Below are 111,646 nucleotides of genomic sequence, written 5' to 3' on the forward strand. Positions count from 1 at the left end.
TCACGTGATTGCAGGCGCCAGCGAAACGCTGGAGCACACCAAAATTCGAAAGATCGGTGTTTCCGATCTCTTCGACGCGCTCAAGCGCGGCCTTGACGATTTCATGGTCAAGCCGTCGCACATTGTTTTTCTCGGCCTGATCTATCCGCTTGTCGGTGTGGTGCTTGCTGCCTGGACTTCGGGCGCCAATGCGTTGCCGTTGTTGTTTCCGCTGGTATCCGGCTTTGCGCTGATCGGTCCATTCGCGGCGATCGGCCTCTATGAGATCAGCCGCAGGCGAGAAAACGGGCTCGACACCTCCTGGAAGCACGCTTTCGAGGTCAGGAATTCTCCGGCCCTGCCGGCCATCGCTGCGGTCGGGATCATGCTGGTTGCCATCTTCATCGCCTGGCTTCTGACAGCGCAGGTGTTTTACCAATATCTCTTCGGCCCGGCTCCGCCAGACTCGATATCCGGCTTCATCAATGAGATATTTGCCACCGGACGCGGTTGGACACTGATTATCATGGGGCACGCCATCGGCTTCGTCTTCGCCGTGGTGGTGTTGTGCACGACGGTCGTCGCATTCCCATTGTTGCTCGACCGCGACGTCGGCGCCTACGAAGCCATCCACACCTCGGTGCGAGCGGTGCTGGCGAACCCGATCACCATGGCTGTCTGGGGCCTGATTGTCGCCGTCGCTCTGATCATCGGCTCGCTGCCGGTGTTTGCGGGGCTGGCGGTCGTGCTGCCGATCCTGGGTCACGCCACCTGGCATGTCTACCGCAAGGTCGTGGAACCGCCCGCCTCCACCAGGCCGGCGAACTGAGGACGTTCCAGCCTTTGTCGCGTCGGCGAGGGCTCCGGCGCGACAGGGTCAGCTTCAGTAGGCAGCGTGGCTGAAGCGGGCCTGGCGTGCATCCCTCGTCAGGTTGCGGAAGTCCTTGCCGCTTACATGCACCAGCGTCCTGTGGTCGCCGCCCTCGAAATAGATGTCGGTGGCGTCGGCGAGGCTTTCGTCGAGAATCACCGGCACATCGTAGGCCGCACCGATCGGCGGGACGGCGCCGATGTCGCAATCGCCGAAGAGGGAAACCACCTCATCTTCGGAGGCGAGGCCAAGGCGTCTGTCCATGACGTCCTGCAACCTGCCGAGCTCGATCCTGTGCGTGCTTGGAACTACAGCCAGCGCATAGCCAAGTTCGTGGTGAACGACCACCGACTTGGCCATGATGCTGCCGGGCACATGCGCGGCGATTGCCGACTGCCTGCTGGTGGATGTGCGATGGTGCGCGACGGTTTCATAGAGAATTCCCTTGCCGTCGATAAAGTCCTTCAGTCTGTTTGCGATGGTCATTTTTGGCGTCCCTCTTGCTTGAGTTCGCGACGCATGCGGAAACGAGGGCAATCACGTTCCTCCTGTCGTTCCCGGTACCAGGAGAAATGCGGCAGCGGCCGATCGTTTCAAGGCCGCCGACAGGCAAGCGGTATCGGCAATTTCCGGCCGTGGATATTGCCGGCCGAATCCGGATTGCGTGTCAGGGTCCGGCGCCGAAAAACGATATCCGGGTGAAAAGCGTGTAGTCCGCTTCGAAGAGCATCATCACCACGAACACCAGTATCAGAACCGGCGGCAGGATGATCGCATAGGTCAGCGCCAGCCGCTCCCAGGCCATGTGCATGAATACGGCGACGATCAGCCCCGCCTTGAGCATCATGAAGATCAGGATCAGAGACCACCTGAGATAGCCCTGAATGCCGAGATAATCGACCATGTAGGAGCAGGCGCTGAGGATGAATAGCCACGCCCAGACCACCAGATAGAGCTTGATCGGGTGTTCCTGATGGACCTCAGCATGGGCGACGCCGGTCGCTGCGGCATCATGCGCATGACCAGCGTGCAGTGCGGGTTGCCCCATGCCGTTTGCGGTTGCTTCAGCCATGTCAGCCTCTCACCAAAGATAGAAGAATGCGAAAATGAACACCCAGACCAGATCGACGAAATGCCAGTAGAGCCCCATGATTTCGACGTTCTCGTAGCGACCCCTGCGGCTGGTGAAGAAGCCGGGACGTCCGACGTCGTAGTCCCCACGCCAGACCTTTCGCGCCACGATGATGAGGAAGATAACCCCGATCGTGACATGCGTGCCGTGGAAGCCGGTGATCATGAAGAATGACGAACCGAATTGTGCCGCGCCCCAGGGATTGCCCCAGGGCCGTACCCCTTCGGTGATCAGCTTGGTCCATTCAAAGGCTTGCATGCCGACGAAGGTCGCGCCGAGCGCTGCGGTCAGCAGCATCAGGATTGCCGTTTTGCGGCGGTCGCGGCGATAGCCGAAATTGACGGCCATGGCCATCGTTCCGCTGCTCGAGATCAGCACGAAGGTCATGATGGCGATAAGGATCAATGGAATGTCCGAACCGCCGATACGAAGCGCAAAGACCTCGCTCGGGTTCGGCCACGGCACGCGCGTGGAGATGCGCGCGGTCATGTAGGACAGCAGGAAGCAGCCGAAGATGAAGGTGTCGCTGAGCAGGAAGATCCACATCATGGCCTTGCCCCAGGACACGTTCTTGAACGCCCGCTGGTCGGAGGCCCAGTCGGCGGCAATGCCATGCAATCCCGCCGGCCGCTGTTCCGTCTGGCCGATTTGCGTCAGGGTCGTCTCAGCCATGCTCCCGGACCTCCTAGGTCAGTAACTGCCGGCAAATGTCGATGAACGTCGCGGCCCAGCCGGCCAGAAGAGCGAAGATGGCGAGCCAGATGAACAACAGGAAATGCCAGTACATGGCGCACAGTTCGACGCTGAGGCGAAGCCGTTCCGGCCGTGCGCCGTTCCAGGCGCCGGCGGTTGTCCTGCCCAGGCCCACCAGCCCGCCGATTATATGCAGGCCGTGCATCCCGGTAATCAGATAGAAAAAACTGTTGGCCGGATTGGAGGCCAGAAAATAACCGTCGGCGGTCAGGTCCCGCCATGCCAGGAGCTGCCCGACGAGGAAGGCGAGCGCGGTGAGCCCGGCCGCGGCAAGGCCGAGCCTGACCGTGTCGATCTGGCGCTTGCGCACTGCCACCGAGGCGCACTGCAGCGCGATGCTGCTCAGGATCAGCATGCCGGTGTTGAGCCAGAGCAGGCGCGGAACCGGCATGGGCTGCCAGTCCGACAGCGCCATGCGCATGAAGTAGGCGCTGGTGAACAGCGCGAACAGACAGCCGACGACAGCGAGAAAAACGCCAAGGCCGATCTTGGCCGTCGGCAGGCTCGACCCGTCGAAGGGGACAAAATCTTCCACCACACCTTGCTCGAGCCATGGTTTCGACATCAGCCGCTGATGCGAGAGCCACCAGCCGGCAAACCCGAAGATCACGAGCAGGAAGACCAGGATGACGCTCATGCCGGCTCCCTGGAGGGGCCGAACGTGCCCGGCATGTTTTGCGGAATGAAGTCCTCCTTGGCGCCCGGCACGCTGTAGTCATAGGCCCAGCGATAGACGATCGGCAGCTCCTTGCCGAAATTGCCATGCGCCGGCGGTGTCTGCGGCGTCTGCCATTCGAGTGTCGTCGCCCGCCACGGATTGCCGCCCGCCTCGCGGCCATGGCGGATGCTCCAGATCAGGTTGAACAGGAACACGATCTGGGCAAAGCCGACGATGAACGCCATGATGCTGATGAACGAGTTCAGGTGATGCGCCGACTCCGTCATGACCGTCACATCGGTCATCTCGGCGTAGCGCCGCGGCACGCCCATCAGGCCGATATAGTGCATGGGAAAGAAGATCAGGTAGGCGCCGAGGAAGGTGACCCAGAAATGGAACCGGCCGAGCGTCTCGTTGAGCATCCGGCCGGTGACCTTCGGGTACCAGTGGTAGATGGCGCCGAAGATAACGACGATCGGGGCAACACCCATGACCATATGGAAGTGGGCGACGACGAACATCGTATCTGACAGCGGGACGTCGACGACGACATTGCCGAGAAACAGCCCGGTCAGTCCGCCATTGACGAAGGTGACGATGAAAGCCATGGCAAAAAGCATCGGTATGGTGAGATGGATGTCGCCGCGCCACAGCGTCAGCACCCAGTTGTAGACCTTGATTGCGGTCGGGATGGCGATGATCAAGGTCGTGGTGGCGAAGAAAAAGCCGAAATAGGGGTGCATGCCGCTGACATACATGTGGTGCGCCCAGACCACGAAGCTCAGCGCGCCGATGCCGACGATGGCCCAGACCATCATCCGGTAGCCAAAAATGTTCTTTCGCGCGTGCGTGCTGATCAGATCGGAGACGATGCCGAAGGCCGGCAGCGCCACGATGTAGACTTCGGGGTGGCCGAAGAACCAGAACAGATGCTGGAACAGGATCGGGCTGCCGCCATTGTGCTGCAGCTGTTCGCCCATCTCGACGACTGCAGGCATGAAGAAGGAGGTGCCGAGCGCACGGTCAAGCAGCATCATCACACAGGCGACGAACAGCGCCGGGAAGGCGAGCAGCGCCATGACGGTGGCGGTGAAGATGCCCCAGACGGTCAGCGGCAGGCGCATCAGCGTCATGCCGCGCGTGCGACCCTGCAGCACCGTCACGACATAGTTCAGGCCGCCCATGGTGAAGCCGATGATGAACAGGATCAGCGATACGAGCATCAGAATGATGCCCCATTCCTGGCCGCCAGGTGTGCCGGTCATGATGGCCTGCGGCGGGTAGAGCGTCCAGCCGGCACCGGTCGGTCCGCCGGGCGCAAAGAAGCTCGTCACCAGAACCAGCACGGCGAGCAGATAGATCCAGTAGCTCAGCATGTTGACATAGGGGAAGACCATGTCGCGGGCGCCGACCATCAGCGGGATCAGGTAGTTGCCGAAGCCGCCAAGGAAGAGTGCCGTGAGCAGGTAAATCACCATGATCATGCCGTGCATGGTGATGAACTGGTAGTAGGCTTCCGGCGTGATGAAGTCGAACGTGCCGGGGAAGCCGAGCTGCAGCCGCATCAGCCAGGACAGCACCAGCGCGACCAGGCCGATGGCCGTTGCGGTCGCCGAATACTGGATGGCGATGACCTTGGCGTCCTGCGAGAAGACGTACTTCGTCCACCAGCTGTGCGGATGGTAGAGTTCCATTTCCGCGACTTCGGCGGGCGGTACGGCATCTGCAGGCGTGACATCGACCATAGGAGCACTCCGTGCCCTTTCAGCGGGACCCGACAGTTTCGAGTTTTGCCGCAATTTCTAGAGCTGACACCGTCGCGTTGCCCGGCGCCTGTTCCGCCGAGCCCGTCTGCTGCGACCCCGACAATTGCGCGAAGGTCTGCTGCTGGTCGAGCCAGGCCACATAATCTTCCTGGGTGTCGACCATGACGATGCCATGCATCATCGGATGGCCCTGGCCGCACAATTCGGCGCACAGGACCTGGAAGGTTCCGGTCTTGGTCGGGGTGAACCAGAAATAGGTGACCGAGCCCGGTATCATGTCCATCTTGGCGCGGAATTCCGGCACGTAGAAATCGTGCAGCACATCGATCGAGCGCAGCAGCATCTTGACCGGCTTGCCGACCGGCAGGTGCAGGTCGGCCGCTTCGACCACGACGTCGTCCTGGCCGTTGGGATCCTTGGCGATGACGCCAAGCGGGTTTTCAGCTGTAACGTCGCGGGTGTCGGATGTGCCGAGCTTGCCGTCCTTGCCGGGCAAGCGGTAACTCCACTGCCATTGCTGGCCGATGACTTCGACCTCGGTTGCGTCGCTTGGAACGTTGACGAACCGGCTCCAGACGAACAGCCCGGGAACCAGCATGGCGGTGACACCCACTCCGGTGACGATCGTCAGCCACCATTCGAGCCGCTTGTTCTCAGGTTCGTAGGCCGCCCGGCTCCCCTCGCGATGACGGAAGCGGAAGACGCAATAGGCCATGAACAACACCACGGCGGCAAAGACGACGCCGGTGATCCAAAAGGTGATGATGATGGTGTTGTCGATATAGTCCCAGTTCGAGGCAATCGGAGTCCACCACCATGGGCTCAGGAAGTGGAACAACACTGAGCCCACGACGATCAAAACGAGTACAACCACTATGGGCATGTCCCGTTCCTCCCGATATTCCAACTGGCGTGAAGCCGTCCCTGGAAATACCAAAATGCATCATGCGTGATTTGCGATCGAAATTCTAGAGCCGGCTGTGGAAGGGGCAAAAAATCGCTTTTGCGGCGGCGGCCGAGGCTCAGCACCGGGTTTAAAGCGCCTTGATGACGATGCAGCCGGCCAGGAGCAGGACGACGCCACCGAGCCGCATGCCCGACACGAGCCGCTGTGGCAGGCGAAACCAGCCGAAATTGTCGACGAAGATGCTGGCGACCTGCTGGCCGGCCACCGTCAGGCTGACGGCTGCTGCTGCGCCGATGACGGGGATGGCGGTGAACACGGTCGTGACATAGGTGGCGCCGGCAAAGCCGCCGAGCCAACCCCACCAGGGCATCGATGACAGGCCTGCGAGGCGAGGGCGAGGCGTCTTCGTCAGGGCAAGCGTGATCAGAAGCACCGCGGCCATGGCCAGCATCGCCACCAGGAACGAAATGGTGCCGACGGCGAACGGTGCGCCGCCAAGGTCGTGCCGAAGCAAGGCGTTGACCGCGCCTTGCACCGGTAGCACGGCGCCTGCCAGCAGCGCCAGTCCGATCCAGCCGAGTTTCGAGGGTGCCAGATTGTCGGCCGCACCCTTTTGCCCGAGCACGATGAGCGCCGCGCCGGCAAGCACGACAAGCACGCCAATGGCGGGTCCGGCTCGCAGCCCGGCCTCCGGAATCCCGAGCCAGCCGAATGTGTCCAAGGCGAAGGACGCAAGCATCTGGCCGGCGATGAAGAGGCCGACCGACACGACGGCGCCAAGGCGAGGGAACAGAAGAATGGTCGAAACGACGTAGAAGGCCGACGCCGTGCCGCCGATCGCGTGCCACCAGTCGGCGTTGCGAATGGTGAGCAGCGCCGGTGCCGTTCCGGTGAGGGCTGTGATCGACAGCAGCACGATGGCGCCGACGGCGAGTTGAAGCGTCGTCGCGGCAAAGGGCGAGCCGACGGCTTTTGATAGTTGTGCGTTGGCGCCGGCCTGCACCGCGAGCAGGCCGCCGGCGACAAGCGCCAGAGGGATGAAGAGGATTTCCACGATCGCATTCCTTGAGTTTGGCTCGCCACCAAGCGGCGCGTTAAGGCTCATATGGCCTGCGTTCCTGCGCAGATCGATCTGCTGATTTGCCCACCACTTGTGCAATTTTGCACAGGCGCGCGGGAGAAAACGGCCCCGGTGACGCGTCTGGCTCGCCAAGTGCAACGCTTTCCTCTACCTATCTGCAGAAATGCACAGCTCACGCGACCACATCGACTGGGAAGATCTGCGCATGGTGCTGGCCGTTGCGGAGGGTGCTTCGCTGGCGGCGGCGGCGCGCATCCTGGGCGTGAACCACACCACTGTGCTAAGGCGCGTCAACGCGTTCGAGGCGCGGCTTGGCATCCGTCTTTTCGATCGGCTGCCGACGGGCTATGCGCTCACCGCGGGCGGCGAGGAGCTGCTGGGCGCGGCGCGCACAATGGCCGAGACGGTCAATGATCTGACGCGCAAGCTGTCGGGGCAGGATATTAGGTTCGAAGGCACGTTGCGGGTCACCACCACCGACACGCTGATGGCGTCGGTGCTGCCGCCGATCCTGGCGGCGTTTCGTGATCTTCACCCCGGCATCCGGGTCGAGGCGATGACGCAGAATTCCATTGCCAATCTGACGCATCGGGATGCCGACGTCGCGATCCGGCCGGTGTCGCAGCCGCAGGAAATCCTGGTCGGCAGGCGCATTTCGGGCGTTGCCTTCGCCGCCTACGCGGCGCGCTCCTATGCCGAGACGCTGCCGCCGGAGCCGAGATTTGGGCTCCTGCGCTGGATCGCGCCCGACGACAGCCTGGCCAGTATTGGCGTCGCGCGCTGGATGCGGTCGTCGCTGCCGGATGTCGAGATAGCCATGCGCGCCGATTCCCTGGTGACGATGTCGCATGCGGCCGGCGTCGGCATGGGGATCGCCGCATTGCCCTGCTATCTCGGCGACAGTCTGCCCGGGCTTGTACGCGTCGGAGGGCTGATCGAAGAGATCGGCTCGGCGCTGTGGGTGCTCGTGCATGACGATCTGCGCCGCACGGCGCGCGTGCATGCCTTCACCAAATTCGTCTCCGGCGAATTGCAGCAGCGGCGCGATCTTCTGGAAGGCAGGCTCGGCGGCGTCGCGCGCGAGGCGCACGCCAACTGAAGCGCGTGCGTTCGGGTTCGGCACGCAAGTAAGGCCTCGAACTCGGCGAGAGCCCGAGGCATGCGATCACGAAGCGGTGACGGGCGTAACGAAGACTCGGCAGGCTGCGAAGACTGGGATGAAGGTGCCGGGCGAAACATTTGCGGCGCGCCTCAACCGAAGTCCGGGCGCGATCCGCCAACCTCTCAAGGAATCCAACATCATGATAAATCGGCGTACTTTCTCCACCGCGCTTGTCGCCGGGGTGGCGACCACCATATTGGCCAGCTCCCACACAACGCGAGCGCAGACTGCTCCTAAAATTCGCAATGTCGTTCTGGTCCATGGCGCCTATGCCGATGGCTCATGCTGGTCGGAGGTGGTTGGCCTGCTGCAACAGGCCGGCTTCAACACAACCGTCGTCCAGCATCCGCTGACGACGCTGGAGGCGGGCGTCGAGGCAACGCGGCGTGCCATCGCGCTCCAGGATGGGCCAACCGTCCTTGTCGGACACTCCTTTGCCGGCATGATCATCACCGAGGCAGGGATGGATACAAAGGTTTCCTCGCTCGTCTATGTCGCAGCGCGCGCCCCGGACGCAGGCGAAGATTACACGGCGCTCGCCAAGACTTTTGCAGCGCCGCCGGCGTCGGCCGGGCTCGTCTGGTCCGCAGGCTATGGCAAGCTTGGCGAAGAGGCTTTCCTGCGGGATTTCGCCGGGGATATTCCCCGTGACAAGGCGCGCATCCTCTACGCCGTCCAGGGGCCGATCTCGGACAAGCTTTTCACCGGAAAGACGACGCAAGCGGCCTGGCACTCGAAGCCAAGCTGGTATGCGGTCTCGACCGAGGATCGCACGATCAATCCGGATCTCGAACGCTTCATGGCCAAGCGCATGAACGCAAAGACCATCGAGGTGAAGGCAAGCCATTTGTCGCTGATCTCTCACCCTGACGTGATCGCCGGGCTCATCTCGCAAGCCGCCGGGTCGCTCAGCTAGCGCGATTGGCCGGATCCGGGGCGGCATGGAATCTGCCGCCCCGTCCGCGCTGCTTTGGGTCAGACCTAGATCAGCAACAACCCCTTCATACTCGCATTGCCCTTCTTGCCGATGATGATGTGGTCATGGACGGCGATGCCGAGCGGCTTGGCGCTGTCGATGATCTGCTTCGTCATCTCGATGTCGGCGCGCGACGGTGTCGAGTCGCCTGAGGGGTGGTTGTGGACCAGGATGACGGCGCTGGCCGACAGTTCCAGCGCGCGCTTGATCACTTCGCGCGGGTAGACCGGCGTATGGTCGACGGTGCCGACCTGCTGCACCTCGTCGGCGATCAGCACGTTCTTCTTGTCGAGGAACAGGATGCGGAACTGCGGTCTTATGTAGCAAACGCACCAAACCCCGACCACAGGAGGGAGCGGTGAGCTAGGCGGCGCGCCGTGTGGGCGCGAGCGGTTGTGGCCGCATTCATCTCGTTTTTTGCGCTATCGAACCTGGCCGCGCATGAACGATTGCACGAGGGTCAATTCAATGAGTTGGTGGCGACTCGGATTACCATCAAAGCCGCGATTGAGATCGTATCCCCGCTTAATTTCAAAGGTCATGTAGGTGAAGCGATACTGCCTGTCGCCGGGGATGAGGTATCTGATGCCTATAAGCACGGCTGGGAAATTGGTGTTGAATGGCTCTTCGACCTCTTTGTCCAGTTCAGCGATCCGGGCTTTGAACTCGGAAGCATCCATTTCGACGCCCCATTCATCCGAAAAATCATCCTCTGGGAACATGGCCCGGCCATACGACGACCAAAAGGAATAATTCTGCATTTCCTTTCGGGTGTCGTCGTCGGCGGTCATTGCCGCAACTGCGACATCAGCGAACATTTTTACCCGTGCAACACTTACCTGTACGGCGGGCGACTTACCGATATTCTTAAAGGTGCATTGAATAGCGGCGCTAACGGTCGTGTCAGTGAAGATCAGGTCGGCGGCCATTTTGGCCTTGATGTTGATCCAAGGCCGGTCGGAAGCCAACATTGTCTCGCGAGCGATGTCGGTCGAGTCCTGCGCGAATTTTGTGGCTTTGCGCGCTTCGGCGACGGATTCTTCCGCAGCATCTGCGCCCTTGAAGGCAGCGGCGGTAGTTTCCCGCGCCTCTCTGAGCGTGAGAGCCACATAAACGACACCGATTGTTGTGACGGCCACGCTTCCAAGGGTCGCAACAAGCATCCAGAACGCCCAACGCTCCATGCCTCTTTGGGCGGCAAGATCGTTCTCGTCACGCTGCTGTTCGTGGGAGGTTTCTATTACCTCCTTTACGCACTCAACGAGGGCCGCACCCTCGCGCTTCGCACAATCGCGCTCTATTCGCTGATCGGCCTCACTGGAATAGTGCTCGCCATAGCTCTTGGATTGGATCTGATCGTAGGCGTTTTTTGACGCCACGTCCCAAATCATACCGATAACGAGCGCGACAAGCGTTACAACGAATACTGCGTCTATAATTGGACGGAATGAGTTCCGATGGCTGCCAGACATTGAAGTAAAAAAGCCGCCGTGAATTTGCCCCTAGAGAGCTTATTGCGCACGTTTACTTCCTTCTCGTCAACGCCAATCGCATTCAGCTTTTCCACGAGCTGGGCATAGGTCACGCCCTTTCGCTTCAATTCGGCTTTCAGGAGGTTCGCGCTAGATCAGCAACAACCCCTTCATCGAGGCATTGCCCTTCTTGCCGATGATGATGTGATCGTGGACGGCGATGCCGAGTGGCTTGGCGCTGTCGATGATCTGCTTGGTCATCTCGATGTCCGCGCGGGAAGGCGTGGGATCCCCTGAAGGGTGGTTGTGGACCAGGATGACGGCGCTGGCCGAGAGTTCCAGCGCACGCTTGATCACTTCGCGCGGATAGACCGGCGTGTGGTCGACGGTGCCGACCTGCTGTACCTCGTCGGCGATCAGCACGTTCTTCTTGTCGAGGAACAGGATGCGGAACTGTTCGCGGTTTTCGAACGCCATGGCCGAACGGCAATAGGCAAGAAGCTGCGTCCAGTTGGACAGGACCTCGCGGCCATGGACTTCGGTTTTCGCCATGCGCTGGGCAGCGGCGGCCATCACCTTCAGATCGACGGCAACGGCGGGGCCGATGCCCTTCACCTCCTGCAACAACGCCACCGGCGCGCCAAGCACCTCGCCGAATGAACCGAAGCGCGCCAGCAATGCCTTTGCGATTGGCTTGGTGTCGATACGCGGGATCAGACGAAACAGCAGCAGTTCGAGAAGCTCGTAATCGGGCAGGGCGTCGGGACCGCCGGCAACGAAGCGTTCGCGCAAACGGTCGCGATGGCCGTGATAGTGCGGCGTTTCAGTCAACTTTACCTTGGCGGACTTGTCCTTCGCCGGCGGTTCAATCCACCGCTCGGAGAAGAACCCCCGTTCATCGTCATTACCGTTGTTTGCCATGCGCAGCCCACATCCCCTTGACGCAGACTTTAGCTTTTCTGGCATGGATTGAAACAGTCCGCGCGCAGATGATGAGGCAAGATGCAGCCACGATTGCGCAACAAAACTTAACACCACTTAATGCATGCAGCCACCTTCACCTGAAATGCTGACGGCATCGGGGGCTTTCGCCTTTCTATGCCTGGAGCATGCATGTTCGCAAAAATCGAGACTGGACTATTTGCCGGCCGGACATCTGTCGCAACGATGGCAATCCTGTTTTCAACGCATTCGGGCATGGCAGCCGACGCCATTGCCGTGAATACCGACGATGTCATCCCGCCGCCCGACGTTTCCCGATTTGGGCGTGTTCAACAGAAACTGGCCGATTGGCACGTCGTCCTTGGCGGCGGCGTCATCATCGTCCCCAAATATGAGGGCAGTGACGAGTTCAAGGTTATGCCGGTGCCTTTCGTCAGCGCGACATTCCTCGACATCGTGACGATCAATCCGTCAGGCGCCAACATCGCCGTCTATGAACAAGGGCCATTCGAACTGAGCGCACGGCTCGGTTTTGAAATGGGCCGCAAGGAGGACGATGCCGATCGCCTTCGCGGCCTGGGCGATATCGATATGGGCGCGAAAGTCGGCATGAAAGCAGCCGTGAAGTTCGGCCCGGCGGAGATCTTCGCCCAAGTGGACAAGACCATAGGCGGCAGTGACGGTTTGCAGGGCGAGGTGGGGATCGAGGTTAGCCGGCCTCTGACGGAATCGTTGATCGTCGGCGCCAGCGCATCCGCCGTCTTTGCCGATGAAAATTACATGCAGGCATATTTCGGCGTCACGCCGGAACAATCAGCCCGCTCGGGGCTGGCGCATTATGATGCCGGGGCCGGGTTGAAGCGCGCCGATTTTTCCATTTCCGCCACATATATGCTCGATGCGAACTGGATGGTGCGTGGCGAAGCGGGGGTCGGCATCCTCCTGGGTGACGCCGCCGACAGCCCGATCGTCGTCGACAAGGTTCAGCCCTCAGGGATGCTTCTGGTCGGATACCGGTTCTGACACCACGCAGGCGCGCAAATGCAGGCCATGACAAAATCCGAGCTTGCCTGGCAAAGGCAGCAAGACGATCTGAGCGCGGAATCGGCAAGGCAGGGACCGCGCATACTGATCGTCGAAGACGATTTCGAAATTGCGCGCATGCTGGGCGACACGCTTGCCGAAAACGGCATGATCGTGGAAATCGTCGGCAACGGTGTGCGGATGAATGCCGCGCTTCGCGCTCAGAAATTCGATCTCATCGTGCTCGATGTCATGCTGCCCGGCGAAAGCGGCCTCAACATCTGCCGCCGTCTTCGCGCCGAAACGAACATTCCGATCCTGATACTGACCGCGCTTGGCGAAGAAATCGACCGTATCTTCGGGCTGGAGATCGGTGCCGACGACTATGTGACGAAACCGTTCAGCGGGCGCGAACTGACCGCGCGAATACGCGCTCTGCTGCGCCGCGCAGCCTATGCTCCCGAAGAGCGAGACCGATCAAGGGTGCTTCGCTTCAACGGTTGGCGCATCGACCCCATACGCCGGCAACTGCACGATCCGAGCAATGCAAGGGTTGCCACCACCACGCATGAATTCGACCTTCTGCTAGCATTTTGCCGCAACGCGGGCCGTGTTCTGTCGCGCGAAGAGCTTCTCGGCGTAACGCATGCCGGGCTTGCCGGCCCGATCGAGCGGAGCGTCGACGTGCATGTCAGCCGTATCCGCCAGAAGATCGAAAAGGATGCGCGCGATCCGGTGCTGCTCAAGACCGTTCGGCTGGGGGGCTACATCTTCACCGCGACGGTGGAGGAAGCATGAGGAGTTTCCTCGGCCGTTTTCTGCCACAGTCGGTGCGTGGGCAGTTCGCGGCAATCATTGTCGTCGCGGTGATCGTGATCCTGTCCAGCGGCTCGGCGGTCGAGAGTTTTACGGAGTATTTCGACCTCCCGGCCGTGGAAGACAGCGCCAGACAAACCGATGTTGTCGCCACTCTGCTGCGCGGCGCGCGGGAGGAGGATCGCGGCGTGATCCTGGCAGCGGCAGCGCGAGCCGGCTTTGACTTCAAGGTGCTGCCCAGCGAACAGGTCCGTGCTATCCCAACGTCCTACCTGGAATGGCAAAGCATCTCCTGGCTTCTGCGGATCGAAAAGGGCTCGATTGATGGGCGCTGGATAAGGATCAGCGGCCAATACGCGTTTGTCGTCGACCTGGACCAGCAGAGCGTCCTGGCTCATTTCGGCATGCCTGATTCCTTTCTGACGTCGGGCGCCGTCCGCTCTTCATTCTACAGGTTCATGGCCTTCATCGCCTTGCCCACGATGATCTGGCTCTTTGCCGTATGGACCGTCACAGGCCCGCTGAAGCGCATCTCCAGCGCCGTCGGTTCGGCCGAGATCGAAAATGGCGACGAACTCTTCATCGAACGCGGGTCCACCGAGATGGTCGGCCTGACGCGCGCGCTGAACCGGATGAGAACACGCATCCGGACGATGATCGAGAACCGCACGCGCATGTTGCGCAGCGTCAGCCACGATTTGCGCACGCCTTTGACGCGGCTGCGGCTGCGCGCCGAGCGCATGGACGAGAATCCCATTCGCACCGCAATGCTGACCGACATTCAGCATATCGAAGACCTGATCAGCGAGACCTTGACCTATCTGCGCAACGACGTCTCGACGGAGAAGTTGCAGCGCGCCGACATTGCCAGCGTGCTGCAAACCGTCTGCGCGGAATTCTCCGATGTCGGGTTCTCGGTATCCTATTCGGGACCGGACCGGCTTCTGGGCTGGTGCAAACCCAATGCGCTGGCCCGTGCGATCACCAACCTCTGCGACAATGGGGTCAAATTCGCCGGCAATGTCACGGTCGCATTGACGCAGACCGGCTCAGCGGCACGCATCGCGGTCGGTGACGATGGGCCGGGCATCCCGATGCCGGCGCGCGCCCAGGTTTTCGAACCCTTCTTCAAGGAAGATGCCTCGCGTGGCGTTGCTTCGAAACATGGCTTTGGCCTGGGTCTCTCGATCGTCGCAGACATCATCCAGGGACACGGCGGCAGGATCGAACTGCAGGACAACCAGCCCAACGGACTGATCGTTACCGTCGACCTGCCGAATGAACCAGCGATCCAGCTATCATAATTTGCGCCCGCCCGGATCGGGCCGCGGATGCTTATTCGACTTGCGATGTCCGCATGCGGAACTGTTGGGCCATCCAGTCGATGAATACGCGCAGGCGCGGCGACAATTGCCGCGTGGGCGAATACAGCACGTGAACCGGCAAGGGCGAGGGCGGAAAGCCTGCGAGCACCTCGACCAGCGCGCCGCTGGCCAGTTCCGAGACGACCCGGTAGCGCGGCACCTGGATCAGTCCGAGGCCGAGGCAAGCGGACGCGACATTGGTCTCGGGGCCGGTCACCGTCACATTGGCAGACAAGGTGAACTGGCGGGTCTTGCCGTCGACGCTGAAGACGAGCGGGATGATCTCGGCTGCGTCCGGCGCCATCAGGCCGACCATTTCGTGTCCCGCGAGGTCGTCGGGCGTCTGCGGTGTGCCGAAGCGGCTGAGGTAGGCGGGGCTGGCGAAGGTGCCCCTTTCCAGTGTCGCCAGACGCCGCTTGATCAGCGGACTGTCGGCGAGTTCGCCGGCGCGCATGAGGCAGTCGAAGCCTTCACGGATCATATCCAGCGGCTGGTGCATCTCGCTGATATGCAGCCGGATGTCCGGGTACAACTCCCGAAAGCGGGGCAGGCCGGGCAGCAGGAAATACCGCGCCTGGGTGCCGTGCATGTCGACGCGGACCGGACCGGACGGCTTTGCGCCGACAAAGGCACCCTCGGCGTCTTCCAGGTCGGCGACCAGACTGACGCAGCGCTGATAATAGGCTTCGCCGTCCAGTGTCGGGCTGACCTGACGGGTCGTGCGCTGCAAAAGCCGCACGCCCAGTCGTGCCTCCAGGCTCTTGACCGCATCGGTGACGGATGAGCGGGGCAGTCCGAGATCGTCGGCGGCCTTGGTGAAGCTGCGCCGCTCGACGATGCGGATGAAGACGCGCATGGCGTCGAAGCGATCCATTGTTCGAAATCTCGAATGATGATGTCGGATTATGCCTGATTATCCGCAAGGCGGGAAGGCGCATCTTGTTGGCAGCCGATCAACGGCATCCAGCAAGGAGACAGACCATGACCAACCAGACCATGAGCAACCAGGTCGGCAAAATCGCCCTCGTTACCGGCGCCTCCAGCGGCATCGGCGCCGCCGTCGCCGAGCGCCTAGCCAAAGACGGCTTCACCGTCGTGGTGAACTATGCCGGCAATGCGGCTGCCGCAGAGGCGGTCGTCGCCAGGATCGAGGCGACCGGCGGCAAGGCGGTGGCGGCGAAGGCCGACATTTCGGACGCTGCCGCGGTGGCGCGTATGTTCGACACGGTCGAAACCGCTTTCGGCGGCGTCGACGTGCTGATCAACAATGCCGGCATCATGAACCTCGCCACCATCGCCGACAGCGACGATGCACTGTTCGACCGTACGATCGCCGTCAATCTCAAGGGCACCTTCAACACGCTGCGCGAAGCGGCGAAGCGCCTGCGTGACGGCGGCCGGATCGTGAATTTTTCCTCCAGTGTCGTCGGCCTGCTGCAGCCGACCTATGGCGTCTATGCCGCCACCAAGGCTGCGGTCGAGGCAATGACCAGCGTGCTTGCCAAGGAACTGCGCGGCCGCAACATCACCGTCAACGCGATTGCGCCGGGACCGACGGCAACGAAGCTGTTCCTCGACGGCAAGCCGCAGGACCTCGTCGACCGCCTGGCCAAATTGGCCCCGCTCGAACGCCTCGGCCAGCCCAAGGATATCGCCGACGCCGTCGCCTTCCTCGCCGGCCCGGACGGCGCCTGGATCAACGGCCAGACCCTGCGCGCCAATGGCGGGATCATCTGATCCGGCCGGCTCCGCCAACCCTGAACCGCTTCAACCACATCTCGATCAAGGAACCATCGTCATGTCCAAATTCGTCATCCTCGTCACCGGTGCGTCCTCGGGCTTCGGCCTGATGACCGCTAGGTCGCTGGCCGAAGCCGGCCATACCGTCTACGCCACGATGCGCGAGACCGCCGGGCGCAATGCGCCGCAGGTTGCGGCCGTCGCCGCCTGGGCCACTGAGCACAAGGCCGATCTGCGCACCGCGGAACTCGACGTGCAATCGGACACTTCAGCCGAGGCCGGCATCGCCCACATCATTGCCGAGGCGGGCCGACTCGACGTCATCGTCCACAATGCCGGTCATATGGTGTTCGGCCCCGCTGAGGCCTTCACCCCGGACCAGTTCATCCAGCAGTACGACGTCAACGTGCTGGGGGCTCAGCGGGTCAACCGTGCGGCACTCCCGCATCTGCGCGGGCAGGGCAAGGGCCTGCTGGTCTGGGTCGGTTCGTCCTCGACGCGCGGCGGCACCCCGCCGTTCCTCGCGCCCTATTTCGCGGCCAAGGCGGCGATGGATGCGCTGGCCGTGTCCTACTCCACCGAGCTCGCTTTGTGGGGGATCGAAACCACCATCATGGTTCCCGGCGCCTTCACCAAAGGCACCAATCATTTCGCGCATTCCGGCAAGCCATCGGATGCGGCGCGGGCCGCCGAATATGAAGCCGGGCCCTATGCCGGCATCGCCGATCGGGCGCTGAAGGGGCTGGCCGGCCTCGAGCCCGCCGACGCCGATCCGTCGGAAGTGGCGCGCGAGATCGTTCGCGTCGTCGACATGCCGTTCGGCAAGCGGCCGTTCCGCGTCCATGTCGACCCGTCGCAGGACGGCGCCGAGATCGTCAACGGCGTTGCCGACCGCATGCGCCGGGAAATCTATCGCAACATCGGCCTCGAAGACCTGCTTCACCCGGCTGTCGTTGGCTAAGCCTTCAGACCGTGGGCCGTCTTCCGGCCAGACAAATATCGACCGCTCAGGCCGGCAGGCCGGGGCGGTCGAGCTTGTTTGGCGAGAGCGTAAAGATCTCGCAGCCTGTGTCGGTGACGCCGATCGTGTGTTCGTATTGCGCCGACAGCGAGCGGTCGCGCGTTACCGCCGTCCAGCCGTCCGACAGCACTTTCACATGCGGCCGGCCGAGATTGATCATCGGCTCGATGGTGAAGATCATGCCCGGCCGCATCTCGACGCCTTCGCTCGATGTGCCGTAGTGCAGGATGTTGGGCGCGTCATGGAACAGCTGGCCGACGCCGTGGCCGCAGAAATCGCGCACCACCGAGCAGCGCTCGGCCTCGGCAAAGGTCTGGATGGCGGCGCCGATGGCGCCGGTGCGGGCGCCGGGCCGGACCGCCGCGATGCCACGCATCAGGCATTCATGGGTGACTTCGAGCAGGCGTTCGGCGGCGCGCTTGATGGTGCCGACCGGGTACATGCGCGAGGAATCGCCGTGCCAGCCATCGAGGATGTAGGTGACGTCGATGTTGACGATGTCGCCGTCCTTCAACGGCTTGTTGTCTGGAATGCCATGGCAGACGACGTGGTTGATCGAGGTGCAGGACGATTTGGTGTAGCCACGATAATTGAGCGTCGCCGGCAGCGCGCCATGGTCCATGCCGTATTCGAAGACGAACCGGTCGATGGTCTCGGTGGTGACGCCCGGCTGGACCATCGGCACCAGTTCGTCGAGGCAACGCGCGGTAAGATCGCAGGCCTTGCGCATGCCGGCAAAGCCTTCTTCGCCGTAGAGGCGGATCTGGCCCGTGTTCCTGAGGGGTGCCGTGGCGGCGTCGAGATAGGTGACCATAGTGTCCGTTTTGCCTGTAAGCGGGCTATGCATATCAGCCCGTTCAAAAATCTCTCCAGATTTGGCACTGGAAGCCGCAAGGTTCAAGGAAGAACTGCCGGCGAGGGGCTCGCGCCGGCGATATTCGTGCCTTGCGGCGCTGTCTCGTGCCTTGTTCTGCCCGAGCGACCGAAGCTTTCCTTTTTCGACTCAGTCAGCTAGGCCGGTGGAAGCATCAGGAGATTTTGCCGTCCCATGGCGTTCAAACGCGCAAAACCCGTCATGACGCCGATCAGGGCAACCTGCTCGGGCCTGATGGCTTTGCTGCTGCTTGCGCTGCTCAGCCTGTTCCAGGTGGAAGCGACGGCGTCAGTGACCGCAAATCTGGGCGGGCCGAGCATCAGCACGGCGCGGCAGGGCGATGCGGTGGCGCTGCTGCGCGTCACAGCCAAGGCGCAGGGGCTCGAAATCCGCGCTGGCCGGCCGGTGCCGGCCAAAGCCGTCAGCGGCAATGCGGCGGCGATTGCGCCGACAACCGGTTTCTTCCTGCTGGACCAGGCTTTGCCGGTCCTGGCAGCCGCGCCATCCGCGTTTGTCCCGGCGCCGCGCATCCATGCAAACCAGCCCCGGGCGCCACCATCCGCCTAAGTTGAGCGCGGTCTAGTACCCGCTTCTTTCAATTATCCCATTGTTTTCGCGTCGCGATTTCCGCGGCGGCCGCTGGCCGCTCGCGGATTTCGCGTGACGCGCGGTTTTCCGGAGCTTTCCATGCAACGCATAAGAACCATCCTTACACTAACCCGCGCGGTCTCGGCCGCTCTGTTCCTTTCAGTGCAGGCGCTCATCTGCATCGGCACGGTCTACTGGGCGGTCGCCGAGACGCTCGGCATGGCGGGCACCGCCGCTCTGGTCCTCGCGGGCATCTTCGCTGTGCCCTCGGCCTATGTGCTCTTCATCGCCGTGCGCATGGCCTATGAGGCAGAAACCGATCCGGCCAACCAATAGCAACAGTTCCAGGACCGAGTGCAGCGGTTTCCATTGGGAATTGCTTAAAAGCAAAGCGTTAAAGTGCGCGCCTGGGCGCGCTTTAACGCCCGAACGCGGCGACCGCAGTGACGACACATTCTTGCGCGACATCAGGTCAAGCAACTTTTGACGACGAACGGCGTTGCTGTGGCGACACCAGTTCGGGAGACGTGGAAATGGACAGATTGCAATTCGAGGTGCCGGTGCGCATCGCGCCCGCGCCCGGGCTGCCGGTAGAGGAAATCTACAGCGTCGAACAGGCGCTGGATGTCCTGCATGAGTGGCCAAAGAAGCGACAGGGCAAGGTCTATGAGGCGGCGTTCAATGCCTGCTTCGGCGCCACGGTGGATGTGGTCAAGACCGAGGACGCCTGCCGTGCCTTCATGGCGTTCTGCCGGGTCAGCGGCCTGCTGGCCAGGGACATGATGATTACGGCCAAGCGCGCCGGCGGCGAGGCGAGGGGCCTGCGGATCTAGCGCCTTTTTGATCCGGAGGCTGACCACCCGACTCGCTCGGATCGACGCGGACTCCGCGGCGTTAAGGTTCCGTTTCCGACTTCACAGCTAGGCATGACGCATAGAGCAGCGTCTGATTCGTTGCGTCAGTGTCATGGTGCAGAATATGTCCTCAGCTAACGTGCGCGCCTTTCCTTTAGACCGGCAGACCATGCTGGTGCGCGAGGTGGCCGCCAGGCTGGGCAGGCTGCATGGCGACACGGCCACCTCCTTCTGGAAGGCCACGGCGCGCGAACTCCTCGACAAGGCGATCGCTGCCGGCAGCGATGCGGCCTCCGCCGCCAACGATGTCCGCCGGTTTTTTGCCGCCGTCCAGGACGCGATGCATTTTGAGGCGGATGATGCCGCGCCGGGGCAGCGCCAGACGCGCACCCGCTTCTAAACCGCCGCAGACAAGCCTGCCGCTCGAGATCACTGGCCTACAGGCGCCGATGCCAGCCGCGGCCCGGTCCTGGCGTCGACGATCTCGGGTTTGGCGCTGGCGATCGTGCCGTCCCAGCCGCCGCCGAGCGCCTTGTTGAGCGCGACATAGTCGGTGGCAATCGCAATGCGGCTTTGCAGCAGACTGTCCTCGGCCGAATAGAGCGACCGCTCGGCGTCCAGCACGTCGAGAAGGCTGGCTTCGCCTGACTTGTAGAGCGTGCGCTCGAGATTTGCGGCCTCGCCGTAGGATTTCACGGAAGCGGCAAGCTTGCCGTTGCGGATGCGCTCCTGGCGAAGCGCAACGATGGCGTTTTCGACATCTTCGAGCGCCGTCAGCACGGACGCCTTATAGGCGATGAAATACTGGTCGCGCTCGGCCCTGGCGACGTCGGCCGCGGCTTTCAGCTGCCCGGCGTTGAAGATCGGCACGCTGAGCGTCGGCCCGAACGACCAGCCGATGGTGGAATTCTTGCCGAGATCGCCGACCCTGAAAGCCGACGTGTCGATATTGCCGGTCAGGCTGACTGTAGGATAGCGGGCCGCCTCGGCCTGGCCGACCTTTGCGGTATATTGGGCATACTGCCGCTCGGCCATGCGCACGTCGGGCCTGGTCAGCAAAATGTCTGCGGGAATGCCGGTCGGCAGCGGCAGGCGCGGCGTCGGGATAGGTGCTGCGCGCTTCAGCCGCTCGTTCAGCGCCGCCGGCGGGCGGCCGGTGAGCACCGAAAGCCGGTGTACGGCTTGGGCGTAACTGGCCTCGAGCGAGGGAACGTCGGCTGCCGTGGTGCTTGCCTGCCCCTGGGCCTTGGCGACGTCGGCCGCCGTTGCTGTGCCGGCCAGCAACATGGTGTGGGTGAGGGCGGCGGTCTGCTGCTGCGATGCAGCCGTGCGCCGTGCCAGCTGGATGCGCGCCTGGTAGCCGCGTGCTTGCGCATAGTAGGAGGCGACGTCGCCGACCATGGTCAGCAGCGTCGAGCGCAACTCCTGCTCGGAAGCGTCCACCCCATAGCGGGCGGCCTCGACACCCCTGCGGTTGGCGGCGAACAGGTCGAGCTCCCAGCTGGCGTCGAAGCCGGCCTGGTAATAGCTGTAGGCATCGCTGGCAGCTCCGCCTTGCGTGGTCGCGGCGGTCTTGTTGCGATTGGCGGAGCCGCTGCCGTCGGCCGTGGGAAACAGGGTCCCGGCGCTCTGGCGGTAGCTGGCGCGGGCCTCACGGATCTTGGCCTTGGCGGTGGCGACATCGAGGTTGCCGGCAACCGCCTCCTCGATGAGCGTGTTCAGTTGCGGATCGCGCAACCGCTGCCACCATTGTGACAGTTGCGGCGGCCTGGCTATTGAAGCCGTCTTCTGGTCGCTCCAGCTTGCTGGCATCGCCAGAAGCGGCCTCTCATAGTCCGGGCCGACGACGCAGCCCGAAAGCAGAACCACGGCAAGCATAGGCAAAAGCGTCCGCCTCGCGGCCGGACGGCCACGTTCAAAACCTGTCATACGAAATACCCTTATTGCTGGTTGGCTGCTGCTGGTGCTTCGCCCTGTTTAGCCGCCCCGCCCTTGAAGATGCGCCGCACCGTAACGAACAGCAGCGGCACCAGGAACACGCCGATCACCGTCGCCGCGATCATGCCGCCCATGACGCCGATGCCGACGGAGTTCTGAGCGCCTGAACCGGCGCCGCTGGCAATCGCCAGCGGCGTGACGCCGAGGATGAAGGCAAGCGACGTCATCAGGATCGGCCGCAATCGTTGTCGCGCCGCCTCCAGCGTCGCCTCGACCAGACCCATTCCGGCGGCCTGCCGCTCGATGGCGAACTCGACGATGAGGATCGCGTTCTTGGCGGCAAGGCCGATCGTGGTCAGCAGGCCGACCTTGAAATAGACGTCGTTGGTCTGGCCGAACAGGCTGGCCGCAAGCAGCGCGCCGAAGATGCCGATCGGCACCGACAGCATGACCGCGAATGGGATCGACCAGCTCTCATAAAGCGCTGCCAGGCACAGGAACACGACCAGCGCCGAGATCGCATAGAGCGACAGCGCCTGGTTGCCGGAAAGCCGCTCCTGGTGCGACAGCCCGGTCCATTCATGGGAGTAGCCGGGTGGCAGCTGCGCCACGAGTTTGTCGATCTCGTCCATCGCCGCACCCGAGCTGATGCCGGCGGCCGCAGCGCCCTGGATCTCGACCGCGGCCGAGCCATTGTAGCGTTCGAGCCGCGGCGAACCAAATGTCCAGTGGCTGGAGGCGAAGGAAGAGAACGGCACCATGGTGCCGGCGGAGTTGCGGACCTGCCATTTGTCCAGATCTTCCGGCTGCATGCGGAAGTTAGGATCGGATTGCATATAGACCGGCTTCACCCGCCCGCGATCGATGAAATCGTTGACGTAATCGCTGCCCCAGGCGGCCGACAGCGTGTTGTTGATGTCGGCGAGGTTGACGCCGAGCGCGCTGGCCTTCTCCTGGTCGATGTCGACCGAGAATTGCGGCTGGTCCTCCTGGCCGTTGGGCCTCGTGGCGGTGAGCAGCTTGCTCTGCGCGGCAAGCCCCAGCAGCTGGTTACGGGTCTGGATCAGCGCATCGTGGCCGGCGCCGTTGACGTCTTGCAGGTAGAAGTCGAAGCCGTTGGTGTTGCCGAAACCCTGGATGGCGGGGGGAGCCAGCGCAAAGACCTGCGCGTCCCTGATCTTGCGGAAGGCGCCCATGGCGCGGCCGGCGACCGCTTGCGCCGACAACGCCGGTGACGAGCGCTGGCTGAACGCCTTCATGGGCACGAAAGCAATGCCGACATTTTGCCCGGCGCCGCCGAAGCCGAAGCCGGAAGCGGTGAAGACGCCTTCGACCGCCGCCTTTTCGTCGTTGAGGTAGTGGTCGGTGACCTGCTTCAGCACGCGCTCGGTGCGGTCCTGCGTGGCGCCGACCGGCAGCGATACGCTGGTGATCAGGATGCCCTGGTCCTCTTCCGGCAGGAAGGAGCTCGGCAGCCGGACAAACATCCAGCCCATGGCGATGACGATGGCGAGGAAGACGGCGAGGAAACGCCAGGAGCGGTTGATGATGCCGTGCGAGCCGTCGCGATAGGCCGTCGTGCCGCGGTCGAAGACGCGATTGAACCAGCCGAACGGACCGGTCTGCGTCGCGTGGTCCTTGGGTCGGCGCAGGATGGTGGCGCACAGCGCCGGCGTCAGCACAAGTGCTACCAGCACCGACAGCACCATCGCCGAGACGATGGTGACCGAGAACTGCCGGTAGATGATGCCGGTGGAGCCGCCGAAGAAGGCCATCGGCACGAACACCGCCGACAGCACGGTGGCGATGCCGACCAGCGCGCCGGTGATCTCGTTCATCGATTTGCGCGTCGCCTCTTTCGGCGACAGGTCTTCCTCCTGCATGACGCGCTCGACATTTTCGACCACGACGATGGCGTCGTCGACGAGCAGGCCAATGGCCAGCACCATGGCGAACATGGTCAGCGTGTTGATCGAATAGCCGAAGAAGGACAGAACGCCGAACGTGCCAAGCAACACAACCGGCACGGCGATGGTCGGGATGATGGTAGCGCGCAAGTTCTGCAGGAAGACGAACATCACCAGGAAGACGAGCACGATGGCTTCCAGCAGCGTCTTGACCACCTCTTCGATCGACAGCCGCACGAAGGGCGAGGTGTCGTAGGGGTAGACGACCTCGACACCTTGCGGGAAGGTCGAGCTCAGCCGGTTGATCGTTGAGCGCACCGCCTCGGCAGTGCTGATGGCGTTGGCGCCGGTCGCCAGATTGATGGCGACGCCCGCCGCCGGCTGGCCGTTGTATCTGGCGGCGGTCGTATAGCTTTCGGCGCCGAGCGCGACGGTGGCGACATCGTTGAGGCGGACCAGCGAGCCGTCGGTCTGGCTCTTCAGGATGATGTTGCGAAACTGTTCAGCAGTCTGCAGCCGGCTCTTGGCGGTCACCGTGGCGTTGAGCTGCTGGCCCTTGCGTTGCGGCAGGCCGCCGAGCTGGCCGGCCGACACTTGCGTGTTCTGCGCCTCGATCGCGGCAGCCACGTCGCTCGGCATCAGGGCGTATTTGGCGAGCTGGTCCGGATCGAGCCAGATGCGCATAGCGTAGCTGGAACCGAAAAGCTGCGTCGAGCCGACGCCTTCGACACGCTTCAGCGTGTCGTTGATGGTCGAGTCGACATAGTCGGCAAGGTCGGTCGAGTTCATCTTGCCGTCGCTGGAGACGAAGCCGATGACCATCAGGAAGCCGGTCGAGGATTTGGAGACGGTGATGCCGTTGCTCTGCACCACCTGCGGTAGTTGCGACTGCACCAGCTGCAGCTTGTTCTGGGTCTGCACCTGGGCGGTATCGGGATCGGCCGCGGTGGTGAAGGTCAACGTGATCGTAGCCGCACCGGTCGACGTCGACGTCGCCGTCATGTAGTCGAGATTGTCGATGCCCGTCATGCCTTGCTCGATGACCTTGGTCACCGAGTTTTCCACGGTCTGGGCATCAGCGCCGGGGTAGGTGGCGCTGATGTTGACCGTGGTCGGCGCGATCTGCGGGTATTGCGAGATCGGCAGCGTGGTGAGCGCGAGCAAGCCGCCCAGCATGATTACGATGGCGATCACCCAGGCGAAGATTGGCCGGTTGATGAAGAATGCGGACATCGGCTCAGTTCCCGGTCTTCGGGGCGTTGGCGGCCACTTCGGCGGCAGCAGGCACGGCCGAGGAGGTCTGCGCGCGGTCCTTGACCTCGCCGGTCGCCTCGTCGATCGTCACTTCGACGCCGGTCGCATCGCCACCGGGACGCACCAGTTGCAAGCCCTCGACGATGACGCGGTCGCCGTCGCCAACGCCCGAATCCACCAGCCAGTTGTTGCCGACGCTGTTGCGGACAGTGAGCACACGCGTCTCGACCTTGCCTTGCGCGTTGATGACCATGGCGGTCGCCTCGCCCTTGGTGTTGCGGCTGACGCCGCGCTGCGGCACCAGGAAACTGTTCTGGGCGACGCCTTCTTCGATGAGGGCGCGCACATACATGCCGGGCAGCAACAGGCGATCCGGGTTGGGGAACTGAGCCCGCAGCGCAAAAGTGCCGGTGGACTGGTCGACATTGGCGCTGGCGAATTCCATCTTGCCGGTCTGCGTATAGACGGTGCCGTTGTCGAGCTTCAGCTTGACCGAGACATTGGGGCCGCTGAACTTCAGCCGGCCTTCATTGATCGCCTGACGCAAATTGAGCAGATTGGTGCTCGACTGCGTGACATCGACATTGATCGGATCGAGCGCGCGGATGGTGGTGAGCACGGTGTCCTGATTGGCGGTGACCAGGGCGCCCTGCGTCAGCGACGACTTGTCGATGCGACCGGCGATCGGCGCGGTGATCTTGGTGTAGTCGAGATTGATGCGCGCGGTCTCGACGCTTGCCTTGGCCGACGCCACATCCGCCTGTGCCTGCGCCAGCGTCGCGGCCGCGTCGTCGTAATCCTGCTGCGAGACCACCTTCTGCGCCAGCAGCCCGGCATAGCGGTCGAACTTGGCCTGTGCGGTCGGCACTGCCGATTCAGCCTTCTGCTGGGATGCCTTCGCGCTATCCAGCGCTGCCTGGTAGCTCGCGGGGTTGATGAGATAGAGCGGCTGGCCGACCACGACCTCGCTGCCTTCCTGGAAAAGCCGAGCCTGGATGATGCCGTTCACCTGCGGGCGGACATCGGCGGTCAGCGAAGCGCTGGTGCGTCCCGACAGTTCGGCGGTGATGGCCACCGACTGCGGATGCAGCGTGACGACACCGACCTCGGGCCGGCCGGCGGCGCCCATGCCTGCCGGAGCCTTTGCTCCCTCCTGCGAGCAGGCCGCGAGAAGGAGTGCGGCACAAAGCGCGGCCCAGGATGCGGACCGGCGCGACGGCAAAAAGGACTGGCTGGACGGGAACGGCATGGCGTCGATCATCTTTCGCTGGGGTTGCGGTCGAAGGTCATGGCAATTGGAAGGTTATGGCAATCGGCCGCGCCCGCTTGCGCGTGGCGTCGAGCAATGCCTCGAAGCGGCTCATCTTGCGCTCCTTCTCGGCGGCCAGGGCGTATTCGACAAGCACAGTGAAGTCTTTGGCAAAATGAAGTCTTTGGCCGCGATGCCCAGCACCATCCATAGGCCACTAGACAGCGTTTCGCCAAGCGCTTTGCCGTGATCGGCAACGAGCGGCCACTAGGCAATTTTCTTGTCATCAAGGGCGGCGCTCGACTGTGTCGAAAACGGCAGCGACAGGCGCCAGGCGGCGAAGCTTAGCCGGATCGCGCCCTTGAGCGTGTCTGCCGGCAAGGCCGGCTGCATGGTTCCAGCGTCATGGCCGGTCGAACCGAGCGAGCCGCCGACTGGGCCAAAGGCTGCGATCAGCCGCAGCATCATCAGGGCTTCCCACATTGTCGTGCTTTCGTTGCTTGATGGCGGCTGAACGGCCATCATTTTCGGGAGAGAGAAACCGGCCGGTCCGAGACCGGGTGGCAGCGGACCGGCCGGCGCAGCCGGTCAGAGTTGCTCATCAGTCCGGGGTAGGGCTTCGGGGCTGTCATGGCCAGGCAGACCTCCGGGGCCGGCTGCGTGCGGCGGATGTCCCCAGGGACCGGGGGGCGGTTCGTGGGGTTCCGCCGAGGCAAGGATTTCAAGCTGTTCGGGCGTCAGTTTGGTGCGAAGCACTGAAATGGCGTCCTTCAATTTGGTGGCTGCGACCGCGCGCTCGGTAACATCGTCGGCCAGCCTCTCCTGGAAGGCGAAGGGGTCGCGGGGACCTTGGTCGGCTTTGCCGCCGGAGCCATCCGCGGCGCCAGGACCACGATTGCCGGAACCACCGGGGCCATGGTCGGGACCGGGCGGCGCCAGCACCGCCTGCAGCGCGCTGGTGTAGTCGCGCCAGGCATCGAGCTGTTCGCTGCGCACACCGATGCGGGTCTCGAGCGCGGCAAGCCGGGCCGCAAGCCTGAATTGCGGCGGCGGCCCCATGCGATGCGGGCCGAAGCCTTCCGGACCATGCCATGCCGGCCGGTGCGGCCACGCGCCTTGGTCCGGGGCGCCTTGATCCGGGGGACCCTGATCCGGGCCGCCTTGCATGGCAACGATCTGCGGTTGCTCGCCGGGCGGCGCGACAAAATCGGCCTGCTGCGCAAGGGCGGGATGAATGGCGACCGCGGAGAACAGGCCGAGCGCCAGAAGTCTGCTTTGCATGACGTAATCCTTTCCCAACATGCATCGGATGGCAGCAGGATAGGGGGCCTCTTTTTCCGCTTTGCTTCGGTGTGTTGCCGAAGGTTTCCTGCAAAGGGAGATTTGTTTCGGAATGTTTCTGCCGGATTGCCGGCAACATTCGGTTGCAATTTTATCTGCTGTGCGCCGGCGGCTTGCCTATAATCGGCGCGGTAAACCGGCAAAGGGCCAGGTAATCGGCAAGGACGTATCGCAGGCAATGCAATCGCAACCCCATATCCTCGTCGTCGACGACGACCGCGAGATCAGGACGCTTCTCGGGCGCTACCTCGACGGCCAGGGGTTCCGCGTATCGATGGCGGCGGACCGGCGCGAATGCGAGCAGAAGCTCGGCGTCGGGCAGTTCGACCTGCTCGTGCTCGACGTCATGCTGCCCGATGGCTCCGGGCTCGATATCTGCAGAGGCTTGCGCGACCGCAAACCGCATATCCCGATCATCCTGCTGACGGCGCTGAAAGAGGATGTCGACCGCATCATCGGCCTGGAACTCGGCGCCGACGACTATATCGGCAAGCCGTTCAACCCGCGCGAACTCTCCGCCCGCATCCGCGCCGTGCTGCGGCGCGCCGCACCGGAGGAGTTTTCGGCACCCCGTGCGCGCATCTACCGCTTCGCCAGCTACACGCTTGAGCCCGACATCCGCAAAGTGACCGACGCTGAAGGTGCCCTTGTCGATCTCACCGGCGCCGAATTCGACCTGCTGCAGGTGTTTCTCGACCGGCCCGGCCGGCTGTTGTCGCGCGACCAGTTGCTCGACCTCACACAAGGGCGCGAGCGCGAACCGCTTGATCGTTCCGTCGACGTGCTGATGAGCCGGCTGCGTCGCAAGTTTGGCGACACGGGCGACGGCCCGCTGTTCAAGACGGTCCGCAATGGCGGCTACCAGTTGACCGCGCGCGTCGAGGCCGTGGAGGCCGAGATATGAACTCGCTGCGCCGGCGGCTCATTCTGTTGCTGGTTGCTTCGATCGTCGGTGTGGTCGGCCTGGCCACCGCCGCCGTCATCAGCGTGCGCGGCGGCGGGCCGCCGCCGGAACTGACCGTGCCCTGGATTGCGCAGCAGATGGAACTTGTGGTGCGGCTGCAGCCGGGTCCCGTCCCGGATGTGCTGAACGTACAACTCACCGATCATGCCGCCGGCGGCAAGGTCGCCCGCGCCGAAACGGCGATGCTCAACGACATACTGCGCCGCCGGGGGTTCGACCTCCGGGCTATCGTCAGCGAGAAGGCGAATGAACCAGGGCAAGTCGCATCGGTGCAACTGCCCGATGGCCGCTGGGCGATCATGGAGGTGCCGCACGTCAAGCCGCCAAGGCGCGAATGGCTGGTTCTGGCCGGCTGGATCTCGCTGATCGTCGCCGGCGCCACGGCGGTGTCGGTCTATTTCACCTCCGTGTTGATCCGGCCGCTGGAAATGCTGGAAGCTGCCGTCTCCAAGATCGGCTCGGACGGCGTCCTGGCGTCGGTGCCGGAAGTGGGCTCGGCCGAGGTCAAGGCGACCGCGCATGCGCTGAACCAGCTTTCCGCCCGGCTGAAGACGGCCATGGAAAGCCGCATGCGGCTGGTCGCCGCCGCCGGCCATGATCTGCGCACGCCGATGACGCGCATGCGGCTGCGCGCCGAATTCCTCGACGACGATCGCGATAAATGGCTGCACGACCTCGACGAACTCGACCGCATCGCCGACAGCGCCATCCGGCTGGTGCGCGAGGAGGTCAACCAGGATGCGGTCGAACCGGTCGACCTGGAAAGGCTGGTGCGCGACATCGCGGCCGAGATGCGGTCGCTGGGGCATCAGGTGTCGGCCGACCGCCTCGACAAGGTCTCGGTGCGGGCAGGGGCGCTTGGGCTGCGCCGGGCCTTGCGCAATCTGATCGTCAACGCTGCCACGCACGGCAAGGGGTGCAGCGTTTCGCTCACGGCTGCCGACGGCCGCGCCGTCCTGGCAATTGCCGACCATGGCCCCGGCATTCCGTCGGAGCTGCTGAACAAGGCGTTCGAGCCATTCTTCCGCGTCAATCCCGCCCGCTGGCAATCCATCCCCGGCGCCGGTCTGGGCTTGGCGATCGCCAAGGAAATCGTCGAACGCTATGGCGGAAGCATCACGCTGGAGAACCTGCCCGGCGGCGGGCTTTTGCAGACGGTGGCGTTCAAGGCGGTTTAGCGCGACATCGGCCTTTCGGCGATCCCGATGCCGTCAGGGCTCGAATCGGCTATGCCTGCGCCATGCAGGAAACGTCCCTCTACGTCCCGGTGAAGCGGTTTCTTGAGAGCCTGGAATTCACGGTCAAGGGCGAAATCGGCAATTGCGATATCGTGGCGGTCCGCGACGGCGAGCCGCCGGTGCTGGTCATCTGCGAACTGAAACTGCAGTTCAACCTGGAACTGGTCCTGCAAGGCGTCGATCGCGCCGCTGCTTGCGATGAGGTGTGGCTGGCGGCGCGGATGTCGGCGCGCGGCAAGGGCCGCGAGCACGACCGCCGTTTTCGCGCGCTCTGCCGGCGGCTCGGCTTCGGGCTGCTGGCTGTCACCAGCAAAGGCGAGGTCGAATTGTTGCTCAGCCCGGCCGCTCTGCCGCCGCGCCGCGATCCGAAGCGGCGTTCGCGGCTGATGGAGGAACACCGGCGCCGGCGCGGCGATCCGGTGGTCGGCGGCGGTTCGCGCGCGCCGATCATGACCGCCTACCGGCAGGATGCGCTGGCCTGCGCCGCCGCCATGACCGACGGCCCGAAGCGCCCGCGGGATCTCAAGAGCATTTCGCCGCGCGCGGCCAGCATTCTTTTGGACAATGTCTATGGCTGGTTCGCCAGGGCCGAGCGCGGGGTCTATGCGCTGACCGAAGGTGGTCACGCAGCGTTGCAGCGCTGGCCGCAGGCTGCGCACGATCAGGGGTGAGGATTTTTCGCAGTGCCTGCAGCGTTACTCCTTGGCGGCGCTCAACCGCCGGTAGGAGACGCCATCGAAACTTGCCGTCACAAAGTCGGTGGCCGACATCTTTCGTTTGCGGCCGTCGCTGCAGCTGTAGAGCGGCCAACCGACATCGCTGCATTCGCTGGCGGCGCAAAAGCGGGCAAGGCAATTTCCGACCGTCACCCGGAAGCCGCCAGTGCCTGCAAAACCTTGCAGCAGGCTGCCGTCCGCCGCGCGCCATGTCCGCGCCCGGAATTCCGCCCGCAAGGACCACGGCTCCAGCGGGACCGCCAGATTGGTCTGGCCGGCGCGTCCCGCGAGGTTCAGCCGGCTGCGCGCCATGCCTGTGGTGTAGGCGGTGACGAGATCCGATCCGCCGGCATAGGCGGGGGCCATGCTGGTGTGATCAAGCACATGCGAGATTTTCTCGCCCGCTTCTGCCCGCTGCATCAATACGACCGTCAAGGCGAGGAGAGCAAAGCAGGCTTGCAGACCATTCCACCCGCCGGCCTGCGCCGGGCGCCGGTCCGCGAGCAATGTCTCCCAAGCCTGCATCCTGCCGATCCCACCCGTGGCGCTCCCGCCACAATCCGCCGTCATTGATGAAAACACAATGACGGCTGGATCCTGACATTCGCCGGTAAAGACGGCGTTGTCATTCGGATGGTGGATGCATCACGGGCTGGAATGCCGCGTTCTTATTCCAGCCCCTTGGCGCGGTCCCAGGCTTTGGACCACATCCTGAGCGACTTCTGGTCGAGGGCCTTTGGCAGATGCAGGCGCTTCTGCGCTTCTTCCGAGGGGTAGAGATTGGGGTCGGCGCGCAATGTCTGGTCGAGCAGCGGAAGTGCGGCCTTGTTCGCGGTCGAGAAGCCGGTATCCGTGGCGGCGGAGGCGGCGATTTCCGGACGCAGCACAAAGTCGATGAAGGCGAGCGCGGCTTCCGGATGCGGGGCGTCGCTCGGGATCGCCAATATGTCGGCCCACACCAGATTGCCTTCTTTCGACAGGCGATAGGTGATGGTGAACGGCCGCTTCGCCTCCTTGGCCCTGATGTCGGCGATATGCATGTCGCCGGAGAAGCCGAGCGACAGGCAGGCATCGCCTTCTGCAAGGTCGTTGATGTAGCTAGAGCTGTGGAACTTGCGCACGTACGGGCGGATCTTCGCGACCACGTCCACCGCCTTCTGCAATTCGTCGGGGTTGGTGGTGTCCGGGTCCAGCCCGAGATAGATCAGCGCCAGGCCGAGTACCTGCTCGGCGTCGTCGAGCATGGTGATGCCGCACGGTGCGAATTTGGCGGCGATTTCCGGGTCGAACAGCATGCGCAGCGAGTCGACCGGGGCATCGGGCATGATCCCGCGGATTTTTTCGATGTTGTAGCCGACGCCGGTCGTTCCCCACATCCACGGCACGCCGTGCGCGCCGCCCTTGTCGACCTCATCGAGGCGAGCGCCGACGGCCGGGTCGATATTGCCGAGGTTGGAAAGGCGGCTTTTGTCCAGCGCCGCCCAGACGCCGACCGGCAATTCGCGTTGCAGATGCGGCGCGGGATTGATGGTGACGAGGTCGTAGCCCGAACCGCCGGTGAGCAGCTTGGTTTCGACGATGTCGTTGGAATCGAACATGTCATAGGTGACCTTGATGCCGCTCTCGGCCTCGAACTTTTCGATGGTGCCGGGGCCGAAATAGGACTCCCAGGAATAGAGATGCAGGACCTTTTCCTCGGCCCCAGCCGAGGTCGCAAAAACGCATGCCGCGGCAAGCGCGAGCCAATGTTTCATCATATCCTCCCTTGGGTGGCCCCGGACAATCTTGCCAGGGGCCGTTCAGTCAGGCTGCATTTCTGGCAAGCAGGCGTCCCGGCGTCGGCTCCAGCAGCACGCCGTAGAGATCGGGGCGCCGGTCGCGGAACACGCCCCAGCTGCGCCTTGCCTCAGCGATCTCGTCGAGGTCGAGCGCCGCCGTGATCACGCCGTCGGAGACGCGGTCGGCTTCCGCCAGTTTTGCCCCGGTGTGGTCGGTGATGAAGGACGAGCCGTAGAAGACGATCTCGTTGGCTTCACCGGTCTCGACGCCGACCCGGTTGGCGGCGATGACAGGGGTCAGATTGGCGCCGGCATGGCCCTGCATGACGCGCTGCCAATGGTCGCGCGAATCCCAGCCGCGAAACGATGGTTCCGAGCCGATGGCCGTCGGATAGATCAGCACCTCGGCGCCCATCAGCACCATGGCGCGGGCGGCCTCGGGAAACCACTGGTCCCAGCAGATGCCGGCGCCAATTTTGCCGGCGGCGGTTTCGAAGATGCGGAAGCCGGTGTCGCCATCGGCGAAATAGAGCTTTTCGGAATAACCTGGGCTGTTCGGGATATGGCTCTTGCGGTAGTGGCCAAGCACCTTGCCGTCGGCGTCGATCATGACCAGCGTGTTGTACAGTCGCGCGCCGTCGCGCTCGAACAGCGACACCGGAAGCACGACGCCGGTTTCGCGCGCCAGCGCCGCCATCCGGGCGATGGTCTTGTGGCCATCGAGGGGGAGGGCACGGACATTGTGCCTGATGTCCTCGTCCATGCAGAAGTAGACGCCTTCGAACAGCTCCTGCAGCACGACGAGCCCGGCGCCGCGCCGGGCGGCCTCGCGGACATGACGCTCCAGTCTGTCGAGGTTGCTTTCGACCTCATCGGTGCAAGCGATCTGGACAGCGGCCGCGATCAACTGGCGCATGGTTCACCTCACAAGGGCTGCTGCTGAGTGACGCAATGGATGCCACCGCCATTTTCGTAGATGCGGTCCATGTCGAGCTGGACGACGCGGCGATCCGGGTGCAGCCGACCGAGCGTTTCCAAGGCAAAAACATCGGCCTTTCTGTCGCCGAATTGCGGCGTGTAGAGCGCGCCGTTGCCGATATAGTAGTTGGCGTAGCTGGTCAGAAAATCGTCGCTGGTCGAGCGCACATCGGTGGCTGCGGAGATGGAAACAATCTCGAAGCTGCGCCCGCGCGCATCTTTGGACCTGGCCAGGATGGCAAGCGCTTCGGCATGGGCAATGCCCCATTCGGAGGTGTCGCCGGTCACGCTGCTGGCGATGAGCAGGCCCGGTTTGACAAAGCGCAGCGAGCCGTCAATGTGGCCATCGGTGATGTCGAGGCCGCGCACGCCGGGAACCCAGATCACCGTTTCGACGCCGAGTATGGTCTTCAGTTGCCGCTCGATTTCGGTTCGCGAGAGACCCGGATTGCGGTTGTCGTTGACCCAGCAGCTTTCGGCCAAAAGCAAGGTGCCGTCGCCGTCATATTCGATGCCGCCGCCTTCGCCACGGATTGCGGCGACGTGGCGGGGCACATTGAGGTGTTGCGCGACCTTGCGGGCGATGCCGGCATCGCTGGCATGCGCCTGCTTGTCGCCCCAGCCGTTGAACCGGAAGTCGACGGCGGCAATGGTGCCATCCTCGGCGCGTACGAACACGGGGCCGGAATCGCGCATCCACATGTCGTCGGTGGCGATGTCGACGAGTTCGACCTTTGGCCCGCACAACCTTGCCGCCAGTTCATGTTGATCTGCTGAAGCGGCCATTGCCACCGGCTCGTTCTCGGCGATTGCTGCGGCGAGCCTGCCCAATGTCTCCTGCACGCTCTCGTAATAGGCGCCCGATCCGCCATAGACCGCCGGCGTGTTCGGCCAAGCCATCCAGGTCCTGGCATGCGGCTCGCTCTCGGACGGCGCGGTGGCCATCCAGTCTTCGGCCCTGGCTTTCTTGATCGCGATCTCAGGCATGAGTGCTAATCCTGCTGTGGCAAAAATGGCGTGACGTCGCGTCCATAGTACCTTCATTGCTGCTAGACCGGTTGTTCCTGGGTAATGCAGTGGATGGCGCCGCCCGCCGGCACGACGGCGCCGACATCGACGGTGACGATGCGGCGGTCCGGGAAGGCACGCGCCACAGCCGCCTTGGCTTCTACGCTCGAGGGGCGCCCGAAATCCGGCATGACGACGCCGCCATTGGCGAGCGCGAAGTTGATGTAGGAGCGGGCAAACACAGCGCTGGTCGCCTCGACGTCATAGGCCTCGGGGATGGGGATGACCTCGAAACTGCGGCCGCGCGCGTCGGTCTGGCCGGCAAGGGCGGCAAGATTGTCGGCAAGAATGCGGCCGTGCAGGTCGGACGGATCGGGATTGTATTCGAACATCACCACGCCGGGCTTGACGAAGCAGCACATGCCATCGACATGGCCGTCGGTCTCCAGATCCAGCGGATCGCCGGGAAGCCACACCACCTTTTCCAGGCCGAGCATGCGAAGCAATTCCTTTTCCACCCAGGCCTTGGAGATGCCGGGATTGCGGTTGGAGTGAAGCAGGCTGGTTTCGGTCGCGATCAGCGTGCCTTGACCGTCGGTCGTCAGCGAGCCGCCTTCACAATGCAGGAAGGAGCGCAGGATGTGGGCATTCTCGCGCGCCAACAGCCGCTCGGCCAGAGCATTGTCCTGATCATAGGGCTCGTGCTTGCGGCCCCAGGCATTGAAGCGCCAGGACACGCCGGCCAGGCTGCCATCGGCGAGTTTCAGGAAGGTCGGGCCGGAATCGCGGATCCAGCAATCGTCGATCGGAATTTCGATCACCTCGATGCCATTGCCAAGCTGGGCGCGGGCGCCGCCGGCATGGTCGGGATGCGCCACCATGGTGACCGGCTCGAACTCAGCGATCGCGTGGGCGACATCGGCATAGGCCTTCTGCATGGCGGGAAGCGTCTCGCCATACATGTCGCGTCGATGCGGCCACGCCATCCATGTCCTGGCATGCGGCTCGAACTCCGCCGGACGGCGGATCTTCAACTGCTGCGCCGGCCATTCGATGGCGTTCATCAAACTCTCCATTCATGTATTGAACTCATTGTTAATCGGCATCGGCCGCCGTACAACTGAGAAGGGTTCCTGCTTTCAGTGAATGGAATTCATGAATGGTGAAGTTCCGGCACATTCCGCCGACGCAGTTCCTGAAGGGGTTCGAGGCGGCATCGCGCCTGGAAAGCTTCAGCCGCGCCGCCGAGGAACTCGGCCTCTCCCAGTCGGCGATCAGCCACCAGATGCGACTGCTCGAAGGCCATATCGGGCAGCCTTTGTTCATGCGCTTCGGCCGCGAAGTGCGGTTGACGGATGCCGGACGCGATTATCAGCGCACCGTGCGCCGCTGCCTCGACCTTCTGGAGGAGGGGTATCGGCGGCTGGAGCCCTATCGAAAACCAGGCAGCGTCGTGATCTACGCGCCGCGCGATTTTTCCCGGCGCTGGCTGCTCAGTCGCCTGCCGTCGCTTCGCGCTGCCGTGCCTGCCTGCGAGCCGTGGCTGGATACCAGTGGCGCCGCTGTCGATTTCGAGACCATGGAACTCGACCTCGCCATCATATACGCCGATGCGCCGCCGGAAGGCTGCGAAAGCCTGCTGATCGCCAGGGATTTTTTGTCGCCGGTCGCGACGAAGGATCTGGCCAGCAGGCTGCGTACACCCGCCGACCTGCTTGGCGTTCCGCTGATCCACGATGAGCGGCCGACCGGCTGGGCCGACTGGTTGCGCAGCGCCGGCGTCGAGCCGAACGGCACCTGGCACGGCAGCAATTTCAGCGACAGCGACCTCGCACTTGCGGCGGCCGAGCACGGCCAGGGCGTGGCGCTGGGCAGCCTGTTTTTGGCGGCGCCGGTGCTTGCTGCTGGGGCGCTCGTGCAGCCTTTCGAGCACGTGCTGGATGCCGGTCGCGGATGGTATGCAATCTCCACGCAGGATCGGCTTCGGGATGTCGACGTGCGGGGAACATGGGAGTGGCTGCGCGGGGAGGCGCTTCCGGCCTCGCTCGCTGCATCGTGACAGCTCAAAGGTTGCGGAATCGGGTCACAAGGTGCGAGTTTCGCGGCACGATTTTTTTGCCAGGATGCCATCATGCCCATACGCCAGATTATGTTTTGCTCGGTAGCGATCGTCATTGCCGCCACGAATTTCGCCGACGCCCGGCCTGACACGCGCAAAATGACCTGCGCGCAGACCCAGGCGCTGATCCAGAGCCAGCGTGCCGCTGTGCTGTCCACCGGGCCAAACACCTATGACCGCTATGTCCGCCAATTCGGCAATGAGTGTGATGCTCCTGCCGTGCCGAAGGCCAGGTATGTGCCGGCCAGTGACGGCCAGTGCATGGTTTATCGGTGCGAAGAGGCGTCGCCACTGGTTCCGAACTGATAGTCGGTGCCGGTTTCGCTGCGGGATACTGGCCAATGCTGCTTACTTGACCTGTTCGATCTCGGGAGCAGGCGCCTGGTCGGTCGCGGGTACCGGCGTGCAATCTTGCCCCTTGCACGCCTCGACGTGGTCTTCGGCCGGCGGCAAGCAATTTTGCCCCTCGCAATGAACCGGCGGCTGTTGTGGTGTCGCTGTCAGCGGAACAGGCTGATCCTCGGCACGAACCACCGATAGTCCTGCCGAGCCGATCATGGCCGCGCACAAAAGCGCTGTTCGCAGCAAGTTCATTCCCGACCTCCACGGTTGAGAGCGAATGGAACTTACACTTTCGAACCAGGGCCGACATACCGTCACCCGCGAACGACGTTAACAGCGCGTTTCCACCCCTGGTGAAATTCAGCGATGTGCGGGTGAAACGCGTCGCGCCGAGCACGTCAACCCCGGCTCGAACTAACGGGGTTGCATACACCTGCTGTTCGTGCACCCGCTCAGCGCGCTGCGCCGCTACTGACCAATATGCGACGCGACCGACATCATCGCCTCAGAGTTCGGGTGGGCGCCCAAGCCGCCATCGAAAACCTCGGAGAACGTCCAGCGCACGACGCCGTTGCGGTCGAGCAGGAACTGGCCGGTGAGCTGGCCGACGCCGGTCGCCATCATTTCCTGGTCCGCTTCAGTGATATCGTAGTTGTCTTTCTTGTTCAGATATTCGAGCGTGGCGAACGGATCCATCGGCTCAGGCATTTCGCCCGGCACGTTGAGCCGCATCGCATTCAGATCGTTCACTGAGACCTTGTGCGGCAATGCGCTCTCGCCCTCAGTTATTTGCATATTGGGCAATCCAAAGGCGCGGTGTGAAACGCGCTCCGGATCGGATGCAGCAAGCAAACCAACCATCGGATGGTATCGGAGATAAAGGCGCGCCCGCTCGATGGGCGTGTTCACCACCGTGAGGCTTTCGATGCCCTTTGCGTTAAGGGCTGGTGTGAGCAACGAAACCGTCGCGATATGACGCCTGCAGAACGGACAATGCAGACCTCGATACAGCCCAACCAGCACTGGCCTCTCGCCGCGGAAATCGTCGATAGCTATCTTGCCCTCGCGAGTAATCGCGTCGAGTACGAAATTGGGCGCTCGTTCGCCCGGTTGCAGAGGACCTACGTCGGCGCGGTCGGACATGCTTGATCCTCCTCGCGGGTCAATCCACGGAAGCGCAGCGGTGCATTGTAGCACAGAAATGGCGGACGTTGGGGCGCCAAATCATCGCCTCACCGCTTGAACCCGCCGCTGCAGAGTTGCAACAGGAAGTCGCATAGCCCGCAACGCGGACACCGCTCAGTTCGCGCTGGTAACCTACTGCACCCGCCGCCGGCTTGGTCTGCGGCGGGGGGTAGGGGTGGCTTGTGGCCTCGTAACCTAAGCGGCGCGCCGGTGGGGAATCTGGAGACCCGGACGGGCTCGACGCGGGTCCACGGCGGTCACAACGGTGTGGTGGTGATCGCAGTAGACGCGATCCGGCGAAGTTGCCCCTGCACAAAAACGGTAGCCGCCAGGTACTGACTGGTCTTCGCTCACCGGGAAGCGGCACTGATGGACGCCGAGCTGAATGAGGGGGACGTCTCTTGAAGCTAGTTTGACATTTTGAGGCATGATGGTTTTCAGGTTCCTTGGTTCATAGCCATTGCCGGCTGACAGCCGCAGTGCGACCCGTCGGGCTAGCTTCTCTCGATTTGGAGGGCTTTGGATCAGCATATGGTGGTGGTCGCACCGTCAATGAACCCCGGCGCCCGGTTTTTGAAGCCACTAGTTTGCGACTCAAGGTCACACCTGCGCCGACGCGGAGATGCATTTCGGGTCCCATATCGGGTCCGCAGACATCGGATCATGATCAAGTCATTGAAAGATCTGGTACGCCCAAGGGGAATCGAACCCCTGTTACCGCCGTGAAAGGGCGGTGTCCTAACCGCTAGACGATGGGCGCGCTTAGACGAAGCGGCTTATAATTGCGTTGTTGCCAACCGGCAACCCATCAGCCGCCAGATGCGACAACTTTTTTCAAGAGCGGCGAGAACGGCTGTTTCGGTGAGGCCGACGCAGGGTTTTCCGGTCCTTATGATAGTGCTTTGTCTGGAGATTAGCCGGAACGCTCCTCACGGTCGTCATCCACGGGCGGAGCAAGGAGCGTAGCGACTCGGTGCAGACCCGAGAATCCATGCCGCGACCTGCAGGCGCCGCTACGGTGTAGAAGAAATCTGCTCCGCTGCGTTCTCCGATTGGAGTCTCGGCATGGATCCTTGGGTCTGCGCGCCGCTTCGCGTCGCTACGCCCAAGGATGACGAAGTCGCGGTGGCTTCGGCTCAGCCCCGCCGGCGGCAGCGCCAGTTCCAGTCGCGCTCGGGACCGACGTCGACGTGGACGGATTCGGTGTGGCAGTAGGTGCCGACGCCGCCGCGGCCGGGCATGGTCCTGATGTAGCTCGCCAACTCCCATTTGGAGACGCCGGGAACCTGGATGTCGGCGGCGGCGCAGTACATGTGCAGCGAATTCTTGGCGCCGTTGGCGCGGCGGTTGCGGGCCGGGTCGCGGTAGCCGGAGGTGACCATCATCTTGCGGCCGTAATGGCCCTCGATGGTCTTCAGCACACGCACCAGCGACGGCTTCAGGCAGGCGACGTCGACGCTTTCGTTCTGCTTCAACAGGCCGTTGGGCGCCAGCCGGGCGAGGCCGGCGGCCGACGCCACCTGATAGCTGCCACCCGAGCCTTCGTCCTCGTTCAGGTCGACGTCGCTTTCGTCGTCGAGGCCGGATTTGCGCTTGATCTCGAACAGCGCCGTCTGGCGCACGCCGGGCAGCGCATCGCTGCCGGTGATGTGGTTGCTGCTGTCGTCGCCGAGCGAGGCCAACTGTATCGGCTTGTCGGCCGAGGTGGCAGAGGCCAGCGTGACGATCGGCTTTGCCGGCGCCGCCTTGGGCTGGGCAGCAACCGCAGGCTGTTCGCCCGAGCGGGAGTTGATCAGCGGCGCGGGTGCAGCCGAGGCTGGTGCCGTGCTGAACAGCGAAGCGAGGAAGCCCTTCTTTGGCGCGTCGACCTGCTGGGGAGCGGCGGCCGTCACGTAGACTTCATTGGTCGAAGGGGCTGCGGCGGTCGGTTTCGGTGTGGTCACGCCAGCATCGGCGGCGGCAATCTTCTGCGCCACAGCGTCCGTTGCGGCCGCGGTCTGCGCCGGCTGCTGCAGCGCCTGCGGGGTCTGGCCGACGATGGTGTCGGTGCCGGCGGGTACGGTGACCGGGAAGCCGGTTCCGGGCTTGGCCATCGGCACGTAGGCGACCTGCTCGGGCAGCGTCGCATCGCCCGCGGCCGTCATCATCATCTGCGGACCTGTCGATGTGATCTGCGCAGTCGATGTGACCTGCGCGGTCGAATCGCCCGATGCCCCAGTGCTGGTGCCGGAGGCCGCGGCTATGTCAGAAGCGGTGGCATTATAGCCGGGCATGCCGACCGACATTGTCGGGTCGCCGGCGGAGGTGCAGGACGCCAGAAGCACGGAGAAAAGCGCTGCCGCTATAGTGCGACCCTCTCTCCCCGCGAGACGCGATCCTACTGATTTCAAAACTAAATTCCCCCTCGGTGTCCGGTCGGCCTGCTATTGGTGCGGCGTCGAAGCGTTCACGTCCAATAACCTTGTGTTCCCAAACCGGAAACGAGACTTGTGTCAATTCTGCAAGCCTCTGAATTAATCGCTCGTTGGAGGCGAATTGAGGCTTCTTAATGGTTGACGACACCATTTCGCCCCGTTTTGCCGGTCCGTCAACTCACCAGACATTACATGTCGTTACACATAGGCACCTGCAACAGGTGCCAGCCGTTACACTCGCACCTTGACATAGGTGCCGGGGGCATCTCCCAGGGTTTTCATATGCTTGCCCGGTTTGCGGGCCGCAACGAGGGTGTCGTCCTGGGTCTCGATCCAGTGCTGCCAGTGCGTCCACCAGGAGCCGGGATGCTCCACCGCATTGGCGAACCATTGGCCAAAATCGCCCACCGGCTTGCCGCCGGTCCAGTACTGGTACTTCTTGGCTGCCGGCGGGTTGACGACGCCGGCGATGTGGCCGGAACCGGCCATCACATATTCGACGTCGCCGCCGAAATATTGCGAGCCGAGGAACACCGACAGCGCCGGCGCGATGTGATCTTCCTTCGACGCCAGATTGTAGACCGGGATGGTGACGTCGGCGAGCGACACAATGCGGCCGGCGAGTTCCATCACGCCTCGTGTTAGATTGTTCTCAAGATAGCAGTTGCGCAGATAGAAGGAATGATTGGCCGCCGCCATGCGGGTGGAATCGGCGTTCCAGTAGAGCAGGTCGAAGGGCAGGGGATCCTTGCCGCGCATGTAATTGTTGATGACGTACGGCCAGATCAGGTCGCCCGAGCGCAGCATGTTGAAGGCGGTCGCCATCTTGGTGCCGTCGAGGTAGCCCTTTTCGTTCATCGATTTCTCGACGGCCGAGACCTGGTCCTCGTCGACGAAGACTTTCAGGTCGCCGGCATGGGTGAAGTCGACTTGCGTGGTGAAGAAGGTCACCGATTTGATGCGGTTGTCGCCTTCCTGCGCCAGCAGCGCGAGGGCTGCCGCCAAAAGCGTGCCGCCGACGCAGTAGCCGATGGCGTTGACGTCCTTCTCGCCGGTCGCCTTCTCGACCATGTCGAGGCCGTATTGCAGGCCTTCCCTGATGTAGGCTTCCCAGCCCTTGGCGCCGTGGCGCTCGTCGGGGTTGATCCAGGAAATGACGAAGACGGTGTGGCCCTGCTCGATCGCCCAGCGGATGAAGGACTTTTGCGGGTTAAGATCGAGGATGTAGTATTTGTTGATCCATGGCGGGCAGATCAGCAGCGGGCGCTTGAGTACTGTCTCGGTCGTCGGATCGTACTGGATGATCTCGGCGACATCGCTGCGGCCGACCACCTTGCCGGGTGACATGGCAACGTTCTTGCCGATTTCGAACGGCGAATAGTCGGCTTGTCTCAGCTTCAGGTCGCCCTTGCCGGCGGCGATGTCCTCGGCCAGCATTTTCATGCCGCGCACCAGGTTTTCGCCATTGGAAGCGACGGTTTCGCGAAACAGCTCCGGATTGGTCAGGATGAAGTTCGACGGCGAGATGGCGTTGGACACCTGCTTGACGTAGAAGCTCGCCTTATGGCGGGTGTGGTCGTCGAGGCCTTCGGCGTGCTCGACCAGGTCGGCCGCCCAGCGCGAGGTGACGAGATAGGCCTGTTTGAGGAAGTCGAAGAAAGCGTTGCGGCCCCATTCGGGGTCCTGAAAACGCTTGTCGCCGCGCTCCGGCTTGACCGCGTCGTCCGGCGCTTCGGCATTCGGGCTGATGCGCTGGATGGCATTGCCCCAGACGGTCATGTAGCCGGCGAACAGCCGCGTCTGCGCTTCGAGCGCGCGTTGCGGATCGGCCAGCCAGTATTCGCTGAGCTTGGAGAAGGTTTTGACCATGTCGACCACGGGCTCGGCGACGTGATCGCGCACCTCGCCCTTTTCGCGCGGCTCGGCCCAGGCGGAGGCCGCCTTGCCGGCCTGTTCGACCATGCGCGCCATGTTCAACGCGAAGCGTTCCGGGTCTTTCACCAGATATTGCTCGACGGTCGAAGATTGATCATCTTCCGCTTTGCTCGAATCAGGTGTTTTGGACATGGCTCGCGGGGTTCCTCCCGAGGCGTTTTCTTGACATATTATCATGGGACATCTGACCGGGTCCAATGCGCTGTACCCCGGCTGCCAGGAAAACAATATGACGATTAACACCGGCAAGACCATTTTTTCGGGGGCAGGCCGCTTTTGCCGCATCGCTGTTGCGACAGCTTTTCTGGCGCCAGGGGTGTTGGCAGCGGGCGGTTGCACGAGCGCCAACACCGGCAACGGCATGAATACCGGCCTGACCCAGGGCCCGCAGGACACCGGCTCCTATCCCAATCTCAACATCCCTCCGCAGGTGGCGGCAAAGCAGCTGACCCCTGAGGAGACCCAGGCCAAGCTTGCCCTGCTGAAGGGTGAACAGCAGGGGCAGCAGAGCAAGGGCGGCGGCGGTGTCCCGTCCACCAGCCCGGCGGCGCTGAACTCGCTGGCGAAGAACCATGGCAAGGACACGCTGAAGCAGATCGAGGCCAAATGCGATCCCGCCCTCGACCCTACCTGCAAATAGAGCTATATGGCGCGCCGAAAGCCGCCTTTGCCCAAGGCGCTTAGCCAACTCTGCCAAAGCCAATTCTAATCGTCTGGAACTGACATGGAAGAATTTCACAAGGTCCGCCGGCTTCCGCCTTACGTGTTCGAGCAGGTCAACCGGCTGAAGGCCAGTGCCCGTTCGCGCGGCGCCGACATTATCGACCTTGGCATGGGCAATCCGGACCTGCCGACGCCGAAGGCGATCGTCGACAAATTGTGCGAAGTGGTGCGCGATCCGCGCACGCATCGCTATTCCTCCTCGCGCGGCATCCCCGGCCTGCGCCGCGCCCAGGCCGCCTACTACCAGCGCCGCTTCGGCGTGAAGCTCAATCCCGACACGCAAGTTGTGGCCACACTCGGCTCGAAGGAAGGCTTCGCCAACATGGCGCAGGCGATCACCGCGCCCGGCGATGTGATCCTGTGCCCCAACCCGACCTATCCGATCCATGCCTTCGGCTTCATCATGTCTGGCGGCGTCATCCGCTCGCTGCAGGTCGAGCCGGATGACGGGTTCATTCCGGCGCTCGAGCGCGGTGTCCGCCATTCGATCCCGAAGCCGCTGGCGCTGATCCTCAACTATCCGTCGAACCCGACGGCGCTGGTCGCCTCGCTCGATTTCTACAAGGACGTCGTCGCCTTCGCCAAGAAGAACGACATCATCATCCTGTCGGACCTTGCCTATTCGGAGATCTATTTCGACGGCAATCCGCCGCCTTCGGTGCTGCAGGTGCCGGGCGCCATGGATGTCTGCGTCGAGTTCACCTCGATGTCGAAGACCTTCTCCATGCCGGGCTGGCGCATGGGCTTTGCCGTCGGCAATGAGCGGCTGATCTCGGCGCTGACCCGGGTGAAGTCCTATCTCGACTACGGCGCCTTCACGCCGATCCAAGTCGCGGCGGCGCATGCGCTGAACGGCGACGGCGCCGACATCGCCGAAGTGCGCGAGGTCTATCTGAAGCGCCGCGACGTCATGGTCGACGCCTTCAGCCGCGCCGGCTGGACCATTCCCGCGCCCGCGGCCTCGATGTTTGCCTGGGCGCCGATCCCGGAGCCGTTCAAGCATCTCGGCTCGCTCGAATTCTCCAAGCTCCTGATCGAGCACGCCGACGTGGCGGTGGCGCCGGGCATCGGCTTTGGCGAGCATGGCGACGATCACGTGCGCATCGCACTGGTCGAGAACGAGCACCGGATCCGGCAGGCGGCGCGCAACATCAAGCGCTTCCTGGCGTCCAGCGCCAAGCAGCCGAACAATGTGGTGCCGCTCGCCGCGCATCGCTAAGCCATTCAGCGATAGGCGAATGACCAAACCCGCCAGCATGAACGTTCAAGCCATCGTTTATGTCAAATTGATCGACGAAGCGGTTTTGGTTTGGCGACCGGTGCAAGCAAGGAAGATTGATCCGACCACGTATCTCATCTTGGAGCAGCCGATACCGGCAGATGAAGTGTGGGAGTTTCAACCTGGGACTATAGTGACCGTGACCCGAAGGAACGACGGCGATCTTGTTGCGGTCGAAAATCCATTTTTAGCTAGCGAGCAGACTCTCCAATGACTGAAGCGTTGCGTGTTGGAATTGCTGGTCTCGGCACTGTCGGCGCTTCGGTGGCGCGCGTGCTGCGCGACAAGGCGGCCGAGCTGACCCGGCAATGCGGCCGCGACGTCGTCGTGACGGCCGTTTCGGCCCGCGATCCCAAGCGCGATCGCGGCGTTGACGTCACCGCCGCCAAATGGTTCGACGATCCGGTCAAGATGGCGCAGAACGCCGAGATCGACGTCTTTGTCGAACTGATAGGCGGCGATGAAGGGCCGGCGCGCGCGTCGGTCAAGGCAGCGCTTGAAGCCGGACGCCATGTCGTCACAGCCAACAAGGCGCTGCTGGCCAAGCACGGCGTGGCGCTGGCAGAAATCGCCGAGAAGAAGGGCGTGCTGCTCAACTACGAGGCCGCGGTTGCCGGCGGCATCCCGGTGATCAAGACGATGCGCGAGGCGATGGCCGGCAATTCCGTCACGCGCGTCTTCGGCATCCTCAACGGCACCTGCAACTACATACTGACCCGCATGGAGGCCGAGGGCATCTCGTTCGACGAGTGCCTGAAGGACGCGCAGCGGCTGGGCTATGCCGAGGCCGATCCGACCTTCGACATCGAGGGCCATGACACGGCGCACAAACTGTCGATCCTCACCAGCCTGGCCTTCGGCACGAAAATCGCCGCCAACGATATCTATATGGAAGGCATTTCCAACATCAGCCAGGCCGACATCCGCGCTGCCGGCGATCTCGGCTACCGGATAAAGCTGCTGGGCGTGGCGCAGCGCACCGACAGCGGCATCGAGCAGCGCGTGCACCCGACCATGGTGCCGACGGCTTCGGTCATCGCGCAGGTGCATGGCGTCACCAACGCGGTCGCCATCGAAACCGACATTTTGGGCGAATTGCTGCTCTCCGGTCCTGGTGCGGGCGGCAACGCCACCGCGTCGGCGGTGGTCGGCGATATCGCCGACATCGCCAAGAGCCGGCCGGGCTTCCAGCATGGTCCGGTTTTCGGCCTGCCGGCCAAGGAATTGCGCCCCTACAAGAAGGCGCAGATGCGCAGCCATGCCGGCGGCTACTTCATCCGCCTGACCGTGCACGACCGCATCGGCGTCTTCGCCGCGATCGCCAAGCGCATGGCCGACAACGATATTTCGCTGGAATCGATCGTCCAGCATGCGGCCGGACCGGAAACCGATGCGCAGAAGACGGTGATCCTGGTCACCCACGAGACGACCGAAGCCGCGGTGCGCAAGGCCGTCGACGGCATCACCAAGGACGGCCATCTCACCGACAAGCCGCAGGTGATCCGCATCGAGCGGGCTGGGTAGCGAAAGTCCTTTTTCTTCTTTAATCGATTGATATTGCTGCGCTTTCGAAAAATTGAGCGGCCAAGTCTTGCCGTTGTCATGGAGCTTTGACACAAGAGGCAGGCCCTTGGCGGAGGCGCGTGCGAACGAGGATTTCCCTGATGAATGTGGCCCAGAATATTGTCGCCGGTCTCGACCGGATACTCACCATGGAAGTCGTGCGCGTCACCGAGCGCGCCGCTGTCGCGGCCGCCAGATTGCGCGGGCGCGGCGATGAAAAAGCCGCCGACCAGGCCGCCGTCGACGCCATGCGCCAGGAACTCAATCGTCTCGCCATCAAGGGCACGGTGGTGATCGGCGAGGGCGAGCGCGACGAAGCGCCCATGCTCTATATCGGCGAGGAGGTCGGCAGCGGCAAAGGCCCGGCGGTCGATATCGCGCTCGATCCGCTCGAAGGCACGACCATCTGCGCCAAGAACTTGCCCAATGCGCTGGCCGTCATCGCCATTGCCGAAAAGGGCAGCCTGTTGTTTGCGCCCGACGTCTACATGGACAAGATCGCCATCGGTCCGGGCTATGCCGAAGGCGTCATCGACATCGATGCCTCGCCGGCGCAAAACATCGCCAGCCTGGCCAAGGCGAAGGGCGCCGCGGTGTCCGAAATCACCGCCTGCATCCTCGACCGTCCACGCCATGAAAGGCTGATCGAGGCTGTGCGCGCCACGGGTGCGGCGATCCGGCTGATCGGCGACGGCGATGTCGCCGGCGTCATCCACACTACCGACCCGGAAGAGACCGGCATCGACATCTATCTCGGCACCGGCGGTGCGCCAGAGGGCGTGCTGGCGGCGGCGGCACTGCGCTGCACCGGCGGCCAGATGCAGGGCCGGCTGATCCTCGACACGGCAGAAAAGGTGGCGCGCGCGGCAAAAATGGGCATTGCCGATCCGAAGCGGATCTATCGCGCCGAGGACATGGCGCGCGGCGACGTGCTGTTTGCCGCGACCGGCGTCACCGACGGCAACATGCTGGCCGGCGTCAAGTTCGGCGGCAATTTCATCACCACGCACACCATCGTGCTGCGCTCGTCGTCGCGCACCGTGCGCGAGATCAAGGCGCGCCACCAGGATCTGGAAAAGTTTTGAGACTTTCCTGTTTAGCCGTCGCATATTGCCTGAAATGACAATCTGCAGACGACGCGTCATATGACGGGCGACAAACGCCTCTTCCTCGATGTCAGGCAGTCGGCGACCGGTGTTTCCTGGGAACACCGGCTGAGCGAACGGCAGGATATGACGGCGCTTGCCATCGCGCAGGGCCATGGCGTGCCCGACATTGTCGCGCGCGTGCTCGCCGGGCGCGGCGTCACCGCCGACCAGGCCGAGCGCTTCCTCGATCCGACGATCCGCGACCTGTTGCCTGACCCGGCCTCGCTGACCGACATGGACAAGGCTGCCAGCCGTATTGCCGAGGCGGTCATGGCCAAGGAGAAGGTGGCGATTTTCGGCGACTACGATGTCGACGGCGCCGCCTCGTCGGCGCTGCTGAAGCGCTTCCTGACGCATTTCTCCGTGCCGTCCGAGATCTATATTCCGGACCGTATTTTCGAGGGCTATGGCCCCAATCCTGAGGCGATGCGCGAACTGGTCTCGCGCGGCGCGAGGCTGATCGTCACCGTGGACTGCGGCACCAACAGCGCTGTCTCCATCGACGCCGCCAAAGCCGCAGGCGCCGATGTCGTGGTGCTCGACCACCATCAGGTCGGCGGTGCGCTGCCGGAGGCGACCGCGGTCGTCAATCCCAATCGCGAGGATGATCTGTCGGGGCAAGGCCATCTGTGCGCTGCCGGCGTCGTCTTCCTCGCTTTGGTGCAGACGGCGAGGATTTTGCGCGGCCGCATGCCCGATGCCGCGCAGCCGGATCTGCTGTCGCTGCTTGATCTCGCTGCGCTCGCCACCGTTTGCGACGTGGTGCCGCTCATCGGCGTTAACCGCGCCTTCGTGGTCAAGGGCCTGCAGATGGCGCGCCAGCAGAAGAATGAGGGGCTGGCGGCATTGGCGCGGGTGTCGCGCATCGGCGAGCCGATCAGCACCTTTCATCTCGCCTATCTGATCGGGCCGCGCATCAATGCCGGCGGGCGCATCGGCGATGCGGCGCTGGGCAGCCGGCTGCTCGCCACGGACGATCCGGTCGAGGCCGGCACCATTGCCGAGACGCTCGACCGGCTCAACCAGGAACGCCAGCAGATGGAGCTCGAGATGCTGGCCGCGGCGCGCGCCGAGGCCGATGCCGAGCTTGCCGGCGGCAATGGCCCGGCCGTCATTGTCACCGCCAGCACCAGCTGGCATCCGGGCATCGTCGGACTGATCGCCTCGCGGCTGAAGGACCATGCGCGGCGACCTGCCTTCGCCATCGCCTTCAACTCAAATGGCATCGGCACCGGCTCGGGCCGTTCGGTGTCGGGCTTCGATCTCGGACGACTGGTGCGCGAAGCCGCCGACGCCGGGCTGATCGTCAAGGGCGGCGGCCATGGCATGGCGGCCGGCATCACGGTCGAACGCGCCAAGCTCGGTGAACTCCGGGCCTTCTTCGAGGAGCGCGCGGCGGCTGAAGTGTTCCGGCTGCAGGATGAGGAAAGCTTGGCCATTGACGGTGCGCTCGCCGCCGAAGGCGCGACGCTTGCCCTGCTCGACGCGCTGGAAAAGGCCGGGCCGTTCGGCGCCGGCCATGTCGCGCCGGTGTTCGCGCTGCCGCGCCACCGGCTGGCAGACGCGCGGGCCGTCGGCACCAACCACATCCGCGCCGATTTGCAGTCCGATGCCGGCGGCCGCATCCAGGCGATCGCCTTTCGCGCGGTCGATACCGCGCTCGGCGAATTCCTGTTCAAGAACCGCGGCAAGACGATCCATGTCGCCGGCTCGCTGTCGGGCAATTACTGGAACGGCAACCGCACGGTGCAGTTCCGCATCATAGATGCGGCCAAGGCCTGACGTGTCCGCCTACAAATTTTGGTGACACGCATTAGTAGTGTAGACAGTTGTCATCTACCACCTGTTGGTAATCGTGGCTGTTAACTATGATTCAGGGCATCGATCAATAAGTAAAAATGACGCCACATGTTGGGGCCTCTAGACTCGCTCGGTTCGCAAGCGTAGAATTTTTGGCGCGAATGCTGATCTATTTGTTTGTTTTGATGGAGGTTGGAAATGCCTGTAATCAGACATGAAGAAATTGTATCAAAGTTTATTTCTTCCAAGGCTGTCGACTTCGGGGCGTTGGGCAAATTTGTAGCCGAGCACGGAGCCAGCATTGCCGCATCCGGCAGCGGGGACTATGGGGTCCGCTTTGGGCACTACAACATTCTTGCCTGTTTCAACATCGGCCCAATAGATGGCGCCCTGGAAAAGAGACTCAGTGGGCGTGGAATCGCCGCAGAGGTTATCGGCTGAGGTCGGAACTTCGAATCTGGCACAGGGCATGCTCTCTCGCCGCGACTTCTGCTGCGAAGCATGTGAGTAAGCGCCCGGACATTCCATGTTGACTCGGGATGATCTAGAGCGCCGGTTGTCGCTCGCGTTAAAGATTGCGAAGCGGGCAATTGGCGCTCTCGGTTCAGACGGTTACCGCGACGAGGCGGCGCTCGAAGACAGCTTCGGTCCCGACAAGCCGCTTGCCGAAACCGCGATGTTTCTGTACGCGGCTCGCGCGGTCACAGGGTCGGCGCGGCTGGACAGCCAGGTCGATGAGCTTTTGCGTGATTTGGCATTGCTGGCGAGAGCGGATCGCACGGCATTTGCAATCGCACTGTACCCGACTATCTGCTTTCAGTTGGGGATGCCGCATATCTTGCTCACCCAACTCGGACTTAAAGATGCACGCTTCGATTGCCTGCTGGCCTTGAGCGCTGAAGCCTTGGCACATCGGGGCAGGGAAGTAGTACCCCATCGCGCACTGGAAGGACTGTGGCTTCGATCATTGTGGAGCCAGACGCCCCCGGGTCCAGAGTTCGATCTTATCGCTGTGAACTCGGTGATGAACAACTCCCTCGACTTATTGTGGGGCAGCCGCGAGGATGCTTACGCCTACACTCACACGTTCATGTATTTCACAGATTTCGGATATGCCAATCGCCAATTGCCTCGCGATCGATTGGAAATTATTGGGGAATCGGAAGGGTTACTTGCGCGAAGTCTTCTTGTCGAAGACTTTGACCTCGCTGCGGAAACGCTGATGATCTGGCCTCTTGTCGCAGCGCCTTGGTCTCCTGCGGCCGCGTTCGGGTTGCGTGTGTTGGCGGAACTTGAAGATCGATTTGGGTTTCTACCCGCTGGCAACGGAGTTCCGGAGAAGTTCGGCCACCTCGAGGGCAACGAGAGAACCAAGTACGCAATCGCCGCCTCATATCACACAGCCTACGTCATGGGCATGCTTTGTGCGCTGTCGTTGCGCCCTGGTAACGCGCCGCCGTCCAGCATTGTCGGCGAGCTCGCGCCGGCGATTTTGATTGAAGAGCTTCTCAGCGCGATCCGCGTCGTGGATACGCCTTGGCAGTCGACGTTCCAGAAGCTCGATCTGTCTGAACAGCGAGCCTTGGCGCCATTTTTGCTGGACATCGCGCTGTTGGAGACGACTCGAAACCACAATGTGGTGGGCGCTGCCAACTTACTCGAAACGGCCTCCCGGCATGGCATCGCCAATACCCTTGTCTGTGCACAGACAGCCGAGCTCCTTCGGCGACTTTCCGTATGCAGTGACAAGCAGTCAAATTAGTGCGTTTGTCTCAGTTCGTCGTCGCTTCGGCAAGACGATCCATGTCGCCGGCTCGCTGTCGGGCAACTACTGGAACGGCAACCGCACAGTGCAGTTTCGCATCACCGATGCGGCAAAGGCCTGATGTCGTCGGATTGGCTTAGGCGAGAACCGTCTGCAGCCGCTTCAATTCGCTGATCTGCGCCATCGTCGCCTGGTAGCCGAGGCTGATCGCCTCGTCGGCGCGGTGGAATTCGGTCAGGCCGATATGGCTGAGTTTGGGCTGCAGCGACATGTCGGGCGGATCGCCGGCTAGCCTGGCGCGCGAAATGCGGTCCTGGATGATGTTGAAGGCTTCGACCATGACGCCGGTGATGCCGAGACGCGTCTGGTGCGCCTGGTGGTCGGGGTCGGCCTGGCCCGGCCGGGGCGCGTCCTTCTCGATGAGCAGTTCGCCGGCGCTGTGCTTGATGACGGCGGCGCGGCCGAACAGATCGTAGTGAAGGTTGACCGCGACGACCAACGGTTGCTCGTAGGCGCGGCAGACCGAGACCGGAACCGGGTTGACCAGCGCGCCGTCGACGAGCACACGGCCGTTGCAATTCACCGGCTCGAACACGCCGGGCAACGCATAGGAAGCGCGCATGGCGGTGATCAGCGAACCGCTCGACAGCCAGATCTCATGGCCGGTGCGGATCTCGGCGCCAACGGCGACGAAGGGTTTGGTCAGGTCCTCGAAGCGGATGCCGACCATGTGTTCGCGCAGCCTGGCGTCCAGTTTCATGCCGCCAAACAGGCCGCTGCCGCGCAGATTGAGATCGAGCAGGCCGAAGATGCGGCGCTTGGTCAGGCTGCGGGCGAATTCCTCGAGCTCGTCCAGCTTGCCGGCGAGATAGCAGCCGCCGACCAGCGCACCGATCGAAGTGCCGGCGATCATCGAGACTTCGATGCCAGCCTCATCCAGCGCGCGCAGCACGCCGATATGCGCCCAGCCGCGAGCGCAGCCGCCGCCCAGTGCGAGTGAAATGCCTGTCTTGCCCGCGGGTTGCGGGTCAGGCACGCCACCGGACGATGAGGGGCCATTGGCCTCCCGCACGTCTGGTCTGCTGCGCAATGACGCCCATTCGAGCATCATGATCTCCCATGTCCCACGTCCGTTCTAAAGGAAGGACGTTTGAAAATAGTGAATATGAGTGGTTTGCGACTGTCGAATGGTTCACGCAGGCTTCCGATACGTTTTTTCCGCATCGAACAGCGGTTTGCTGCCACCGTCGGCAAGCGTCGCCTTGCCGTCGTTCAACCCCACCGTCCGATAAAAGCATGAACGCCGGCCCGTGTGACAGGTTGCGTCGTGGCCCAACACTTTCACGCGAAGCCATAAGGCGTCCTGGTCGCAGTCGGTGCGGATCTCGACGACATGCTGGAAATTGCCGGAGGTTTCGCCCTTTTTCCAAAGTGCGTTGCGCGAGCGCGACCAGTAATGGGCAATGCCGGTTTCCAGCGTCAGCGCCAGAGCCTCCGTGTTCATGTGCGCGACCATCAGCAGGATGCCATCTTCGGCATCGGTGACGACGACGGTGACGAGACCGCTGGCGTCGAAGCGCGGTGAAAACACCGCGCCTTCTTCCAGCGCCTTCTTGTCCGATGAAGCCTTGGGAAATGTTAGTGCCGACATCGCCGGTCCTTGATCTAGCGATGCCGGCGGGGGCTTAGACACCCAGGCCGCGCACCATGGTGACGAAACGGACCTGTTCCTCAGGCGTGTCCTTGAACACGCCGGTGAAGGTCGAGGTCAGCGTGGTGGAGCCCTGCTTGCGGATGCCGCGCATGGCCATGCACATATGCTCGGCCTCGATCATGACGGCGACGCCGCGCGGGTTGAGCACGTCCTGGATGACGCCGGCGATCTGCGCGGTCATGGCTTCTTGCGTCTGCAGGCGATGGGCGAAGATATCAACGACGCGCGCGATCTTGGACAGGCCGACAACCTTGCCGTCCGGCAGATAGCCGACATGTGCCTTGCCGATAATCGGCACCATGTGGTGCTCGCAATGCGAATGGAACTGGATATCCCTGACGATGACGAGATCGTCATAGCCGGCGACTTCCTCGAAGGTGCGGCCGAGTTCTTCGGCCGGGCACATGTCGTAGCCGTTGAACATTTCGAGATAGGCCTTGGTCACACGCTTCGGCGTGTCGATCAGGCCCTCGCGGTTCGGATTGTCGCCGGTCCAGCGCAACAGCGTGCGCACGGCGGCCTCGACTTCCGCCTCGCTCGGCCTGTCGGTAACCGGCTTCTCCAGATAGTCGGAAGGAGGCATGATTTTCTTGATGACGGCATCCATAAAGGCGTCTCCCGTAGTTCCTCTCTCAGGAGGAACGAGTTGAACGGACCACGACCTTTCGGGTGCTGAAAACTCGCCTGTTTCCAGCCCGTAAGCGGCGTGAACGAAATGGGCATGAACAGTGGCTTTGCGTTGCCTTGTCGATACCCGACTGCGAGCATTATATATGGTCGTGCCCAGCGAATGAAAGACGCCATAGCGGCAATCGCTGTTCGCTGGGCGGCGACGGATTGGAAAAATATGATTGACGACGTCTACAATGCGAAAATTCTGGGTTTTGCCGGAAACATCGCACGCATCGGCCGGCTCGATCATCCGGATGCGACGGCACGCGCCCATTCCAAATTGTGCGGCTCGACAGTGACCGTCGACCTCAAGATGGGTGACGGCGTCGTCACCGATTTCGCCCATGACGTAAAAGCCTGCGCGCTTGGCCAGGCCTCGTCCTCGATCATGGCTCAGCATGTCATCGGCGCCAGCGCCGACGAATTGCGGGCGGTGCGCGACACCATGCTGAAGATGCTCAAGGAAAACGGGGCGCCGCCAGAAGGCCGCTTTGCCGACTTGAAATATCTGGAGCCCGTGCGCGACTACAAGGCGCGCCATGCCTCGACCATGCTGACCTTCGATGCGGTCGTCGACGCCATCGGCCAGATCGAGAAGAAACGCGCCGAAGAAGCCGCGTGACCTTGCTATTTAGCCGCCAGAACCTGGTGTTTGCCGCGAGCCTTGTCGGTTCACTTGCGCTGGGAAGCGGCGTGAGCCGGGCGGACGTGGCCGTAGAGCGCGATGTCGGCGACTATCTCAAGAAGGCAATTCAGGTCTGCTGGAGCATACCTGTGAACACCCGCAGCACTGCCCGCGTCCAGATCAGCCTGAACAAGGACGGGTCGCTTGCTGGGCCGCCAAAAATCCTCGGTCCCGCGACACCGCCGCCGGACAAGGTTGCCGAGTCCGCCATCCGGGCCATCACGCGCTGCGCGCCGTTTCCCGGGCTGACATCCTATGCGGCCCACTATGATCTGTGGCGTGATGTCGTCCTCACATTCGACCCGGGAGAGAACACGTCGGACAAGCCCCTGGGCATCGATGCGAACGAGCTTGACCAACTCCTCGACAAATACGGCAAGAAGCCAGACTAGCCGGAGGCTCCAGCCTTCGCTTCCTGCGCCCGTCTGCTTTCGGCAAATTCGCTTCTCACCCAATCGGCGAAAGCCTTGGCTGGCTCCGGCAGGTCCTTCAAACTCCTGGCGACCAGCCAGTAGGCGCCGGATGCGACGTCGATGTCGAACGGCTTGATCAGCGCGCCGGACGCAATTTCCTCGCCGATCTGCAAAAGGTCACCCAGCGCCACGCCGTGGCCGAGCAGGGCCGCCTGCTTCGACAGCGACACGTCCGCCAGCATCGGGCCGCGCGCCGGAATGGCGTCGGCGGCCACACCGGCTGCCTCGAACCAGCGCGCCCAGCCTTGACGGTTTTCCTCGTGCAACAGCGTGTAGCGGGCAAGGTCGAGCGGCTTGTCCAAGGCGGGGCCCGACGCCAGCAAGGCCGGCGACAGCACCGGGGAATCGACGGTGGATGCTAGCCATTCGGCCTCGCTGCGCGGCCATGAGGTTGCGCGTGCGCTGAAGCGCAAGGCGAGTTCAGGCTGATCGCTGCGAAACTCGATCGGCCTTGGGTCGACTTCGAGGGAGACGTCGATGTCGGGCCGTAGCTTGCTGAAGCGGTTGAGCCGCGGCAACAGCCATACCGAGGCCAGCGATGGCTCGACGCTGACGCGGACCACCGACTGCGCCGGAGCGGCCACCAGGTCCGAAAGCAGCCTGTCGATGTCGTCGAAGCTTCTGACCAGCTGATCGAGCAGGCGCTGGCCGGCCTCGGTCAGTTCGACGCGGCGATGATGGCGGTGGAACAAGGGCCGGCGCAGGAACTGCTCGAGTTCGCGGATCTGCCGGCTGATCGCGGCCTGCGAGACGAACAGCTCCTCGGCGGCCCGGCTGAAACTCAGTTGCCGGCCGGCCGCCTCGAAACTCCGCAACGCCGTCAGGGGCAGCCGTCCGCGCTTCATTCGCATAACCCAAAGTTATCCGAAGCGGAAATTATACTCGTTTGAAGGCGAAGGCCAGTGGGCGTCTAATCGCTCTCAAAGGAGACACGGACATGATCCAGTTTCTGGAAATCTTTGGCGATGTGATGCGGATCGCGACGTTTCAATGGCGTGACGACAGGCGGCATCATGCCCCGTGCATTGAGGAAAGGCCGGCCGGCCGCTGGGCAAAGCCAACCGAGCGGCATCCCTTTCGCCGCGCGCGACCCTGAAGCCAGGAAAGAGGCGAGTGAGTGAATGGGATTGCGTTTGCCAGCCGAAGCCCACATCTATCGGCCTGGAAACGCAAGCTGACCCGGAGCCGGTTTCGGGGTCACGTTCGGAAAGAGACAGCGGTGGGCGACCAACATCGGCATGTACATGCCGCCGGGCAGACCCAGCGCGGGCGCAACTGGCCCGGTCCATGGCGCAAGACGCCCGGCCGCATTCTCGGCACGTCGCTGGTGCGGCTGTACCAGCTGACGCTGTCCGGCTTCGTCGGCAATACCTGCCGGCATCTGCCGACCTGTTCCGAATACGCGCATGAGGCGATTGCCCGCCATGGCCTGTGGGCCGGCGGCTGGATGGGCCTGTTCCGCGTGCTGCGCTGCGGGCCGTTCGGCACGCATGGCATAGACCGTGTGCCGGAGGTGCTCGCTTCGCGCTATGTCTGGTTCACACCCTGGCGGTATTGGCGGATCGGCAAGAAGCGCAGCGAGGCCTGACGGCGCCGATTCAAATCGCCAACGCCGCATTTCTTTACGATCCGGTAGGGTTAACAACAGCCTGCACAAAGACTGCGCATTTGAGTCAAAATCGAGCCAAGACGCTTCGCTAAGCGCCTTCTGTCATTCCCCAGGAGAGCTCACATGCGTCGGATCGAAACCCATCCCTTCATTATTGCCGCGGTCCTGTTCCTGCTGGCCTGGTTTCTGGGGTTTCCGATGCGCGCGCAATCGGCGCCGCTTGGCGATGTCGAATGCACGCTGATCCAGGACGCGGCGAGCGGCGAGACGCTCTATCAGAATGGCGTCTGCGACCAGCGCGTCAGCCCGGCGTCGACCTTCAAGGTGCCGCTGGCGCTGATCGGATACGACAGCGGCATCCTGAGTGACGCGCATACGCCGAGCTGGGATTACAAGCCCGAGTTCAAGGCGGTGAAGCGCGACCACAAGACCGTCGACCCGACGATCTGGGAGCGCGACTCGATCGTCTGGTATTCGCGCGAGATCGTGCGCCGGCTGGGAAGCGAGAAGTTTGCCGGTTATGTTTCAAAGTTTGGCTACGGCAACATGGATGTCTCGGGAGATGCCGGCAAGGACAACGGGCTCACGCAATCTTGGATAAATTCTTCGCTTGAGATATCGCCGGTCGAACAGACCGCCTTCCTGCGCCAGCTGGTTGCCGACAAAATGCCGGTTTCTGCCAAGGCGCATGAGATGACCAGGGCGGTCCTGCCAAGTTTTAAGGCCGGTGACTGGACGGTGCAGGGCAAGACCGGCAGCACCAGGCTCGGCAACAGCAAGGACAAGCGCTCGCTCGGCTGGTTCGTCGGCTGGGCCGAAAAGGGCGGACGCAGGATCGTCTTTGCCCGGCTGGTCGTCGATACCAAGCCGGTCGACACGCCGAAAGGCCCGGCGACACGCGCGGCTTTCCTGAAGGATTTGCCGCAGCTGGTGAAGTGACCTTGCTTGGACTTCAAGCGCTCCGGCGGGCACGGATGAGATGGCCGCCGGAATTGGCAGTCGTTGCGTTCGGCGCCTTGGAAAAGCGGGCGAAGATATCGCTGCTTTCGAGGTCTTCGAGCTCATCGAAGCCGAGTTCGCGCAGGGATTGCGCCAGTGCGCCGGGAACGAAGAAGCTGATCCAAGGCTCGCCGACAGCGGCAACGCGAGCCGCATAGAAGGAGAGTGCCGCCTGTCCCGCCGCATTGCGGTGCTCAGCCGGCTCGCTGTAGTCGAAGACGACCTCGGCGCCGGCAGTACCCGCGATCCAGGAGAGCGTGCTGAAGATCGCGTCCTGGGTCAGGTACGGAACAACCCCAAGCCAGATGAAAAAACTCGGCTCGGCCGATCTTAGACCGGCCGATGCCAGCTCATCCGCCAGGCGCTGGCGCTCGAAATTGACCGGCACGAAAGTTGTGGCCGGCGGTTCGGCAAGGCCGGCAGCGGCAAGGCATTTGCGTTTCCAGGCCTGCGTTGCCGGGTGATCGACTTCGAACACCGCGAGCTCCGGATACGGATTGCGCAGCGAAAAAGTGTCGAGGCCGGCGCCGAGCACCACCGCTTGCCGGACGCCCCGTCGTACCGCTGCCGCCAGCCAGTCTTCGGCGAGACGGGCACGCGCGGCAACGAACAGGCGCATGCGCCGGCCATGCTCGTCTTCCTGCTCGAGCTCCTGCGCGGTCGGCGCTGCATCGCCCAGAATCGCGCTCGCATAGGGGTCGCGAAACAGCGCCGCCTGCGGTGAAAACTGGTGGAGAGCCCGCAGGCGTGCGACGCGCAGGGCGGTTCGGCTGGGTTTTGCGTCTTCCATGCAGACAATTCGAGTTTATGTCGGGGGAATTCGCAAGTCTTCGCGACCACACTGCGACATCTGTCGCGCCATTTCCTGACGGCTGCGCCAATGTCGGCTCTTTACCTGATGCCGCGTGGCCTCTAAAACCCGCCCGCTGCCGGATGCCTCCGGCTTCACACCACGACCACCCGCGCTCGTTTGCGGGACTGGATAGGAGATACAAATGCTGAATTCCGTTTCCCTGACATTTCCCGATGGCTCCGTCCGCGACTACGACGCGGCGATGACCGGTGCTGGCCTCGCCGAATCGATCTCGAAGTCGCTGGCCAAGAAGGCTGTGGCCTATGCCATTGACGGCACCGTGCGCGATCTTTCCGATCCGCTTGGCAAGTCCGGCAAGGTCGAGATCATCACCCGTACCGATCCGCGCGCGCTGGAGCTCATCCGCCACGATGCGGCACACGTGCTTGCGGAAGCCGTGCAGGAACTGTGGCCGGGAACGCAGGTCACCATCGGGCCGGTGATCGAGAACGGATTCTATTACGACTTCGCCCGCAACGAGCCGTTCACGCCGGACGATTTCCCGGTGATCGAAAAGAAGATGCGCGAGATCATTGCGCGCAACAAGCCGTTCACCAAGGAAGTCTGGTCGCGCGACAGAGCGAAAAAGGTCTTTGCCGAGAAGGGCGAGCGCTACAAGCTCGAACTGATCGACGCCATTCCCGAAGACCAGGATCTCAAGATCTATGCCCAGGGCGACTGGTTCGACCTCTGCCGCGGCCCGCACATGGCCTCGACCGGCCAGATCGGCAACGCCTTCAAGCTGATGAAGGTGGCCGGCGCCTATTGGCGCGGCGATTCGAACAACCCGATGCTGACCCGCATCTACGGCACGGCCTGGGCCGAGCAGGCTGAGCTCGATGCCTACCAGACGATGCTGGAGGAAGCGGAGAAGCGCGACCACCGCAAGCTCGGCCGCGAGATGGACCTGTTCCATTTCCAGGAAGAGGGGCCGGGCGTCGTCTTCTGGCACGCCAAGGGCTGGAAGATGTTCCAGAACCTGGTCAACTACATGCGCCGCCGCCTCGACGAGCAAGGCTATCAGGAGGTCAACGCACCGCAGGTTCTGGACAAGAGCCTGTGGGAGACGTCGGGCCACTGGGGCTGGTATCGCGACGCCATGTTCAAGGTGACGGTGGCCGGCGACGACACCGACGACGACCGCGTGTTCGCGCTGAAGCCGATGAACTGTCCGGGCCATGTGCAGATCTTTAAGCATGGGTTGAAATCCTATCGTGATCTACCCGTAAAGCTTGCAGAATTCGGCAATGTGCATCGTTACGAACCGTCCGGGGCGCTGCACGGGCTGATGCGCGTGCGCGGCTTTACGCAGGACGATGCGCATATCTTCTGCACCGAGGATCAGCTCGCCGCCGAGTGCCTGCGCATCAACGACCTGATCCTGTCGACCTATGCCGATTTCGGCTTCGACGAGGTCAGCGTGAAGCTGTCGACGCGGCCGGACAAGCGTGTCGGCACCGACGAGGCCTGGGATCATGCAGAAGCGATCATGAGCGGCGTGCTGGATACGATCCGGACGCGCTCTGGCAACCGCATCAAGACCTCGATCAATCCGGGCGAGGGCGCTTTCTACGGGCCGAAATTCGAATATGTGCTGAAGGACGCCATCGGCCGCGAATGGCAGTGCGGCACCACGCAGGTCGACTTCAACCTGCCGGAGCGTTTTGGCGCCTTCTACATCGGTTCGGATTCGGAAAAGAAGCAGCCGGTGATGGTGCATCGCGCCATTTGCGGCTCGATGGAGCGCTTCCTTGGCATCCTGACCGAGCATTATTCCGGCCATTTCCCGCTGTGGTTCGCACCGCTGCAGGTGGTGGTGGCGACCATCACCTCGGATGCCGACGACTATGCGCGCAAGGTCGTCGCACAGTTGAAGGCGGCGGGGCTTATCGCCGAAGCTGATCTGCGCAACGAGAAGATCAACTACAAGGTCCGCGAGCATTCGCTGGCCAAGGTTCCGGTGATCCTCGTCTGCGGCAAACGCGAGGCGGAGGAGGAGACGGTCAACATCCGCCGGCTCGGCTCCCGCGACCAGGAATCGCTTGGACTTGCCGATGCGCTCAAGTTGCTGTCCGACGAGGCCACTTCGCCCGACCGCAGACGGCGCGCGGCCTGATCCATCGATATCCCTTGGAATGGCGGTGGAGCGATCCACCGCCATTTTCACATGCCTGTCACGCCAACCCTATAACGAGCCCCCATGCTCAAGCTGAAAATGCGGGAAAGACCGTTTCCCGAGCTCTCCTATGCCAATGCGAGCCAGCCGGCGCTGACGCGCTGGTTCATCCATTCCATCGAAGGCCTGTCGGGGCGCGACCGCTATGCCGCGCTCTACGACTTCTGGCGCCGGCAGGTGGCGCCGACGGGCGAACGCGTGTTCAGCCGCATGCTGGAGCTGATCGACGTCAAGGTGCGCAGCGCCGATCAGTGGCCGCCGGCGAAGCTGCCGGACACGCCGCTGGTGATTGTCGCCAACCATCCGTTCGGCATTGGCGACGGCATTGCCGTTTTGTCTCTGGTCGAGCAGCTCGGTCGGCCGTTCCGGGTCATGATTCACAAGGATCTGCTCAAGATCCGCGAGATGGAACCGTACTCGCTGCCGATCGACTTTTCCGAGACCAAGGACGCGGTGAAGAACAACATGGCGGTACGCCACGAGGCGGTGCGGCTGTTGAAAGAGGGCGTCACCATCGTCGTGTTTCCGGCCGGCGGCGTCGCCACCGCGCCGAAAGGCTTTGGCCGGGCGCGCGACCTGCCGTGGAAGATGTTTCCGGCGCGCCTCGTGCAGGATGCCAAGGCATCGGTGGTGCCGATGCATTTTTCCGGCCAGAACGGGCGGCTGTTCCACCTGGTCAGCGGCCCCATGAACATGGCCGAGCGCGACGGGCGAGTGGCGAAATTTGTCGGCAAGGCATCGCTGACGCTGCGCCTTTCAATGCTCATCCGCGAATTCGCGCGGCTGTCCGGCAAGGCGATCGACGTTCGCGTCGGCAATGTGCTGCGCTGGGACGAGCTGGAGCCGCTGCGCGACCGCAAGACCTTGCTCGAGCGTCTGCATCGCGGTGTCTTCGACCTGGCGCCGGCCGCGCAGCCGCGCGGCCGTGTCCATTTCCTGCCGCGCCGCCTGCGCAAGGCAGCCTGACGAAACGGGCGCATCTTCGATTGAGCAGGCAAGACCGGCCGGTTTAGTCGGCGCCTTCTTCAGGATCGATCGCGGACGCCTCGGTGGCCAGGACCTCGATTTCCTGGTTCTGGCCGGCGACGACGGTGAAATCCTTCTGGTAGATGCGATCGCGGTTCTTGGCGATGATGGTGTATTGGCCTTCGGCCAGCACCATCGAGGCAAAGGCGCCGACGGCTTCCTTGATCGGGTCACCGGATTCGTTGAGCAGCGACCAGGAAGTATCGGCGATGGCTTCGCCGCCGGTCTCGCGCACCAGCTTCATGGTCATCTCGGCCGCACGATGTTCGACCGTGGCTTCGGTCAGCTTGCCGGCCTCGACGCGGATGTCGGAGCGAATGACGGCATTCACCGCGCCATAGGTGGAGACGACATGGTAGACGCCGGCGTTGAGCCGCACGACGCTGTTCGGCTCGACATCGGGGATGATCAGAGCGCGGTCGCCATTGGCCTCGGCGGTGCCCTCATAGATGGAAAAGCGCAGCTTTTTGGGCGGAATGCGCACGCCGCCCGACAGCACCGCATCGAGCTTGAGGCCGCCGGCATCGAGCACCAGGCTTTCGCGCTTGGCGTCCTTGCCGACAGTGATGCGCTTGGTGGCGCCGGCGCGTCCGTAGGAAGCGTGCACCAGATAGCTGCCGGGTTCGAGCTGGAACACCGCGGTGCCGCCATGCGCGGAGGCCACCAACGGCAGCTTGCCGTCGCTGGCTGTCTCGGGCTTGAACACGCGCCAGACGATGCCGCGCGTGATGTCGGCGCCCTTGTCGGTCAACTGCGCCGACAGCGTTATTGCGCCGCCGCCACTGAGCGCCAGCGACCTCTCGGTCTTGGGCGATGCATAGCTCGAAATATCGGGGAGTTTCAGATTGGAGATGCCGTCGGCATTCTGTGCCATGGCCATCGAGGCCGGCGCAAACAGCGCTGCGGCGAGCCAAATCAGCAAAAGGCGCAATGTCCCCTCAAACATGCCTTGCGTTGAAGCCCAAGGCGGTGGCAATTTCAAGGCTTAAGAGTCCGATCCGCCTTGGCAGCAGGTTCTTTCGTCCGGCGCGTCCGCGCCAATGCCTTCGAGCCGGATGATTTAAGGTCGAATCGACCTGAAATCATCCGGCTCCAAATCAAAGAAATAGAGCATGATGTCGTCCGAAAACCGCTTCACACTTTTCGGCATCATGCTCTAGCCGCCCCGATCCGCGATGGCGCGCTTCAGCTCAAAATCGAGTGCTTTAGGAGACCAGGCCCCCATGGCGTCGCCGATCATTGACTTCCTGCTGACCCGAAACTCCGCGCCGATTCCTGAATTGAAGGAACCGGCGCCCAGCGATGCCGATATCGCCACCATGATCGCGGCTGCAAGCCGTGTGCCCGATCACGGCCGGCTGGAGCCCTGGCGCTTCATCCTCTATCGCGGCGAAGCGCGCGTCGAGATCGGCAGGAAGCTGGCCGCCCTTGCTGAACAGCGCGAAGGGCCGCTGCCGGAAAACCGCCACAACCAGGAGCTGGCGCGGTTTTCACGCGCGCCGCTGGTGATCGGCGTGGTCTCGGTTCCGAAGGACAACCCGAAGATCCCGCAATGGGAGATGTTCCTGTCCGGCGGCATGGCGGCGATGAACCTGATGATCGCGGCCAACGCGCTGGGCTACGGCACCAACATGATCAGCAACTGGTATTCCGACGTAGCAGAGGGCAGGGCGCTGCTGGGACTGGCGCCGCAGGAACGCGTCATCGGCTTCGTCCATATCGGCTCGTATCAAGGGCCGGCGCCGGAACGGCCGCGACCCGATCCGACAAAGCTCTATGCCGATTATGCCGGGCCGTGGAACGGCTGACTGGTCTGCGAGCAGTCGAAAACCGATTCCTTGCCGGACGCGTGAGGCAGGTTCCGTATTCTGTGGATTCCTGAGCCGTGCACACGCGAAAAGCGATGCCCTTCATCCAAACACACGGTAAGAGGGCGGCTTAGGTCGACGCGCTTGCGCATCGACCTTGGGATTGCGGGGGCATCGGCGGCATGAAGAAACGAGACTCGTTGGCAACCCGGCTGCGCTACGGGTTCGACAAGAGCATGGCCGCCGGCCCCATCGCGCTGATCGGCTGGCTCGCCGTCGCTTCCCTGCTGATCATCATCGCCGCCGCGGCGTTCCTCGCCGTGACCCGTATCGCGCCGGAGGGCGGCGAGCCGCTGAACTTCTTCGAAGCGTTCTGGGAATCGCTGATGCGTACGCTCGATTCCGGCACGATGGGCGGCGATACAGGCTGGGCCTTCCGTCTCGTCATGCTGTTTGTCACGCTGGCCGGCATTTTCGTCGTGTCGGCGCTCATCGGCGTGCTCAGCGCCGGCGTCGACAGCAAGCTCGATGAATTGCGCAAGGGCCGTTCGCGGGTGCTGGAGAGCGACCACACCATCATCCTCAACTGGTCGCCGTCGATCTTCGACGTCATCTCCGAACTCGTCATTGCCAATGCCAGCCGCCGCCATCCGCGCATTGTCGTCATGGCCAACATGGACAAGGTCGCGATGGAGGACGAGATCGCGGCCAAGGTCGACAGGCTGGGCAACACGCGCATCATCTGCCGCAGCGGCGACCCCACCGACCTCTATGACCTCGCCATCGTCAACCCGCAGACTTCGCGCTCGATCATCGTGCTGTCGCCGGACGGCGACGATCCGGATTCGCAGGTGATCAAGACGGTGCTGGCTCTGGCCAACGACCCGAACCGGCGTACCGACCCCTACAACATCGCCGCCGAGATCCGCGACGGCAAGAACGCCGAGGTCGCCCGCGTCGTCGGCGGAGCTGAGGTGCAGCTCGTGCTGGCCGATCAGCTGATCTCGCGCATCGTCGTGCATTCGAGCCGGCAGTCGGGTCTCAGCGGCGTCTATTCGGAGTTGCTCGATTTCGACGGCTGCGAAATCTACACGACCGAACAGCCTGACCTCGCCGGCAAGACTTTTGGCGAGGCGGTGATGGCGTATGAGCATTGCGCGCTGATCGGGCTCTGCGACCAAAAGGGGAGGGTCAATCTCAACCCGCCGTCGGAGCTGAAGATCGGCAAGGACATGCGCGCCATCATCATTGCCGAGGACGATGCCGCCATAAAGCTAGGAGGCGCGGCGGCCAAGATCGATACCGCGGCGATCCTTCGCCATCAGCCTGTCGAGGCGAAGCCCGAGCGCACGCTGATCCTCGGCTGGAACCGGCGCGGTCCGATCATCACCTATGAACTGTCGCGCTATGTCGCGCCGGGCTCGATCCTGACCATCGCCGCCGATACGCCCGGCCTCGAGCAGGAAGTTGCCGGACTGCCGGTCGTGGGCGACAATCTGGCGGTGTCCTGCCGCATCACCGACACGTCGAGCAGCACCGAGCTTGCAAGCCTGGACGTGCCTTCCTACGACCACGTGCTCGTGCTGGGCTATAGTGAGACCATGGCGGCGCAGCCCGCCGATACGCGCACGCTGGTAACGCTGCTGCATCTGCGCAAGATATCGGATGATGCCGGCACGCATATCAGCATCGTCAGCGAGATGATCGATGTGCGCAACCGCGAGCTGGCAGCGGTGACCAAGGCCGATGATTTCGTCGTCAGCAACCGGCTGGTCAGCCTGATGCTGGCGCAGGCGTCGGAGAACCAGTATCTCGCCGCGATCTTCGATGATTTGCTCGACGAGGAGGGCTCCGAAATCTACATGCGCCCGGTCGGCGACTATGTCGCCATCGACCAGCCGGTGACGTTCTGGACGATCGCGGAATCGGCGCGGTTGCGCGGCGAGATCGCCATCGGGTACCGGCGCGTCCGCGCCGCGCAGACCGATGCGCGGGCGCTGGGCGGCGTCACCGTCAACCCGTTGAAGTCGGAAGCCTTGGCCTACCTGCCGGAGGGCCGGGTCATCGTCCTGGCGCGAGACTAAGCGGAAACGCCTGCCGCCTTGGCGCGAGCCAGGAGCCGTTCGGCCAGCCGCAGATGCGGCCGGTCGTACATCTTGCCGTCAATGCCGACGACGCCAGGATTTCCGGCCGCCTCGAAGGCAGAGACGATCGCCTGCGAGCGTTGGACGGCTTCGGCCGATGGCGTGAAGGCGGCGTTGATGACCGGCACCTGTGCCGGGTGAATGGCCATCTTGCCGGTAAAGCCGTCGCGCTCGGCCTCGGCGCATTCGGCTTCGAAGGCGGCCATGTCGCGAAAACCGGGGAAGACCGTGTCGATCGCCGCGACTTCGGCTGCGCCGGCGGCGAGGATGGTCATGGTGCGGGCAAGGCGGAAGACATCGGTGTAGCGGCCGTTGTCATCGCGCGCGGCGCGCGCGCCGATCGCTGCCGACAGATCCTCCGCGCCCCAGGTGAGGCCGGCAAGCCGGGCGCTTGCCCCGGCATAGGTCGCGGCGGCAAGCACGCCGGTAGCGGTCTCGGTGATGATCGGCAGGATTTTTATCTCACCGTCCGGCAATCCGCTTTCGGCTTCGTGCACGCGCAGCTTTGCGGAGAGTTGCTGGACGTCCTGACCGCTGTTCGATTTCGGTAGCATGATGCCGTCGGGTTTGGCCGAGACCAGGGCGGCCAGATCGTCGTCGGTCAACCCGGTCGAGAGATCGTTGACTCGGATATAGATGGCGGAGCTTGTCTGCTGCCTGTGCTCGGCAATGAACCGTGCCGCGATGCCGCGTGCCGCCACCTTGTTTTGCGGAGCGACGGAATCCTCGAGGTCGACGATGACCACGTCGGCGCCGGCGCCAAAGCCTTTCTCCAGCTTCTTTTCGGAATCGCCGGGCACAAACAGCAGCGAGCGCATCAGGTCGCCTTTTTCATCATCATCGCCTGGCGCGTGCATTTGGCGACGAGCACGTCGTTCTGATTGTAGGCGCGATGCTCAAACTCGACGATGCCACGGTCCGGTTTCGATTTCGATTCCCGGACCGAGAGCACCGTCGTCTCGACACGGATGGTGTCGCCATGGAAGACCGGGTGCGGAAACACCGTCTCCTTCATGCCGAGATTGGCAACCGTGGTGCCGACGGTGATGTCATTGACGGAAATGCCGATCATCAGCCCGAGCGTGAACAGCGAATTGACCAGCGGTCTGCCCCATTCGCTTTTGGCGGCGAAGTCGAAGTCGATATGCAGCGGCTGCGGGTTCAGCGTCATCACCGAAAACAGCATGTTGTCGCTTTCGGTGACGGTCTTGCGCAACGTATGCCTGAAGACATGGCCGACGACGAACTCTTCAAGATAAAGCCCGGCCATTATCGTCCTCCTCTGCTGCCTGACGGTTGATAGGCGCTGCCCATGTCACCCGCAAGCCTGCTAAAGCGCGTCGCGCTGAGACGGATCCATGCGACGCGCTTCAACGTTTTTGTTTTGATGCATGTCGTTCTCTCAAAACCGGGACCACTTTTGAGCGACATGCATTAATAAACATGGTGAACCGTTCGTAAACCATTTCTGCCTAGGGTCTTCCCGGGGCCGGAAACTTTCCGGCAAGGGGCATAAGCAGGCGGTATGGTTGTTGTTTCGCATTTCCTGAAATGGATCTACACCGCCAAGGTATCGGAGCGTGCCGCCGCGGCGAGCGCGCTCGCCCGGGCCTACATCAACGCCGAACTGCCCTTCGAGGACCGCTGCGCTGCGGAGGCGGCGCTGACGCTGCTGCTCGACGACGCCTCGTCGAAGGTGCGGCTGGCGCTGGCCGAGGCGCTGTCGATGAGCCATCACGCCCCGTTGCAGATCATCAGCGCGCTGGCCTCCGACCAGCCGGAAGTGGCGGCCCTAGTGCTGGCGCGCTCGCCGCTGCTTACCGACGCCGACCTGATCGACCGTGTTGCCACTGGGCACAAGGCGACGCAAAAACTGATCGCCGACCGGCCGGTCGTCTCGATGGCGGTTGCCGCGGCCATTGCCGAGATCGGCGAACCGGAAGCGTGTGCCGCACTGCTCGCCAATGACGGCGCCGATATAGCATCGCTCAGCTTTCGCCGCATGGCCGAACGGCATGGTCATATCGCTCATGTGCGCGAGGCCATGGTCACCGATATCAGGCTGCCTGCCGACTGCCGGCACATGCTGCTGGTCAAGCTCGGCGAAACGCTGAAGGGGTCACCGCTGGTGATGGCGCTGATGGGGGCGGCCCGGGCAGAGCGCGTCACGCGCGATGCCTGCGTCAAGGCTTCGGTGCGGCTGGTCGAAGGCACGCGCACGGAGGAACATGGCGCGCTCATCGAGCATCTGCGCCTGCGCGGCGACCTGACCGCGAGCTTCATCATCCGCACGATTGCACATGGCAAGGTCGACTTTTTCGGCTCGACCCTGGTCGCGCTCAGCCAGCAGTCGGAGCAACGGGTGCGGGCGCTGCTTGCCGGCGGCCAGGACGTTGCGCTGCAGGCGCTGTTTCGCGGCGCCGGCCTTGCCGCTCCCACCCATGGCATCATCCTGCGGGCGCTCAAGATCTGGCGCGAAGTCGCCAATGGCAAGCGCGTCGCCGGCGTGCAGGAAGTCAGCTGGCTGATGCTGAAGGAACTCGGCGGCCAGTCCACCGAGGGCGATCTGGCCGGCCTGGTCAAGTCGATCCATCTCGACGCGCTGCGCGAAAACGCGCGCGGCCATGCGCTGGCGATCGCCGCAGCATAACTTCCTAGCCCCGATCCTTGGCGAAAAAATCCGGGAAATCCTCGATCGCGGCGGCGATGATGCGCAGCGAGGCTGCGATCTGCAGCGTGTCGGCACTGCCGCTGCGCTCCGAGAGGCCGGCTGCGTATTGCCGGGCGACAGCGACGGTCGCCGTCTGCGGATCGCCTGGTGCGCGAAACAGCAGTTCACGCGCCAGGCCGCGCAGGAAGTTGCCGATCGAAAGCGCGGTTTCGGAAGGCGTGGCCGGGCTCTGCTGTGCGGTGCGCAGGCGCAGGATTTCGAGGCCTACTGTGACGGCGGCGACGCCGCCACCCAAGATGGCATCGCCTTTCCTGCCGGCGTTCTGCAACAGCGGCATCAGCTGGTTGATGCGGTCATAGGCCAGGCTCTCGAAGGCAGAACGCCGCGGCACCCGCTCATGCAGGCACAGCCGGGCGAGGTCCTCGCGCATGGCGCGCACGATGCGGTTGGCGGCAAGCCACGGATCGGCGGGCAGCACGACGATGAAGACGCCGATCGCCAGCAGGATGCCGACCAGCACTGAAGCCGAGCCGGCGAAGAACGGGCCTGGAGCATAGGTCATCGCCTGATGCGGACTGAGGAAGGCGAGGAAGTTGATGGCAAAGGCGGTCGCCACGCCGACAGTACGGGGATTGGCCATGCCCAGCGCCGTCGGTATCAGGATCGGCACCACAAACAGCGCGAACCAGCCGAAACCGGGCAAAGCGGGCAGGGCGACCTGGCCGACAAGGAAGGCAAAGGGCAACGCCAGCAGCGTTCCCCGGAAGAAGCCCCAGGACACCTGCACCGGATCAGGACGCGCGGCGAAAAGACTGGAGACAACAGCAACGAGAATGACGGTACCGGCCGCGTCGGACCATTTCGTCGTCAGCCAGAAGGCGGCGACTGCCAGCGTGGCAAGGGCGGCGCGTATGGCATTGCGAAAAGCGCCGGGGTAGTCGCGGTGCACCACCAGCGCAGGCTGCCGCCTGTTGCTCCGGCCCGGGCGCGTGACCGGTGCGCGCAGAGCGTCGAGACCGCGCAGCACCTGCTTGAAAGCTTCGGCGAAATCGGCGGCGATGGTGAGGCGCGTTATGGTGCCGACCCTGTCGTCGCCATGATCGGCCGCGGCGTCGGGCATTTGCCGGGCCTTGGCGGCAATCGCGTCGAGCCGCGTCACCCAGGGCGATGTGTCGTCCAGCGCCTCGGGGGTGGCTACCAGTTCGCTGACGAGCGACTGCAGTTCGGAACGCACCGGGATAAGTGCCGCGTTTTTCGGCGCGGCGTGCGAATGCAGCGCGCGCGCCGCTGAGAGCGCCGACAGGAGTTGGCCGATGGTGCGCCGGACCGGATGGGCGCGCGTGGCGAAGCTCGGCGCTTCGAGCCGGGCATAGGTGCGCATCTCGGCCAGCGTCTGGGCATCGGCGATCAGCTTGCGGTGCAGGCCGGCCAGTGTCGCGGGGTCGCCTCCGGAAAAGGCGCCGCCGGCATAGGTGGCAAGATCGAGGATGCTGCGCTTCAGCCTGGAGATGATGGCGTCGGCGGCGAGTTTTGGCAGGATCAGCCGGCTGGTCAGGCCGGCACAGACGATGCCGAGCACGATCTCGGCGCAGCGCGCGACAGCGAGATCGACGATCACATGCGGCTGGCCGAAAGCCGGCAGGCCGATGATCATTGCGGTATAGCCGGCAAGTGCGGCGCCATAGGCTTCCGGATTGCGCAGCAGCGACGAAACCAGTGTGCACAGGCCAATCCAGACGGACAGGGCAGTCACCAGCAGCCACGGATTGGTGCCGAAAACCGAGGTGATGCCGATCGCCGCCAATCCACCGGCCAGCGTGCCGAGCAGCCGGTAAAAGCCTTTCGCCAGCACCATGCCGGCAACCGGCTGGGCGACGATGAAGACCGTCATCATGGCCCATTGCGGATGGTCGAGTTTCAGCGCGTAGGCGACGAGAAGCGCGATCAGACCGGCCGAAACGGTGCGCAGGGCGAAAATCCAGTCCGAGCGGGTCGGCTGCGTCAGGCCGGCAAATCTCGCGACAAAACCGTTGCGCAGCCGGTCCCAGGTCACACGCTCATCTCCATCTGGAAGAGCAGACTAGAACGGTGGCCGCTTAGATATCCAGCACTTCCGTCGCGGCGAATTCGGCGCGTTCCTGGATGAAGCGGAAGCGTGCCTCCGGCTTGGTGCCCATCAGCGCGTCGACCGCATCCTTGGTCGCAGCAACGGCATCGATCACGTCGACCCTGAGCAGCGTGCGCTTTCTCGGGTCCATGGTGGTTTCCTTGAGCTGCGAGGCCATCATCTCGCCCAGGCCCTTGAAACGGCCAATCTCGACCTTGGCGCGGCCGGTGAATTCGGTGCGCAAGAGCTCGTCCTTGTGCGCATCGTCGCGGGCATAGGCGACCTTGCCGCCTTGCCGGATCGAATAGAGCGGCGGCACGGCCAGATAGAGATGGCCGCCATTCACCAGGTTCGGCATTTCCTGGTAGAAGAAGGTGATCAGCAGCGAGGCGATGTGGGCGCCGTCGACGTCGGCGTCGGTCATGATGATCACGCGGTCGTAGCGCAGATCCTCGTCGCGGTATTTTGAGCGCGTGCCGCATCCGAGCGCCTGGATCAGGTCCGAGATCTGCTGGTTGGCGGCCAGCTTGTCGTTGCCAGCGCTGGCGACGTTGAGGATTTTGCCGCGCAGCGGAAGGACCGCCTGGCTGGCGCGGTCGCGCGCCTGCTTGGCCGAGCCGCCGGCCGAGTCGCCTTCGACGATGAAGAGTTCCGCACCCGCCGCGGCATTCTGCGTGCAGTCGGCGAGCTTGCCGGGCAAGCGCAGCTTGCGCACCGCGCTCTTGCGCGACACTTCCTTTTCCTGGCGCCGGCGCACCCGTTCGTCGGCGCGCGCAATCACCCATTCCAGCAGCTTCGAGGCTTCCTGCGGATTGTCGGCCAGCCAGTGGTCGAAGGGGTCGCGGATGGCGGTCTCGACAATGCGAATGGCCTCGATCGTTGCCAGCCGATCCTTGGTCTGACCGACGAATTCCGGCTCGCGGATGAACACCGACAGCATGCCTGCCGCCGAGATCATGACGTCTTCGGAGGTGACGATCGAGGCGCGCTTGTTGCCGACGAGGTCGGCATAGGCGCGAAGCCCGCGCGTCAGTACATTGCGGAAGCCGGCCTCATGCGTGCCGCCTTCGCCGGTCGGGATGGTGTTGCAGTAGGAATTGATGAAGCCGTCGCCGCCGAACCAGGTCACCGCCCATTCGAGCGAGCCATGGCCGCCCTGCTTCTCGCTCTTGCCGGCGAAGATTTCGCGCGTCACCTGGAAGTCGTCGCCGAGCGATGCCTTGAGGTAGTCCTTCAGGCCGCCGGGGAAATGGAACTCCGCCTTGGCCGGCGTCTGGTCCTTTTCCTTGATCAGCGACGGATCGCAGCTCCAGCGGATTTCGACACCGCCGAACAGATAGGCTTTCGAGCGCGTCATGCGATAGAGCCGCGCCGGCTCGAAGGCAGCGCCCTTGCCAAAGATCTGCTCGTCGGGATGGAAGCGGATCTTGGTGCCGCGGCGGTTGTGCACCTCGCCGAGCTGCTCCAGCCCGCTCACCGGAACGCCGCGCGAAAACCTCTGTCGGTAAAGCTGACGTCCGCGTGCGACCTCGACTTCGAGATGGTCGGACAGCGCGTTGACGACGGAGACGCCGACGCCGTGCAGGCCGCCGGAGGTCTCATAGACCTTGGAATCGAACTTGCCGCCCGAATGCAGCGTCGTCATGATGACTTCGAGCGCCGGCTTCTTGAATTTCGGGTGCGGATCGACCGGAATGCCGCGACCATTGTCGGTAACGGTCAGAAACCCGTCGGCCGAAAGCTCGACATCGATGAAGGTGGCGTGGCCGGCGACCGCCTCGTCCATCGAATTGTCGATGACCTCGGCGAACAGATGGTGCATCGCCTTGTCGTCGGTGCCGCCAATATACATGCCGGGACGGCGCCGAACCGGCTCCAGCCCTTCCAGCACCTCGATATCTGCGGCGCTGTAGCCTTCGCTGCCATCCTTGGTCGCGGCAGGACGCTTCGCTGCCTGCACCAGCGGGTCAGCCGGGCGCGCCGACGTCCGGGTTGGTTGGGGCTGCTTTTCCAGATTGCCGAAAAGATCGTTGTTGTCGTCCATGCCTGCCATAGAATCCGGTGCCGCGAATCACCCGCCGATACTGCCACGCTTTTCAGCGCCAAGCGACGGAAGTTCCTGTTACGTTCGGGGATTTAACCCCTTCTTATCCTAAAACCTTTCGATAACCAAGCCGGCGAAAATAGGTCCGGGCGGAGCGCCCGGGATTCCTGAATCTTTAACTAAGCGGCCTAGCGTGGGCCTCAACAAATAAAAGACCATCAGGTGTCAGGGGTTAGTTGTGAGGGGCAAGGCCATAACCATGATCGGCATCGCCGCCGTTTTCGGCGCGATCTCGATCTTTGCCGCGGATTTCTGGGTTAAAAGCCAGGCCAAGGCCGATGCCGAGGAAAAGACGGCATCGATCCCGGCGCCCGTGACCCCCAAGGTCGAGTTCAAGACCATCGTGGTGGCCAACGCGCCGCTGCGTTACGGCATGGAACTCGACCGCGCGCAGCTCACCGAAATCCCGTGGTCGGAAGAGTCCGTGCCGCAGGGCGCCTTCACCACCATCAATTCCTTGCTCGCTGAAGGCAGCCGCGTGGTGTTGTCGCCGATCGAGATCAACGAACCGGTGCTGCTCAGCAAATTGTCCGGACCGAACGGCCGTGCGACGCTGTCCAACATGATGACGCCCGGAATGCGGGCGGTGACCATCCGCACCGACGAGATCGCCGGTGTCGGCGGCTTCGTGATGCCGGGCGACCGGGTCGACGTCGTTTTGACGCGCGATGCCGGCGAAATCCAGGAAGTGGCCAAGAACGCGCAGGGTGCTGCCGGCTCGACCGTTACCTCCGAGATCGTCGTCTCCGACGCCAAGGTGCTGACCGTCGGGCAGGGCGCCGACCAGCGCCAGACCACACCGCAGATCGCCAATTCCGTGACCATCGAGGTGACGACCGACGGCGCGCAGAAAGTGGCGCTTGCCCGCACTGTCGGCACCTTGTCGCTGTCGCTGCGCTCGGCCGCCGATGGCGGCACCGCCAAGGACGGCGTCACCACCATCTCATCCTTCGGCGGGTCGGTCGCCTCCGGCGTCCAGGCTGCGGCCGGTGCGCTGTTCACGGCCGCAACCACGGAGCCTGAGAAGCCAAAGTTCAAGACGATCATCGTGACGCGCGGCACGCAGGTCGAGGAATACCAGGTTCCTGCGCGGGACCAGCCATAACTGCCGGTGGGGACCGGACGAGGGACGGGACAGATGTCGGGACTTCATGCATATCGGATGACGAAAGGGCTGCGCCCAATGCGGGCGCTTGCGATGGCGGCTTGCCTCGCCGCGGCCGCAATGCTCGGCCTCAGCGCGCCGGCCAGGGCCGACAACGACATCGTCTATGTGTCGTCGACCAAGAATGCGTCGATCAAGGTGGCCAAGGGCAAGCCGAAAACGATCATCACCAGTGCCGCCTTCTACCAGATCGTCATCGGCGATCCGGAGATCGCCAACGTCAACCCGCTGACCGACAAGTCCTTCTATGTGCTGGGCAACAATCTCGGCACCACCGGCGTTGCCCTCTTCGACGAGAACAAGCAGCTTGTCGGCACGGTCGACATCGAGGTGACCCTGGACACCGACCAACTGGCCAGCACCATTCGCGCCAGCGTGCCGGACGCCAAGATCAAGGTCGGCTCGGCCAACGGCCGTGTCGTGCTGTCGGGCGAGGCGGATGACGCGGTCGCCGCCGAGAAGGCGAGCAAGATAGCCAGCCGCTTCTCCGGCAATGAGGAAGTGATCAATTCGGTCAACATCTCGTCTTCGCAGCAGGTTCAGCTCAACGTCCGCTTCGTCGAGATCAACCGCCAGGCCGGACAGGATCTCGGCGCCAAATACAGCGCCAATTTCGCTTACGGCCTTGGCGGGCGCGACGTCACCATCGAGCCGGGCACATTGCCGGCGGCGGGCAATGGCGAGATCATCGGTCGGCTGCTGTCGAACGGCCTGTCGATCGACGTTGCCATCAAGGCACTGGAGGAGCGCGGCCTTGCCAGGCGGCTGGCCGAGCCGAACCTGATCGCCCGGTCGGGCCAGACGGCAAGCTTCCTCGCCGGCGGCGAGTTCCCGATCCCGGTTTCCGAGGATAATGGCAAGATCTCCGTCAGCTACAAGAAATATGGCGTCAGCCTGGATTTCACGCCAACAGTGCTGAAGGACGGGCTGGTCAGCCTCGACATCGCGCCGGAAGTGTCCTCGATCGATGCCTCGGCCTCCTACAATATCGGTACGATTTCGGTGCCGGGCTTCATCGTGCGCCGCGCCAGGACATCGGTCGACCTGAAGAACGGCCAGAGCTTCATGATCGCCGGCCTGCTGCAGTCGCAGAACGACATCACCACCTCGCGCCTTCCCGGGCTCGGCAAACTGCCGGTGCTCGGTTCGCTGTTTTCCTCGAAATCCTATCAGCGGCGCGAGACTGACCTCGTGATCATCGTCACGCCCTATCTGGTCAAGCCGGTCGATCCGTCGAAGAAGTTGCTCGAGCCGACTGACGGCACGCAGCCGGCCAGCAATGTCGACTATTTCCTAAACAACACCGAAGAAGTGAAAGCATCCGACGCCAACCGCGCCATGGCAATGGCCAGCGGCAGCACGGCCCAGTCGGCCCCGGTCGCCACGGTCGGGCACTTCCTCGACCTGCCGAAGGATTGAAGCCATGCGCGTCGAACCATGCATTGCGCTGTTGCTCGCCGGCCTCGCCAGCGGCTGCACCAGCGACGACTATGTCCGCAGCGAGGGGACGACGACGGCCGCCGGCAACGCGCAGGCTGCCAATACGGTCATGCAGATGGTCGACCCTTGGAAATATGGCGTCCAGAACACCAAACTGCTGGTGCCGGCGCAGCGCAGTGAGGCGGCGGTGAACGCCGCCGATCAGGCGGCTGCCGCCAAGGCTGTGCAACCAACAGCGACAACCGATTGATTTGCCTGGCGATTTGACCGGGAATGACCTGACAGGCTGACAAAATGGCAAGCGGCATCAAGACCAAGAAAATCCTGCTGGTGTCCAGCGACCGGACCTTTGTGCAGGATACGCGCACCGCGTTCGCGGCCTCGGAGGTGATCCAGCTCTCGACCGTCGAGAAGAATATTTCCGAACTGCGCGGCGAGGTCCAGGAAGCCGATTTCGGCGCGCTCATCGTCGACATGGATGCGGCAAAGCTGGAAGAGATCGAGTCACTGCAGCGCATCATGCGCCGGCTCGAAGGCCGGGTTCCGGTCGTCGTCGTTACCCAGGAGTTCAACGCCGCCGCGGTGCGCATCCTGGTGCAGCTCCAGGTCGCCGATTTCCTGGTCAAGCCGATCACCACGGCCGATCTGGTGCGTTCGGTCGTGCGCGCGCTGCAAGGGCCGGGACGCGAGGAAAACACCGAGTCGCAGATCTACACCTTCATGCCGGCCGCCGGCGGCGTCGGAACCACGACGCTGGCACTGCAGACCGCCTTCCAGCTGCATCATTCGGTGACGCGCGGCGCGTCGACCTGCGTGGTCGACCTCAATTTCCAGCAAGGCGCCTGCGCCGAATACCTCGACCTCGAGCCGCGCTTCGACATCACCGAAATCGAGAACCAGCCCGAGCGCCTCGATCGGCAGCTGCTGGACGTGATGCTGTCCAAGCATGCCAGCGGGCTCTGCGTGCTGGCGGCGCCGACGCGTCCGTCGGAAATGCGCTCGTTCAAGACCGATGTCGTGGTGCGCATGCTCGATCTCGTCTCGGCCTATTTCGACAATGTCGTCATCGACATGCCGCGCACCTGGTTTCCGTGGACGGAGACGGTGCTGCTCGGCTCCAATAAGCTCTACATCGTCGCCGAAATGACGGTGCCGTGCCTGCGCCATACGCAGCGGCTGATCCAGGCGGTCTACGAGACAGCCGGCAAGGAAGTGAAGCCGAACGTCATCGTCAACCGCTTCGAACAGAAGATGTTCGACAACGGCATCAAGCATGCGGATGTGCAGGAAATCCTCGGCGAGCATTTCGTCGGCGGCATCTCCAACAACTATCGGCTGGTGCGCGAGGCGGTCGAYCGCGGCGTGCCGCTGCATGAGATCGACCCGAACGCCAATGTCGTCAACGATCTTAAGAAAATCATCCTTCCGGAAGAAGCGGTCGCGACGCCCGAGAAATCGCGCTCGCTGTTCAGTATGGGCAGGGGCCTCTTGAAGAGGAAAGCCGGATGACCAGCCGCTTCTCGACCTTGCAGAACCGTGACGTCCGCCCGCTGAAGCCGGCCGATGCGGGGCCGGTCGCGCATCATGCGGTGGTCATTCCGACGATCCGCAAGGCCTTGCCGCCGAAACCGGATGCGACACCCGCCAAAAGCGCCAACAAGGTGCTCGACGCCCGCGTGCGCATTCACCGTATGCTGCTCGAGGAAATCAACCTTGTCGCGCTGGAGCGCCTGCCCAAGGACGAGATGCGCCGGCAGGTGCAGGAATTCGTGTCGGAAAAGACCCGTCAGGAGCGGATGGCGATCAACACCGTCGAGCTCGAGGCGCTGGTCGACGACATCGTCGACGAGATGGTCGGCCTCGGCCCGCTGGAGCCGCTGCTCAAGGACCCCGACATCAACGATATCCTGATCAACGGCCACCAGAACTGCTTCGTCGAAAAACGCGGCAAGCTGCAGCAGGTCCACATCCCGTTCAAGGATGAGGCGCACCTGTTGCGCATCATCAACAAGATCGTCGCCGCCGTCGGTCGTCGGGTCGATGAATCGCAGCCGATGGTCGACGCCCGCATGCTCGACGGCTCACGCTTCAACGCCGCCATCCGGCCGGTGGGCGTCGACGGGCCGCTGGTGTCGATCCGCAAGTTTTCCAAGAACAAGCTCGGCCTGCACAAGCTGGTCGAGTTCGGCGCCATCACCCAGAATATGGCCGAGGTGCTGGCCGCCGCCGTGCATGCCCGCAAGACCACCATCATCTCGGGCGGTACCGGCACCGGCAAGACGACGATGCTCAACGCATTGTCGGCCTTCATTCCGGAAGACGAGCGGCTGATCACCATCGAAGACGCGGCCGAACTGCAATTGCAGCAGCCGCATGTCGCGCGCATGGAAACGCGCCCGGCCAACATCGAAGGTCATGGCGAGCTGAAGCAGCGCGACCTGGTCAAGAATGCGCTGCGCATGCGCCCCGACCGCGTCATCCTCGGCGAGTGCCGCGGCGAGGAGGCCTTCGACATGCTGCAGGCGATGAACACCGGCCATGAAGGTTCGATGGCGACCATCCACGCCAACACGCCGCGCGACGCCATTTCACGTCTCGAGCAGATGCTGGGTATGACCGGCATGCCAATGACGGTGCAGTCGATCCGCAGCCAGATCGCCAGCGCGCTCGATCTTATCGTCCAGCTGACGCGCCTGTCCGACGGCAAGCGCAAGGTGACCAGCGTCGCCGAGGTGACTGGCATGGAAGGCGACGTCATCCAGATGCAGGAGATATTCCGCTTCGTGCGTACCGGCATGGAGGCCGACGGCACCATTCTCGGGCACTATGAAGCGACCGGCATTCGCCCGCGCTTTCTTGAGGATCTGCGCAATATGGGCATCGAATTCCCCGGCAGATATTTCGAACCCGGCCGGCCGCAGGAGTAGCGGCGTGTTCGAGAGTTTCAGTCCGATCTATGTCGTCTATGCCGCGGCAGCGCTGACCGGCATCATGATCGCCGAAGGCTGCTATCTGCTTTATGCCGGCCGCAGCGACAAACGCACGGCGATCAACCGGCGCATGAAGCTGCAGGAAAACAAGATCAGCCAGGAACAGGTGCTGATCCAGCTGCGCAAGGAGCGCGGCCTGGACGCCGGCACGTCGTTGTTCTCGCCCGATCGTTTTCGCGCCTTGCGCACGCAGTCGGGCATGGTGATGCCTGTGCCGAGGTTCCTGACCATCACGACGGGCGTGGCGCTGGCGCTGATGCTCACCGCGATCTGGTACGGTCTGCCGCTGCTGCTCGCCATCTTGCTGTTTGTGATGCTCGCAGCACTGCTGCCGGTGCTGGTGTTGCGTACCATGCGCAGCCGGCGGGTGAAGCGGTTCGGCGTGCAACTGCCGGAGGCGCTGGAGCTGATCACGCGCGGCCTCAAGGCCGGGCATCCGGTTCCGGTGGCGATCTCCATGGTGTCGCGCGAGATGCCCGATCCGATCGGCTCAGAGTTCGGCGTCATCTCCGACGAGGTCACCTATGGTTCCGACCTGGTTTCGGCGTTGAATTCACTGTTCGACCGGGTCGGCCAGGAGGATCTGCCGCTGTTCGTCACCGCGGTGTCGATCCAGACGAGTTCGGGCGGCAATCTGCGCGAGATCCTCGACGGGCTGTCGACGACGATCCGCGAGCGCGGCAAGCTGCGCCGCAAGGTGCGCGCCATTTCAACCGAAGGCCGTATGTCGGCTTATATCCTGACGGCGGTGCCGGCGCTGCTCTTTACCGCCATCATGGTGCTGATGCCGCAATTCTATCAAAGCGTCTGGGACGTGCCGAAGACCTGGTATTTGCTGGGCGGTTCGGTGACATGGCTGATGCTGGGCAACATCATCATGTTCAAGATGTCTAACTTCCGGTTCTGAGATGGAACAGGTGATCCAGTTCCTCGCCTCGCTGGCGCCGACGTCGATGATGCCGGTGGCCGCGCTGCTCCTGGCGATGGGCGGTGGCGCGGTGGCATGGCCGCTGGTGGTGGCCAAAGGCGACCGCAACGATCTCAAGCGCCGGCTCAAGGTCGACGACACGAAGGCTCCCGAACAGGTCGAGGCGGCGCCGAGGAAAAGCCAGAGCGTCGTGCGCGAGAAAGCGGTGAAGCGGGCGCAGGAATTCTACGCCAAGAGCGATCCGGAAAATGTCGCACGGCTGCGCATGAAGCTGATCCAGGCGGGTTATATGGAGCCGCGCGCCGTCGGCACATTCTTCCTGATCCGCTTCGCCTGCCTCGTGGGCGCAGCGATCGGCGCGTTCCTGGTCAATCAGTGGATGGCGAGCGCCGATTCCACCACGACCAGCCGCTGGGCCTTCATCATCCTGTCGGGAGCCGCCGGCTATTTTCTGCCCGGCCTGGTGCTCAGCCAGAAGGTGCGGGAAAAGATGCGCGAATACCGCAACGGCTTTCCCGACTTCATGGATTTGATGATCGTCTGCTCCGATGCCGGCATGAGCATGGAAGCCGGCATCGAGCGCGTCTCGAAGGAACTGGCCAAGACCTATCCGTCGCTCAGCCAGAACCTGCAACTGGTGTCGCTGGAACTGAGGGCGGGCCGCAGCCTCGACGATGCCTTGAAGGCGCTTGCCGACCGCCTCAGCCTGGACGAGGTGCGCTCCTTCGCCACGCTCCTGCAGCAGTCCAAGGAACTCGGCACCAGCCTGGCCGGGGCGCTGCGCGTGTTCTCCGACGAAATGCGTCACAAGCGCATGTCGCTGGCCGAGGAAAAGGCACATGCCTTGCCGGCCAAGATGTCGGTGCCGGTGGTGGTATGCATCCTGCCGGTGGTGCTGATGATCGCCGTCATCCCGATCATCGTCAAAATGACTACCGCGCCGTAGATACGTCCGAGCTGTCAGGCGACTTCCTGCGGTTACGCACTTCAATTAGCTCTGCCTGGATTTCGCGGGACACGGCTAGCGTGGCCACTTCGGTAAACCAGGAAATGAGTAATCAGCCAATGCGAATAGTCTTGTGCACCGTCCTGCTCAGCCTTGCCACGGCCGGCTTGTCGCCTGCCCAGGCTGCAGCCGGCGACTGCGGCGATGCTGCCGCTCTCGTGCAGCAGGCCTATCCCAAGGCCCGAATGACCGCCGACGGCGACTCGTTCACGCTTGAACCCCACACCAGCATCTCCCTGGCATCCCCACAATACGACTACGATTCGCCAGGCCTGGTCTGCAAGATCTGGCCTGCCCATGACGATCTGCTGTTGGTTGCGGTGCCGCTGATCGACAGCGCCCAACCCAGCGACAGGCATGTCGGCGATGTGGAGATTCTGGTCGTCGACAGGAATACCCAGCAGGTGCGCCAGCGCCTGCTCCAACCCGTGACCGACGATGCCATCGCCATCCGCAAGGTCGAATTCGATACCGGCCGCTATAGGCTGGCGCCCGAGATCACCGCCTTCGGCCTGCGCATCGACAGGGCAAACCATTCGCAGCCCAATCCCTACAGAGAAACCGCCCTGCGGCTCTATGCCGTGGACGACGATGCCCTGCGGTTGGTGCTCGACGGCCTGGTCGTGGCTGGCTTTGGCGGCGAAGGCGATGCCAGTTGCGCCGGATCCTTTCATTCCAGCCAGGTTAGCCTGGCGATGAGCCGGGCGAGCCATCACGGTTATCGCGACATCAGCGTGGTCGAGCGGACGGATACCGATGAACCCGCGATCGACAAGAATGGCGAGTGCCAGTCGCATCCCGGCAAGTCCGTGACGCGGACCTACCGGCTGCGCTATGACGGCAGCCGCTATCCGGTTCCGGAGGCGCTCAAGGCGATGGAGCCCTGACAACGCGGCTGTTGCGGCCTGGTGGTTAATGGCTGGTATGCCGGAAACCAAATTTTCAGTGCATTTCAGCACCGAAGCTTAATCGCTCTCCTGTACACATGATCTCCAGAGAATGACCCGGTAAATCGGGCGATTGGGGCCAGGGGCATGCGTCACAGAAGTTTCACGGCAATGGCCGCGCTAGCGGCCGTCCTGACGGTCAGCGGTTGTACGACGGAGAACGTCGACAAGACCAAGACCACATCGATCCAACCGGCGGCAAAGGACGTTAGCACGTCCGACCTGGCGCAAGGCAAGGCGCAGTTCCGCGACGCCAATTACGGCCTTGCCGAACAGCATTTCCGCAAGGCTGTGGAGTTGAAGGCCGACAGTGCCGAGGGCTGGATGGGGCTGGCCGCGTCCTATGACGAGCTCGGCCGCTTCGACTTCGCCGACCGTGCCTACGACCAGCTGTTGAAGGTTGCCGGGCGCAAGCCGCAGATCATCAACAATATGGGCTATTCGCAGTTGCTGCGCGGCAACAAGAAGAAGGCGAGAGCGCTGCTGATGGAAGCTAGGGCGGGCATGGCCGACCCGACCGTTGTCAACGCCAATCTGGCGCTGCTCAACAAGGGCTGAGGCTTCGCAACCGTCGTTTGTGGCATCTGCCGTTATCTATCGACGGTTTGTAAACCCTGTCGGAAAGTTGCACTGGAAGCCCGGCCAAAAACGGTATCTCCGGTCGGCTGCATGCCTATGATGCAGTGCAACAGTCGATCCCCAAAGGCTACCGTTTATCCATGCTGGATTTCAGTTCGCTCCTGCTGGCGGCTGCGCTGTCAGGCACATGCCTCAGTGTTACCATGTTTGCGATCTGGTTCACGGCGCCGCGGGCGCGCTTCGTGTTGACGGTGGCGTGCGGCATCCTGGTGCTTGTCGCCCATGTCATCGTCTTCTGGCGCTACACAAGGGAGCCCAACCCCTGGCTTTGCCAGGCAGCGCTGGCGCTGCTCAGCCTCGGTTTCCTTACCCTTTCGCTTTCGGCCATGCAGTATCTCGGCGTGCGCAATTACAGTCGCGCCGTGCTGCCGGCCCTGCTTGCGATGGCGATCTGCGCAGGCGTGACCTATCTCGGTTTCGACGGTGCCGGCTTTATCCTCACCTATGCGACGGTAACGGTGCTGCTCGCCTCGATCGGGATGATGTTCTGGATCAAGGGCGGCGGTCATGACCGCGGCATTCTCCTGGTCGTCTCGGCGCTGAGCGGCGTTTGCGCGCTGTCCTTCGGGCTCTGCGGCGCGGTGCTTCTGGTCAAGGGCCAGTGGGTGCTTGGCGTTGCGCCCGACAATTGGGCCGAGCGGCTGAATTCCGTCGTCGCGGTCGCCTGCATGACGGCGCTCGGCGCGCTGACGCTGTCGCTGCACCATTTGCAGGCGCAGATCGAATTGAAGGCCGAGACCATGACCGACCCGCTGACTGGCCTGATGAACCGGCGGGCTTTGAATTCACTCTATGGCGAGCGCGTCTTCGGTCCGTTCATGTCGGTCGCCATGTTCGACCTCGATCATTTCAAGCGGACCAACGATGTCTATGGTCATCCGGTCGGCGACCGGGTGCTGTGCCGCTTCGCCGCAATCATCAAGAAGTATGACAGGGCCGGCGTCGACGCCTTCCGGCTGGGCGGCGAGGAATTCGCATTGGTCATGTCGCGGATGACCGAGGACAAGGCCTACGATCTCGCCAGCAAGATCGGCGTCGCGTTCGGTACCGAAGTGGTGCCGACGCCGCGCGGTCCGCTGCGCAGCACCGTCAGCGGCGGCATCGGCTTTGGCGAGGAGGCCGGCAGCAGCCTCGACCACGTGCTGGCCGAGGCCGACAAGGCGCTCTACGCGGCCAAGAACGCAGGGCGAAACCGCGTGCTTGTCCGTGACCGTGTGAGCAAGGCCGACGGGCCGGCCTTGCGTTCTGCCTGACAGGTCAGAGTGTTACTCGGCGGCGCCGAGATATTCCGACAGCGGCGGGCAGGAGCAGACGAGGTTGCGGTCGCCGGCGACATTGTCGATGCGCGACACCGGCGGCCAGTATTTGGCTGCGGTATCGGCGTCGCCGGCAGGGTAGGCCGCTTCCAGCCGCGAATAAGGATGCGTCCACTGGCCGGCAAGCGCTTCGGCCGCCGTGTGCGGGGCGTTGACCAGCGGGTTGTCCTCGAGCGGCCATTCGCCCTTTGCCACTTTCGCTGCCTCGCCGGCGATGGCGATCATCGCCTCGCAGAAGCGATCCAGCTCGCGCTTGGGCTCGGACTCGGTCGGCTCGACCATCAGCGTGCCGGCGACCGGGAACGACATGGTCGGTGCATGGAAACCGTAGTCGATCAGGCGCTTGGCGATGTCGTCGACGCTGATGCCGGCGCTTTCCTTGAGCACACGCGTGTCGAGGATGCATTCGTGCGCGATGCGATCGTGCCGGCCCTTGTAGAGCAGCGGGAAGTGTGGCGCGAGGCGGGTCGCCACGTAGTTGGCCGAGACGATGGCGGTTTCCGTCGCCTGCTTCAGGCCGGCGGCGCCCATCATGCGAATGTACATCCAGGTGATCGGCAGGATGGAGGCGCTGCCGAACGGTGCTGCCGACACTGCATGTGCCGACCCCTCGGTGACATGACCCGGCAGATAAGGCTGGAGATGCGCCCTGACGCCGATCGGGCCGACGCCCGGACCGCCGCCGCCGTGCGGGATGCAGAAGGTCTTGTGCAGGTTCATATGGCAGACGTCGGCGCCGATGTCGGCGGGCCGCGCCAGCGCGACCAGCGCGTTGAGGTTGGCACCATCGAAATAGACCTGGCCTCCATGCTCATGGATCAGGGCGCAGAGGTGGCGCGCGCCTTCTTCGTAGACGCCGTGCGTCGAAGGATAGGTGAACATCAGCGCGGCGAGATTCTTCGAATGCTCGTTGGCCTTGGCCCGCATATCGTCCATGTCGATGTTGCCGTCTTCCAGGCAACGCACGACGACGACATTCATGCCGGCCATCGCCGCACTCGCCGGATTGGTGCCATGGGCGGAGGAGGGGATCAGGCAGACGGTGCGATGGCCTTGGCCGCGCGCGCGGTGATAGGCGCGGATGGCGAGCAGGCCGGCATATTCGCCCTGGCTGCCGGCATTGGGCTGCAGGCTGACGGCGTCGAAGCCGGTGATCTCCGACAGCCATCCCTCCAGTTCGCCGACCATGGCGCGATAGCCGGCCGAATGGCTGGCCGGTGCGAAGGGATGCAGATTGGCGACGCTCGGCCAGCTGACCGGCATCATTTCGGCCGCCGCGTTGAGCTTCATGGTGCAGGAGCCCAGCGGGATCATGGTGCGGTCGAGCGCCAGATCCTTGTCGGCCAACCGGCGCAGCAAGCGCATCATGTCGGTCTCGGAGTGGTTCTCGCGGAAGACCGGCTGGGTGAGGAATTCCTTGCCGCGCGGCTTGCCGGGCATCGTGCCGGCCTCGGCAGGGCCTGGCTTGGCGCCGAACAGGGCGGCGATGGCCTCGAGATCCGCCTCGGTCGAGGTCTCGTCGAAGGCGATGCTGATGCGGTCGGCATCGATGACCCGCAGCAACCGGCCATCCTTTTCAGCGGCACCGTCGATCGAAGCTGCCTTGCCCTTCACCTCGACTGTGACCGTGTCGAAGCGGCTTGAGCCGAGCACGAAAACACCAGCGGCCTTCAGGCCCGCCGCAAGGCGGTTGGCGAGCTCATGGATGCGCGCAGCAATGGCTTGCAGGCCGGTGGGGCCATGCCAGATCGCGTAGGCCGTCGCCATGTTGGCAAGCAGCGCCTGGGCGGTGCAGATGTTGGAGGTCGCCTTGTCGCGGCGGATATGCTGTTCGCGCGTCTGCAGGGCGAGGCGATAGCCAGGACGGCCCTTGCTGTCGGTGGACTGGCCTACGAGACGGCCAGGCATCAGCCGGGTCAATTTGTCGGAGACGGCGCAATAGGCGGCGTGCGGGCCGCCAAAGCCCATCGGCACGCCAAAGCGCTGCATCGGGCCGACGGCGATGTCGGCGCCGAGCTTGGCCGGTGCGTCGGTCAGTGTGAGCGCAAGCGGATCGGCGATGAAGACGACGACCGCACCGGTGGCGCGGGCCTTGTCGATCGCCGCCTTGTGGTCGCCATAGACGCCAAACGTGTCCGGCCAGGAGACGAGCAGGGCGGCGGTGTTGTCGTCGATGGCTTCGCCATCGATCTCGATGCCGAGCGGCTCGGCACGGGTGCGCACGACATCGAGTGTCTGCGGGTGCGGCGTGCCGGCCAGCRCCACCTTGGTGCGCTTGTCGCGATGATGGCGCAAGGCGATGCCGACCGCTTCGGCGACGGCAGTGGCTTCATCGAGCAGCGAGGCCGATGCCACCGGCAGGCCGGTCAATTCGGTGACCAGGGTCTGGAAGTTGAACAGCATTTCCAGGCGGCCCTGGCTGATCTCGGCCTGGTAGGGCGTGTAGGCGGTGTACCAGGCCGGGTTCTCGAACAGATTGCGCTGGATGACCGGCGGCACGTGCACACCGTGGTAACCGGCGCCGATGAAGCTCTTCAGCACTGTGTTCTTCGCCATGGTCGCTGCCAATTCGGCCAACGCTTCGGCTTCGCTCGCCGGTGCGGGCAGGGTCAGCGGCAGGTCGAGGCGGATCGACTGTGGCACGGCCTGGCTGATCAGCGTCTCGACAGAGGGAACGCCGATCACGGCAAGCATGGCTCTGACGTCGTTAACGCCCGGACCGATATGGCGGGCCGAGAAGGGGGTAAGTGCTGCGCTCATTGCAATCGTTCCTGATATCAACCGATATGGGCTTTGTAGGCGGCCTCATCCATGAGGCCGGCGAGCTGGCCTTCGTCGGCGAGCTTCATCTTCCACAGCCAGCCGGCGCCGGTCGCGGCCGAGTTGACCAGCGACGGGTCCGAGGACAGCGCGCCGTTGGCGTCGGTGATCTCGCCGTCGACCGGCGCATAGACGTCGGAGGCCGCCTTGACGGATTCGACGACCACGGCGGTATCGCCCTTGCTCAACTTCGTGCCGATTTGCGGCAGTTCGACGAAGACGAGGTCGCCGAGTTGTTCCTGCGCATAGTCGGTGATCCCGACGGTGGCGATGCCGCCCTCGACGCTCAGCCATTCGTGATCTGCGGTGAAATAGGTTTTTGCCATCGGGATTTATCCTTTGCGGTAGCGATGAGGAGTGAAGGGCAAGGAACTGATATCGATCGGGATTTTCGTCCCACGAACATCGGCGAAGAGTTTTGTGCCTGGCTTGGCCAAGGCCGTTGTGGCGTAGCCCATGGCGACGGGATGACCGGCCGAGGGGCCGAAGCCGCCTGATGTGACATGGCCCGCCGGATTGCCGTCGGCGTCGAACAGGGCAGCACCGGCGCGCACCGGCTGGCGGCCTTCCGGCTTCAGGCCGACACGCTTTTGCGCCGGGCCACGTTCCAGGATCGAGCGCAAGGCGTCGGCGCCGATGAAGGATCCGCTGGCTCTGATATCCCTAGGGATTGCCCACATCAGGCCGGCGCTGGCCGGGTCGAACTCCGGCGTAATGTCCTGACCGTGCAGGCAGAGGCCGGCCTCGAGCCGCAGCGAGTCGCGGGCGGCAAGGCCGATCCACAGCACGCGCTCGTCCTCGAGCAACTTTGCAACCAGAGCCCGCGCATCCGCTTCCGGCAGGCCGATCTCGAAGCCGTCCTCGCCGGTATAGCCGGAGCGGCTCATGAACCAGTTCTGCTTCGGCTCGATGCCGTGCATGAACAGCAGCGAGCCGGTTTCGATGCCGGCGCGCGACAGGGCGGCCCAGGCTTCCGGGCCTTGAATGGCGAGAAAGACGCGGTCGAGCGCATCGACTTTCACGTCGAAATCCGCGGCCAGGGCGCGCAGATGCTTCTCGTCCTCGACAGCATTGCCGGCATTGGCGACGACCATGAACCTGCTGTCGCCGAGCCGGGTGACGATCAGGTCATCGATGATGCCGCCGGCCTCGTTGAGGAAAAAGGTGTATTTCGACTGGGAGATGTCGAGCGCGCCGGCATCGAGCGGGCAGGCGCGGTTGAGCAGCGCGACAGTGCCCGGTCCGCTGACTTCGAACAGCTTCATATGCGAAATGTCGAACAGCCCGGCATGTTCGCGGGTGTGAAGGTGCTCCTTCATCACGCCCGCCGGATAGGTCAGCGGCATCGACCAGCCGGCAAAGGCGCCGAAGCGCGCGCCGGCTGCGCTGTGCAAATCTTCGAGGGGTAGGTGTTTGGTGTCGTCGCCCGTCATGTCATCTCCAGAGTCGCACGCAATCGGCCGCTGCTGGCGACCAGTCCGTGCCCCTCTGTCTGAAGCCTGAGAGACTCGCGCAACCGGAACTCTGTCGGCGACGCTTACACCTTCGGCGCGGGGGCAAGCCCCGACTTTCCAGAGTGTCTTTCCCGTCTACGGTTCTTTTGCCTGAGAGATTTCGGGCGATTTCCCCTTCGGCGGCAGCTCACGCTGCTCTCTCCCGCAAACAGGTAGGACTCAGACCCTGAGCCCTCGACGCGCCATCCATAGCTTGTCGGCGACTCCTTGTCACCTGCCTGCGACATCAAAGGTGTATCGATATTCAGGTGAGGCCGGCCAGCAAACGCTGGCCTCCTGCGCTTCCGGCCTTCGCCGGCCGAAGCATGCATTCATGAGAGTGGTGGCAGTTAAGGCTACGGCCGGCGTAGGCCGGTGCTCTCGTACTTGAGTACGCTCCGCTCCGGTTCTCGGAGACCATCATTTCCGACTCGGCCTGACCTGAATCTCGATACACCTTACAGCGCTCAGGGGTTGGCAAGTCTTCGCTAACCACGCCGTTTGCCGGTTTTTCAAGACACTGCTGATATTTTGAAGGCAATGACTCTGGGGATGCAGCGGACGGGGACTGACAGATGGGCGAAGGGATCGGGAGCGCGCCGGTGGCGGGGCTGAGTGCGAAGGATCGCATCACGGCGCAAGATGTCGTCATGTTGCGTCGCGACGTGTTCGCCGACGGCGTGGTGAGCCGCGGCGAGGCCGAGGCGTTGTTCGCGCTCGACGCGACGGCAACGGACAAATGCCAGGAATGGCCGCCCTTCTTCGTCGAAGCGGTCACCGATTACATCGTCCATCAGGAAAAGCCGGCCGGCTATATCTCGCAGGACAATGCCGACTGGCTGATCAAGACGATTTCGCGCGACGGCATGGTCGACAGCGTGACCGAGCTGGAGCTGCTGGTGCACGTTCTGGAGAAGGCGAAATCATCGCCCGGCCGGCTGTCCGCCTATGCGCTGGAACAGGTCGCCCATGCCGTGGTCGACGGCAAGGGACCGCTGATGCTCGGTGGCGCGCTGGTTCCCGGACTGGTCGCCAAGGCCGAGGTCGACCTGCTGCGCCGCATCCTCTACGCTTACGGTGGCGACGGAAACATCGCCATCACCCGCACCGAGGCCGAGGTGCTGTTCAGGATCAACGAGCAGACTTCCGCCGCCGGCAATGATCCGTCCTGGAACGAGCTGTTCGTCAAGGCGATTGCCAATTTCGTGATGTGTTCGGCCGGCTACGAAGCGCCGACGCGCGAGGCTGCCTTGCGCAGGGATTCCTTCTACGAACAGGCCGAACCCGAGATCGGCGGGTTCTTCAGCCGCATGGTGTCGGGCGGGCTCGCCGGCATCATGGAGGCCTATCGTTCGCCCGGCGATATCGAGGCCGAGTGGGAATCGAAGAACCGCGCCGCCGAGGCGCTCGCGCGCCGGGCCGAAACGATCGACGCCGAAGAGGCGAAATGGCTGGCCGAACGCATCGGCACCGACCGCCCGCTGCACGACAATGAGCGCGCGCTGCTGACGCTGATCAAGCACGCCTCTCCGGAGATCCATCCGGCGCTCAAGCCACTTCTCGACAAGGTGGCCTGACCGACGAGCGTCGCCGCCAGAACGTTTCACCGTTTCGGGGAAACGGCGAACCRCTCTACCTCTTTTTTTTTTGCAATTCCGGACGGAAAACCGCTCACACTTTTCCTGGAATTGCTCCAGATTTTGGCAAGCCGGAAAACACCCTGTCAGTTTCGACAGGGTTCTTCGGCGATGAAACTGCTCTACCCTTGAGTGGGGACGTCCACTCTTGGGGAGAACACTACATGAATATGCTTCGTAAAGCGCTTGCGGTTGCATTTGCCGTCGGCCTTGGCTCGACGGCTTTCGCCGGCGGAATCACGCCGGAAAAACAGGCCGACGCGCGCACCAAAGTCGAGACGGCGGTCGCGTTGGCCAACATCGCCAAGGCCGACAAAGATGGAGAGGCGATGCTGGTTGCCGCCAGAATGCTGGCTGAGGCGGGACCGGTGGCCGAGCAAGGCGCCAAGATGACGGACGGCAAGCCGACATTCATCGACGCCGGCAAGATGGCGGCGATGGCCAAGGAACTGGGCGCCGACGCAAAGAAGGCGGACGCCGTTGCAAGCATGGCCACGTCAGGCGAACAGGCCCGCAGCGACGGTTACTGGTACTACAGCTGCGATTCCTACAACAACTGCCAGTGGATTTACGCCGGCTATTGAGCGGGGTTGGGGCAGGGCGTAACCGGTCGGCTCGTGGCCTCCCACGGGCCGATCGTCATTTCGTGGCGCGAAGATCAAATCCCGCCATACCAGTCGTAGCCATTGTCTTCCCAGTAGCCACCGCGGCCGCCGCCGACACTGGCGAAACTGTCGACCAACTCGATCTTGTAGAGATATTTCGGCATCTTGTAGCCGAGCTGGCGTTCGACGCGAACGCGCAGCGGCGCGCCGTTTTCGACCGGCAACGGCTTGCCGTTCAAGCCATAGGCGAGGATCGTCTGTGGGTGGCGGGCGTCGATCAGGTCGATGGTGCCGTAATATTTGATATCGCCGGAGAGAGATCGGTCGATCGTGTCGAGGCAATGGAACATGACGTAGCGCGCCTCAGGCTTGACCACAGCCTGGTCCAGCACCAGCGACAGCGGCGTTCCGGTCCATTTGGCGATGCAGCTCCAGCCCTCGACGCAGTCATGCCGGGTGATCTGGGTGCGGCTCGGCATGTTCTGCAGTTGCTCGCGGCTGAGCGAGAGCGGCTTTTCGACCAGCCCCGTCACTTCCAAACGCCAATCGGCGAAATTGTTGGCGAGCAGGCCTTTGTAGGTGTCGTCGTCGGGCGCGGTGACGCCATTCGGCCGCTGCGGCTGACGGATGTCGGCTTCGGAAAATTCCGGCGCCAGCGCATCGCGGCCGGCAAGCAGGCGCTGAGCGCGATAGGTCAGGCCATTGGCGTTTTCGAGGAAACTGCGCAGGCCGTCGCCCATGCCGAGCTGGCTGTCGAAAGCATCGCAACCCGACAGCATGATGCCGGAAACGCCGAGGCTGGCGCCGGTCAGGAATTTGCGGCGGCTGATCTGGAATTTAGCCATCTTACGCACTCCTCTCGGTGTCGCCATGCGTTGGCGGATCGGTGCGGTACCAGCCGGTGAGGATCGAACGCAGCTCGTTGATCGGGCCGGCAGCGAGGATCATCAGCATGTGGATGATGAAAAACCCGACCAGCAGCACCATCACCGTGAAATGGATGGTGCGCGCCGTCTGCCTTCCGCCGAGCACCTCGTTGAGCCAGGGCAGCACCGAGTTCATGCTCGGCGACATGGCAAGGCCGGTGATGATCATCAGCGGCAACAGCACGAACAGCACGCCGCCATAGGCCATTTTCTGCAACGTGTTGTATTCGCGGGTGTGGTGAAACCTGAGCTTGGCGTGGTCGATGACGTCCTGCGGCAAGCGCTTGAGGTCGTCCAGGCGCGGCGCCAGATCGCGGCGCAGGTGGCCGTTGACCAGGCTGGCGACCAGCCAGACGACCAAGGTGGTGGTCAGTATCCAGGCGAAGAAGAAATGCACGACGCGGGCGGTGCCGAGGTCGTAGTAGGACGGGATCGTCGCCCAGGACGGGAAGGCGCGCGAGGTCTGCTGCCCGACCGGCCCCGACCAGCCGAGCACGCCGGTGGTGTCGAAGCGATGGCCGAAGATTTCGGTATAGCCGCGCGGGCCGGTCGCGGTGTTTTCGGCGCCGATGGCAAAGACGGTGTTGTTGTAGCCGAAACCGGATTGCTTGCCGATATAGAGCTGCGGGCGGGCGTTGAAGATCTGCAGGCCGGACAACAGCATGAAGAACAGCGAGATGGCCCACAGCCAATGCGTCAGACGCGTCCAGCGCGACTGCCGGTAGATCAGGGTCGTCTCCTTCGGCGTAGTGGCATCAGCCCCGATGCTGGGCTGACTCATGGCAACGGATTCCATATTTCCTGGTCTCCTGGCTGCGCGATCTCGCGCTTGTCGTTCTCCTCCCAATACGTCGCTATCGAAAGCGATGTTTCATCCGATCACGTTTTTATTACGGGCCACGGTTTTGACACCGGGACGGATTGCTATGGATTGCCGAGGCTGACGGCGAGATTGACGACGGCGGCGACGATGACCGTGTTGAAGAAGAAGGACAGGATCGAATGGACAAGCACGACGCGGCGCATGTGTGAGGTCGTGATCGCTGTGTCGGCCGTCTGCGCGGTCATGCCGATCACCGTCGCGAAATAGAGGAAATCCCAGCCTTCGGGCCGTTTGCTGCCGGGAAAATCGAGGCCGCCGACCGGCATTTTCTTCTTGGTTTCGGTATCGATCGCATCGCCGTCCATCCAGTAGACGTGCGCGTAATGAAGTGCGGCCATGGCATGGATGGTGAACCAGCCAAGCGGGATCGACAGCATCGCGATACCCAGCTCGATGGGGTCGCGGTCCTTGTGGTTGATCAGCAGGAACAACAGGACAATGGCGATGCTGACGACGCCCAGCGTGATGGCAAAAATGCTCAGCACCGGCAGGTCGACCTCGCGCGCATTCTTGCTGAGATAGCGGCCGGACAGCAGCGGCATCTTGGCGAGGACCAGCGCAATGAAGACGACGAAGAAGGCGTCGGCAGCGACCGAGACGGAATAGGCAAGCGGCAAGCCCGCGATCAGCGCGATAACCAATGCCGGCAGACCGACGCAGGCCGACACCAGGAATTGCTTGTGCCGGTGCAGCGGGTTCGTGATGGGGATGTCTGTCGCCATGGGCCGGCCTCGGGTGCCGTTTCTAGATCAGTTCACCGTTTCACGGAAACGGCGAACGGCTCTATCTTTTTGTTTTGACGCAATTCCGGACGGAAAACCGCTTCACACTTTTCCTGGAATTGCTCTAGCCCGGTGTGACGGATTTCAGCGCGCGCCGCAAGATACGGTCGAGTTCGCCTAGGAAGCGCGAGCGGTCCTGCGGTGCAAAGCTGGCATTGTAGCCTTTGCTCTCACCGGTCTCGCGCAGATGCTGCTTCAAATCGCGCATCGCCACCGCCATGCCGATGGTTTCAGGCGTGAACGGGCGACCTGTGGGACCGAGCACATGGGCGCCCAGCGCCACCGCACGGGCGGCAAGCGGAATGTCGGCGGTAATCACGATGTCGTTGGATTTTGCATTGTCGACGATCCAATCGTCGGCGGCGTCGACACCTTTGGAGACCACGACGTTGCGGATCATCGGATCGCGCGAGGGACGCAGCCCGCCATTGGAGACGTAAGTGACGACGATGCTATGGCGCTCGGCGACCTTTTCGACCTCAGCTTTCACCGGGCAGGCGTCGGCGTCGACGTAGATTGCAGGTGCGGGCATTGTCTCTCCAAACGAACATGGGGCCGGCATGTTACCCGGCCCCATGTCAGAAATCTCGTATTGTCAGGCCGGCAGTGCGCCCGACTTCTTCGCGGTCCAGGTGGCGATATAGTCCATCAAGCCGGGGTTCAGGCAGTCATAGGGCTCGAGCCCGATCGACTTCAGCTGGCCGCGGATGCCGTCCATGCGCTTCGGGTCGACACCGGATTCGATGATCGACGAGACGAAGGCGGTGAAGCCGGGCGGTGACCAGCCGTCCTCCTGGAAGCGCTCGGGATGGATGAAGGACAGGCCCTTGAACGGATGGTCGCGCTCGACCGGCCCGTGCATGTGGACACCGCAGCCGGTGCAGGCATGGCGCTGGATGAGTGCCGAGGGGTCGACCACTTTCAGCTTGTCGCCGTTCTCGGTGACGGTGACGTCGCCGGTGCCGGCGACCGCCACGACCGAGAACACGGCGCCTTCTGGTTTCCAGCATTTGGTGCAGCCACAGGCATGGTTGTGGGCGATCTGGCCCTTGACCTTCACCTTCACCGGCTTGCTGGTGCAGGCGCAGACCAGCGTACCGCCGGCAAAGCTCGCGCTTTCCCTAGGCAAGCCATTGTCGATCTTAGGATGTAGTTTTTCCGGCATTTTCTTCCTCCCTTGTTTTCGGTCATACAGCTTCGGTGTCGATGACCGCTTCAGTTTCCATGAGGTGCACTTTTAGCAAGCGATGCACCGCGGGCAGGCTCCTCTTCAAAAAAGTGTCGCGCACGAGAAAGGTGATTTCATCCAACGCTTGATCGATCTCTCCCAGGTCGATCTGGATGCGGTTGTTACCTCTGAAGCTGCGCCAGAGATCCTCGCCGAAATTGTGTATTCGATGGACATCCGACCGCTCCCAGTCGGTGAACCGGATACGAACACGAATTTGGGCCTCTTTCACTAGTAGACGACCACGCTCCTGATCGACTTGCCCTCATGCATGAGGTCAAAGCCCTTGTTGATGTCTTCCAGCTTCAGCAAATGGGTGATCATCGGGTCGATCTGGATCTTGCCGTCCATGTACCAGTCGACGATCTTCGGCACGTCGGTGCGGCCGCGCGCGCCGCCGAAGGCGGTGCCCATCCAGGTGCGGCCGGTGACGAGCTGGAACGGCCGGGTCGAGATCTCCTGGCCGGCGCCGGCAACGCCGATGACGACCGACTTGCCCCAGCCGCGATGCGAGGCTTCCAGCGCCTGGCGCATCACCTTGGTGTTGCCGGTGCAGTCGAATGTGTAGTCGGCGCCGCCGATCTGGTCAGCGCCGCGCTTGGTCATGTTGACGAGGTGCGGGACGATGTCGCCTTCGATCTCCTTCGGATTGACGAAATGCGTCATGCCGAAGCGTTCGCCCCACTCCTTCTTGTCGTTGTTGAGGTCTACACCGATGATCATGTCGGCGCCGGCCAGCTTCAGGCCTTGGATGACATTGAGGCCGATGCCGCCGAGGCCGAAGACGACGGCGGTCGCACCTTGCTCGACCTTGGCCGTGTTGATGACGGCGCCGATGCCGGTGGTGACGCCGCAACCGATGTAGCAAATCTTGTCGAAGGGGGCGTCGGGATTGACCTTGGCCACCGCAATCTCGGGCAGCACGGTGAAGTTGGAGAAGGTCGAACAGCCCATATAGTGAAAGATCTTGTCCTTGCCGATCGAGAAGCGCGACGAGCCGTCCGGCATCAGTCCCTGTCCCTGCGTGGCGCGGATGGCGGTGCACAGATTGGTCTTGCGCGACAGGCAGGACGGGCACTGCCGGCATTCCGGCGTGTAGAGCGGAATGACGTGGTCGCCCTTCTTGACCGAGGTGACGCCCTTGCCGACATCGACGACGACGCCGGCGCCCTCATGGCCGAGGATCGCCGGGAACAGGCCTTCAGGATCTGCGCCCGACAGCGTGAACTCATCGGTGTGGCAAATGCCGGTCGCCTTGATCTCGACCAGCACCTCGCCCTCGCGCGGTCCGTCGAGGTCGACCTCCATGATCTCCAGCGGTTTTCCGGCGGCGACAGCGACTGCGGCGCGGGTTTTCATCAGACAATTCCTCCCATGCGATTTTGGCTCCAAGGGTTTCAGCATTTTCATACTGTTTCAACCCGCTTTGACGACGAACGATGACGCAAAATCATGTGATGGCGCAAAATCATTCGTTCAATTTTCCGCCGCCACTCCAACCGGTTCCCGCAAGATCGTATCGGCAGGCTTAGCCGCTCCTTCGCAAGCTGAACGCTGCCGTCCCTCGAGCAGTGCTTGAGCCCGGCTGCCGAAGCCCATAAGAAGGACGAAAGACCTGAGGAAACGCCTTCGATGTTCACGAAAATCCTGATCGCCAATCGCGGCGAGATCGCTTGCCGCGTGATCAAGACGGCGCGCAGGATGGGGATTGCCAGCGTCGCGGTCTATTCCGATGCCGACCGCGACGCCGTGCATGTCGAAATGGCCGACGAAGCCGTGCATATCGGGCCGTCGCCCGCCGCGCAAAGCTATCTCCTGCCGGAAAAGATTATCGCCGCCTGCAAGGAGACGGGCGCGCAGGCCGTGCATCCCGGCTACGGCTTTCTGTCGGAGCGGGCCGCCTTCTGCGAGGTGCTGGAGGCGGAAGGCATCGTCTTCATCGGCCCAAAGCCCAAGGCGATCAAGGCGATGGGCGACAAGATCGAATCGAAGAAGTTCGCCAACGCGGCAAAAGTTTCGACCGTGCCAGGCTGGCTTGGCGTCATCGAAAATGCCGACCATGCGGAAAAGATCGCCGGCGAGATCGGCTATCCCGTGATGATCAAGGCCTCGGCCGGCGGCGGCGGCAAGGGCATGCGCATCGCCTGGAGCCAGTCGGAAGTGCGCGACGGTTTTGACCGGGCGCGCTCGGAAGCCAAAAGCTCGTTCGGCGACGACCGCGTCTTCATCGAGAAATTCGTTGTCGATCCGCGCCATATCGAAATCCAGGTGCTGGCCGACGCGCACGGCACCGCGCTCTATCTCGGCGAGCGCGAATGCTCGATCCAACGCCGCAACCAGAAGGTGGCGGAAGAGGCGCCGTCGCCATTCCTCGATGCCAAAACCAGGAAGGCGATGGGCGAGCAGGCCGTGGCGCTGGCCAAGGCCGTCGACTACCAGAGCGCCGGCACCGTCGAGTTCATCGTCGATGCTGAAAAGAACTTCTATTTCCTTGAAATGAATACACGATTGCAGGTCGAGCATCCGGTGACGGAGCTCATCACCGGCATCGATCTGGTCGAGCAGATGATCCGCATCGCCGCCGGCGACAAGCTGGCTTTGAAGCAAAGCGACGTCAAACTGAACGGCTGGGCGGTGGAAAGCCGGCTTTACGCCGAGGATCCTTACCGCAACTTCCTGCCGTCGATCGGCCGGCTCACGCGCTACCGGCCGCCGGAGGAAGGCACGTTCGGCGACATCGTCATCCGCAATGACACCGGCGTCACCGAAGGCTCCGAGATATCGATGTTCTATGACCCGATGGTGGCCAAACTCTGCACCTGGGCGCCGACTCGTATCGAGGCGATTGATGCCATGTCGGAGGCGCTCGACAGGTTCGTCGTCGACGGCATCGAGCACAACATCCCGTTCCTGGCGGCACTGATGCAGCATCCGCGCTGGCGCGAGGGGCGGATATCGACCGGCTTCATCGCCGAGGAATATCCCGACGGCTTTGCGCCGATCGTGCCCGATGAGGACGAGAAGGCGGTGCTGGCGGCGATCGCCACCGCGGTCGAGCTTCTGCGCCGCGACCGGCTCGATCGCTTAGGCGGGCGGCTGGCGCCGCATTCGGGCGCGCTCAAGCGCGACTGGGTGGTGAAGATCGGCGAGGATTATCTCAAGGCTTCGATTCTTGAGGGCATGATCTCCATCCCGATGGAAATCGACCTGTCGGTCGATGGTGGCAAGGCGCTGACAGTGACGTCCGACTGGCGGCCGGGCGATCTGATCTGGCGCGGCACGGTCGGTGGCCGGAAGGTCACAGCGCAGATTCGGCCGCTGCCGAATGGCCTGCGCATCGCCTGGAAAGGCATGTCGGTGAACGCACGCGCCATGTTGCCGCGAACCGCGGAGCTGGAAAGGCTGATGCCGGAGAAGGTGGCGCCGGACACCTCGAAAATGCTGCTTTGCCCGATGCCGGGGCTGGTCGTGTCGATTGCTGTTGTCGAAGGGCAGGAGGTCAAGGCCGGCGAAACGCTGGCCGTGGTCGAGGCAATGAAGATGGAAAACGTGCTGCGCGCCGATCGTGATCTGGTCGTGTCGAAGCTCAACGCCAAGCCGGGCGACAGCCTTGCGGTCGACGCGGTGATCATGGAGTTCGCCTGAGAATTCGGCGTGGAGATTTGGACATGGCGAAGCTCGTCTTTGGAATGAACCAGTCCCTGGATGGCTATGTCGATCATGATCATGATGACATGAAGACGAGCCCCACGCTGTTCGATCACTGGACCCGGCACGTACGCGACCTCTCCGGCAGTGTGTATGGCCGGCGCATGTATGAGACGATGCGGTACTGGGATGAAGACCGTCCCGAATGGGGCGCGGCGCAACGCGATTTCGCGGCGGTGTGGCGGCGCCAACCAAAATGGGTTGTATCGCGTTCGCTTAAATCGGTCGGTCCCAACGCCACCTTGGTCGAGGGTGACCTGGAGAAAGTGATACGCGGGTTGAAGGCTCAACTGCTTGGAGAGATTACCGTTTCCGGGCCGGATCTCGCGCGAAGCCTCACCGACCTCGGCCTGATAGATGAATACCGGCTCTACCTCCACCCCGTCGTGTTTGGCCACGGCAAGCCATTCTTCGCCGGGCCGAGGCCACCTCTGCGTCTTGTGTCCACCGACCGCGTTGATGAGGACGTAATCAGGCTGACATACGTTCCGGCTTGATCGCGTGGATTTCCCGGCAAGACACCGGCAAGGCGCGTACGGCTAGCCGTAGTGGAGCATCGTAGTTTTGGGGGACGGAGGGTCGTTTCGCTGGCAGTCGGTGCGGCGGACGACTAGATTAGCCTCAAACCGAGATTCTCAAACACCAGCAGGGCCTGAACGGGTGGCAGACGCAACAACGACACGCGATCCGTTGAAAAAGGAAGCCATTGAAAGGGCGAGCCGGCCCGAAAGGCCGGCGCGGCCGTTCATCCATCTGCGCGTGCATTCGGCCTATTCGCTGCTCGAAGGCGCCTTGCAGGTCGCCGCCGTTGTCGGTCATGCCGTCAAGGACGAGTGCCCGGCCATTGCCATCACCGACACCAACAATCTGTTCGGCGCGCTGGAGTTCGCGCAAAAAGCGGTGAAAGAGGGTATCCAGCCGATCATCGGCTGCCAGATCGATCTCGCCTTTTCCGGCGAGACCAGTGACGCGCAGCGCGACCGCCGCCGCACTGGGCCGGATATGCATGCCGTGGTGCTGCTCGCCGCCACCGAGGCCGGCTACGCCAATCTGGTCAGGCTGGTCAGCCAGGTCTATCTGGAGACGCCGCCGGGCGAGCCTGTGCATCTGACGTCAGCAATGCTGGAGGGCCATAGCGATGGCCTGATCTGCCTCAGCGGTGGCCCGCGCGGCCCGATCGGCCGGGCCCTGAAGGAGGACCGCCGCGACCTCGCCGAAGCGCGGTTGCTGGCGCTCAAGGCGCTGTTTGGCGACCGGCTCTATGTCGAGCTGGATCGGGTTTCCGGCTATGACCGCGCCATCGAGAAATCGACAGTCGATCTAGCCTATGTCCATGACCTTCCGCTGGTCGCCACCAATGAGGCGTTCTTTTCCGCCCGCGACGACTATGACGCACATGACGCGCTGATCGCGATTGCCGAGGGTTCGGTCGTCGCCGCCGACAACCGCCGCCGGCTGACAGCGGATAATTTCCTGCGCAGCCAGGCCGATATGGCAAGGCTGTTCGCCGATTTGCCGGAAGCGGTCGACAACACCGTCGAGATCGCGTTGCGCTGCTCCTACTATCCCAAGAACCGCAACCCGATCCTGCCGCGCTTTACCGGCGGCGACGTCGCCGACAATGAGTTGGCGCTGAAGGCCGAGGCCGACGAACTGCGCCGCCAGGCCCAAGAGGGGCTGGAGGCGCGGCTGGCGGCGCATGGACCCACTGCCGGTTATACGGTCGAGCAGTATCGCGAGCGGCTCGATTTCGAGCTCTCCATCATCGAGAAGATGAAATTCCCCGGCTACTTCCTGATCGTTGCCGACTTCATCAAATGGGCGAAGGCGCAAGGCATTCCGGTCGGGCCGGGCCGCGGTTCAGGCGCCGGATCGCTGGTTGCCTATTCCACCACCATCACCGACATCGACCCGCTACGGTTCTCCTTGCTGTTCGAGCGCTTCCTCAACCCGGACCGCGTGTCGATGCCCGACTTCGACATCGACTTCTGCCAGGACCGGCGCGAAGAGGTCATCCGCTACGTCCAGCAGAAATACGGCCGCGACCAGGTGGGACAGATCATCACCTTCGGTACGCTGCAGGCGCGCGCGGTGCTGCGCGACGTCGGCCGTGTGCTGCAGATGCCCTACGGCCAGGTCGACAAGCTCTCCAAAATGGTGCCGCAGAATCCGGCCAATCCGGTCAAGCTGGCGGACGCCATCGCCAACGAGCCGCGCTTTGCCGAGGAGGCCGAGAAAGAACCGATCGTGCAGACGCTGCTCGACATGGCGCAGAAGCTGGAAGGCCTCTACCGGCACGCCTCGACCCACGCTGCCGGCATCGTCATCGGCGACCGGCCGCTGTCGGAGCTGGTGCCGATGTACCGCGATCCGCGATCGGACATGCCGGTCACCCAGTTCAACATGAAATATGTCGAGCAGGCCGGGCTGGTAAAATTCGACTTCCTCGGCCTGAAGACACTGACCGTGCTGGAAACAGCGGTGAAGCTGATCCGCCGCCGCGGCATCGAGATCGATCTGGCGACGATCCCGCTCGACGATCCCGACACCTACGCCATGCTGTCGCGCGGCGAAGTGGTCGGCGTGTTCCAGGTGGAAAGTGCCGGCATGCGCAAGGCGCTGATCGGCATGCGGCCCGACTGCATCGAGGACATCATCGCGCTAGTGGCGCTCTACCGTCCCGGTCCGATGGAGAACATCCCGACCTACAACGCCAGAAAGCATGGCGAGGAGGAGATGGCCTCGATCCATCCCAAGATCGACCATCTGGTGAAAGAGACGCAAGGCGTCATCGTCTACCAGGAACAGGTGATGCAGATCGCGCAGGAGCTGTCCGGCTATTCGCTCGGCGAAGCCGACCTGCTGCGCCGCGCCATGGGCAAGAAGATCCGCGCCGAGATGGACAAGCAGCGCGAGCGCTTCGTCTCCGGCGCCGTCGAGCGCGGCGTCGGCAAGCCGCAGGCCGACTTCATCTTTGACCTCTTGGCCAAGTTCGCCGACTACGGCTTCAACAAATCGCACGCGGCGGCCTACGCCGTGGTTTCCTACCAGACCGCCTTTCTCAAGGCGCATTACCCGGTCGAATTCCTGGCGGCGTCGATGACGCTCGACATGGGCAACACCGACAAACTCGCCGATTTCCGTCAGGATGCGCTGCGGCTCGGTATCGAGGTGGTGGCGCCGTCGGTGATGACCAGCTTCCGCAATTTCGAAGTCGGCGAGAATCGCATCTACTATTCGCTTGCGGCGCTGAAGGGGGTTGGCGACGCGGCGGTCGAGCATATCGTCGCGATGCGCGGCGAAAAGCCGTTCAAGAACCTCGCCGATTTCTGCGAAAGGGTCGACCCGAAGATTGTCGGCAAGCGCGTCTTCGAAAGCCTGATCATGGCTGGCGCGCTGGATTGCTTCGGCCATGACCGCGCCCAGATGGTGGCCGGCGTCGAACGGATGATGGGGCTGGCCTCGCTGGCGCAGCAGAATGCGGTCTCCGGCCAGGCGGACATTTTCGGCGCGTCGCTGGGCGCGCAGTCGCAGGCGCTCAATTTGCCGCAGACCGATCCGTGGCTCGCAGCCGACCGGCTGCACCGCGAATTCCAGGTGGTCGGCTTCTATCTCTCGGCGCATCCGCTCGATGAATACAAGGCCGCCTTGCAGAAGATGCGGGTGCAGAACTGGGGCGAGTTCTCGGCTGCCGTCAAACGCGGGGCTGCCGCCGGGCGGCTGGCCGGTACGGTCACCACCAAGCAGGAGCGCAAGACGCGCACCGGCAACAAGATGGGCGTCATCGCCTTTTCCGACACATCGGGCCAGTATGAAGCCGTGCTGTTTTCCGAGGGGCTGGCGCAATATCGCGACCTGCTCGAGCCCGGACGTTCGGTGGTGATCACGGTTTCGGCCGAAGACCGGCCCGAAGGCGTCAATCTGCGCATCCAGACCGTGCAGTCGCTGGAGGATGAGGCCAGCCGCATCCAGAAGGCGCTGCGCATTTTCGTGCGCGACGCCGCTCCGATCGGCATGCTGGCCGGCCAGCTGGCGGTGAAGGGCGAAGGCCAGGTCAGCTTCGTGCTGATCAAGGAGGCCGGGCAGGGCGAGGTCGAGATCGAATTGCCCAACCGCTACCGCATCTCGCCGCAGGTCGCCTCTGCGATGCGCGCGGTGCCGGGTGTGGTGGAAGTGGAACTGGTGTAATATCCAGGACCGCCTGATCTTTGGCGGCCGGGGGGGGGGCGCCATGGATCCGCGGACTGCGGCTTTCGAACTCATACGCATGGTCAATGAATACCGGGTGTCGCAGGCGATCTGCGTTGCCGCCATGCTCGGCATCGCCGACCACATCAAGGACGGCAGGCGTTCCGCCGACGAGCTTGCAAGCCTGACCGACACGCATCCGCGCGCACTCTACCGGCTGTTGCGCGCGCTCGCGGCCATCGGCATCTTTCACGAAAGCGAGGACGGGCACTTCTCCCTGACCGTGCTTGGCGGCGCCTTGCGCTCCGACGCCGAGCATTCTGCCGCGCCGTGGGCGGCCTTTGTCGGCAGACCCTATTACCGGCAGGCCTGGAGCGACCTTCTGTACAGCGTCGAGACCGGCAAGAACGCATTTCGCCACGCCCATGGCAAAGGCGTCTGGGACTACCGGGCCGAGCATCCGGAGGAGTCGGCCATCTTCGATCGGGCGATGGGCGCTTTTTCGCGCGGCGTCGCGGCTGCGGTGCTTGCGGCCTACGACTTTTCGCCGTTTGCGGTCATCATGGATGTCGGCGGCGGACGCGGTGCGCTGCTCGCCGAGATCCTCGCCGCCACGCCCGCCAGCCGGGGTATTTTGTTCGACCAGCCGCATGTGGTGGCACGTGCCGGTCCGGTTATGGCTGCGGCAGGGGTTGGCGAGCGCTGCGACATTGTCGGCGGTGATTTTTTAACCGCGTTGCCTGCGGGCGCGGATGGCCTGCTGCTCAAATGGATCCTGCATGACTGGGATGATGCGACCTGTGTCGCGATCCTGAAGAGCTGCCGCCGGGCTATCAGCAGGGACGGCAGACTGCTGGTGCTCGAGGCCGTGCTGGCGCCGCCCAATCAGGGGGCGGACGCCAAATTCTTCGATCTCAACATGCTGGTCGCGCCGGACGGCCAGGAGCGGACGGCGGCCGAATACAGGTCGCTGTTGGCGCAGGCAGGGTTCGAGGTGACCTCGATTGTCGAGGCCGGGCCGCATATCGGCATTGTCGAGGCGAGGCCGGTGTGATTGGGCAGCGGCGCCCCGCCAGTGCGGCTTGCGGCGGCCCCTTTCGCCGCCATGAAAATCGGCTATAGAATGGATTTGTGGGCACCGTCTCATCGAACCGATAACCAGAAGCCGAACCGCTGAGGTGGCACCGTCCATCGAGCGGAGCGGGTTTCAAATCTTCGAGGTTTACGATGAACGATGCCAAAGCCATCCGTTTCGGCCGTGTCGCCGCCATGCTGCCTGTCACTGACATGCAAAGGGCCACCGCCTTCTATTGCGGCGTGCTCGGCTTTGCCAGGACTTTCGAGAATGGCAATCCGGTAGGCTTCATGATCCTGGAGCGCGACGACGCCGAGCTGCATTTGACCCTGCAGAAGGATCACCGGGCCGTGCATTTCAACATTGCGCATATGATGGTCGGCGACGTCGATGCCATGCACGACGCCTGCAAGACGCACGGCCTGCGCATCGTCAAAGGCCTGCGCGACCATGACTATGGCCTGCGCGCCTTCGTCTTCGAGGATCCCGATGGCAATCGCATCGACGTCGGCCAACGCATCGCGACGTGACGGTGCTCTGGGCCTGACATCACGGCCGATAGGGCCAGCGTGGCGGGCATGGTTGAAGTGAAGCTCCTTTGAACCACATGCGTTGAGCACGAACGTCAAAGGAATGCACACTCATGCCCAGCCGCGAACGCGTTGAAGCCTTTCTCAAGGAGGTGGTCGAAGGCAGCCATGTCAAGGCGATCGCCGATTTCTACCATGACGATGCGACCATGCAGGAGAATCTCGGCGTCCCGCGGCGGGGCAAGGAAACGCTGATGGCGCATGAGCAAGCCGCACTCGACCGAATTGAGAAGATGCACACGCATCCGGTTCAGACGTTCCTGGTCGATGGCGACCATGTCGCGATCCGCTGGACCTTCGACAGGATCGACAAGGCCGGCACCGTGCGGCGGCTGGAAGAGGTGGCCTTGCAGCGCTGGCGCGGCGACCGGATTGCGGAGGAGCGGTTCGTTTATGATACCGCTTCGGCATGGCGCCTTGTCGGGCCCGACGGCAACGTCGTGGAGGGCTGACGACGTTCGCCGGCCAGGCAACGCCTACTGGACGTCCTCGGCCGCGGACGCTACGCACTGGTGATGAAAGCGGACAAGGACGGATTGCAGCAAAGCTCTGCCATGGCGCGGCTGCGTGACAGGCTGCGCAAGCTCTATCACGGGCACACGCCTGCGGCTTTCCGGTTCCAACTGGCGGCCGTCACCATCGACCTCGCCATCATCGCCTTCTTCATCGCCACGCCCGTGCTCCAGGACAAGCCGTCCTTCCTGTGGCTCGATTACTCCGTGGCAGTGCTGGTCGCAGCCGATCTGATTGCCCGGTTGCTCGCCTGCACCGACATGCTGCGGCTGATGAAACAGCCGACATTCTGGATCGATGCCTTCATCCTGTTGACGCTGCTGATGCCGACGGCGCTGGCAAACCTGGCGTTTCTGCGCATCCTGCGACTATGGTCGCTGTCGCGCAGCGGCTCGCTGTGGCGGCATTTCGAGATGCGCGGGCTAAAACCCTGGCGCGAGGCAAGCCACGCGGTCATCAACCTGTTGACCTTCCTGTTCGTCATCACCGGCTTCGTCTACACCTTCTTCTTTCGCACCGGCGCCGGGCTCGAAAACTATGTCGATGCGCTGTATTTCACCGTCGCCACGGTGACGACGACCGGTTTCGGCGACATCGTGCTGCCGGGGATTGCCGGCAAGCTGACCGCAATTGCCACCATGATCATCGGCATATCGCTGTTCGTGCGGCTGGCGACGGCGATCTTCCGCCCCGCGAAGGTTTTCTTTCCCTGTCCGCAATGCGGCCTGCAGCGGCACGAGCCGGACGCCGTGCACTGCAAGGCGTGCGGCCATCTACTCAACATTCCAGACGAGGGAAGCTAGGTGTGTTGATATTCAGGTGAGGCCGGCCTGCAAACGCTGGCTTCCTGCGCTTCCGGTGCTCACGTACTTTGAGTACGCTCCGCTCCGGTTCTCGGAACCCAGCGTTTTCGACTCGGCCTGACCTGAATCTCAACACACCTAGGCGGCAGTGCTAAGAGGCCGCCACTTCGGCCGGTTTTGGCGCCTTGCGCTGCAGGTTGAGCAGGTTGCCCATCAGGATCAGCAGGGCGCCGCCGGCGGTAAAAATGTCGATCTGCTCGCTGTAGAGCAGCCAGCCGACCAGCGCCGACAGCGGCACGCGCAGGAAATCCATTGGCGAGATGATGGTGGCGTCGGCATAGACGAGCGCTCGGGCCAGGCAGAAATGCGACGACATGCCGGTGAAGGCGATGACGACGATCCACGGCCACAGCGCCAGTGAGGGATTGCGCCATTCATAGAGCGCGGGCACCAGGCCGACCGCCGACTGGATGACCAGCATCCAGAAGATGATGCGCACGACGCTGTCGGTGCGCGTCAGCGATTTGACCAGCACCAGCGAAATGCCGAAGCAGACGGCGGCGCCGAGAACGACGAGATGGCCCGGATCCATCGAGCCGACGCCGGGGCGCACGATGACCACCACGCCGATCAGGCCGAGCACGATTGCCGCCAGCCTTGGCCGCGACAGTTTTTCACCAAGGAAGCTGACGGCCAGGATCGCGGTCCAGATCGGCGTGGTGAATTCGATCGAGATCAGCACCGCAAGCGGGATCAGCGTTAGCGCATAGAGCCAGGCCRCCTGGCCTGTATAGTGGATGACGTTGCGGGCGACATGGGCAAGGGGGCGCTCGGTGCGCATCGCGGCGAAACCGCCGCTCATCAACACCAGCGGCAACAGGATGAAAAAGCCGATCACCGAGCGCAGTTCGAGCACCTGGAAGACGTTGAGCTCGGCAGTTGTGGCACGGCCGGCGACAGACATCGCCAGGAACGACGTGATCGACAGCGCCATCCAGAAGGCGGCCTTGGGGATCGAGGGTGCAGGGGCCATCCGCGCTATGTCGCAAGACGGCCGCCGCCCCGCAACCGTTAGTCGGGGCATTCGACTGGGCCAGCGAGGCGGTGTAGGAAAACGGTTGTAAAAAAACGGTCACGTCGAAGGCGGAACCTGCGGGCGGGGCGCTCGTTTTGAGTCCACACTTTCGGCGATCCCTTGGGGAGTTGCCGCCTGGTGATTGCGAGAGGGGGATTCTGGATGAAATCAGTCGTCGGCTTGCTGATTGCCGCCTGCCTATTGTCAGCGACAGCGGCACATGCCGACGAAGCGAGCTTCCTGCGCTCGCTGCAGGGAAAATTTGCCGGCAAGGGAACTGTCAGAATCAGGACGAATTCGCCTGTCATGAACATTTCCTGCACCTTCACGTCGGATACGACGGACACCTCGCTGTCGCTGGACGGCACCTGCCGCGCCATGATGATCATGACACGCGAAATCCGCGCCGACCTGACGATCAGCGGCGCGACCTACAGCGGCACCTATGTCGGCTCCAAAAGCGGACCGGCGGCACTCAGCGGCAGCCGCACCGGCGATGCCATCAACCTCGACATCCGCTGGGCAAAGATCGTCAATGGCGATCGCGACGCCCAGATGATCGTGGAAAAGATCGGCGCCGACGCCATGCGCCTGACCGTCACCGACGTCGATCCCAGGACCGGCAAGACGGTGGTGACAAGCAGGATCGATCTGCGCCGAACGTAGGAACTCGACACACTATTGAGCGTCTCATTCCTCGATCGGCTCGGGCGGGTTGGCGTTGCGGCCTTTGCCGAAGGTGTAGCCGGTTTCCACCGCCTTCTTGCCGAACTTGTCGCGCAGCGCGTCGATGGCGCTTTCGGCCATGGCGCGCTTGCGCGAGCCGACATCGACGAGATCGGGCGGATCGGCCTTCTCGTCGTCCGAGAGATCGCTGACGCCGATGCCGAGCAGCCGGTATTTCGTGCCGTCAGCTTCCTTGCGCAGCAGGTCGAGCCCGGTCTGGAAGATGCGGTCGGCCAGCCTTGTCGGGTCGCCGAGCTGGCGGTTGCGGGTGCGCAGCTTGAAATCCTGCGTCTTCAGCTTCAGCACCACCGTACGTCCGGCAATGCCTGACTTCTTCAGCCTGGCGGAAACCTTTTCAGACAGCCCCCGCAGCACCGGAACCAGCTCCGTCATTTCCGCTATGTCGGTGTCGAAAGTGGTTTCGGCCGAGACGCTTTTTGCATCCTGATCGGGGTCGACACGGCGGTCATCCTGGCCGCGCGACAGATGGTAGAGCCGGGTGCCCATCACACCATAGCGGCGCATCAGATCGGCGCGCTCCATGCGCTGCAACTGGGCGATGGTGCGGATGCCGTCGCGTTCGAGCGTTGCGGCAAAAGCCTTGCCGACACCCCAGATCAGCGTCACCGGCTGTTCGGCCAGGAAACGCAGCGCCTCGGCCTCGCCGATCACCGAAAAGCCGCGCGGCTTGCGGAAATCGGACGCAACCTTGGCCAGGAATTTGCAGTAGGACAGGCCGGCCGAAACGGTGATGCCGATTTCCTTTTCGACGGTCAGCGCAAAGCGCGCCAGCACCACGGCCGGCGGCATGCCGTGCAGGCGCTCGGTACCGGCAAGGTCGAGAAATGCCTCGTCGATGGAGAGCGGTTCGACCAGCGGCGTCAGCGCCTGCATCAGCGCGCGCACCTCGCGGCCGACGCGGACGTATTTTTCCATATTGGGCGGGATCACGACCGCCTCCGGACAGGCTTCGAGTGCCTTGAACATCGGCATTGCCGAGCGCACGCCCTTGATGCGGGCGATGTAGCAGGCGGTGGAGACGACGCCGCGCTTGCCGCCGCCGATGATCAGGGGCTTGTCCTTCAGCGCCGGATTGTCGCGCTTTTCGATCGCGGCATAGAAGGCGTCGCAGTCGATATGGGCAAGATGCAGACGGTAGAGCTCGGGATGACGGGCGAGCCGGGGGCTGCCGCAGCGCTCGCAGCGTCTGACATCGCTGCGCTGAAAGGTCAGGCAGTCGCGGCAAAAACCGTGCTCGGGATTGTTGACAGGGGCCGCCATCGCTGCGAACATAAAGAGAACAAATGCAATGGTACGTCAGGACGGAAGCCGCCACAAGCGGTTAGCCGGGAGAGAACTTATGAGCACGACCATAGCGCCGCTGGCGCCCGACCTATGGGCGGATTTCGAGGACCTCTTCGGCAAGCAGGGCGCCTGCTACGGCTGCTGGTGCACCTATTTCAGACAGGCGCCGGCGGCGCGGCGCGCCAGCGACAAGCAGCGCAACAGGGATCTTATCAAGGCGCGCATAGAGGCCGGGCCGCCGCCAGGGCTTTTGGCGTTCGAGGACGGCGTGGCGGTCGGCTGGATGCAGATCGGCCCGCGCGCCGACGTGCCCGAATGGAACAATCGGGGCAGGGGCTCGGCGCCGGTCGATCCGTCCGACGCCACCGATCCTGGCGTTTGGGCGATTTCCTGTTTCTTCATTCGCGCCAGTGCGCGCGGCAGGGGCATCAGCCACCGTCTGGTCGAGGGCGGCATCGCCTTTGCCCGCCAGAACAGAGCGCGGCTGGTCGAGGCCTGTCCGATCGATGTGTCGCGCGATTCGCGTTCGATCGGGCTGTTCGTCGGCTCGTCGCGCGTGTTTGAGAAAGCCGGCTTCGAGCGGCTTGTCGAACGCAAGGCCGGCCGGCCGCTGATGCGGCTGGTGCTGTAGCCGGCAATGCAGCACGGTCTTGTCTTGCGGCTGTGTTGGTATTTCCCTACCAGTGGCAGAAACGGCTTTGACGGCCGCAATAGAGTGGAGGATCGATATGAAGCGCGCTTTGCCATTTGTTTTGCTTCTTGCCTGCAGTGCGCCGGCGTTTGGCCAGACGGTCGACAGCCAGGGCGCCAAGCAGCTCACCGACAATTTGGCACACTATTTCAGTAAGAAGCCGTTCGAGATCGGATTATTGAAAATCTCGGTCGAAGGCGACGCATACAAGCTCGCATTCGACTTTAAGCCGCTCGTGGAACTCCTGGCAAAACAGGATGGTCTGAAGCTCGATCTCACCCCTTATGCGCTGTTGGCCAAACCACGCAGTGACGGCGCGTGGGATGTCTCAGGCAATCTGGCACCGGAAGGGTCGATGGAATTCAACGGCCCCCAAGGCCTGCAAAGCATGAAGATGTCTATCAAGGGCGGGAAGTTCGTCGGTATCTACGATACTGAACTGGCGACTTTCAGCAGCGCCACGTCGTCATTGGAAGGCATGACGATGACGTCTCAGGACGCCAGGCAGCGCACGGAGATGAGTTCTGGTGCTGGAACCGCCACAATGAGCGGTACCAAGGGCGCAAATGGCGGTGTCGATTTCAACATGGCTCAAAAGATAACCGACTTTGCCGAGTCGATCACGATGGACAACCCAAACGGCGGGCAGCAAATCTCGCTGACGGTAAAGTCGCCGGAATTATCGGTAGACGCAAAAGGCAAGGGTCTGCGGACGAAGCCCATTCTGGACCTGTTGGCCTTCGCCGTAGACAACGAGGACGAGACTAAGCTGAAGGCCAACCAGGCCGAACTCAAATCGCGCCTCCTGGCCGCGCTGCCGGTGTGGGAGCGGATCGATGGAGCTTACAGTTTCAAGGATTTCAGCGTCGGCAGCCCGGTCGGCAGTTTCGGCGCGGCCAATGTGGCTGTTGCTTTCGGTATGGACGGGGTCGCCCGCAGCGGGACGATCAGCTACGGGATCAAGGCATCGGGGCTGTCGATACCGCAATACCTTGTTCCCGCATGGGGTGTCGCGCTTTTGCCGACCGACGTCGATCTCAATTTCGGCGGCGCCAATATCGATCTCGACACCATGGCCAAGAAGGCGATCGAAGCCTTCGACCTCAACCAGAACCCACCGCTGTCGGCGGAATTCGGGGAGGGCCTTAAGAAAGATTTCCTGGCGAACGGCCCCAAGGTCGTCATTGGCCACAGCACGGTCAAGGGCGGCGGTGCGGAAATCGCGCTGGAGGGCGACATGACGTTTCCCGATGGTGAGAAGCCCGATGCCAACGTGACCATCGACGTCGCCGGCTACGACAAGATCGTCGCGGCCTTGCAGGAGGCGGCGAAGACGGACCCGCAGGCGTCGCAGGCTTTCACCGGGGCGCTGGCCATCAAGGGATTTGCCAAGACGCTGCCGGACGGCCGTATCGAATGGGTGATCAACGCCAGGCACGACGGCTCGGTGTCGGTCAACGGCGCCATGCTGAAGGGGCCCGATCCGGTCGTGGAAGACAACGCCGATCCGGGTGCCATCCCTGGGACAGCAACGAAGCCCTGAAGGTACTCAGGAACGTCTGCTCAGAGCCCGAGCGCGCTTGCGATCTTCGGCGCCGCGTCGCGCCAGTCTTCGACCGAGACGATATCGTCGGGCACCGGCGGCAGGTATGCACGCAGCGAATTGTCGGCCATCAGATGGAACAGATGCGCATCGGCGACGGAATTGCGCGCCGAGATGAGGTTGGACGGCTGGTCGTCGACAAAGGCCACCGGCCGGCCCTTGCTGCCGCGCAATTTCGCCACCGCCGGTCCCTTGGCCATTTCGGTGGTCAACAGCGGATAGGGCAGCCCGAGCGCATCGAGATGAGCGCGGCGCGCCGCACGATGGCGGTGCGGCATGGCGGTCAAAAGGACGATTTCGGCGCGGTCGCCAAGACTGGCAAGCGCCTGTTCGGCGCCGTCGGTGACGCTCTGCCAGTCGGCCTGCGCATCGAAGAAATCGCCAAGCAGTGCCGTTACCTCCGGCTGTTCGATCAGCCGGCCGCTCGCCGTTTCGGCGATGTTGCCGGTAAGGCGGAAGGAGGCCAGCGTGAGCCCAAAGCCGCGCGATTTCAGGAAATGCGGAAACGGCCGGATGAATTCGAGCACGACATCGTCGACGTCGAGGATCAGCAGGGGCCGGTCGTCGGCTGCAAGTTCGGCGATCTGGCGTGCCGTCTCGGGATCGTCGCTCATATCGAATGCTCATGGTCGTCGCCGCCAAGCGGCAGCGCGCGCAATGCCTTGCCGACTGAGGCCGGCGGTGTGCCGGTTTCCTCGGCAAAACGCAGCAGGGTCGGCTCGTGGGCCAGGATGAACTGCAGGACGCCGGCAAGGAATCCCGGTTCGGCTGCGGCGCGCCGGATGGCGGACGCCTCGATGCCGGTTATGGCCAGGAAGCGCGGCAGCAGTTCGGGGTCGGCGGCGACGAAGCCCAGTGCCTTCACGGCAATGGTTTCCGCCTCCTCGCGCATTGACGCTGCGTTTGCCATCATTACCTTCTGGTTTGCGGAAATGAGTCTCTTTTCCGCAGTAATCGCTAGCGTCGCTTGCGGCAAGCCACCGCCCCAATCCAATGTGGTTTTCGAGGTGGAATCCGAGTGGCTTTTACAGCTGCGGGTTTCCGTTTCGTCAATCATATTGCCGTACAGTGAAGGTGGGTTTGGTGTGCTCCCACAAGGACGCATGACGGCAGGCTTCGGGCAGAAGCCGGCCGGGACGGGAAATCGATGCCTAAGAAGGTGATGATCGTCGAGGACAATGAGCTGAATATGAAGCTCTTTCGGGACCTCATCGAAGCCAGCGGTTACGAGACGGTGCGCACGCGCAACGGCCTCGAGGCGCTCGATCTGGCGCGCCAGCACCGGCCGGACCTGATTCTGATGGATATCCAGCTGCCGGAAGTATCTGGCCTGGAAGTGACGAAATGGCTGAAGGAGGACGACGACCTCCATTCCATTCCGGTGATTGCCGTCACCGCCTTCGCCATGAAGGGCGACGAGGAACGTATTCGCCAGGGGGGCTGCGAGGCCTACATCTCCAAGCCGATCTCGGTGCCGCGTTTCATCGAAACCATAAAATCCTATCTGGGCGATGCCTGATGCCTGCGCCCATTCCAGCCGGAGCCTTGTGAAATGACTGCGCGGATCCTCGTCGTCGACGACATCCCTGCCAATGTCCGGCTGTTGGAGGTTCGGCTGCTGGCCGAATATTTCGAGGTGCTGACGGCGTCCAACGGACCGGACGCGATCGAGACATGCGAAAACGGCAAGGTCGATGTCGTGCTGCTCGACGTGATGATGCCCGACATGGACGGGTTCGAAGTCTGCAAGCGGCTGAAGAGCGATCCGGCGACGTCGCACATCCCCGTGGTCATGATCACCGCGCTCGACCAAGTTGCCGACCGGGTGCGCGGCCTCGAGGCCGGCGCCGACGATTTTTTGACCAAGCCGGTCAATGACTTGCAGCTGATGACGCGGGTCAAGAGCCTGGTCAGGCTGAAGTCGCTGACCGACGAGTTGCGCCTGCGCGCCTCGACCACCCGCAACATCGGCATCGAGGCGCTGTTGAGCCGCAGCTTCACGTCGGACTACGCGACGCCGAAGGTGCTGTTGATCGACGAGCGCAAATCCTCCTTCGAACGTATCCAGAAAATGCTGCGGAGCAGCGCCGAACTCGACATTGCCACCGATCCGCAGGCCGGTTTCTTCCAGGCTGCCGAGGCGCCGTATGAATGCGTGCTGATCTCGACCGGTTTTGCCGATTTCGATCCGCTGCGGCTCTGTTCGCAATTGCGTTCGCTCGATCGCACGCGCTTCCTGCCGATCATCCTGCTTGCCGAAGAAGGCGAGGAGGGCCGCATCATCCGTGGCCTCGAACTCGGCATCAACGACTATCTGATGCGGCCGATCGATCAGCAGGAACTGATGGCGCGGCTGCGCACGCAGGTCCGCCGCAAACGCTACAACGACCAGCTCCGCGCCAGCGTCACCCAGACCATCGAGATGGCGGTGACCGACGGGCTGACCGGGCTGCACAACCGCCGCTACCTCGACAGCCATCTGCAGACGCTGTTCGACCGTGCCGTGGCGCGGCGGCGGCCGCTGTCGGTGATGATCACCGATCTCGACCGCTTCAAGACCGTCAATGACGCGCATGGCCATGACGGCGGCGACGACGTGCTGCGTGAATTCGCACGGCGGCTGCGCAAGAATGTCAGGGGCATCGACCTTGCCTGCCGCTTCGGCGGCGAGGAATTCGTGGTTGTGATGCCGGACACGGACGCCATGGTGGCGGAAAAGGTTGCGGAGCGCATTCGCGCCGAAATCGCCCAACTGCCGTTTGCCATCGGTCATGAAGGCAAGGCGATCGAAGTCACGGTCAGCGTCGGCGTGTCGTCGGTGCTGAATGGCGCGGACACGGTCGCTGCGCTGATGAAGCGCGCCGACGTGGCGCTCTACGAGGCCAAAAGCGGCGGCCGCA

Annotated in this window: 111 protein-coding genes, 1 tRNA gene, 2 pseudogenes and 1 riboswitch (2 of these 115 cut by a window edge); of the genes and pseudogenes, 61 read left to right on the plus strand and 53 right to left on the minus strand. The window is 63.2% G+C overall.

Features of this window, described 5'->3' with window-relative positions; all coding sequences use genetic code 11:
- Positions 1–808 carry the 3' portion of a DUF2189 domain-containing protein gene (locus tag AC1DYJ_RS12100; protein ID WP_477281041.1) on the plus strand. The gene continues 11 nt to the left of window position 1, outside the view, so only the last 808 of its 819 coding nucleotides appear in the window; its start codon lies beyond the left edge, outside the window; the stop codon is at positions 806–808.
- Positions 809–862: 54 nt separating this feature from the next.
- On the opposite strand, the gene AC1DYJ_RS12105 is transcribed toward AC1DYJ_RS12100, so the two are convergent.
- From AC1DYJ_RS12105 to AC1DYJ_RS12135, 7 genes are all read right to left on the minus strand, one after another.
- On the minus strand, positions 863–1,336 hold the full coding sequence (locus AC1DYJ_RS12105; protein WP_477281043.1) for an aminoacyl-tRNA deacylase: 474 nt from the start codon (positions 1,334–1,336) through the stop codon (positions 863–865).
- A 181-nt stretch (positions 1,337–1,517) separates the two neighbouring features.
- The gene (locus AC1DYJ_RS12110; RefSeq protein WP_477281045.1) at positions 1,518–1,922 is read right to left on the minus strand and encodes a cytochrome C oxidase subunit IV family protein; all 405 of its coding nucleotides are present in this window, start codon (positions 1,920–1,922) and stop codon (positions 1,518–1,520) included.
- A 9-nt stretch (positions 1,923–1,931) separates the two neighbouring features.
- Positions 1,932–2,654, minus strand: a complete 723-nt coding sequence (locus tag AC1DYJ_RS12115; RefSeq protein WP_477281047.1) for a heme-copper oxidase subunit III family protein — start codon at positions 2,652–2,654, stop codon at positions 1,932–1,934.
- 13 nt (positions 2,655–2,667) lie between these two features.
- The gene (locus AC1DYJ_RS12120; protein WP_477281049.1) at positions 2,668–3,372 is read right to left on the minus strand and encodes a cytochrome c oxidase subunit 3; all 705 of its coding nucleotides are present in this window, start codon (positions 3,370–3,372) and stop codon (positions 2,668–2,670) included.
- Positions 3,369–5,138, minus strand: coding sequence for a cytochrome c oxidase subunit I (ctaD, locus tag AC1DYJ_RS12125; RefSeq protein ID WP_477281051.1), 1,770 nt, complete (start codon positions 5,136–5,138; stop codon positions 3,369–3,371). Before ctaD ends, AC1DYJ_RS12120 begins: the two co-directional genes overlap by 4 nt.
- Positions 5,139–5,157: 19 nt before the next feature.
- A complete protein-coding gene (coxB, locus tag AC1DYJ_RS12130; RefSeq protein WP_477281053.1) occupies positions 5,158–6,042 on the minus strand; it encodes a cytochrome c oxidase subunit II in 885 nt (294 codons plus the stop codon).
- Positions 6,043–6,193: 151 nt separating this feature from the next.
- On the minus strand, positions 6,194–7,120 hold the full coding sequence (locus tag AC1DYJ_RS12135) for a DMT family transporter (protein ID WP_477281055.1): 927 nt from the start codon (positions 7,118–7,120) through the stop codon (positions 6,194–6,196).
- Between the two features lie 190 nt (positions 7,121–7,310).
- On the opposite strand from AC1DYJ_RS12135, the gene AC1DYJ_RS12140 reads away from it, so the two are divergent.
- Both AC1DYJ_RS12140 and AC1DYJ_RS12145 read left to right on the plus strand, forming a co-directional pair.
- On the plus strand, positions 7,311–8,246 hold the full coding sequence (locus tag AC1DYJ_RS12140) for a LysR family transcriptional regulator (RefSeq protein ID WP_477281057.1): 936 nt from the start codon (positions 7,311–7,313) through the stop codon (positions 8,244–8,246).
- A 199-nt stretch (positions 8,247–8,445) separates the two neighbouring features.
- Entirely contained in the window at positions 8,446–9,225 is a 780-nt protein-coding gene (locus AC1DYJ_RS12145; protein ID WP_477281738.1) for an alpha/beta fold hydrolase, read from the plus strand.
- Positions 9,226–9,290: 65 nt separating this feature from the next.
- Here the strand turns inward: AC1DYJ_RS12145 and AC1DYJ_RS12150 are convergent.
- The 4 genes and pseudogenes from AC1DYJ_RS12150 to radC all read right to left on the minus strand — a co-directional run.
- Positions 9,291–9,602, minus strand: a pseudogene (locus AC1DYJ_RS12150) (JAB domain-containing protein); the annotation flags it as partial.
- A gap of 105 nt (positions 9,603–9,707) precedes the next feature.
- Entirely contained in the window at positions 9,708–10,664 is a 957-nt protein-coding gene (locus AC1DYJ_RS12155; RefSeq protein ID WP_477281058.1) for a hypothetical protein, read from the minus strand.
- Positions 10,665–10,717: 53 nt separating this feature from the next.
- Positions 10,718–10,897: a DUF6471 domain-containing protein gene (locus AC1DYJ_RS12160; RefSeq protein ID WP_477281740.1), complete on the minus strand. Its 180-nt coding sequence runs from the start codon at positions 10,895–10,897 to the stop codon at positions 10,718–10,720.
- Positions 10,898–10,907: 10 nt separating this feature from the next.
- Entirely contained in the window at positions 10,908–11,678 is a 771-nt protein-coding gene (gene radC / locus AC1DYJ_RS12165) for a RadC family protein (RefSeq protein ID WP_477281060.1), read from the minus strand.
- Positions 11,679–11,870: 192 nt separating this feature from the next.
- On the opposite strand from radC, the gene AC1DYJ_RS12170 reads away from it, so the two are divergent.
- Genes AC1DYJ_RS12170 through AC1DYJ_RS12180 form a run of 3 tightly spaced genes read left to right on the plus strand, consistent with a single transcriptional unit; the run spans position 11,871 to position 14,842 of the window.
- Complete coding sequence (locus AC1DYJ_RS12170) at positions 11,871–12,722, plus strand: MipA/OmpV family protein (protein ID WP_477281062.1); 852 nt, start codon at positions 11,871–11,873, stop codon at positions 12,720–12,722.
- Positions 12,723–12,749: 27 nt separating this feature from the next.
- The gene (locus tag AC1DYJ_RS12175; protein ID WP_477408209.1) at positions 12,750–13,520 is read left to right on the plus strand and encodes a response regulator transcription factor; all 771 of its coding nucleotides are present in this window, start codon (positions 12,750–12,752) and stop codon (positions 13,518–13,520) included.
- Positions 13,517–14,842: a HAMP domain-containing sensor histidine kinase gene (locus AC1DYJ_RS12180; protein WP_477281066.1), complete on the plus strand. Its 1,326-nt coding sequence runs from the start codon at positions 13,517–13,519 to the stop codon at positions 14,840–14,842. Before AC1DYJ_RS12175 ends, AC1DYJ_RS12180 begins: the two co-directional genes overlap by 4 nt.
- A gap of 31 nt (positions 14,843–14,873) precedes the next feature.
- Here AC1DYJ_RS12180 and AC1DYJ_RS12185 read toward each other — a convergent pair whose 3' ends face one another.
- Complete coding sequence (locus tag AC1DYJ_RS12185) at positions 14,874–15,776, minus strand: LysR family transcriptional regulator (RefSeq protein WP_477281068.1); 903 nt, start codon at positions 15,774–15,776, stop codon at positions 14,874–14,876.
- A gap of 122 nt (positions 15,777–15,898) precedes the next feature.
- Here AC1DYJ_RS12185 and AC1DYJ_RS12190 point away from each other — a divergent pair, with 122 nt between their 5' ends.
- Positions 15,899–16,639, plus strand: coding sequence for an SDR family oxidoreductase (locus AC1DYJ_RS12190; RefSeq protein ID WP_477281741.1), 741 nt, complete (start codon positions 15,899–15,901; stop codon positions 16,637–16,639).
- A gap of 61 nt (positions 16,640–16,700) precedes the next feature.
- Entirely contained in the window at positions 16,701–17,603 is a 903-nt protein-coding gene (locus tag AC1DYJ_RS12195; RefSeq protein WP_477281070.1) for an SDR family oxidoreductase, read from the plus strand.
- 46 nt (positions 17,604–17,649) lie between these two features.
- Here AC1DYJ_RS12195 and map read toward each other — a convergent pair whose 3' ends face one another.
- A complete protein-coding gene (map, locus tag AC1DYJ_RS12200) occupies positions 17,650–18,477 on the minus strand; it encodes a type I methionyl aminopeptidase (RefSeq protein WP_477281072.1) in 828 nt (275 codons plus the stop codon).
- A gap of 234 nt (positions 18,478–18,711) precedes the next feature.
- Here map and AC1DYJ_RS12205 point away from each other — a divergent pair, with 234 nt between their 5' ends.
- The 4 genes from AC1DYJ_RS12205 (at position 18,712) to AC1DYJ_RS12220 (ending at position 20,379) form a co-directional block, all read left to right on the plus strand.
- Positions 18,712–19,104, plus strand: coding sequence for a hypothetical protein (locus tag AC1DYJ_RS12205; protein WP_477281074.1), 393 nt, complete (start codon positions 18,712–18,714; stop codon positions 19,102–19,104).
- A 120-nt stretch (positions 19,105–19,224) separates the two neighbouring features.
- The gene (locus tag AC1DYJ_RS12210) at positions 19,225–19,461 is read left to right on the plus strand and encodes a hypothetical protein (protein ID WP_477281076.1); all 237 of its coding nucleotides are present in this window, start codon (positions 19,225–19,227) and stop codon (positions 19,459–19,461) included.
- 197 nt (positions 19,462–19,658) lie between these two features.
- Positions 19,659–19,958, plus strand: a complete 300-nt coding sequence (locus AC1DYJ_RS12215) for a DUF982 domain-containing protein (protein ID WP_477281078.1) — start codon at positions 19,659–19,661, stop codon at positions 19,956–19,958.
- Positions 19,959–20,103: 145 nt separating this feature from the next.
- Positions 20,104–20,379, plus strand: coding sequence for a DUF6074 family protein (locus AC1DYJ_RS12220; RefSeq protein WP_477281080.1), 276 nt, complete (start codon positions 20,104–20,106; stop codon positions 20,377–20,379).
- Between the two features lie 29 nt (positions 20,380–20,408).
- On the opposite strand, the gene AC1DYJ_RS12225 is transcribed toward AC1DYJ_RS12220, so the two are convergent.
- From AC1DYJ_RS12225 to AC1DYJ_RS12235, 3 genes are read right to left on the minus strand one after another with little or no spacing between them, the layout of a single operon-like run.
- Positions 20,409–21,908 (minus strand): efflux transporter outer membrane subunit, encoded by a 1,500-nt coding sequence (locus AC1DYJ_RS12225; RefSeq protein ID WP_477281082.1) that lies wholly within the window; start codon positions 21,906–21,908, stop codon positions 20,409–20,411.
- A gap of 11 nt (positions 21,909–21,919) precedes the next feature.
- A complete protein-coding gene (locus tag AC1DYJ_RS12230) occupies positions 21,920–25,057 on the minus strand; it encodes an efflux RND transporter permease subunit (RefSeq protein WP_477281083.1) in 3,138 nt (1,045 codons plus the stop codon).
- Positions 25,058–25,061: 4 nt separating this feature from the next.
- On the minus strand, positions 25,062–26,207 hold the full coding sequence (locus AC1DYJ_RS12235; protein WP_477281085.1) for an efflux RND transporter periplasmic adaptor subunit: 1,146 nt from the start codon (positions 26,205–26,207) through the stop codon (positions 25,062–25,064).
- Here AC1DYJ_RS12235 and AC1DYJ_RS12240 point away from each other — a divergent pair.
- Positions 26,206–26,577 (plus strand): hypothetical protein, encoded by a 372-nt coding sequence (locus AC1DYJ_RS12240; RefSeq protein ID WP_477281087.1) that lies wholly within the window; start codon positions 26,206–26,208, stop codon positions 26,575–26,577. The two genes, AC1DYJ_RS12235 and AC1DYJ_RS12240, sit on opposite strands and share 2 nt — an antisense overlap.
- 17 nt (positions 26,578–26,594) lie before the next feature.
- On the opposite strand, the gene AC1DYJ_RS12245 is transcribed toward AC1DYJ_RS12240, so the two are convergent.
- Complete coding sequence (locus tag AC1DYJ_RS12245) at positions 26,595–26,810, minus strand: hypothetical protein (protein WP_477281089.1); 216 nt, start codon at positions 26,808–26,810, stop codon at positions 26,595–26,597.
- A gap of 105 nt (positions 26,811–26,915) precedes the next feature.
- On the minus strand, positions 26,916–27,608 hold the full coding sequence (locus AC1DYJ_RS12250) for a hypothetical protein (protein ID WP_477281091.1): 693 nt from the start codon (positions 27,606–27,608) through the stop codon (positions 26,916–26,918).
- A 238-nt stretch (positions 27,609–27,846) separates the two neighbouring features.
- Here AC1DYJ_RS12250 and AC1DYJ_RS12255 point away from each other — a divergent pair, with 238 nt between their 5' ends.
- The 3 genes from AC1DYJ_RS12255 (at position 27,847) to AC1DYJ_RS12265 (ending at position 30,541) form a co-directional block, all read left to right on the plus strand.
- Positions 27,847–28,572 (plus strand): response regulator, encoded by a 726-nt coding sequence (locus AC1DYJ_RS12255; RefSeq protein WP_477281093.1) that lies wholly within the window; start codon positions 27,847–27,849, stop codon positions 28,570–28,572.
- The gene (locus AC1DYJ_RS12260; RefSeq protein WP_477281095.1) at positions 28,569–29,810 is read left to right on the plus strand and encodes an ATP-binding protein; all 1,242 of its coding nucleotides are present in this window, start codon (positions 28,569–28,571) and stop codon (positions 29,808–29,810) included. Before AC1DYJ_RS12255 ends, AC1DYJ_RS12260 begins: the two co-directional genes overlap by 4 nt.
- 62 nt (positions 29,811–29,872) lie before the next feature.
- On the plus strand, positions 29,873–30,541 hold the full coding sequence (locus AC1DYJ_RS12265) for a DUF2161 domain-containing phosphodiesterase (RefSeq protein WP_477281097.1): 669 nt from the start codon (positions 29,873–29,875) through the stop codon (positions 30,539–30,541).
- A gap of 24 nt (positions 30,542–30,565) precedes the next feature.
- Here the strand turns inward: AC1DYJ_RS12265 and AC1DYJ_RS12270 are convergent, their stop codons facing one another.
- The 5 genes from AC1DYJ_RS12270 to AC1DYJ_RS12290 all read right to left on the minus strand — a co-directional run bounded on the left by AC1DYJ_RS12270 (position 30,566) and on the right by AC1DYJ_RS12290 (position 35,414).
- Positions 30,566–31,006: a hypothetical protein gene (locus tag AC1DYJ_RS12270; protein ID WP_477281098.1), complete on the minus strand. Its 441-nt coding sequence runs from the start codon at positions 31,004–31,006 to the stop codon at positions 30,566–30,568.
- Positions 31,007–31,254: 248 nt separating this feature from the next.
- The gene (locus tag AC1DYJ_RS12275; RefSeq protein ID WP_477281100.1) at positions 31,255–32,340 is read right to left on the minus strand and encodes an extracellular solute-binding protein; all 1,086 of its coding nucleotides are present in this window, start codon (positions 32,338–32,340) and stop codon (positions 31,255–31,257) included.
- 49 nt (positions 32,341–32,389) lie between these two features.
- Entirely contained in the window at positions 32,390–33,280 is an 891-nt protein-coding gene (aguB, locus tag AC1DYJ_RS12280) for an N-carbamoylputrescine amidase (RefSeq protein ID WP_477281102.1), read from the minus strand.
- Positions 33,281–33,288: 8 nt separating this feature from the next.
- A complete protein-coding gene (locus AC1DYJ_RS12285; protein ID WP_477281104.1) occupies positions 33,289–34,329 on the minus strand; it encodes an agmatine deiminase family protein in 1,041 nt (346 codons plus the stop codon).
- A gap of 62 nt (positions 34,330–34,391) precedes the next feature.
- Positions 34,392–35,414, minus strand: coding sequence for an agmatine deiminase family protein (locus tag AC1DYJ_RS12290; RefSeq protein ID WP_477281106.1), 1,023 nt, complete (start codon positions 35,412–35,414; stop codon positions 34,392–34,394).
- Positions 35,415–35,509: 95 nt separating this feature from the next.
- On the opposite strand from AC1DYJ_RS12290, the gene AC1DYJ_RS12295 reads away from it, so the two are divergent.
- Positions 35,510–36,409: a LysR substrate-binding domain-containing protein gene (locus AC1DYJ_RS12295; protein WP_477281108.1), complete on the plus strand. Its 900-nt coding sequence runs from the start codon at positions 35,510–35,512 to the stop codon at positions 36,407–36,409.
- Positions 36,410–36,481: 72 nt separating this feature from the next.
- Complete coding sequence (locus AC1DYJ_RS12300; RefSeq protein ID WP_477281110.1) at positions 36,482–36,775, plus strand: hypothetical protein; 294 nt, start codon at positions 36,482–36,484, stop codon at positions 36,773–36,775.
- A gap of 42 nt (positions 36,776–36,817) precedes the next feature.
- On the opposite strand, the gene AC1DYJ_RS12305 is transcribed toward AC1DYJ_RS12300, so the two are convergent.
- The 6 genes from AC1DYJ_RS12305 to phaC all read right to left on the minus strand — a co-directional run bounded on the left by AC1DYJ_RS12305 (position 36,818) and on the right by phaC (position 42,477).
- A complete protein-coding gene (locus AC1DYJ_RS12305) occupies positions 36,818–37,063 on the minus strand; it encodes a hypothetical protein (protein WP_477281112.1) in 246 nt (81 codons plus the stop codon).
- Positions 37,064–37,279: 216 nt separating this feature from the next.
- Positions 37,280–37,954, minus strand: coding sequence for a peroxiredoxin-like family protein (locus AC1DYJ_RS12310; RefSeq protein WP_477281114.1), 675 nt, complete (start codon positions 37,952–37,954; stop codon positions 37,280–37,282).
- Between the two features lie 237 nt (positions 37,955–38,191).
- Entirely contained in the window at positions 38,192–38,527 is a 336-nt protein-coding gene (locus AC1DYJ_RS12315) for a GcrA family cell cycle regulator (RefSeq protein WP_477281116.1), read from the minus strand.
- Positions 38,528–38,681: 154 nt separating this feature from the next.
- Positions 38,682–38,756, minus strand: a tRNA-Glu gene (locus AC1DYJ_RS12320).
- Positions 38,757–39,132: 376 nt separating this feature from the next.
- Positions 39,133–40,281, minus strand: a complete 1,149-nt coding sequence (locus AC1DYJ_RS12325; RefSeq protein WP_477281118.1) for a YcbK family protein — start codon at positions 40,279–40,281, stop codon at positions 39,133–39,135.
- Between the two features lie 360 nt (positions 40,282–40,641).
- Positions 40,642–42,477: a class I poly(R)-hydroxyalkanoic acid synthase gene (gene phaC / locus AC1DYJ_RS12330; protein ID WP_477281120.1), complete on the minus strand. Its 1,836-nt coding sequence runs from the start codon at positions 42,475–42,477 to the stop codon at positions 40,642–40,644.
- A gap of 97 nt (positions 42,478–42,574) precedes the next feature.
- Here phaC and AC1DYJ_RS12335 point away from each other — a divergent pair, with 97 nt between their 5' ends.
- From AC1DYJ_RS12335 to AC1DYJ_RS12375, 9 genes are all read left to right on the plus strand, one after another.
- Complete coding sequence (locus AC1DYJ_RS12335) at positions 42,575–42,985, plus strand: hypothetical protein (RefSeq protein WP_477281122.1); 411 nt, start codon at positions 42,575–42,577, stop codon at positions 42,983–42,985.
- Between the two features lie 84 nt (positions 42,986–43,069).
- Complete coding sequence (locus AC1DYJ_RS12340) at positions 43,070–44,287, plus strand: LL-diaminopimelate aminotransferase (protein ID WP_477281124.1); 1,218 nt, start codon at positions 43,070–43,072, stop codon at positions 44,285–44,287.
- Between the two features lie 19 nt (positions 44,288–44,306).
- Positions 44,307–44,561: a hypothetical protein gene (locus AC1DYJ_RS12345; RefSeq protein ID WP_477281126.1), complete on the plus strand. Its 255-nt coding sequence runs from the start codon at positions 44,307–44,309 to the stop codon at positions 44,559–44,561.
- On the plus strand, positions 44,558–45,871 hold the full coding sequence (locus AC1DYJ_RS12350) for a homoserine dehydrogenase (RefSeq protein WP_477281128.1): 1,314 nt from the start codon (positions 44,558–44,560) through the stop codon (positions 45,869–45,871). Before AC1DYJ_RS12345 ends, AC1DYJ_RS12350 begins: the two co-directional genes overlap by 4 nt.
- 140 nt (positions 45,872–46,011) lie before the next feature.
- Positions 46,012–46,995, plus strand: a complete 984-nt coding sequence (gene glpX / locus AC1DYJ_RS12355) for a class II fructose-bisphosphatase (protein WP_477281130.1) — start codon at positions 46,012–46,014, stop codon at positions 46,993–46,995.
- 60 nt (positions 46,996–47,055) lie between these two features.
- A complete protein-coding gene (gene recJ / locus AC1DYJ_RS12360; RefSeq protein WP_477281132.1) occupies positions 47,056–48,840 on the plus strand; it encodes a single-stranded-DNA-specific exonuclease RecJ in 1,785 nt (594 codons plus the stop codon).
- A gap of 216 nt (positions 48,841–49,056) precedes the next feature.
- Entirely contained in the window at positions 49,057–49,299 is a 243-nt protein-coding gene (locus AC1DYJ_RS12365) for a hypothetical protein (protein ID WP_477281134.1), read from the plus strand.
- 85 nt (positions 49,300–49,384) lie between these two features.
- Positions 49,385–50,620 carry a DUF6895 family protein gene (locus tag AC1DYJ_RS12370; RefSeq protein ID WP_477281136.1) on the plus strand — a complete coding sequence of 412 codons (1,236 nt, stop codon included), beginning with the start codon at positions 49,385–49,387 and terminating at the stop codon, positions 50,618–50,620.
- Positions 50,601–50,744 carry a hypothetical protein gene (locus AC1DYJ_RS12375; RefSeq protein ID WP_477281767.1) on the plus strand — a complete coding sequence of 48 codons (144 nt, stop codon included), beginning with the start codon at positions 50,601–50,603 and terminating at the stop codon, positions 50,742–50,744. The genes AC1DYJ_RS12370 and AC1DYJ_RS12375 overlap by 20 nt, the downstream gene beginning before the upstream one ends.
- 15 nt (positions 50,745–50,759) lie before the next feature.
- Here AC1DYJ_RS12375 and AC1DYJ_RS12380 read toward each other — a convergent pair whose 3' ends face one another.
- The 3 genes from AC1DYJ_RS12380 to folE form a co-directional block, all read right to left on the minus strand.
- Entirely contained in the window at positions 50,760–51,731 is a 972-nt protein-coding gene (locus AC1DYJ_RS12380) for a patatin family protein (RefSeq protein WP_477281138.1), read from the minus strand.
- An 84-nt stretch (positions 51,732–51,815) separates the two neighbouring features.
- The gene (gene hisI / locus AC1DYJ_RS12385; RefSeq protein WP_477281140.1) at positions 51,816–52,274 is read right to left on the minus strand and encodes a phosphoribosyl-AMP cyclohydrolase; all 459 of its coding nucleotides are present in this window, start codon (positions 52,272–52,274) and stop codon (positions 51,816–51,818) included.
- Between the two features lie 34 nt (positions 52,275–52,308).
- Positions 52,309–52,944 carry a GTP cyclohydrolase I FolE gene (gene folE / locus AC1DYJ_RS12390; RefSeq protein WP_477281141.1) on the minus strand — a complete coding sequence of 212 codons (636 nt, stop codon included), beginning with the start codon at positions 52,942–52,944 and terminating at the stop codon, positions 52,309–52,311.
- Between the two features lie 240 nt (positions 52,945–53,184).
- On the opposite strand from folE, the gene AC1DYJ_RS12395 reads away from it, so the two are divergent.
- Together AC1DYJ_RS12395 and AC1DYJ_RS12400 are read left to right on the plus strand one after the other, a co-directional pair.
- Positions 53,185–53,631: an iron-sulfur cluster assembly scaffold protein gene (locus tag AC1DYJ_RS12395; protein ID WP_477281143.1), complete on the plus strand. Its 447-nt coding sequence runs from the start codon at positions 53,185–53,187 to the stop codon at positions 53,629–53,631.
- A complete protein-coding gene (locus AC1DYJ_RS12400) occupies positions 53,628–54,086 on the plus strand; it encodes a cell envelope integrity TolA family protein (RefSeq protein ID WP_477281145.1) in 459 nt (152 codons plus the stop codon). The genes AC1DYJ_RS12395 and AC1DYJ_RS12400 overlap by 4 nt, the downstream gene beginning before the upstream one ends.
- On the opposite strand, the gene AC1DYJ_RS12405 is transcribed toward AC1DYJ_RS12400, so the two are convergent.
- Positions 54,083–55,012 carry a LysR substrate-binding domain-containing protein gene (locus AC1DYJ_RS12405; protein ID WP_477281147.1) on the minus strand — a complete coding sequence of 310 codons (930 nt, stop codon included), beginning with the start codon at positions 55,010–55,012 and terminating at the stop codon, positions 54,083–54,085. The two genes, AC1DYJ_RS12400 and AC1DYJ_RS12405, sit on opposite strands and share 4 nt — an antisense overlap.
- 92 nt (positions 55,013–55,104) lie before the next feature.
- Between AC1DYJ_RS12405 and AC1DYJ_RS12410 the strand changes: the two genes are divergently transcribed.
- The 3 genes from AC1DYJ_RS12410 to blaOXA all read left to right on the plus strand — a co-directional run bounded on the left by AC1DYJ_RS12410 (position 55,105) and on the right by blaOXA (position 56,715).
- Positions 55,105–55,263 (plus strand): hypothetical protein, encoded by a 159-nt coding sequence (locus AC1DYJ_RS12410; protein ID WP_477281149.1) that lies wholly within the window; start codon positions 55,105–55,107, stop codon positions 55,261–55,263.
- A gap of 123 nt (positions 55,264–55,386) precedes the next feature.
- Positions 55,387–55,755, plus strand: coding sequence for a membrane protein insertion efficiency factor YidD (gene yidD / locus AC1DYJ_RS12415; RefSeq protein ID WP_477281151.1), 369 nt, complete (start codon positions 55,387–55,389; stop codon positions 55,753–55,755).
- 144 nt (positions 55,756–55,899) lie between these two features.
- Positions 55,900–56,715: a class D beta-lactamase gene (gene blaOXA / locus AC1DYJ_RS12420; RefSeq protein ID WP_477281153.1), complete on the plus strand. Its 816-nt coding sequence runs from the start codon at positions 55,900–55,902 to the stop codon at positions 56,713–56,715.
- Between the two features lie 13 nt (positions 56,716–56,728).
- On the opposite strand, the gene AC1DYJ_RS12425 is transcribed toward blaOXA, so the two are convergent.
- Positions 56,729–57,565, minus strand: a complete 837-nt coding sequence (locus AC1DYJ_RS12425; RefSeq protein ID WP_477281155.1) for an SAM-dependent methyltransferase — start codon at positions 57,563–57,565, stop codon at positions 56,729–56,731.
- 205 nt (positions 57,566–57,770) lie between these two features.
- Between AC1DYJ_RS12425 and thrS the strand changes: the two genes are divergently transcribed.
- Positions 57,771–59,744, plus strand: a complete 1,974-nt coding sequence (gene thrS / locus AC1DYJ_RS12430) for a threonine--tRNA ligase (RefSeq protein WP_477281156.1) — start codon at positions 57,771–57,773, stop codon at positions 59,742–59,744.
- A gap of 84 nt (positions 59,745–59,828) precedes the next feature.
- A complete protein-coding gene (locus AC1DYJ_RS12435) occupies positions 59,829–60,770 on the plus strand; it encodes a lysophospholipid acyltransferase family protein (RefSeq protein ID WP_477281158.1) in 942 nt (313 codons plus the stop codon).
- A gap of 43 nt (positions 60,771–60,813) precedes the next feature.
- Here AC1DYJ_RS12435 and AC1DYJ_RS12440 read toward each other — a convergent pair whose 3' ends face one another.
- The gene (locus AC1DYJ_RS12440; protein WP_477281160.1) at positions 60,814–61,776 is read right to left on the minus strand and encodes a hypothetical protein; all 963 of its coding nucleotides are present in this window, start codon (positions 61,774–61,776) and stop codon (positions 60,814–60,816) included.
- A 277-nt stretch (positions 61,777–62,053) separates the two neighbouring features.
- Between AC1DYJ_RS12440 and AC1DYJ_RS12445 the strand changes: the two genes are divergently transcribed.
- A complete protein-coding gene (locus AC1DYJ_RS12445; protein WP_477281162.1) occupies positions 62,054–62,638 on the plus strand; it encodes a nitroreductase family protein in 585 nt (194 codons plus the stop codon).
- Between the two features lie 182 nt (positions 62,639–62,820).
- Positions 62,821–64,722, plus strand: coding sequence for a CASTOR/POLLUX-related putative ion channel (locus AC1DYJ_RS12450; protein WP_477281163.1), 1,902 nt, complete (start codon positions 62,821–62,823; stop codon positions 64,720–64,722).
- On the opposite strand, the gene AC1DYJ_RS12455 is transcribed toward AC1DYJ_RS12450, so the two are convergent.
- Together AC1DYJ_RS12455 and AC1DYJ_RS12460 are read right to left on the minus strand one after the other, a co-directional pair.
- Positions 64,719–65,600, minus strand: a complete 882-nt coding sequence (locus tag AC1DYJ_RS12455) for an HpcH/HpaI aldolase/citrate lyase family protein (RefSeq protein ID WP_477281165.1) — start codon at positions 65,598–65,600, stop codon at positions 64,719–64,721. The two genes, AC1DYJ_RS12450 and AC1DYJ_RS12455, sit on opposite strands and share 4 nt — an antisense overlap.
- Positions 65,600–66,064: pseudogene (locus AC1DYJ_RS12460) on the minus strand (MaoC family dehydratase); the annotation flags it as partial. The gene AC1DYJ_RS12455 and the pseudogene AC1DYJ_RS12460, both read right to left, overlap by 1 nt.
- A gap of 243 nt (positions 66,065–66,307) precedes the next feature.
- On the opposite strand from AC1DYJ_RS12460, the gene AC1DYJ_RS12465 reads away from it, so the two are divergent.
- Positions 66,308–67,432, plus strand: a complete 1,125-nt coding sequence (locus AC1DYJ_RS12465; RefSeq protein ID WP_477281166.1) for a DUF2336 domain-containing protein — start codon at positions 66,308–66,310, stop codon at positions 67,430–67,432.
- Between the two features lie 4 nt (positions 67,433–67,436).
- Here AC1DYJ_RS12465 and AC1DYJ_RS12470 read toward each other — a convergent pair whose 3' ends face one another.
- Positions 67,437–69,506: an FUSC family protein gene (locus AC1DYJ_RS12470; protein WP_477426079.1), complete on the minus strand. Its 2,070-nt coding sequence runs from the start codon at positions 69,504–69,506 to the stop codon at positions 67,437–67,439.
- Positions 69,507–69,549: 43 nt separating this feature from the next.
- Positions 69,550–71,604 carry a DNA topoisomerase IV subunit B gene (parE, locus tag AC1DYJ_RS12475; protein WP_477281170.1) on the minus strand — a complete coding sequence of 685 codons (2,055 nt, stop codon included), beginning with the start codon at positions 71,602–71,604 and terminating at the stop codon, positions 69,550–69,552.
- A 259-nt stretch (positions 71,605–71,863) separates the two neighbouring features.
- Between parE and cpaB the strand changes: the two genes are divergently transcribed.
- The 10 genes from cpaB to AC1DYJ_RS12525 all read left to right on the plus strand — a co-directional run bounded on the left by cpaB (position 71,864) and on the right by AC1DYJ_RS12525 (position 82,032).
- On the plus strand, positions 71,864–72,769 hold the full coding sequence (cpaB, locus tag AC1DYJ_RS12480) for a Flp pilus assembly protein CpaB (protein ID WP_477281172.1): 906 nt from the start codon (positions 71,864–71,866) through the stop codon (positions 72,767–72,769).
- Positions 72,770–72,847: 78 nt separating this feature from the next.
- Entirely contained in the window at positions 72,848–74,248 is a 1,401-nt protein-coding gene (locus AC1DYJ_RS12485; RefSeq protein ID WP_477426081.1) for a type II and III secretion system protein family protein, read from the plus strand.
- Between the two features lie 4 nt (positions 74,249–74,252).
- A complete protein-coding gene (locus AC1DYJ_RS12490) occupies positions 74,253–74,519 on the plus strand; it encodes a hypothetical protein (protein ID WP_477281176.1) in 267 nt (88 codons plus the stop codon).
- Positions 74,520–74,563: 44 nt separating this feature from the next.
- Positions 74,564–75,778, plus strand: a complete 1,215-nt coding sequence (locus AC1DYJ_RS12495) for a CpaE/TadZ family protein (protein WP_477281178.1) — start codon at positions 74,564–74,566, stop codon at positions 75,776–75,778.
- Positions 75,775–77,196, plus strand: coding sequence for a CpaF family protein (locus AC1DYJ_RS12500; protein WP_477281180.1), 1,422 nt, complete (start codon positions 75,775–75,777; stop codon positions 77,194–77,196). Before AC1DYJ_RS12495 ends, AC1DYJ_RS12500 begins: the two co-directional genes overlap by 4 nt.
- A gap of 4 nt (positions 77,197–77,200) precedes the next feature.
- The gene (locus AC1DYJ_RS12505) at positions 77,201–78,166 is read left to right on the plus strand and encodes a type II secretion system F family protein (RefSeq protein ID WP_477281182.1); all 966 of its coding nucleotides are present in this window, start codon (positions 77,201–77,203) and stop codon (positions 78,164–78,166) included.
- Position 78,167: 1 nt separating this feature from the next.
- The gene (locus AC1DYJ_RS12510; RefSeq protein ID WP_477281184.1) at positions 78,168–79,133 is read left to right on the plus strand and encodes a type II secretion system F family protein; all 966 of its coding nucleotides are present in this window, start codon (positions 78,168–78,170) and stop codon (positions 79,131–79,133) included.
- A 119-nt stretch (positions 79,134–79,252) separates the two neighbouring features.
- Positions 79,253–80,080: a PA3715 family protein gene (locus AC1DYJ_RS12515; RefSeq protein ID WP_477281186.1), complete on the plus strand. Its 828-nt coding sequence runs from the start codon at positions 79,253–79,255 to the stop codon at positions 80,078–80,080.
- 147 nt (positions 80,081–80,227) lie between these two features.
- Positions 80,228–80,698 (plus strand): hypothetical protein, encoded by a 471-nt coding sequence (locus AC1DYJ_RS12520; protein WP_477281188.1) that lies wholly within the window; start codon positions 80,228–80,230, stop codon positions 80,696–80,698.
- Between the two features lie 161 nt (positions 80,699–80,859).
- Complete coding sequence (locus tag AC1DYJ_RS12525) at positions 80,860–82,032, plus strand: GGDEF domain-containing protein (RefSeq protein ID WP_477281190.1); 1,173 nt, start codon at positions 80,860–80,862, stop codon at positions 82,030–82,032.
- Positions 82,033–82,044: 12 nt separating this feature from the next.
- Here the strand turns inward: AC1DYJ_RS12525 and gcvP are convergent, their stop codons facing one another.
- The 3 genes from gcvP to gcvT are packed head-to-tail and all read right to left on the minus strand — an operon-like array spanning position 82,045 to position 86,348.
- Positions 82,045–84,855 (minus strand): aminomethyl-transferring glycine dehydrogenase, encoded by a 2,811-nt coding sequence (gene gcvP, locus AC1DYJ_RS12530; protein ID WP_477426083.1) that lies wholly within the window; start codon positions 84,853–84,855, stop codon positions 82,045–82,047.
- A gap of 17 nt (positions 84,856–84,872) precedes the next feature.
- Positions 84,873–85,241 (minus strand): glycine cleavage system protein GcvH, encoded by a 369-nt coding sequence (gcvH, locus tag AC1DYJ_RS12535; RefSeq protein ID WP_477281193.1) that lies wholly within the window; start codon positions 85,239–85,241, stop codon positions 84,873–84,875.
- 6 nt (positions 85,242–85,247) lie between these two features.
- On the minus strand, positions 85,248–86,348 hold the full coding sequence (gcvT, locus tag AC1DYJ_RS12540) for a glycine cleavage system aminomethyltransferase GcvT (RefSeq protein WP_477281195.1): 1,101 nt from the start codon (positions 86,346–86,348) through the stop codon (positions 85,248–85,250).
- A gap of 149 nt (positions 86,349–86,497) precedes the next feature.
- A riboswitch (glycine riboswitch) is annotated at positions 86,498–86,584 on the minus strand.
- 399 nt (positions 86,585–86,983) lie between these two features.
- Between gcvT and AC1DYJ_RS12545 the strand changes: the two genes are divergently transcribed.
- Positions 86,984–87,985, plus strand: coding sequence for a hypothetical protein (locus AC1DYJ_RS12545; protein ID WP_477281197.1), 1,002 nt, complete (start codon positions 86,984–86,986; stop codon positions 87,983–87,985).
- Positions 87,986–88,209: 224 nt separating this feature from the next.
- Positions 88,210–88,629, plus strand: coding sequence for a hypothetical protein (locus tag AC1DYJ_RS12550; protein WP_477281199.1), 420 nt, complete (start codon positions 88,210–88,212; stop codon positions 88,627–88,629).
- Between the two features lie 74 nt (positions 88,630–88,703).
- On the opposite strand, the gene AC1DYJ_RS12555 is transcribed toward AC1DYJ_RS12550, so the two are convergent.
- The 7 genes from AC1DYJ_RS12555 to AC1DYJ_RS12585 all read right to left on the minus strand — a co-directional run bounded on the left by AC1DYJ_RS12555 (position 88,704) and on the right by AC1DYJ_RS12585 (position 93,828).
- Complete coding sequence (locus AC1DYJ_RS12555) at positions 88,704–89,495, minus strand: molybdopterin-binding protein (RefSeq protein WP_477281201.1); 792 nt, start codon at positions 89,493–89,495, stop codon at positions 88,704–88,706.
- A 1-nt stretch (position 89,496) separates the two neighbouring features.
- Complete coding sequence (locus tag AC1DYJ_RS12560) at positions 89,497–90,357, minus strand: cytochrome b/b6 domain-containing protein (RefSeq protein WP_477281203.1); 861 nt, start codon at positions 90,355–90,357, stop codon at positions 89,497–89,499.
- Positions 90,358–90,500: 143 nt separating this feature from the next.
- On the minus strand, positions 90,501–91,181 hold the full coding sequence (locus AC1DYJ_RS12565) for a DUF1345 domain-containing protein (RefSeq protein WP_477281205.1): 681 nt from the start codon (positions 91,179–91,181) through the stop codon (positions 90,501–90,503).
- 124 nt (positions 91,182–91,305) lie between these two features.
- Positions 91,306–91,773 (minus strand): YaiI/YqxD family protein, encoded by a 468-nt coding sequence (locus AC1DYJ_RS12570; RefSeq protein ID WP_477281207.1) that lies wholly within the window; start codon positions 91,771–91,773, stop codon positions 91,306–91,308.
- A 63-nt stretch (positions 91,774–91,836) separates the two neighbouring features.
- Positions 91,837–92,406 carry an S-(hydroxymethyl)glutathione synthase gene (gene gfa, locus AC1DYJ_RS12575; protein WP_477281209.1) on the minus strand — a complete coding sequence of 190 codons (570 nt, stop codon included), beginning with the start codon at positions 92,404–92,406 and terminating at the stop codon, positions 91,837–91,839.
- Positions 92,407–92,428: 22 nt separating this feature from the next.
- On the minus strand, positions 92,429–92,701 hold the full coding sequence (locus AC1DYJ_RS12580) for a hypothetical protein (protein WP_477281211.1): 273 nt from the start codon (positions 92,699–92,701) through the stop codon (positions 92,429–92,431).
- Positions 92,701–93,828: an S-(hydroxymethyl)glutathione dehydrogenase/class III alcohol dehydrogenase gene (locus AC1DYJ_RS12585; protein ID WP_224691851.1), complete on the minus strand. Its 1,128-nt coding sequence runs from the start codon at positions 93,826–93,828 to the stop codon at positions 92,701–92,703. The genes AC1DYJ_RS12580 and AC1DYJ_RS12585 overlap by 1 nt, the downstream gene beginning before the upstream one ends.
- 273 nt (positions 93,829–94,101) lie before the next feature.
- On the opposite strand from AC1DYJ_RS12585, the gene AC1DYJ_RS12590 reads away from it, so the two are divergent.
- The 7 genes from AC1DYJ_RS12590 to AC1DYJ_RS12620 all read left to right on the plus strand — a co-directional run bounded on the left by AC1DYJ_RS12590 (position 94,102) and on the right by AC1DYJ_RS12620 (position 103,346).
- Positions 94,102–96,114 (plus strand): acetyl-CoA carboxylase biotin carboxylase subunit, encoded by a 2,013-nt coding sequence (locus AC1DYJ_RS12590; protein WP_477426085.1) that lies wholly within the window; start codon positions 94,102–94,104, stop codon positions 96,112–96,114.
- Between the two features lie 23 nt (positions 96,115–96,137).
- Positions 96,138–96,674 (plus strand): dihydrofolate reductase family protein, encoded by a 537-nt coding sequence (locus AC1DYJ_RS12595; RefSeq protein ID WP_477281215.1) that lies wholly within the window; start codon positions 96,138–96,140, stop codon positions 96,672–96,674.
- A 193-nt stretch (positions 96,675–96,867) separates the two neighbouring features.
- A complete protein-coding gene (gene dnaE, locus AC1DYJ_RS12600; protein WP_477281743.1) occupies positions 96,868–100,365 on the plus strand; it encodes a DNA polymerase III subunit alpha in 3,498 nt (1,165 codons plus the stop codon).
- Positions 100,366–100,408: 43 nt separating this feature from the next.
- Positions 100,409–101,419 (plus strand): methyltransferase, encoded by a 1,011-nt coding sequence (locus AC1DYJ_RS12605; RefSeq protein WP_477281217.1) that lies wholly within the window; start codon positions 100,409–100,411, stop codon positions 101,417–101,419.
- Positions 101,420–101,592: 173 nt separating this feature from the next.
- A complete protein-coding gene (locus AC1DYJ_RS12610; RefSeq protein ID WP_477281219.1) occupies positions 101,593–101,970 on the plus strand; it encodes a glyoxalase superfamily protein in 378 nt (125 codons plus the stop codon).
- A gap of 113 nt (positions 101,971–102,083) precedes the next feature.
- The gene (locus tag AC1DYJ_RS12615; RefSeq protein ID WP_477281221.1) at positions 102,084–102,482 is read left to right on the plus strand and encodes a nuclear transport factor 2 family protein; all 399 of its coding nucleotides are present in this window, start codon (positions 102,084–102,086) and stop codon (positions 102,480–102,482) included.
- Between the two features lie 63 nt (positions 102,483–102,545).
- Positions 102,546–103,346 carry a potassium channel family protein gene (locus AC1DYJ_RS12620; protein ID WP_477281223.1) on the plus strand — a complete coding sequence of 267 codons (801 nt, stop codon included), beginning with the start codon at positions 102,546–102,548 and terminating at the stop codon, positions 103,344–103,346.
- A 151-nt stretch (positions 103,347–103,497) separates the two neighbouring features.
- Here the strand turns inward: AC1DYJ_RS12620 and AC1DYJ_RS12625 are convergent, their stop codons facing one another.
- Positions 103,498–104,379: a DMT family transporter gene (locus AC1DYJ_RS12625; RefSeq protein ID WP_477426087.1), complete on the minus strand. Its 882-nt coding sequence runs from the start codon at positions 104,377–104,379 to the stop codon at positions 103,498–103,500.
- 204 nt (positions 104,380–104,583) lie between these two features.
- Between AC1DYJ_RS12625 and AC1DYJ_RS12630 the strand changes: the two genes are divergently transcribed.
- Positions 104,584–105,087 carry a hypothetical protein gene (locus tag AC1DYJ_RS12630; RefSeq protein WP_477281227.1) on the plus strand — a complete coding sequence of 168 codons (504 nt, stop codon included), beginning with the start codon at positions 104,584–104,586 and terminating at the stop codon, positions 105,085–105,087.
- Between the two features lie 24 nt (positions 105,088–105,111).
- On the opposite strand, the gene AC1DYJ_RS12635 is transcribed toward AC1DYJ_RS12630, so the two are convergent.
- A complete protein-coding gene (locus AC1DYJ_RS12635; protein ID WP_477426089.1) occupies positions 105,112–106,440 on the minus strand; it encodes a DNA polymerase IV in 1,329 nt (442 codons plus the stop codon).
- A gap of 67 nt (positions 106,441–106,507) precedes the next feature.
- Between AC1DYJ_RS12635 and AC1DYJ_RS12640 the strand changes: the two genes are divergently transcribed.
- The gene (locus tag AC1DYJ_RS12640; RefSeq protein WP_477281231.1) at positions 106,508–107,083 is read left to right on the plus strand and encodes a GNAT family N-acetyltransferase; all 576 of its coding nucleotides are present in this window, start codon (positions 106,508–106,510) and stop codon (positions 107,081–107,083) included.
- A gap of 97 nt (positions 107,084–107,180) precedes the next feature.
- Complete coding sequence (locus AC1DYJ_RS12645; protein WP_477281233.1) at positions 107,181–108,686, plus strand: hypothetical protein; 1,506 nt, start codon at positions 107,181–107,183, stop codon at positions 108,684–108,686.
- Between the two features lie 20 nt (positions 108,687–108,706).
- Here the strand turns inward: AC1DYJ_RS12645 and AC1DYJ_RS12650 are convergent, their stop codons facing one another.
- Positions 108,707–109,360 carry a hypothetical protein gene (locus AC1DYJ_RS12650; protein WP_477238422.1) on the minus strand — a complete coding sequence of 218 codons (654 nt, stop codon included), beginning with the start codon at positions 109,358–109,360 and terminating at the stop codon, positions 108,707–108,709.
- Positions 109,357–109,656 carry a DUF3572 domain-containing protein gene (locus tag AC1DYJ_RS12655; protein WP_023691161.1) on the minus strand — a complete coding sequence of 100 codons (300 nt, stop codon included), beginning with the start codon at positions 109,654–109,656 and terminating at the stop codon, positions 109,357–109,359. Before AC1DYJ_RS12655 ends, AC1DYJ_RS12650 begins: the two co-directional genes overlap by 4 nt.
- A 237-nt stretch (positions 109,657–109,893) precedes the next feature.
- Between AC1DYJ_RS12655 and AC1DYJ_RS12660 the strand changes: the two genes are divergently transcribed.
- Together AC1DYJ_RS12660 and AC1DYJ_RS12665 are read left to right on the plus strand one after the other, a co-directional pair.
- Positions 109,894–110,265 (plus strand): response regulator, encoded by a 372-nt coding sequence (locus AC1DYJ_RS12660; protein ID WP_023667574.1) that lies wholly within the window; start codon positions 109,894–109,896, stop codon positions 110,263–110,265.
- A 33-nt stretch (positions 110,266–110,298) separates the two neighbouring features.
- A protein-coding gene (locus AC1DYJ_RS12665; RefSeq protein WP_477281235.1) for a PleD family two-component system response regulator crosses the window boundary here: on the plus strand, positions 110,299–111,646 show its 5' portion. Its footprint extends 26 nt past the window's final position; the window shows 1,348 of its 1,374 coding nt (coding positions 1–1,348); its start codon is at positions 110,299–110,301; the stop codon falls past the right edge of the window.

The sequence above is a fragment of the Mesorhizobium sp. P2_B11 genome (genome assembly GCF_056404855.1).

Bases quoted from the DNA above. Each gene is read 5' to 3' on its own strand.
- AC1DYJ_RS12195 (WP_477281070.1), top strand. From the start codon at position 16,701: ATGTCCAAATTCGTCATCCTCGTCACCGGTGCGTCCTCGGGCTTCGGC.
- AC1DYJ_RS12635 (WP_477426089.1), bottom strand. From the start codon at position 106,440: ATGTTCGCAGCGATGGCGGCCCCTGTCAACAATCCCGAGCACGGTTTT.
- AC1DYJ_RS12345 (WP_477281126.1), top strand. From the start codon at position 44,307: ATGACCAAACCCGCCAGCATGAACGTTCAAGCCATCGTTTATGTCAAA.
- AC1DYJ_RS12560 (WP_477281203.1), bottom strand. From the start codon at position 90,357: ATGAGTCAGCCCAGCATCGGGGCTGATGCCACTACGCCGAAGGAGACG.
- AC1DYJ_RS12115 (WP_477281047.1), bottom strand. From the start codon at position 2,654: ATGGCTGAGACGACCCTGACGCAAATCGGCCAGACGGAACAGCGGCCG.
- phaC (WP_477281120.1), bottom strand. From the start codon at position 42,477: ATGTCCAAAACACCTGATTCGAGCAAAGCGGAAGATGATCAATCTTCG.
- AC1DYJ_RS12650 (WP_477238422.1), bottom strand. From the start codon at position 109,360: ATGAGCGACGATCCCGAGACGGCACGCCAGATCGCCGAACTTGCAGCC.
- AC1DYJ_RS12590 (WP_477426085.1), top strand. From the start codon at position 94,102: ATGTTCACGAAAATCCTGATCGCCAATCGCGGCGAGATCGCTTGCCGC.
- blaOXA (WP_477281153.1), top strand. From the start codon at position 55,900: ATGCGTCGGATCGAAACCCATCCCTTCATTATTGCCGCGGTCCTGTTC.
- AC1DYJ_RS12255 (WP_477281093.1), top strand. From the start codon at position 27,847: ATGCAATCGCAACCCCATATCCTCGTCGTCGACGACGACCGCGAGATC.
- gcvH (WP_477281193.1), bottom strand. From the start codon at position 85,241: ATGGCAAAAACCTATTTCACCGCAGATCACGAATGGCTGAGCGTCGAG.
- gcvT (WP_477281195.1), bottom strand. From the start codon at position 86,348: ATGACGGGCGACGACACCAAACACCTACCCCTCGAAGATTTGCACAGC.
- parE (WP_477281170.1), bottom strand. From the start codon at position 71,604: ATGGACGACAACAACGATCTTTTCGGCAATCTGGAAAAGCAGCCCCAA.
- radC (WP_477281060.1), bottom strand. From the start codon at position 11,678: ATGGCAAACAACGGTAATGACGATGAACGGGGGTTCTTCTCCGAGCGG.
- AC1DYJ_RS12545 (WP_477281197.1), top strand. From the start codon at position 86,984: ATGGGCGAAGGGATCGGGAGCGCGCCGGTGGCGGGGCTGAGTGCGAAG.
- AC1DYJ_RS12340 (WP_477281124.1), top strand. From the start codon at position 43,070: ATGGAAGAATTTCACAAGGTCCGCCGGCTTCCGCCTTACGTGTTCGAG.
- AC1DYJ_RS12570 (WP_477281207.1), bottom strand. From the start codon at position 91,773: ATGCCCGCACCTGCAATCTACGTCGACGCCGACGCCTGCCCGGTGAAA.
- AC1DYJ_RS12170 (WP_477281062.1), top strand. From the start codon at position 11,871: ATGTTCGCAAAAATCGAGACTGGACTATTTGCCGGCCGGACATCTGTC.
- AC1DYJ_RS12325 (WP_477281118.1), bottom strand. From the start codon at position 40,281: ATGTCGGTCGGCATGCCCGGCTATAATGCCACCGCTTCTGACATAGCC.
- AC1DYJ_RS12485 (WP_477426081.1), top strand. From the start codon at position 72,848: ATGCGGGCGCTTGCGATGGCGGCTTGCCTCGCCGCGGCCGCAATGCTC.
- AC1DYJ_RS12370 (WP_477281136.1), top strand. From the start codon at position 49,385: ATGTTGACTCGGGATGATCTAGAGCGCCGGTTGTCGCTCGCGTTAAAG.
- AC1DYJ_RS12445 (WP_477281162.1), top strand. From the start codon at position 62,054: ATGGCGTCGCCGATCATTGACTTCCTGCTGACCCGAAACTCCGCGCCG.
- AC1DYJ_RS12605 (WP_477281217.1), top strand. From the start codon at position 100,409: ATGGATCCGCGGACTGCGGCTTTCGAACTCATACGCATGGTCAATGAA.
- AC1DYJ_RS12550 (WP_477281199.1), top strand. From the start codon at position 88,210: ATGAATATGCTTCGTAAAGCGCTTGCGGTTGCATTTGCCGTCGGCCTT.
- AC1DYJ_RS12440 (WP_477281160.1), bottom strand. From the start codon at position 61,776: ATGTTTGAGGGGACATTGCGCCTTTTGCTGATTTGGCTCGCCGCAGCG.
- AC1DYJ_RS12310 (WP_477281114.1), bottom strand. From the start codon at position 37,954: ATGTCCGACCGCGCCGACGTAGGTCCTCTGCAACCGGGCGAACGAGCG.
- recJ (WP_477281132.1), top strand. From the start codon at position 47,056: ATGACGGGCGACAAACGCCTCTTCCTCGATGTCAGGCAGTCGGCGACC.
- AC1DYJ_RS12240 (WP_477281087.1), top strand. From the start codon at position 26,206: ATGCCTGCCGGAGCCTTTGCTCCCTCCTGCGAGCAGGCCGCGAGAAGG.
- AC1DYJ_RS12620 (WP_477281223.1), top strand. From the start codon at position 102,546: ATGAAAGCGGACAAGGACGGATTGCAGCAAAGCTCTGCCATGGCGCGG.
- AC1DYJ_RS12295 (WP_477281108.1), top strand. From the start codon at position 35,510: ATGGTGAAGTTCCGGCACATTCCGCCGACGCAGTTCCTGAAGGGGTTC.
- AC1DYJ_RS12610 (WP_477281219.1), top strand. From the start codon at position 101,593: ATGAACGATGCCAAAGCCATCCGTTTCGGCCGTGTCGCCGCCATGCTG.
- AC1DYJ_RS12215 (WP_477281078.1), top strand. From the start codon at position 19,659: ATGGACAGATTGCAATTCGAGGTGCCGGTGCGCATCGCGCCCGCGCCC.
- AC1DYJ_RS12425 (WP_477281155.1), bottom strand. From the start codon at position 57,565: ATGGAAGACGCAAAACCCAGCCGAACCGCCCTGCGCGTCGCACGCCTG.
- aguB (WP_477281102.1), bottom strand. From the start codon at position 33,280: ATGCGCCAGTTGATCGCGGCCGCTGTCCAGATCGCTTGCACCGATGAG.
- AC1DYJ_RS12285 (WP_477281104.1), bottom strand. From the start codon at position 34,329: ATGCCTGAGATCGCGATCAAGAAAGCCAGGGCCGAAGACTGGATGGCC.
- AC1DYJ_RS12350 (WP_477281128.1), top strand. From the start codon at position 44,558: ATGACTGAAGCGTTGCGTGTTGGAATTGCTGGTCTCGGCACTGTCGGC.
- AC1DYJ_RS12515 (WP_477281186.1), top strand. From the start codon at position 79,253: ATGCGAATAGTCTTGTGCACCGTCCTGCTCAGCCTTGCCACGGCCGGC.
- AC1DYJ_RS12410 (WP_477281149.1), top strand. From the start codon at position 55,105: ATGATCCAGTTTCTGGAAATCTTTGGCGATGTGATGCGGATCGCGACG.
- AC1DYJ_RS12250 (WP_477281091.1), bottom strand. From the start codon at position 27,608: ATGCAAAGCAGACTTCTGGCGCTCGGCCTGTTCTCCGCGGTCGCCATT.
- coxB (WP_477281053.1), bottom strand. From the start codon at position 6,042: ATGCCCATAGTGGTTGTACTCGTTTTGATCGTCGTGGGCTCAGTGTTG.
- AC1DYJ_RS12230 (WP_477281083.1), bottom strand. From the start codon at position 25,057: ATGTCCGCATTCTTCATCAACCGGCCAATCTTCGCCTGGGTGATCGCC.
- AC1DYJ_RS12365 (WP_477281134.1), top strand. From the start codon at position 49,057: ATGCCTGTAATCAGACATGAAGAAATTGTATCAAAGTTTATTTCTTCC.
- AC1DYJ_RS12510 (WP_477281184.1), top strand. From the start codon at position 78,168: ATGGAACAGGTGATCCAGTTCCTCGCCTCGCTGGCGCCGACGTCGATG.
- AC1DYJ_RS12180 (WP_477281066.1), top strand. From the start codon at position 13,517: ATGAGGAGTTTCCTCGGCCGTTTTCTGCCACAGTCGGTGCGTGGGCAG.
- AC1DYJ_RS12565 (WP_477281205.1), bottom strand. From the start codon at position 91,181: ATGGCGACAGACATCCCCATCACGAACCCGCTGCACCGGCACAAGCAA.
- AC1DYJ_RS12455 (WP_477281165.1), bottom strand. From the start codon at position 65,600: ATGCGCTCGCTGCTGTTTGTGCCCGGCGATTCCGAAAAGAAGCTGGAG.
- thrS (WP_477281156.1), top strand. From the start codon at position 57,771: ATGCTGAATTCCGTTTCCCTGACATTTCCCGATGGCTCCGTCCGCGAC.
- cpaB (WP_477281172.1), top strand. From the start codon at position 71,864: ATGATCGGCATCGCCGCCGTTTTCGGCGCGATCTCGATCTTTGCCGCG.
- AC1DYJ_RS12595 (WP_477281215.1), top strand. From the start codon at position 96,138: ATGGCGAAGCTCGTCTTTGGAATGAACCAGTCCCTGGATGGCTATGTC.
- AC1DYJ_RS12110 (WP_477281045.1), bottom strand. From the start codon at position 1,922: ATGGCTGAAGCAACCGCAAACGGCATGGGGCAACCCGCACTGCACGCT.
- AC1DYJ_RS12465 (WP_477281166.1), top strand. From the start codon at position 66,308: ATGGTTGTTGTTTCGCATTTCCTGAAATGGATCTACACCGCCAAGGTA.
- AC1DYJ_RS12105 (WP_477281043.1), bottom strand. From the start codon at position 1,336: ATGACCATCGCAAACAGACTGAAGGACTTTATCGACGGCAAGGGAATT.
- AC1DYJ_RS12630 (WP_477281227.1), top strand. From the start codon at position 104,584: ATGAAATCAGTCGTCGGCTTGCTGATTGCCGCCTGCCTATTGTCAGCG.
- AC1DYJ_RS12210 (WP_477281076.1), top strand. From the start codon at position 19,225: ATGCAACGCATAAGAACCATCCTTACACTAACCCGCGCGGTCTCGGCC.
- AC1DYJ_RS12315 (WP_477281116.1), bottom strand. From the start codon at position 38,527: ATGCTGATCCAAAGCCCTCCAAATCGAGAGAAGCTAGCCCGACGGGTC.
- AC1DYJ_RS12490 (WP_477281176.1), top strand. From the start codon at position 74,253: ATGCGCGTCGAACCATGCATTGCGCTGTTGCTCGCCGGCCTCGCCAGC.
- hisI (WP_477281140.1), bottom strand. From the start codon at position 52,274: ATGTCGGCACTAACATTTCCCAAGGCTTCATCGGACAAGAAGGCGCTG.
- AC1DYJ_RS12405 (WP_477281147.1), bottom strand. From the start codon at position 55,012: ATGAAGCGCGGACGGCTGCCCCTGACGGCGTTGCGGAGTTTCGAGGCG.
- glpX (WP_477281130.1), top strand. From the start codon at position 46,012: ATGAATGTGGCCCAGAATATTGTCGCCGGTCTCGACCGGATACTCACC.
- AC1DYJ_RS12435 (WP_477281158.1), top strand. From the start codon at position 59,829: ATGCTCAAGCTGAAAATGCGGGAAAGACCGTTTCCCGAGCTCTCCTAT.
- AC1DYJ_RS12265 (WP_477281097.1), top strand. From the start codon at position 29,873: ATGCAGGAAACGTCCCTCTACGTCCCGGTGAAGCGGTTTCTTGAGAGC.
- AC1DYJ_RS12525 (WP_477281190.1), top strand. From the start codon at position 80,860: ATGCTGGATTTCAGTTCGCTCCTGCTGGCGGCTGCGCTGTCAGGCACA.
- AC1DYJ_RS12520 (WP_477281188.1), top strand. From the start codon at position 80,228: ATGCGTCACAGAAGTTTCACGGCAATGGCCGCGCTAGCGGCCGTCCTG.
- AC1DYJ_RS12185 (WP_477281068.1), bottom strand. From the start codon at position 15,776: ATGGATCGCTTCGACGCCATGCGCGTCTTCATCCGCATCGTCGAGCGG.
- AC1DYJ_RS12190 (WP_477281741.1), top strand. From the start codon at position 15,899: ATGAGCAACCAGGTCGGCAAAATCGCCCTCGTTACCGGCGCCTCCAGC.
- AC1DYJ_RS12270 (WP_477281098.1), bottom strand. From the start codon at position 31,006: ATGCAGCGGGCAGAAGCGGGCGAGAAAATCTCGCATGTGCTTGATCAC.
- AC1DYJ_RS12235 (WP_477281085.1), bottom strand. From the start codon at position 26,207: ATGGGCGCCGCCGGCCGGCCCGAGGTCGGTGTCGTCACGCTGCATCCG.
- AC1DYJ_RS12450 (WP_477281163.1), top strand. From the start codon at position 62,821: ATGAAGAAACGAGACTCGTTGGCAACCCGGCTGCGCTACGGGTTCGAC.
- AC1DYJ_RS12300 (WP_477281110.1), top strand. From the start codon at position 36,482: ATGCCCATACGCCAGATTATGTTTTGCTCGGTAGCGATCGTCATTGCC.
- AC1DYJ_RS12660 (WP_023667574.1), top strand. From the start codon at position 109,894: ATGCCTAAGAAGGTGATGATCGTCGAGGACAATGAGCTGAATATGAAG.
- AC1DYJ_RS12305 (WP_477281112.1), bottom strand. From the start codon at position 37,063: ATGAACTTGCTGCGAACAGCGCTTTTGTGCGCGGCCATGATCGGCTCG.
- folE (WP_477281141.1), bottom strand. From the start codon at position 52,944: ATGGATGCCGTCATCAAGAAAATCATGCCTCCTTCCGACTATCTGGAG.
- map (WP_477281072.1), bottom strand. From the start codon at position 18,477: ATGGTCACCTATCTCGACGCCGCCACGGCACCCCTCAGGAACACGGGC.
- AC1DYJ_RS12395 (WP_477281143.1), top strand. From the start codon at position 53,185: ATGATTGACGACGTCTACAATGCGAAAATTCTGGGTTTTGCCGGAAAC.
- AC1DYJ_RS12120 (WP_477281049.1), bottom strand. From the start codon at position 3,372: ATGAGCGTCATCCTGGTCTTCCTGCTCGTGATCTTCGGGTTTGCCGGC.
- AC1DYJ_RS12260 (WP_477281095.1), top strand. From the start codon at position 28,569: ATGAACTCGCTGCGCCGGCGGCTCATTCTGTTGCTGGTTGCTTCGATC.
- AC1DYJ_RS12585 (WP_224691851.1), bottom strand. From the start codon at position 93,828: ATGAAAACCCGCGCCGCAGTCGCTGTCGCCGCCGGAAAACCGCTGGAG.
- AC1DYJ_RS12175 (WP_477408209.1), top strand. From the start codon at position 12,750: ATGACAAAATCCGAGCTTGCCTGGCAAAGGCAGCAAGACGATCTGAGC.
- AC1DYJ_RS12335 (WP_477281122.1), top strand. From the start codon at position 42,575: ATGACGATTAACACCGGCAAGACCATTTTTTCGGGGGCAGGCCGCTTT.
- AC1DYJ_RS12245 (WP_477281089.1), bottom strand. From the start codon at position 26,810: ATGTGGGAAGCCCTGATGATGCTGCGGCTGATCGCAGCCTTTGGCCCA.
- ctaD (WP_477281051.1), bottom strand. From the start codon at position 5,138: ATGGTCGATGTCACGCCTGCAGATGCCGTACCGCCCGCCGAAGTCGCG.
- AC1DYJ_RS12500 (WP_477281180.1), top strand. From the start codon at position 75,775: ATGACCAGCCGCTTCTCGACCTTGCAGAACCGTGACGTCCGCCCGCTG.
- AC1DYJ_RS12290 (WP_477281106.1), bottom strand. From the start codon at position 35,414: ATGAACGCCATCGAATGGCCGGCGCAGCAGTTGAAGATCCGCCGTCCG.
- AC1DYJ_RS12220 (WP_477281080.1), top strand. From the start codon at position 20,104: ATGTCCTCAGCTAACGTGCGCGCCTTTCCTTTAGACCGGCAGACCATG.
- AC1DYJ_RS12645 (WP_477281233.1), top strand. From the start codon at position 107,181: ATGAAGCGCGCTTTGCCATTTGTTTTGCTTCTTGCCTGCAGTGCGCCG.
- AC1DYJ_RS12225 (WP_477281082.1), bottom strand. From the start codon at position 21,908: ATGACAGGTTTTGAACGTGGCCGTCCGGCCGCGAGGCGGACGCTTTTG.
- AC1DYJ_RS12615 (WP_477281221.1), top strand. From the start codon at position 102,084: ATGCCCAGCCGCGAACGCGTTGAAGCCTTTCTCAAGGAGGTGGTCGAA.
- AC1DYJ_RS12205 (WP_477281074.1), top strand. From the start codon at position 18,712: ATGGCGTTCAAACGCGCAAAACCCGTCATGACGCCGATCAGGGCAACC.
- AC1DYJ_RS12655 (WP_023691161.1), bottom strand. From the start codon at position 109,656: ATGGCAAACGCAGCGTCAATGCGCGAGGAGGCGGAAACCATTGCCGTG.
- AC1DYJ_RS12275 (WP_477281100.1), bottom strand. From the start codon at position 32,340: ATGAAACATTGGCTCGCGCTTGCCGCGGCATGCGTTTTTGCGACCTCG.
- AC1DYJ_RS12640 (WP_477281231.1), top strand. From the start codon at position 106,508: ATGAGCACGACCATAGCGCCGCTGGCGCCCGACCTATGGGCGGATTTC.
- AC1DYJ_RS12380 (WP_477281138.1), bottom strand. From the start codon at position 51,731: ATGCTCGAATGGGCGTCATTGCGCAGCAGACCAGACGTGCGGGAGGCC.
- AC1DYJ_RS12555 (WP_477281201.1), bottom strand. From the start codon at position 89,495: ATGGCTAAATTCCAGATCAGCCGCCGCAAATTCCTGACCGGCGCCAGC.
- gfa (WP_477281209.1), bottom strand. From the start codon at position 92,406: ATGCCGGAAAAACTACATCCTAAGATCGACAATGGCTTGCCTAGGGAA.
- AC1DYJ_RS12140 (WP_477281057.1), top strand. From the start codon at position 7,311: ATGCACAGCTCACGCGACCACATCGACTGGGAAGATCTGCGCATGGTG.